This is a genomic window from Bradyrhizobium sp. SZCCT0231, assembly GCF_018130245.1.
Classification (GTDB): Bacteria; Pseudomonadota; Alphaproteobacteria; order Rhizobiales; family Xanthobacteraceae; genus Bradyrhizobium; species Bradyrhizobium japonicum_F.
This window is the reverse complement of record NZ_JAFCKP010000019.1, coordinates 1-100,822: the sequence shown is the minus strand read 5'-3', so window position 1 is coordinate 100,822 and position 100,822 is coordinate 1. Positions and strand designations below refer to the sequence as shown.

Here is a 100,822-nt window from a genome sequence, read left to right as displayed (position 1 = left end):
GCGCTTGGGCGGCACCTGCGCGAGCCTCCCCGAAAACGTCGGTATCAATCCATGCCTGCGCTACCTTAACGCCTATGGGGAAGACCGGGTGCCGGCTGGGCACCCACGGTCCGCTGTGCGCGAATTGCGCGAAGAACAGATGCACAGCGGCATACAGGTGCGGCCAAACATCCGGCCTTCCCTGCGCAGTGGTTTTACGGCTTATGTCGCGCTCTCCCCGGGGAGCGATGCACTATTGCCCCCGTCGCCTTGCAAGCGATCGCAAGACTTGACGCACAGACCCCGGGCGTCAGGACCACACGATTTTGCCGTACGCGAGACCGCGCCTGTCGTGCGCCCGAGACAATCCCTCGTGCGACGCAGCCCGCGTCCACCGCCGCTCACCCCGCGTTTCGTGACGATCGCGATACGCCCCTCTGAGGGGGATGAGGTGGCAGATCAATACGACAATTCCGAATTTCGGTAAAGCGGCATATTTTTGCGCAGGCGGATTGACCGGTCTATTGTGTGTCTTGCCCGACGGGCAACGCAACGGACGGTGTCGTAGGGTGGGCAAAGCGAAGCGTGCCTACGTCTTTTGCGTAATCATGGCCAGGTCGTGGGCACGGCGCAAGTGCGCCTTTGCCCACCCTACAGGACCGCCCTACTCGGCCGCGATCTGCCGCGGCGCGGGCGGCGGATTGGCGAGGTCGGCGGCGAGCTGGGCGTAGCGGGCTTTTGCGTCGTTCACCGCCTTCTCCTTCACCGGGCCGTAGCCGCGGATGCGGTCGGGCAGCGCGAGCAGTTCGACCGCGGTGTCGATCGTGACCGGGGACAACAGGCCGAGCACGGTGGCGACGTCCTTTTCATAGCCGGCGATCAGGTCGCGCTCGAGCTTGCGGTCGGCGCTGCGGCCGAAAATGTCGAAGGGCGTGCCGCGCAGGAACTTGAATTTTGCCAGGACGCGGAAGACGTTCAGCATCCAGGGGCCGAAGGCGCGCTTCTTTGGGCGGCCGAGCGCGTCGACGCCATTGCTGAGGATCGGCGGCGCGAGATTGAAGTTGAACTTGAAGTCGCCCTCGAACTGGTCGCGGAGCTGCTGCTCGAACGCACCGTCCGTGTAAAGACGCGCGACCTCGTATTCGTCCTTGTAGGCCAGGAGCTTGGCGTAGTTCACCGCGACCGCGCGCGGCAGCGCATCGCCATAGCCGCCCTGCTTGGCGGCATCACGGACCTGGTCGACCAGCTTGCGATAGCGCTTGGCGAGACGGCTGCTCTGATAGGCGGTCAGGTGCTTGGCGCGATGCTCGATGACCTCGTCCAGTGTCATCGCATCCAGGGTCTTCGGCGCGACCACCTCGTCCGTTCCCTTCAGCATGTCGGCGAGACGCTTGGGGTCGGCGACTGCGAGACGGCCGAGGCGGAAGGCTTCCTTGTTCATCTTGATCGAGACGCCGTTGACCTCGATCGCCTGCTCGATCGCTTCCGCGGATAGCGGCAAGAGACCCTTCTGATAGGCATAGCCCATCATCATCATATTGGTGGCGATGGCATCGCCGAGCAGCTGCTCGGCCGGCTTGGTGAAGTCGAAGAACACGGAGTCCTTGTGCAGCGCCGTCTCCAGCACCGCATTCAGCTTGCGGGTCTGGAAGTTGAAGTCGCGGTTGAGGATGAAATCCGCGGTAGGAATGACGTGGCTGTTGATGATGCCGCGGGTGCGGCTGGAGTCGCAGAGCGAGATGGTGTCCTTGGCGACCGCGACCACCTCGTCCGCGGCGAGCACGAGATCGGCCGTGCCGGTGACGATGCGCGAACAGGTCACTTCCGCCGGATGATCCGACAGGCGGACATGGCTGAGCACCGCCCCGCCCTTTTGCGCCAGGCCCGACATATCCAAAATCATCGAGGCCTTGCCCTCGATATGAGCGGCCATGCCGAGCAGCGCGCCGATGGTGAGCACGCCGGTGCCGCCGACGCCGCCGACCGCGATGTTGTAGGGCTTGTCGAGTGTCGGGCGCGAGGCCGGCTCAGGCAGCTCGCCGATCTCAGCGAACTCGCTAGGTGCGCGGTGGCGCGGCGCGCCGCCGTCGATGGTGACGAAGGACGGACAAAATCCTTTCAGGCAGGAATAATCCTTGTTGCAGGACGACTGGTTGATGGCGCGCTTGCGGCCGAACTCGGTCTCCAGCGGTTCGACCGAGATGCAGTTCGACTGCACCGAGCAATCGCCGCAACCTTCGCAGACGGCGGGGTTGATCATGACGCGGCGCGCGGGATCCTCCATCAGACCGCGCTTGCGGCGACGGCGCTTCTCGGCGGCACAGGTCTGCACGAACACGATCGCCGACGTGCCCTTGTATTCGCGGCACATCTTCATGACGTTGTCGAGCTCGTCGCGGTGATACTTCTTCACGCCGGGCGCGATGGTATCGGCCGGGTAGGCGTCCGGGTTTTCCGAGACGAGATAGATCTCGCTGATGCCCTCGGCATGAAGCTGGGCCATGATCTTCTGCGGCGAGAGATCGCCGTCATGACGCTGGCCGCCGGTCATGGCGACGGCGTCGTTGTAGAGGATCTTGTAGGTAATGTTGGCCTTGGAGGCGATCGCCTGGCGGATCGCCAGGATGCCGGAGTGGAAATAAGTGCCGTCGCCGAGATTGGCGAAGATGTGGTTCTCGTTGGTGAAGGGCGCGATGCCGACCCAGGGCACGCCCTCGCCGCCCATATGGGTGAAGGTCTCGGTCGAACGGTCCATCCACAGCGCCATGAAATGGCAGCCGATGCCGGCGAGCGCGCGACTTCCCTCGGGGACCTTGGTCGACGTGTTGTGGGGACAGCCGGAGCAGAAATACGGGGTTCGGGAGACGGGCGCGACCGCCTGCATCTGCGTGGCCTGGCGGCCGTTGAACCAGTCGGCCTTGACGCGGAGCATCTCCGCAATTTCGGGATTGAGATTAAGTCTAAGAAGTCGCTCGGTAAGCGAGGTCGCCAGCGAGGCCACGCTGAGCTCGGCGGCGAAGGTCAGGAAGCGCTTGTCGTGCTCGTCCATCTTGCCGACGATGCGCGGGCGGACGTCGTCGCGCCAGTTGAACAGCTCCTGCTTGACCTGGTTCTCGACGATCTCGCGGCGTTCCTCGACGATGAAAATTTCTTCGAGGCCGACCGCGAACTGACGCACGCCTTCCGGCTCCAGCGGCCAGGGCATGCCGATCTTGTAGAGGCGAAGGCCGATCTTGGCGGCGACCTCCTCGGTGATCCCCAGCTCGCGCAGCGCCTGGCGGACGTCCTCATAGCTCTTGCCCGACGCCATGATGCCGAAGCGCGCGTTCGGCGAATCCATGGTGATGCGGTTGACCTTGTTGGCGCGGGCAAAGGCGATCGCGGCAAAGCCCTTGTAGTCCTGCAGGCGGCGGTCCTGCTCGAAACGGTCGTCGGGCCAGCGCAGATTGAGGCCGCCGGGCGGCAACTCGAAATCGGTGGGAATGATGAAGGGCTTCATCTCGTCGGTGAGGTCGATCTCGGCGGTGGTCTCCACCGTCTCCGTGATCACCTTCATGCCGACCCAGCAGCCCGAATAGCGCGACATCGCGATGCCGAGCAGGCCCATCTCGATCATCTCGTGGATGCTGGAGGGATAGAGATACGGCATCAGCGCCGAGATGAAGGCGTGGTCGGACTGATGCGGGACGGTGGAGGATTTGGCGCCGTGATCGTCGCCGGCAAGGCACAGCACGCCGCCGTGCTTGGCCGAGCCGGCGGCATTGCCGTGGCGGAACACGTCGCCGCAGCGGTCGACGCCAGGCCCCTTGCCGTACCAGATGCCAACCACGCCGTCATACTTGGCGCCCGGCGAAAGGTTGAGCTGCTGCGAACCCCAGACGGCGGTTGCGGCGAGGTCCTCGTTCACGCCGGGCTGGAACTTGATGTTGTACTGTTCGAGATGCTTGCGGGCGGCGAAGAGTTGCTGGTCATAGCCGCCCAGCGGCGAGCCGCGATAGCCGGAGATGAAGCCTGCGGTGTTGAGGCCGTTGGCGCGGTCGCGCCGGATCTGGGCCATCGGCAGGCGGACCAGCGCCTGGATGCCCGTGGTGAAGACATGTCCGGTAGCTTGCGTGTATTTCTGATCGAGACTGATCGGACCCTGGTTGATGCCCATTCTTGTCCTCATCCGCCCTTTTGAGCGTTTGGCTGCCTAAGCCGTTGCCTGCCCGTCGTTTTTAGCTAGGGCGCGCCGACCACCTCCGCCACTCTATGTCGGATATTTAACGCGACGCATCACAAATCTGGACCAAAGGGAGCGCCGGGTAAAAATCGCAATTTCGTGGCTGCAAAGGCGTCGGGCATTTTCAATTTGTGTCACCATACCCCCGCTGTCGCGAAATGAATTGACGCTCCTTTCACGCGGGAGAGGTCGACTGGTCGCAGGAGAGGCTTTCGATGCGAACGATTCTGGCTGGCTTGGCCCTTGCGGGTTTGGCGTTGTGCAGCGCGGTTGCAAGTGTGGTCACAAGCGCGGCCCGGGCCGCCGAACCGTCGCCGGAGTTGATCGCCTATGGCAAGGCGCTGGTCGAGGCCGGCGGCTGCGCGGGCTGCCACACCGCCGATCCGGAGAGGCCCTTCGCGGGCGGAAAGCGGATCGCCACGCCTTTCGGCGCGATCTATACGCCGAACCTGACGCCCGACCGCGACACCGGGATCGGCGCCTGGGCGGATGCCGATTTCACCCGCGCCCTGCGCTACGGGATCGCGCCCGATGGCTCGAACTACTACCCGGCCTTCCCCTACCCCTACTTCACGAAGATGACGAAGGACGACACGCTGGCGATCCGGGCCTATCTCGGCACGCTTGCGCCCGTCACCAGCCGCAACAAGCCGCCGGAGCTGCGCTGGCCGTTCGGCTATCGCGGCCTGATGCGGATCTGGAACGCCATGTACTTCAAGCCCGGCCTGTTCGAGCCGGACCAGAGCAAGAGCGCGGCCTGGAACAGAGGCGGCTATCTCGTCACCGGGCTCGGCCATTGCGGCGCCTGCCATACACCGAAGAACTATTTTGGCGCCGACAAGCAGGCGCAGGCACTCTCGGGCAACGAGGTCGACGGCTGGTACGCGCCAAGGCTCGATGGCGCCACGCGCACCGGGCTGAAATCCTGGAGCGAAGAGGACATCGCAGAGTATCTGCAAAGCGGACGCAACGCGAGGAGTCATGCTGACGGTCCGATGGCCGAGGTGATCGTCAAATCCACGGCGAAGATGAGCGATACCGATGTGCGCGCGATCGCGCTGTATCTGAAGAGCCTGCCGCCGGCACGGCGCGAGACGATCGTGACGCCGCCCGACGATGCCGAGATGAAGGCCGGCCAGGCCGTCTATGCAAAACTCTGCATCGCCTGCCACGAGGCCGACGGCACGGGCGCGCCGCGCATCTACCCGCCGCTGCCGGGCAATGCGCTGCTGCAATCGATCAATCCATCCTCGACCTTGCGCATCATCCTCGACGGCGCCCATACCGTGACGACGCCGCGTGCACCCAACACCGGCGAGATGCCGGGCTATGCCAAGCAATTGTCCGACGGCGAGATCGCGGCGGTGACGAACTACATCCGCAATTCCTGGGGCAACGCCGCGCCACTGGTGGCGCCATCGCAGGTGGCGAAGGCAAGGAAGCGAGAGGCGAATGGGGAATAGTGAGTGGCGAATGGCCCAGAACTATTCGCTATTCGCCATTCGCGCGCGACAGCGCTCACCTCTCTTCATCCCCCGCGAAGACAAATTTCGGCATCTCCCATTTGTAGCGCACCGCGAGCAGGCGGAAGCTGATGCCGAGCACGAAGGTCAGGATAGTCCAGAGCTCCGCGTTGAGCTTCAGGCCGAAGGCGGTGGCGTAGAACAGGCCGGTCACCACCGAGACGCTGGCGTAGAGCTCGGAGCGGAACAGCAGCGGCACGTCGTTGCAGAGCACGTCGCGGAGCACGCCGCCGGCACAGCCCGTCACCATGCCGGAGACGATCACGATGGGCAGCGTCGCATCCATCTGCCAGGCAACGTCGCAGCCGGCCATGGTGAAGACGACGAGACCGATGGCATCGAGCACGATGAAGGCGACCTTCAGCCGGTGCACAAGACGCGCGATCAGGATGGTGACGAAGGCGGCGCCGCCGGCGAGCGCGAGATAGATGGGGTTGGCGACCCAGGCCAGCGGATAATGTCCGAGGAAGAGATCGCGCAGCGTGCCGCCGCCGAGCGCGGTGATGCAGCCGAGGAAGCCGACCCCTAACCAGTCCATGCTGCGGCGTCCGGCAGCGAGCGCGGCCGTCATCCCCTGCGCAGCCAGCGCGATCAGCGACAGGAAGTGCAGCACGCTATCGGTCGGTGGCAGGCTCCACATCCCCCTGTTCCCTCCTCGCGCAATGGAACTCACGCGCGGCGCTCCCGGCGGAACAGGTTCCCGATTCCCGGGGCCAAGGCAACATGCGACGAAAGCACAAAGGGGGTGGAACGGAATCTCGCACCTGAGGGTTGTCCCGGCGTCATAACCGAGGAGACCAATCGATGGCTGACGACCGTTTTCCCAACGATCCGTATCGCCCGAACCTCGCCGACGATGAGTATCTTCGCGCGGCACGCCGGGATGCCGACCTTCAGGCCGATCCCGAGCTTGGCGAAGGCCCTGCCTCCAGCGGCAGGATCGCACTGTTTGCCGTGGCCGTCGCCCTGGTGCTCGGCGCCGTGTTCTACGGCCTGAACAACACCACCACGGGCAACCAGGCGAGCAACGAGCCGGCTTCGCGAACTGCTCAGCAGACGGCGCCGGCCAATCCGGCCGCCCCTCCCGGCATGCGTGACCTAACGCCGCGCAGCAACACCGAGCCGGGCACGACCACGGGTGCGGCGCCGACCAAGCCGGCCCCGGCTCCGTCCGACGGCGCGAAGTAACAGTCACAAGGTAGAGCGGCGGGACTCAACATCCCGCCGCTCTTCGCTTAGCTGAACATCTTGTTGAGCTCGCCGCCGGGATAGCCGCCGCCAAGCTCGGTGAACGTTCCCTTTTCCGCCATCTCCTTCGCCGCGCGCATGAAGCCGCCCCAGGCGGCGCGGGCGAGCGAGCCGCCGACGCTGATGCGGCGCACGCCGAGATCTTCGGCTTCTCGCAACGACAGGCCGGAGCCGCCGATCAGCAGGTTGAACGGTTTCGGTGCGACAGCCTTCACCGCCGCAGCGATGTCCTCGCGGCTCTTCAGGCCCGGCGCGTAGAGGCAGTCGGCACCAGCATCCGCGTAAGCCGTGAGCCGGTCGATGACCAGCTTGAGATCAGTCACGCCCCACAAATAGGCCTCACAGCGCCCGACCAGCAGCGTGCCGCTGTCGCCGATCGCCCTGCGGGAGGCCTTGATGCGCTCGACCGCCAGCACGCGGTCGTAGAGCGGCTTGTCCTTGTCGCCGGTGGAATCCTCGATCGACAGGCCCGCGACGCCGGTACGCACACAGCGCTCGACATTGTCGGCGACCATGTCCGGCTCGACCGCAAAGCCGCCCTCGAAATCGGCGTTCACGGGGATGTCGACGGCCGAGCTCAATGCTGCCAGATGCTGACAGACGTCCTCGACGCCGACGTGATTGTCCGCCTTGCCGATGGTCCAGGCGAAGCCAGCGCTCGATGACGCAATCGCCTTGAAACCGAGATGTTGCAAGGCCTTCGCGCTGCCGACGTCGACCGGATTGGGCAGGATGAAGCAGCCGCTCTCGTGCAACTTGTTGAACGTCGCGCGCTTGTCAGCGGTCGTCACGTGCATGTTTCTCTCCCTTGTTGGCCGCGCAGAGATAGGCGCGCGTTTTCAAGTCCGCTAGTGCGCGTCATGCACGGCGCGGCTGTCCTTCGGCGCCTCGTCGCGATCGTTCATGCCGTAGTCGCGGATGACGCTGGCGATGCGCAGATGATAATCGGCGAAGATCTGCGCCCTGCCCCTGGCCTGGGTGCGGCGGTGCTCCATGGTGTTGCGCCAGGCCTGCACGGCCGCCTCGTCCCGCCAGAACGACACCGACAGGATCTTGCCCTTCTCGGTCAGGCTCTCGAAACGCTCGACCGAGATGAAGCCGTCGATGGTTTGCAGCAGCGGCTTCAGATCGGCTGCGAGGTCGAAATAGGTCTGGCGGTGTTCCGGCTTGGGCCAGACCTCGAAGATCACGGCGATCATGGGCGTCTCCTGCTGTTGGTGGGCTACAATACCACCTTGCGCAGGAAGGTGCGCTCTTCGGCGAGGATGAATTTGTGTTCCTCGGCGAAGTGGAAATTCGCCATGCCCTCCGCATCCTGCCGCAGCCGTGCGCGATAGGCCTCATAGGCGGCCAGGCTCTCGAAGCTGATCAGCGCAAACGCGATGTTGTTGGTGCCCTCATGCGGCATGAAATAGCCGATCAGGTCGCCGCCGCATTTCGGGATGATGGTGAGCCAGCGCCTCGCATATTCCTCGAACTGCGCGCGCTTGAAGGGATCGAGCTGGTAGCGGATGAAGACGGTGACGGACATGATGGGCTCCTGTGTTTTCCGCCGTCATTGCGAACGCAGCAAGGTCTCGTAGGGTGGGCAAAGCGAAGCGTGCCCACGTCGTTGCTTCGCAACGATGATTGGTGGGCACGTCGCTACGCTCCTTTGCCCACCCTACGGCTCCTCGCATGACGACGTCGTGAGAAGCTACGCGCTTGCCCGACCACAATGCTTCGGCTACCATCGAAGCATGAAATCAGGCCCCGACATCGCCATGGTCGCCTCGCTGGTCGGCGATCCCGCCCGCGCCAATATGCTCACGGCGCTGATGAACGGCCGTGCGCTCACGGCGAGCGAGCTGGCACAGGAGGCCGGCATCACGCCGCAGACCGCGAGCTCGCATCTTTCGAAGCTCGAGGCTGGCGGGCTGGTGGAGCCGGAGAAGCAGGGCCGGCATCGCTACTACCGCCTCACCGACGACGACGTCGCCGGCGTGCTCGAGGGGCTTGCGGGCCTTGCCGCGCGCACCGGCCACATGCGCGTGCGCACCGGACCGAAGGACCCTGCGCTGCGGCGCGCGCGGATCTGCTATGACCATCTCGCCGGCGATCTCGGCGTGCAGATGCTCGACTCCTTGCGCGAGCGGCATCTGGTCAGGCAGAGGAAGCAGGAGATCGAGCTGACCGCCGAGGGCGAGCGCTTTCTTGTCAAGCACCTGCAGATCTCGCCCGACATGCTCAGCCACCCGCGCCGCCCGGTCTGCAAGGCCTGCCTCGACTGGAGCGAGCGGCGCCATCATCTCGCCGGCACGCTGGGCGCGGCCATGATGCAGCGCTTTGCCGAGCTGAAATGGGCCGCGCGCGATCCTACGCCCGGCAGCCGCGTCGTGAATTTCACGCGCACCGGCGAGAAGCAGTTTGCTGCGTTGTTCGGCAGCGGGCAGGATTAGTCACGACAATCGCGTGACAGCACACAATCACGTGTGAACGACTGCCGCCTTCATGGCCGGGCTTGACCCGGCCATCCACGCGTTTATGGCCACTGTCATCCGGGATGGTCCGAAGGACCAGACCCGGAATCTCGAGATTCCGGGTTCGCGCTGCGCGCCCCGGAATGACGGCTCCAATTACGAGACCCCGAATGAACCGCCTCCTCTCCGCCGCGCTCGCGGCCGCCCTCCTCGCTTTCCCACTCACATCCATCCGCGCCGCCGAAACGGCACCGCGCCAGCCCTACGGCATTGCGCTCGAAGGCTTTGCCTATCCCTATCCCGTGCACTTGCTCCCCGTCGTCAATGACAGCGAGCAGCTCAGCATGGCCTATATGGACGTCGCCCCGGCGCAGCCGAACGGCCGCACCGTGGTGCTGCTGCACGGGCGCAATTTTCCGTCGAGCTATTGGGCACCCGTGATCAAGATGCTGAGCGAGGCCGGCTTTCGTGTCGTGGTGCCGGACCAGGTCGGCTTCGGCAAGTCCTCCAAGCCGCAGGGCGAGCTGCATTTCGACAATCTGGCGCGCAACACCATCGCGCTGCTCGATCATCTCAAAATCGACAAGGCCGAGATCGTCGCGCATTCGCTCGGCGGCATGCTGGGCGTGCGCATTGCCCGCGCCTATCCGGACCGCCTCGCCCATCTGGTGCTGACCGCGCCGATCGGCCTCGAAGACTACCGCTTGTACGTGCCACCGACGCCGACCGAGAAGATGATCGAGACCGAGGACAAGCTCACCGCGGACGGTTATCGCAAGCAGCTCCAGGCCAATTACGCGATCAAGCTGCCGCCTGAGGCGATCACGCCCTTCATCGATGCCCGCTTCAATATCAAGGGCAGCCCGGACTATCCGCGCTGGCTGCGCGCCTTCGTCTCTTCCGGCCAGATGATCTATCGCGAGCCGGTGGCGCACGAGATCCCGCTGATCGCGCTGCCGACGCTGTTCATCATGGGCGCCGACGACCACAACGCGCCGGGCCGGCCACTCGCGCCGGAAGCGCTGCGCTCAAAAATGGGGCAGAACGCCGAACTCGCGAAGGCGCTGGCGGCGAAGATGCCGAATGCGCGGGCCGAGGTGATCCCCGACACCGGCCATCTCGTCTTCCTGGAGGCGCCGGAGAAGTACAGGGAGCTGGTGCTGAGCTTTCTCGGCCGCTAGCGACACTTGCGTGTCGTCTGAGGCAGGATGCGGGGAACGTTCATGCCGCATTCAGGTCATGATTGGCAGGTTTGGATCGCGGCGTGTCGGCACGTCCCAGATTTAACGTGTCGAATCGTGTCTCTTGATTCATTGTGCGCCGCAAGCGCCATGCCCCTAAGCCTCCCCCCCAAGGACAAGAAGGAAGATCAGATGAAGTACCTGTTTGCCGCCGTCATGCTCGCGAGCGCCGTCGTCGGTTTCAGCGAGGCGGCCAGCGCCGCCGAGGGCTGCGGCCGAGGATTCTATCGCGGTCCCTATGGCAATTGCCGCCCGATGCGTGGCGCGGTGGTTGTGCGCCCCGCGCCCGTGGTGGTCGCTCCCCCGGTCGTCGTCGTGCCCCGCGCGCGTGTGTGCCCCTACGGCTTCCGCTGGTACGCCGGCCGCTGCCGCCCGTTCTGATCTCGTCCACTACGTTGCAGAATGGCCGCGCGGCGGAAGCCAGCGCGGCCTTTTTTTGTTGCCGACGATTCATCTGCCGCGGAACCGGAGCGCTTCCCGAATCGAAACGGGGACCGCCAGCGGCGATCCCCGTCCAGTCCGCGAATTGTCGCGAGCTTACCAGTAGTGACGGCGGTGCCAGCGCCGGTGATGCCGGCGCCAATGACGGTGGTGCCAGCCCCAGTGGCGGTGATGGCCATGCCAGTGAACCTGCTCAGGCGTCAGCTGCGCCGCTTCGTCGCTGCTCGTGACGGCAGGATGAGCGTCGGGATTGCCTTGCGGCTTGCGGGCGGGATCACCGACCGGCTGCGGTGACAGCGGCACAGCCTGCGCGGCGGTCGCGGCAAAGGCGGCGGCGCCCGCCGTCATCCCCAATGCAAGCTTCAAAAAGTTCCGGCGCTCCATGACTTCTTCCTTCTTGGATCATCGTGCCTGTGATGCAGAAGGAGTGTCGCCGTAACGGCATGAACCGAAGCTGAATCGTGCGTTCAGATTCATGCAGGCCAAGATGAAGAATTCGTAGCCTGGATGGAGCGCAGCGCAATCCGGGATTTGTGCTTCATGCGAAGACCCCGGATTACGCTTTGCTCCATCCGGGCTACAGACCTCGCTAAGTCGCGAACTCCTGCGCCAGCACCAGCATCTCGCGCGTGCGTTTCACGTCGGGCCAGTCGCGGTTGAAGTCGGCGACGAGCTTTTGCAGCGCGTCACCGTTCAGCATCGCATTCAGCTTTGCCTCGTCATCGAACTGATACATCGCCTGGTGCAGCGAGGGATCATCCAGGCTCCAGAACCGCCACGCTTTGCTCACGCCGAACGCCTTCACCGCGTCGGGCAGATGTTCCGTCTCGTACCAGCGATCGAAAGCAGCGCGCTTGCTGGGATCGGCCACAATGGCGCGGACGACGAAGAAGGCTGCTGGCATCGGATTTCCTCCTGTTGTTTGAACCAAGACTAACCGCTTCGGTCGCCGGTAACGAAAAAACTTCGCCCCCATGTCGGAACGCGCGTTGTTCGCACGTCCTTGCTTCGAACAGCGACATGGAGATGCAAAATGGCCGACCTCACGCTGACCACCTTTGACTGGGTTCCCGAGATGCCCAGGGGTTTCGTGCGCGACCTTCGCGTGCGCTGGGCGCTGGAAGAAGCTGACCTGCCCTATCGCGTCGCGAGCGTGCCGTTCGGCGATCGCGGCGCCGCGCATCTCGCGCACCAGCCCTTCGGCCAGGTGCCGTGGCTGACCGATGGCGACCTCTCGATCTTCGAGAGCGGCGCCATCCTGCTGCATCTGGGCGAACGGAGTGCGGCCTTGATGCCATCAGATCCGCACGGCCGCAGCGAAGCGACGAAATGGGTATTCGCTGCACTCAATTCAGTGGAGATGGCCAGCCTGCCCTGGGCAATGTCGAAATTCATGGGTCATGCGGACGACACGCCGGCGTGGAAATTCGTCGACGAGTTCCTCAAGCTCCGCCTGAAACGTATGGAGGCGGTGCTTGCTGGCCGCGAATGGCTGGCGGGCTCCTTCTCCGTCGCCGACCTGCTGATGGCGGACGTGCTGCGCCCCGTCGATCGTTTCGACGGGCTCGCGGACCATCCGGCTTGCCGTGCCTACCTCGCACGCGCCACCGCCCGCCCGGCCTTCGCCAAGGCGCACGCCGACCAGATGGCGCATTTTGCTGCGGCGGATAAGGCACGTGGGACCTCGTAGGGTGGGTTAGCCTTGCGGCTGCGCGAAGCGCAGTCCGCTGGGCGTAACCCGCCAATTCTGCCGCCGCGGAGAGACAAGTGGTGGGTTACGCCCTGCAGATGCGCTTTGCGCATCTGCAGGGCTAACCCACCCTACGCACCGTAGACGCGTGCGCGTCACATCAGCTTCATCGGCGTATCGGCGACCACGCGCAGGTCGATCTTGCCAATCAACGCCGAACGCCGCGCCTCCGCAGCACTGATGGCCTCGTCCGTCTGCCGCAGCGTGCTGATATTCGAGCCTAGCGAAACGATCCCCCCGAGCACCAGCGCAATCGATCCAAGGGCTGCGGTCTGACCAAATCCGAACAGCCCGAGGATCGTCACGAGCAGCAGCGCAGCGCCGCCGCCGATCGCGATCTTGGACGCCAAGATGTATTTCCGGCATCGCTCGGCGATCTCGGCGAGCCGCTCGATCCGGTCTTCGATGTCGGAGATTTCGTCGGTCGGATCGTCTTCGGTCATTGGATTTGTGAGCGACGGGTTATGCTTGTTCCACCTAGCACTACTTTGGCAGATTATCGCTTTTGCCGCGTTTTTTAGGATTCCCGAATCGATTTTTCAATGATTCATGGGTGGTCGGCTCTTGGAGGGCTGACCAATGGCGGAATGGGAAGACGAACTCGAACGCTGGCTGAAGCCGTTCCTGGACCGATTAGGTCATAAGACCCGGCAGCGGATGTGCCCCCTGTACGTTGCGGGATTGATCGGCCCTGGCGATCGCAAAAGCGTTCAGCCGATGGCAGAACGCCTTGCAACCGGCAACTACGATCAGCTGCACCATTTCATCGCCGATGGCGTCTGGGACGCGACACCGTTGGAATCCGAACTGCTCAACCAGGCGGACCGGCTTGTCGGCGGCAAGGATGCGGTGCTGGTTATTGACGACACGGCAATGCCGAAGAAGGGCGAACGCTCGGTTGGTGTCGCGGCTCAATATGCGTCCTCTCTTGGCAAAACGGCAAATTGCCAAACGCTGGTGTCGCTGACACTTGCGCGCGGCGAAGTGCCCGTGATGGTCGCATTGCGTCTCTTTCTGCCCGAGAGTTGGACAGGCAGTGTGTCTCGTTTGAAGCGTGCTCGCGTGCCGATCGAACACCGAACGGCACGATCCAAGCCGGAAATTGCTTTGGCCGAGGTTGACCGAGCGATGGCAGCCAACGTGCGCTTTGGATGCGTGCTGGCGGATGCAGGATACGGGCTCAGCGCACCGTTTCGACAAGGGCTAACAGACCGCGGCCTGGCCTGGGCCGTTGGCATCCCTCGGCATCTCAAGGTGTATCCGGTTGATGTACAGCTCATTTGGCCGATTACCAAAGTCCGCGGGAAGCCACGAAAGCACCACGTACCAGATATCTTGTCGATTGCGGCGGAACAAATGCTGGCCAGCGCCAAATGGAAAACCGTGAGTTGGCGCAGCGGGACGAAAGGTCGCCTGAAAGCGCGATTTGCTGCTCTCCGTGTCCGCACCGCCGACGGCCCTCCGCAGCGGATATGGGATAAAGGTCAGCAGCATCTCCCGGGCGACGAAGCTTGGCTCATTGGCGAGCAACGTGCCTCCGGGGAGAGGAAATACTATCTCGCCAACCTCCCTGCGGCGACGGATCTGCGCACACTGGCCGCCACCATCAAGGCACGATGGATTTGTGAGCAGGCGCATCAGCAGTTGAAGGAGGAGCTTGGACTTGATCACTTCGAAGGGCGATCATGGCAAGGTCTTCATCGCCATGCCCTGATGACAATGATTGCCTACGCCTTCCTGCAACATCGTCGCCTCGCATACGCGGGGCGGAAAAAAAAGAATCAACGGGCCTCCGCCTCAGCCAACCATGCCCGCCGTACGTCACGCCATCGTCGATCTCATCCTTCGACCGCCGTCGCAGCGGTGTCCATACTGCAGAAAACAAATCCTTGAAAAACAGTGGCGCAACCACATTCTGCCAAAGTAGTGCTAGGACACTGGCACGACGCACGAAGGGATAGGCCCAATCGACATAGCCGGCTCGCGCGAAGAAGCACCAGGGTTGGCCGGTGCATTGGAAGCGTTTGCTGGGTCGGGCAAGACTCTGACGCGAACAGTCACTCGGTCCCGCCTTCGACCGGTGATCGCTTCGTATCGGAGATTATCCGGCCCGCTGTAACCAGATCGAGCCAGGTAGAAGACGCTTATGCCGCGGATCCAGCGCCCGATACAAGCTCGATCGCTTCCAGAGTCGCCCGCCACCTCGAAATCCTCAATGCGATAACACACGATCCCATGTTCTGGTGACTTCATGAGCAAGAGCCGGGGAAGCTCGATCGGCGCGCACGTATTGTCGGCGTCGGCGTAGCCTTCGATAACGACCTCTTCTGACGTCTTGGCGGTAACGGTCATCTCGCTGTCTTGCGCGAAGCACGATATGTCCATCGCCAGAACTGCGAACGACACGCCCATTATCAGGTCACACGACCCATTGGCGCGCCGCCCTGATCTTGATCGTCGACGCCAAATTGCCACCGGCGTCTCCATGTCTCACAACGGCAAATTGTCGTGCTTCTTCGCCGGCATTTCCGTCTTCTTGTCCTTCAGCATCGCCAGTGCCCGGGCGATGCGCTTGCGGGTCGAGTGCGGCATGATGACGTCGTCGATATAACCGCGCTCGGCGGCGATGAAGGGGGACAGGAAGCGGTCTTCGTATTCCTTGGTGCGCGCGGCGATCTTGTCGGGGTCGCCGATGTCGGAGCGGAAGATGATCTCGACCGCGCCCTTGGCGCCCATCACCGCGATCTGGGCGGTCGGCCAGGCGTAATTCATGTCGGCGCCGATCTCCTTGGAGGCCATGACGTCGAAGGCGCCGCCATAGGCCTTGCGGGTGATGATGGTGACGAGCGGCACGGTGCACTGCGAGTAGGCGAACAGCAGCTTTGCACCGTGCTTGATCAGGCCGCCATATTCCTGCGCGGTGCCCGGCAGGAAGCCCGGCACGTCGACGAAGGTGACGATCGGGATGTTGAAGGCGTCGCAGAAGCGAACGAAGCGCGCCGCTTTGCGCGAAGCGTCAGAGTCGAGCACGCCGGCCAGCACCATCGGCTGGTTGGCGACGAAGCCCACGGTGCGCCCGGCGATGCGGCCGAAGCCGGTGACGATGTTCTTGGCGAAGGCTTCCGCGATCTCGAAGAAGTCCCCCTCGTCCACGACCTTCAGGATCAGCTCCTTCATGTCGTAGGGCTTGTTCGGATTGTCGGGGATCAGCGTGTCGAGCGACATGTCGACCCGCTCGATGGAATCGAAGCTCGGCCATTCCGGCACGCCGTCCGAATTGTTCGACGGCAGGAAGTCGATCAGGCGCCGCATCTGCAGCAGCGTCTCGACGTCGTTCTCGAAGGCGCCGTCGGCGATCGAGGAGCGCGTGGCGTGCACCGAGGCACCGCCGAGCTCTTCGGCGGTGACGACCTCGTTGGTGACGGTCTTCACCACGTCGGGGCCGGTGACGAACATGTAGCTGGTGTTCTTCACCATGAAGATGAAGTCGGTCATCGCCGGCGAATAGACGTCGCCGCCGGCGCAGGGGCCCATGATGACGGAGATCTGCGGAATCACGCCCGAGGCCAGCACGTTGCGGCGGAATACGTAGGAATAGCCAGCGAGCGCCGCCACACCCTCCTGGATGCGGGCGCCGCCCGCGTCATAGAGGCCGATGATGGGCGCCCGCGCCTTCATCGCCATGTCCTGGAGCTTCGTGATCTTGAGCGCGTGGGTTTCCGAGAGCGAACCGCCGAACACCGTAAAGTCCTTGGCGAAGACGAAGGTCTTGCGGCCGTTGACGGTGCCCCAGCCGGTGACGACGCCGTCGCCGGGCACCTTGGTCTTCTCCATGCCGAATTCGGTGGAGCGGTGCTCGACGAACATGTCGAACTCCTCGAACGATCCCTTGTCGAGCAGCAGCTCGATGCGCTCGCGCGCGGTCAGCTTGCCGCGGGCGTGCTGCGCCTCGATGCGCTTCTCCCCGCCGCCGAGCTTGGCGCCGGCACGACGATCTTCAAGGGCGTCCAGGATGTGTTTCATTTGCTCCCGCCAGTTCTTAAATGATGCGGGGTTCTAACACGGCATTTTGCAGGCCGGGAAGCGGCTTTCGGCGTCGCAGGGCTGCCCTGTTGCAGCGGGAAAGCGCAAGGAATTACAAAGTTTTGTCCGGGAGACGAGCATGACGGAAGGAACGGCCGAGACGGGCGCTGCGACAGGCGGCGTCAACATCCTGCTGCGGCTCGAGGGCCTGACCCTGTTTGTGGGGATGGTGATGCTCTACGCCGCCTGGGACGGGTCGTGGCTGGTGTTTGCCCTGCTGTTCTTCGTGCCCGATCTGAGCTTCCTGGCATACCTGTCCGACGCCAGGTTCGGCGCGATGGTCTACAACGCCGCCCACAGCTACATGGCGCCGGTGGCGCTGCTGACGCTGGGCTTCGGCCTCGCCTCGCCCCTCACTTTGTCCATTGCCTTGATCTGGCTCGCCCATATCGGCATCGACCGGGCGCTCGGCTACGGCCTGAAATATTCCGCCGGGTTCGGCTTCACCCATCTCGGCCGGATCGGGCGGCAAAAGGACGCCTGACCCGGCGCGCGACCTCGCAAAATCCGGTGTTCCGGCCCGATTGACCGGGCAGCCCGATCAGGCTTGCTTCGCGCTCACGGGCTGGCGCCGAATTTGGCGTGGGCCCAATCGGCACGGCGGCGATCACGACACCTTGGCCCGCGCATCACGCAAGCATCGCCGAGATGCTCGCGACGGTCGTCCCTCGGCGCCGTGGAGGAGTTCTTGTAGGCGCTCTTCAAGCCAGGTCAGGCGGCAACGGCGTTGGAGTTAGATCGCGCCGATCTCGGCAAGGCAGGCCTGTGTCAGCGGCATGCGCTCGCCGACGAGACGCGGATCCTTACAATCCATGTTGAGCGCGAACACGGTGTGCGCCTCACCTTTCTCGGCCCAGCCGACCATCCAGCCGAGCGACGGCTCGCCGCGCTCGGCGCCCAAGAGGCCCGACTTGGCGCGGATTATGCTGTCGCCGACCTTGGTCACCGGCAGGATGTCGGCAACGAGATCCTGGCTGCGCTTTGAGATCGGCAGCGCACGGCGGCGCAGCCGATCGACGAAATCGACCTGCTCGACCGGATCGATGCGCAGAGCGCCCGTGAGCCAGAACTGGTCGATGCCACCGCCGATGTCGCGATTGCCGTAGTCGAGCTCGTCGACATATTTCTGCATGCGTTCCTGGCCGATGCGGCGCGCGATCTCCTGATAGACCGGCACCGCGCTGACCGCGATCGCACTGCGTAGCGTGTGATCCTTGTTCCAGGCCTCGATCGGACGCTTGACGCCGTCCCAGGGAAACACGTCCTTATCGGGGTCAGCGACCACGCCGGTCTCCAGCGCGATCAGCGAGTTCGGAATCTTGAAGGTCGAGGCCGGCAGCTTGCCCTCGCCCGAGCGCTCCTTGTCGCTGGCGACGATCAGATAGTCCTCGACCTTGTAGCCGACGAAGGTGCCTGCCGTACCGAGATCGGTGAAGCGTTTTGCAAGACTCTCACGGATTTCGTTGCGCGGCGGCGCGACATGCGCGAACGCACGTGATGGCAGTGTGGCGGCTGCGGCGAGCAGGCCAAGAGTAGAACGGCGGGTGAGCAAGAGCGGTATCCGATATTGATGAGAGTGGTCGCGACCATGCAGCCGCTAAGTGTTGAAACGATGACAGGTTGTTTTCACCGCCCCCGTCCCGACAGCCGCAGCACGAACACCAGCACCTCGGCGACGGCTTTGTAGAGATCCGGCGGGATCTCCTCACCGAGCTCGACCTTGGACAGTGCGCCGGCCAGAACCTCGTTCTCCTCGATCGGGATGTCGTGGACCTTGGCGATCTCGACGATCTTTTCGCCGATCGTGCCCCTGCCCTTGGCGACGACGACAGGCGCGCCAGAGCCCTTCTCGTAATGCAGCGCGATCGCAAGCCTGGATGGATCGCTCATGTCGCGCGATCCAGGAAGTGGCCGGCGCGGGCAGGCGCTGGTTGCGGCGGCGTGCCGTCGCGGACCACGATATCACCGGGCCTGAGCTCGGCCCTCGTCAATGCCTGGCTGAGCTCACCGACGCCGGCGCGAAGCTGCTGCGCCGTCGCCGGCCGCTCTGCCCACATCCGTACGAAGGTCTTGTCGCCGTTCAGCGTGATAAGCGCATGTACCGGACCGGCCGGCTCGACATTGAGCGAGAAGCGCGCGCGCCAGGCGCGCTGGGCGGGATCGGCGGACTCGTTGCCGCCATCGCGCGAGATCTCGAACTGCGCCATCGCGGTGCCCTGCCGGGTCGCGAACGGAATCTCGAAATTCCACTGCGGCACGGCCGGATCGATGCGGTGCCCGCTGGCGTCGGTGCGATCGGGGAGCGAGGCAACTTGCAACAGCGTCTGCCGCGCGATCGCGGCATCGGTATCGTCGAGCAGGCGATGCACGGTGGCAGCGAGCGGCGTGTCCGGCGCGAGCGATGGCGCGGCGATGGACTGCGGCGCCGGCAGCGCACCGCGGAATGGCGGGGGCGTCGCGTGTCCGGCCTCGAAGATGTGGCCATCCGGCACGGCCTTGTTGGAGCCGGGCACGTTGCCGGTCAGGCGCGGCAGGTTTTGCATGACCTCTTGCAGCAGGCTCGCGGCAAGGCCTGCGGACATGGTCCGTGATGTCGCCGCCTGCGAAACGCCGCCAGCGATATCGGCGAGCACGGCAGCGGCGGGATTGGCGCTGCGCGGCATTTGCGGCTGTTGGGCCGATGCCGCCTGCGCCGTCCCGCCTGCTGCCGCCGGTGCGATGCCGGCCTGCGGTGTCCCCGCGGCGCCGGTTGGAATCAAGGCGCCTTGCGTCGGTGGCACGGCGGTCTCAATCGTGGCCAGTGCCTGGCGCAGCACCAGCAGCGCCGCCTTCAAATCGGGCCTTGCGCCGGACGACGGCATCGCGCCCGCGGCGAGCGAAGCCTCGAGGAAAAGCCCTGATTTCTGGAAGGCCGATTCGATATCGCCGCCGTCGAGCCCGGCGTCGAGCGGCGTCTGCTGCGCCAGCACGTCCAGCACCGCCTGCTTCAAGCCTACGGGCAGGTCACTGCCGGTGACGACGGAGGCCAGATTGGCAAACAGCGGTGCCTGGCTGCCCTGCCTGGTTACGGCCTCGGCCGAAGCCACCGTGACGGCGACCTGCTCCGAAGGCGTCAGCGTGCTGCGTGCTGCGCCAGCCGATGGCGCAAGCGGCGGGCTCTCCACCAGCGAGGCCGCACGCGGCGTCAACGTGACCACGTCGGCGGCCGCCTCGCCTGCCCCGCCCACGACGGCGAGGCGGATGGCCCCGTCGTTCTGCGACACCGCCAGCTGGAGATTCTGCCCGGGCGACAGCGCGACTTCCGACATCACGTCGAGCGATAGATTTGCGATCGCGATCCGCACCAGATTGTCAGCGAGGACGCTGACGACCCTGGCATCGACGACACTGCCGGCTTGAAGCACAAGATCGGGTGTCGCCGCATCAGCCAAGGGGCTTGCGGCGCTGACGGGAACAATGGAGGTGACCGGCGTCGGCATCTCGGAGGCCTTTGGGGGTGCCAGCTACCGTAACGCTGCGTCGTAAACCTCTCGTTAAGGACCTGCGGGTGCGGGCGGCTTTACGGCCGCCAGCACCGCCACGGCCGCCTCGAAATCCCTGAGGCGGATGGCCCGGCGGCCAGCTGCTTCCTCGTCCACGCCCCATTGCTCGGCGTTCCAGTCCTCATCGACATGGGCGGCAGCCCAGACCTGGCCGGCGTCCTGCGCGCCATGGGCGAGTGCCAGCGCCAGCAGCGCCGAACCACTCAGGGTCGTCACCACATGAAGGGCAGCGACCGACCAGGCATCCTGCGGCAGCGCGGCGCGCGCGGCCCCGACCGCCTCATCCGGCTGCTTCACATGCATGACACCCTCGGACAGGATGAAATGCGCGCCCAGCGTCTCCGCCGCCCAAAACAGCACGGGATCCCAATGCGCGGCCTCGCGGGCAACCAGTCCTTCGGGGTGGCCGGCGCGATAGAACAGGAGATCAGTCTCGAAGTACTTTGCAAGGTCGTCGCTGACGAGCTCGACGCGGTCGATCACGCCCTCGACCACACTGTTGGCGATCCGCGTCAGCGGCATGGTCACGGGATCGATCGCCTCGCCTTGCGCGGCCCATTCGGCAGCCACCGCATCGGCGAGCGCGCGCGCAGGAATCACCACCTGGCGGCCGGAGGGCGTACGGATCGGCTTGCCGTCGAGGGTAATGGCGAAGCCGCCCTCGGCCTCGGTGACGCCGGCTTCCTTGTAGAAGCGTTTGCGCAGCGGCATGCGCGCGGATGCGCGCGCCGATTCCCGCGGATCCGGCGCGGGCTGCCCCGCAGCTTCTTCGAACAATTCGCGCATGTCGGTGTTTCGATCCTTGTCGTCAACCAAATTACCAGTGTCGTCATGGCTTCGCCAGGACGACGATGGGTGCTGCTAGTTCGCGCAACTGCGCGCATAAGTGCCGCGATCGGCCGGCCCCAGTCCTGCGGCAGCAGCGTCGTCGAGGCACTTCGAGACGCGATCGCTGAACGAATTGCGCGGGAGCGGCTGGTAGTTGTAGCGCGGCGGCGCGTCGAATTGCGGAACCTTCGGCACCTCGATCTTCGGCGGCGGTGGCGGCGAAGGCGGCGGAATGACTTGCGAGGGGCCCGGCAGCACATATTGTGCCCGCGCCCGCTGCCCCGTGAGCAGCGCGGTCAAAACCATGAGGCAGATCGAGAGCCGTTTCATGGGCGATATGTTGTGCTCCGCCCCGCCCCCGTTCAACCTGACTATTCCTCTGGCGCGTTCTCGATCGGATCAAATCTGGTTGCGTCCAGCCCGAGCAGGTTCCACGACTGCTGCATATGTGGCGGCAACGGCGCGGTGGCATCGATCACGCCGCCGCGCGGATGCGGAATGACGATGCGGCGCGCCAAGAGATGCAGCCGGTTTTGCAGGCCGCCTGGCAGCTGCCAGTTCTCGATGTTGAAATATTTGGGATCGCCGACGATGGGGTGGCCGATGTGGGCCATGTGGGCGCGCAGCTGGTGGGTGCGGCCCGTCACCGGCTTCAGCGACACCCAGGTCAGCTTGTTGCCGGCGGTCTCGACCACTGCATAATAGGTCACTGCGTGGCTCGCGCCCTCATCGCCATGCTGGGCGATGCGCATGATGGTGTCATCCTCGCCCTCATCCTTCGCCAGGAAGGTCGAGATGCGGCCCTGCTTGGGCTTCGGCAGGCCCGGTACCAGAGCCCAATAGACCTTTCGCGCCGAACGCGAGCGGAACGCGCCGGTCAGATGCGAGGCGGCGAAGCGCGTCTTGGCGATCAGGAGGCAGCCGGACGTTTCCCTGTCGATGCGGTGCACGAGGCGCGGCTTCTGGCCCTTGGCGTCGCGCATCACCTCCAGCATCTGGTCGATGTGCCGCGTCATGCCCGAGCCGCCCTGCACGGCAAGGCCGGCGGGCTTGTTCAGGACGAGGACGTCGTCGTCCTCAAAGATCGTCATCTCCTTCAGCGCCTTGAGCGTCTTCTGCGCAGCTTCCGAAAGCTCGCCGACCACCTTCGGCGCGTCGAGCTTCAGCGGCGGAATGCGGACGCTCTGTCCCTCTTCCAGCCGGTCCTTGCTATCGACGCGCTTGCCGTCGACGCGCAGCTCGCCTTTGCGCACGACACGCTGGATGTGGGAGAACGACAGGCCGGGAAAGCGCGCTTCCAGGAAACGATCAACGCGCATGTTGTTCTCGTCGGCCGTGACGGTGACGGTCTGCACCTTGGTCGGCAGCAGCGCCTCGACGGGTTTCTCCGGGGCAGACCTTTCCTGTGCAGCTTTGGGCGGACGCCGCTGTGGGCGCTCGCCCGCGAAGCGCGAAGGCTTACTGCCGAGCTTGCCACCCGGACGCGGCCCGGCCTTTGACGCGCTACGCGCCTGATGCGGACGCGCCTCCTTGCGCTCGTCGCGATCGCGAGGTTTTGGATTCATTCTCTTGATGCGGCGGCTCATGCGGTTCTTCCACGCTTTCGTCTTGTTATACTAGCTCAACCCGCAAGGTACGCCCGACGGCGCTTGCGGCGCGCTGTAAAGTATCCAGCGTCACCGAAGGTGTAGCAGGATCGAGGAGGCGATCGAGTTGACGGCGACTCGTCTTCATACGTTCGGCCATCGCCGTTTTTGTAATTCCCTGCGTCTTCATTGCTTCCGTTAGTTGCTCGGCGATGAGTTCCTTGATGGCGCGCTCCTCACAAGCACCAAGTATGCCTTGGTTAGCAAGAAACTCGTCGAACGTCTCATCGCTCACACGCGCTTTTCTCTTCGCCATTACATCACCTCTCGTCTGCGCTTCAGCGCAAGGTCGATATCCTGCCTTGGCGCCTTCTGCGTCTTCTTGATGAAGCCGTGAAGCAGGATCATCTGACCGCCTTTAAGACAGAAGATCACTCGCGCGATGCGGTTGCTGTCGAGATCACTCCGAACCTCCCACAATCCATCTCCCAGCGGAGCGCAATGCGGGCGTCCTATCGGCCAACCGAATTCGACTTTCTGAATATCCTTCCCGACTGTTCGTCGATCTTCGGAAGGCAATTCCAATATCCACTCGCGAACAGGATTTCGACCTGTCGAGCTGACGTAGAATCTCGCGGGAAGCTTCTTCGTGCGATCGATCATTCGGCTGCATTCATGTGTCATTTTTGACACGCAAATGCAAGCCTTCGTTTGGAGCCGCAGAGCCTATTTCCCGCCTCGCTCCTTGCGCAGCTTGGCCCAGTAATCCAGCCGCTTCCTGATCTCACGCTCGAAACCGCGCTCGGGCGGGTCGTAGAAGGTCCGGCGGCCCAGGGCTTCCGGGAAGTAGTCCTGGCCGGAGAAGGCATCGGGGGCGTCGTGGTCGTATTCGTAAGCCGCGCCGTAACCTTCCGACTTCATCAGCTTGGTCGGGGAATTGAGGATGTGCTTTGGCGGCAGCAGCGAGCCGGCTTGCTTTGCCACCTGCATCGCCGTGCCGAAGGCGGTGTAGACCGCGTTCGATTTCGGCGCGGTGGCGAGATAGACCACGGCCTGCGCAATCGCGAGCTCGCCTTCGGGATGGCCGAGGAAGTCGAAGGCGTCCTTGGCGGCATTGGCGATGACGAGCGCCTGCGGATCGGCAAGCCCGATGTCCTCGACCGCCATGCGCACGACGCGGCGGGCCAGGAACAGCGGGTCCTCGCCAGCGTCCAGCATGCGCGCGAGGTAATACAGCGCGGCATCGGGATCGGAGCCGCGCACCGACTTATGCAGCGCCGAGATCAGGTTGTAATGCCCATCGGCCGACTTGTCGTAGATCGGCGCGCGGCGTTGCAGGATGTCCTGCAACTGCGCGGCATTGAAAATCTCGTCCGCCCGCGCCGAACGCCAGACCTCTTCGGCAAGCGTCAGCGAGGCGCGGCCATCGCCGTCAGCCATGCGCACCAGCACCGCACGCGCCTCGGCATCGAGCGGCAGCTTCTTGCCCTCGACGGCTTCAGCATGCGCGAACAGCTTTTCGATCGCGGCGGCATCGAGCGAACGAAACACCAGCACGCGCGCGCGGGACAGAAGCGCCGCGTTGAGCTCGAAGGATGGATTCTCGGTGGTGGCGCCGACCAAGACGACGGTGCCGTCTTCCATCACCGGCAAAAACGAATCCTGCTGGGCGCGGTTGAAGCGATGCACCTCATCGACGAACAGCAGCGTGCCCTTGCCCATCTCGCGGCGGGCGCGCGCGGCATCGAACGCCTTCTTCAAATCGGCGACGCCGGAGAACACGGCCGAAATCTGCTCGAAATGCAGATCCGTCGCGTCCGCCAGCAGCCGCGCCACTGTGGTCTTGCCGGTGCCGGGCGGTCCCCAGAACACCAGCGAGCCCAGCGTGCGCGTCTCCAGCATGCGCGTCAGCGCCCCGTCGGGGCCGAGAATGTGATCCTGGCCAACGACCTCCGACAGCGCGCGCGGGCGCAGCCGGTCCGGCAGCGGATGCGGAGCCTCGTGATCGAGCCCCGCCGCGGCGAAGAGAGTTGGCGTCTCCTGTGGTCGCTTCGGACTCATCCGCCCAGCGTGACGTTGATCTGCTGGCCGCCGCGCACCAGCGTGATGCGCCAGATCCGCGGCCGCTCGCCTGCGGCCTTCTCGAGGTCGCCGGTCCTGCTGATCTTCTGGTTGTTGACGGCCAGGATGATGTCGCCCTTCTGGAAGCCGACATTCGCGGCCGCGGTATCGCCGCCGATATCGGTGATCACGACGCCTTCGGCGTCGGCATCCAGATGCAGCTCGTCAGCGACCGCCGGCGTGATGGTCGAAACCTTCGCGCCCTGGAACGGCGAGCGTGCGGTGACGACGAGTTCGTTGCGTCCGGTGTCGGGCGCGGTCTCGAGCGCGATCGTGAGCTTGACCGGCTTGCTGCCGCGCTGCACGTCGATCTGCGCGGCGCCGCCGAGCGGACGGGTCGCGAAGCGGTAGTCGAAAGCGTTGGGATCATCCACGGTCTGGCCGTCGATCCCGGTGATGAGGTCGGAGGACTTCAGGCCGGCCTTCGCTGCGGGGCCATTCGGCACCACGCTTGCGACCAGCGCACCGGTCGGCGAGCGCAGGCCGAGGCTTTCCGCGATCTCCGGCGTCACCGCCTGCAATTTTGCCCCGAGCCATGGCCGCTTCACCGCCTTGCCGCCGCTCTTGGCGGAGGCGACGACGACGCGCACCATGTTGGCGGGAATCGCAAAGCCGATTCCTTGCGAGCCGCCGGAGCGCGAATAGATCGCCGTGTTGATGCCGGCGAGCTTGCCGCTCATGTCGACCAGAGCGCCGCCGGAATTACCGGGATTGATCGCCGCATCGGTCTGGATGAAGAACTGGTAGTCGGTGATTCCGACCTGCGTACGCGCGAGCGCCGAGATGATGCCGTGGGTCACGGTCTGGCCGACGCCGAAAGGATTGCCGATAGCGAGCACGACGTCGCCGACGAGCAATTCGTCGGAATTGGTGAAGTCGAGGGTCGGGAATTTCTCCTTGCTGTCCTTCAGACGGAGCACGGCGAGATCGGTCCGGGAATCCTTGAGCAAGATCTCGGCCTCGAACTCGCGCTTGTCCGACAGCGACACCTTCACCTGGTCCGCGCCTTCGATGACGTGCACGTTGGTGACGACGAGGCCGGAGGCATCGACGATGACTCCGGAGCCGAGCGAACGCTGCATCTGCTCGGGCTGCTGGCCCGGCACGCCGAAGAAGCGGCGGAAGATCGGGTCGTCCAGCAGCGGATTGCGGTTCTGCACCACCTTGGCGGCGTAGACGTTGACGACCGCCGGCTGCACCCGCTGCACGATCGGCGCATAGGACAGCCGCAGCTCGGCCGGCGACGACGGGACGCGGCGGTCCTGCGCTGAGGCCGGATTGAAATGGGCCGAAAAGGCTATGCACAATGCCGTGACGGCGGCAGTCCAGGTCGCTCGAAACATTCCTACCTCTTGGAAAAGACGCCGGAATATAGGCGCGTTCGCCCCTCAATAGAAGGGCGCCAGCCGGCAATATTCGGCCCCTTCCCCGGTGCGTCCGGCATGCAAGCGGACCGTGCGAATCGGCAATTTGCCCGGACGGCAGATTGGCATGATGCGCGTCATTCTTGCATGGTGGTGTGAAGCGGATTCGGTTGCGGCGAATTTGCATCAGCGGGAACCCACGCAACCGGGCGCAGCGTCGCGGGGCAGTCATCGATCACACCTAGGCTCTCCGTTCGCGACTTGGGGAAATGCGACTTGGGGAAACGCGACTTGGGGAAATCAGTCAAACGATGGAGGCGTAACGTGAGCAGGACAAGAATTGCAGCCACCGCGATTGGTCTCGCCGGTGCGCTGGCGGCCTCGCAGGCTCAGGCCCAATCGGCAAGCAGCAGCGAGCAGGAGATCGCGCTCCTCAAGCAGCAGTTGAAGTTGCTCGAGCAGAAGCTCGACAAGCTCCAGAGCCAGACCGCGGCGAACACGGCGGCGACGGCAAAGGCGAAAGCCGAAGCCAAGGCTGAGGCCAAGGCCGAGGCGCGCTCGGAGGCAAAGGCCGCGGTGGCCAACGCCCATGCGGCGGTCCCGCTCAAGGGACCGGCGCCGGCATCCGGCGTCGTCGTGACGATGCCGAACAACCGGCCGACGATCTGCACCGCCGACCAGGCCAACTGCGTCGCCATCACCAGCCGCCTGCAGTGGGATGTCGGCGGCTATGACTATCGTCCCAACACCGCGGCCACCGCGCCGCAGAAGCTCGACAGCGGCCAGAACGTCCGCCGCGCGCGCATCGGTGTTGCGGGCAAGTTCTTCAACGACTGGAACTTCGCGCTGATCTACGATTTCGGCGGCTCGTCGGACGGATTCGGCGGTGCCGCGCCGGGATCGCTACCGGGCGGCGGCGTTTCCGGCGTCGAGAACGCCTATCTCAGCTACACCGGCCTGAAGCCGTTCGGCGGCAAGATGGCGATCGAGGCCGGCATCATGGATCTGCCATACACGCTCGACGAAGCGACGAGTTCAAACGACATCATGTTCATGGAGCGCGCCTCGCCCGCCGTGATCGCGACCAACATCGCCGCCGGTGACTTCCGTTCCGCAGCCGGTGCGCGCTGGTTCAACGACCAGCTCTGGATCGGCGGCTACGTCACGGGGCCCTCGACCGGCGCGATCCATTCCGCCTCGAGCGCGGCACCGGCCGGCACCAGCGAGCAATATGGCGCCGTGGCGCGCGTGGCCGGCAATCCCATCAGCGGCAAGGACTATTCGGTGCATATCGGCGCCGATGCGCAATGGTTGATCCAGCCGCCGCGCAATCTGATCGCCAATACGCAGACGGTGACCCTCAGCGATCGCCCCGAACTGCGGCTCGATCCAACGGCGCTGATCTCGACCGGCGCTATCGCCAACACCTCCGGCGCGCAGGTCTACAGCGTCGAAGCGGCGGCGACCTACGGGCCGTTCATCGTCCAGGGCGAGTATTTCTGGTACAATGTCGACCGCACGGCCAACACCGGTGTGCCGCTGGTCGGCGCGCCGAGCCTGAAATTCCAGGGTGGCTACGCGCAGGCGGGCTACGTGCTGACCGGCGAGGGCCGCACCTACAACGCGGCGAATGCGGCCTATCACGGCGTGAAGCCGGCGCATCCATTCTCGCTCGACGGCGGCGGCTGGGGCGCGTGGGAGATCGCAGGACGCTTCTCGACGATCGACCTCAACGACCAGCTCGCAACGGCGAGCGGCGTCGCCGGCGGCCGGCAGACGGTCTACACCCTCGCGCTCAACTGGTACGTCAACGGCAACGTGCGCTTCATGCTCGACTATCTGCACGGCACGGTGTCGCGGCAGGCTTCGCCGATCTCGACCGCCGATGTCGGCTCGAAGTTCGATGCGGTGGCGATGCGCACGCAGTTCGCGTTCTAGGCCCGCTCGTCGTCCCGGGGCGCGCGACAGCGCGAACCCGGGACCCATAGCCACAGGATTGAGTTTGACGAGGCCTCGGAGTTACCAGCTCGCGCCACAACTTGCTCTTGTGAGAATGCGGCGCCCGCGTCTCCAGAACTCACGCCGCGCGCTTCTTCTTCACGACCACGGGTGGCGGCGCGCAGGACAGCCGCTCCTGATGGCTCTCGCCCCAGGCCTTCAGGATGTCGATCACAGGCTTGAGGCTCTCGCCCAGCTCGGACAGGCAATACTCCACGCGCGGCGGCACCTCCGCATAGACCTTGCGGATGACGAGCTTGTCTTCCTCCAGCGCGCGCAGCTGCTTCGTCAGCATGCGCTGGGTGATGCCGGGCATCCGGCGGCGCAATTCGCCGAAGCGCTGGGTGCCGCTCTGCAGGTGATAGAGGATCACGCCCTTCCACTTGCCGTCGATCAGGTCCAGCGTCGCCTCGACCGAGCAGCCCGGACGACGGGCAAAATTGCGCCGTTTCATGCGTGTTTTCCCAATAGTATCCAAACAGGGACTATATCCCCCAAATTTACAGTACTTGCCAAACCGGAGCCAGCGGGACAGTTAGCAGGCCAGGCGCACATCACAAGCTATCGCGCCATCTGATGGAGACACGCCATGAAGGCCGTCGGCTACAAGAAATCGCTCCCGATCGAGGATGCGGAGTCACTGATCGATTTCGAGACCGCCAAGCCCGAGCCCGGAGGACGCGACATCCGCGTCGCCGTGAAGGCGATCTCGGCCAACCCGGTCGATTATAAGGTGCGCAAGCGCGCCGCCCCGCCCGAGGGTGAGACGAAGATTTTGGGCTATGATGCGGCTGGAGTGGTCGATGCGGTCGGACCTGAGGTCACGCTGTTCAAGCCGGGCGACGAGGTATTCTACGCCGGCTCGATCCTGCGCCAGGGCACCAACGCCGAATTCCACCTGGTCGACGAGCGCATCGTCGGCAACAAGCCGAAGAGCCTGTCGTTCGCGCAAGGAGCCGCCCTTCCCCTCACCTCCATCACCGCCTGGGAGCTGCTGTTCGACCGTCTCGGTGCAGTGCCGGGCAAGAGTGTCGATCCACGCACGCTGCTGATCACGGGCGGCGCCGGCGGCGTCGGCTCGATCCTGATCCAGCTCGCGCGCCGCCTCACCGGGCTGACGGTGCTTGCCACCGCGACGCGGCCGGAGTCGCAGAAATGGTGCCTCGATCTCGGCGCGCATGCGGTGATCGACCACGGCAAGCCGATGAAGGAGCAGATCGAGAAATTGAAGCTGCCTCCGGTCGCGCTGGTCGCAAGCCTCACCTTCACCGACCAGCACTACAAGGCGATCGCCGATCTCATGGCTCCCCAGGGCCGGTTCGGCCTCATCGACGATCCCCCGGAATTTGCTATGAGCACGTTCAAGGGCAAGGCGATCTCGGTGCACTGGGAATCGATGTTCACGCGCTCCTCGTTCCAGACGCCTGACATGATCGCGCAGCATCATCTGCTCAATGATGTGGCCGACCTCATCGACAAGGGCGTGTTGCGCACCACGCTCGACCAGACCTTCGGCACGATCAACGCCGCCAACCTCAAGCGCGCGCACGCGCTGCTGGAAAGCGGCAAGTCGCGCGGCAAGATCGTGCTGGAGGGGTGGTAGGCGAAGGCCTCGTAGGGTTGGCAAAGGCACTTGCGCCGTGCCCACCATCTCCTCGACACGCGCAATCAAGGTGGTGGGCACGCTTGCGCTTTGCCCACCCTACGGCACCGGCACCCCTTCAACGAACATCAGCCGCCGCTCCAGCGCTGTCCGCCGCAGCTTCAACGCCTCGGCATATTCCGGCGAGGCGTACCATTCCTTCAGCCTCGCCATCGACGGGAATTCGACGATGACGATGGCCTTCGGCGGAAGGTTGCCTTCCGCCAGCTCGGCCTTGCCGCCACGGACAAGATAGCGCCCGCCAAACTGCGCGATCGTCTTCGCGGCGAGCGCGCGATAGGCTTCAAATCCCTCGAGATCGCGCATCTCGACTTCGGAAATCACATAAGCGGTCATAGGCGGCTCTTACGCGATCGTGTTGACGATGCCACCTTCCGCACGCAGCGCCGCACCGTTGGTGGCGGAGGCTTCCTTCGACGCAACGTAAACAACCATATTGGCGATCTCGTCGACGCTCGCAAAACGCTGGATCAGCGAGCTCGGGCGATGCTGCCTAACGAAATTCGCCGCGGCCTCGTCCACGGACTGGCCGTTCTGCTTGGCGAGATCCTTGACGAACGTCTCGACGCCCTCCGACATGGTCGGGCCCGGCAGCACGGAGTTGACGGTGACGCCGGTGCCGCGGGTGAGCTGCGCCAAGCCGCGCGCGACAGAAAGCTGCGCCGTCTTGGTCATGCCGTAGTGGATCATCTCGACGGGAATATTGAGGCCGGACTCCGAGGAGATGAAGACGATGCGGCCCCAGTTGCGCGCGAGCATGCCTTTCATGTACGCACGCGACAGCCGCACGCCGCTCATCACATTGACCTCGAAGAAGCGGCTCCAGTCCTCGTCCGGGATATCGAAGAAGTCCTTGGGCTCGAAGATGCCGGCATTGTTGATGAGGATGTCGATCTCGGGCAGCGCCGCAACGAGTGCCTTGCAGCCTGCGGCGGTCGAGACGTCGGCCGCGATGCCACGGACCTTGGCGCCCGTCCCTTCCAGCTTGCGTACCGCCGCATCGACCTTGTCCTGGCCGCGGCCGTTGATCACGACGCTCGCGCCCGAGCCGGCGAGGCCCTTGGCGATGGCGTGGCCGATGCCGGCGGTCGAGCCGGTCACGAGGGCGGTCTTTCCGGAAAGGTCGATGTTCATGCGATATCTCCATGGATGTGGATGGAGATATCGGAAGCGGCTCCCTCAGCTGCAATCAGGGCTCACTGACGCGTGAGGATTGTAGGGCGGCAAAGCGACTTGTCCGCCGTAGCCCGAAGAGCGAAGGCGGAAGCGTGCCCACCATCTTGGCGCGGCTTGTGGACTGAATGGTGGGCACGGCGCGCGAAGAGCGCGCCTTTGCCCACCCTACCGTTCCTACGCAGCAAAAAAGCGGCGCCGAAGGCGCCGCTTTTGAAACTTCATGCCGAGCAGCTTACGCCGCCTCGGCTTCCTTTTCCTGCACCGGGCCGGAGTCCTGGCCCTTGGCATCGACGTCGCGATCGACGAACTCGATCACGGCCATCGCGGCGTTGTCGCCGTAGCGGAAGCCGGCCTTGATGATGCGGGTGTAGCCGCCCTGGCGGTCCTTGTAGCGGGTCGCGAGCGTGTCGAAGAGCTTCTTGACCATGTCGACGTCGCGCAGCTCGGAGATGGCCTGACGGCGCAGCGACAGGCCGCCCTTCTTGCCGAGGGTGACGAGCTTCTCGACGATCGGGCGAAGCTCCTTGGCCTTGGGCAGCGTGGTGACGATCTGCTCGTGCTTGATCAGCGCGGCCGCCATGTTGGCGAACATCGCGCGGCGGTGCTCGGCCGTGCGGTTGAGCTTCCGATGAACCTTGCCGTGACGCATGTGTGTAGTCCTTCTTCGATTGTGTCGCGGTGGTTCAGCGACTGGTCTTCAGGTGGGCTTCCTGCGTTCGCCCTAGGCCGCGAATAGCGAATGGCGAGTAGCGAATGGATGATCTTCCTATTCGCTATTCGCCACTCCCAACTCGCTCAGTAGTGATCCTCGAAGCGCTTGGCGAGCTCGTCGATGTTCTCCGGCGGCCAACCCGGCACTTCCATGCCGAGGTGCAGACCCATCTGGGCCAGCACTTCCTTGATCTCGTTCAGCGACTTGCGGCCGAAGTTCGGGGTACGGAGCATTTCGGCTTCGCTCTTCTGCACGAGGTCGCCGATGTAGACGATGTTGTCGTTCTTCAGGCAGTTGGCCGAACGCACCGACAGCTCGAGCTCGTCCACCTTCTTGAGGAAGGCCGGGTTGAAGGCGAGGTCCGGGATGATCTCCTGGGCGACTTCCTTGCGCGGCTCTTCGAAGTTGACGAACACGTTGAGCTGATCCTGCAGGATGCGGGCGGCATAGGCCACCGAGTCATCCGGCGTGATCGCGCCGTTGGTCTCGATCGTCATGGTCAGCTTGTCGTAGTCGAGGATCTGGCCCTCGCGGGTGTTCTCGACCTTGTAGGAGACCTTGCGGACCGGCGAGTACAGACTGTCGACCGGGATCAGGCCGATCGGCGCGTCCTCGGGACGGTTGCGCTCGGCGGGCACGTAGCCCTTGCCGGTCGAGACCGTGAACTCCATGCGGATCTCGGCGCCCTCGTCGAGGGTGCAGATCTGCAGATCGGGGTTGAGCACGACCACATCGCCGACGGTCTGGATGTCGCCGGCAGTGACGACGCCCGGACCCTGCTTCTTCACGACCATGCGCTTGGGGCCTTCGCCCTGCATCTTGATCGAGATGTCCTTGATGTTCAGCACGATGTCGGTGACGTCCTCACGGACGCCCGCGATCGAGGAGAACTCGTGCAGCACGCCGTCGATGTGCACCGACTGCACCGCCGCGCCCTGGAGCGAGGAGAGCAGGATGCGGCGCAGCGCATTGCCGAGGGTTTGGCCGAAACCACGCTCGAGCGGCTCGGCGACGATGGTCGCGAAACGCGAGGGATCGCTGCCGGGCGTGACCTGGAGCTTGTTCGGCCGAATCAGTTCTTGCCAATTTTTCTGGATCGTCACTGTTTCACCCATACAGGCCAGTCAATTTGACAGTTCAAATACTGGCGTTGGAGAAAGGCCGCAGGTCGCACCCGCGGCTTCTTGCAAAGTCGCTGCGGGCGCCGACGCGCCCGCAACTGGTAGAAATCAAACGCGACGACGCTTGCGCGGACGGCAACCGTTGTGCGGGATCGTGGTCACATCGCGGATCGAGGTGACGGTGAAGCCTGCGGCCTGGAGCGCACGGAGCGCCGATTCGCGACCCGAACCGGGGCCGGCGACCTCGACTTCCAGCGTGCGCATGCCGTGCTCCTGCGCCTTCTTGGACACATCCTCGGCGGCGACCTGCGCGGCGTACGGGGTCGACTTGCGCGAACCCTTGAAGCCCATCGTGCCGGCCGAGGACCAGGCAATCGTGTTGCCCTGTGCGTCGGTGATGGTGATGGTCGTGTTGTTGAACGACGAGTTCACATGCGCGACGCCGGAGGCGATGTTCTTGCGCTCACGACGACGAACGCGGGTGGCTTCCTTGCCCATTGAGTCCCTTTCCTGAAGATCTCAAACGCCGCCGTAATGCCAGCGGCTACACCTGTGGAAGCGAATAGCGAGTAGCGAATGGCGAATAGGGAAAATCCCTACTCGCCATTCGCCATTCCCGATTCGCGAGTTTACTTCTTCTTGCCGGCGATGGCCTTGGCCGGGCCCTTGCGCGTGCGCGCATTGGTGTGGGTGCGCTGACCTCGCACCGGCAGACCACGACGATGACGCAGGCCGCGATAGCAGCCGAGGTCCATCAGACGCTTGATGTTGATGCCGACCTCACGACGCAGGTCGCCCTCGACGAGATAGTCGCGGTCGATGACTTCGCGGATCTGGAGCACTTCGGCGTCGCTGAGCTGATTGACGCGACGGTCCTCGGGGATCTTCACCTTCTCCATGATCTCGCCGGCGATCTTCGCGCCGATGCCATGGATGTACTGGAGCGCGATCAGCACGCGCTTGTTGGTGGGAATGTTCACGCCGGCAATACGGGCCACGGCCTTCTCTCCTGTTGCCGATCCCTCGTCAGGAATCGGGCTTTAAGTGCTTGCTTTCTCGGGCAGGTGTTCACAAACGCGAACACGACGCCCACCCCCGGTCTTCCTGGGGCCCGGCATCGTCTGAAACTATCCGACTTGGATGCGGGGCTTATTAGGGGATTCCGGGGGCCTTCGTCAACCGCTGCTAGCGCTTGGCTCGCTTTTTCGTGACCTTTTTTGCGGCCTTTTTGGCACCCTTTTTGACTGTCTTCTTGGTGGTCTTCTTGGCTGCTTTCTTGACGGTTTTCTTGGTGGCTTTCTTGGCCGCCTTCTTGGGACCTTTCACCACCGATTTGGCGGCCTTTTTGGCCGATTTTGCGCCCTTTTTGGCCGTTTTCGTCGGCTTTGCGACCGCCCTCTTCCCCGCCTTGGCCTTTTTGGCCGGCGCCGCCTTGGCAGCGCTCCGGGCATGCGTCTTGCCATGGCTCTTGGGCTCGACCGCCCCCAGCGCCAGGAGCTGGCGGTGGATGGCGCGGGTGACCTCCTCGATGGCCATCATGCCGTCGATGGTCGAGAGCTTCCGACGCTCGGAATAGTAGTGAATCAGCGGTTCCGTCTGGCTGCGGTAGCTGGCAAGCCGCTTGGTCAGGACCTCCGGGGTGTCGTCGAGCCGGACCTCCTCGCCGCGCTCCCGCATCTGGGCAACGCGGGTCTCGACGCGGCTCAGCAGCGCGCTCTCGTTGACGCGGAGCTCGATCACAGCGTCGAGCTTGAGATGCTTGCGCTTGAGCAGCTCGTCCAGCGCCTCGGCCTGCGGCACGGTGCGCGGGAAACCATCGAGGATGAAACCGTTCTTGGCGTCCGGCTGGTCGATGCGGTCGGAGATGATTCCCACCACGACGTCATCAGGCACGAGGCCGCCGCCGGCCATGATCTCCTTGGCCTTCAGCCCGACCGGCGTTCCGGCCGCAACCGCGGCACGCAGCATCTCGCCGGTCGAGAGCTGGACGATGCCATAGCGCTGCACCAGGAGCTGGGCCTGAGTCCCCTTGCCCGACCCCGGCGGTCCCAGAAGTATAATTCTCATCGGCGTACGCCCCCCGGATTGGTGAGCGATACGTCGCGCACCTGTGTTTGAAGATCGAGAATAGTGCAAACCACAATCAGCGCCGCACCACCATCGACGACCATACTATAAGGCAGACCGATCCCGTAAAGGTCGAACACCTCCGGAATCAACTGCAACGCCGTCAGGTAGACGGCTCCGACGACTGTCGTCAATGACACGACGCGATCGAGATAGCCGGCGGTGGCCTCGCCCGGTGCGACACCGGGAATCGTGCCATGACGCTGCGCCAGGGATTTGGCCGTGTCTTCGGGATCGACGACATAGGCCGTGTAGATGAAGGCGAGCACGAAGACCGCGATCGACACGAGGATCATGTGCGCCGGCTGCCCCAGCTGGAGATGCCGGTAGGCCGCAGCGACCAAGGGGTGGTCGCCGCCCAGGATGAATCCGGCAAAGGCGAGCGGCAGAAAGAAGATCCACGGCGCCACGGTGACCGGAATCAGGAACCCGGCGCTGTTGAGCTTGATCGGCAGCACGGCAGTGCGCGCCGGCAATTGCCGCGCGCCGACATCGAGCGCGCCGAACTCGACTCGAACATTTCGCCGCGCGCCTTCGACGAGAACGATCACGGCGACGGTCACGACCCAGAGCAAAGCGTGGATGAACACGAGATTGCCCGAGACCGCTCCGCTCCGCACGACATTTGCGATGCCGGCGACGTGTTGCGGCAGGGAGACGAGCATGCCGACACTCAAGATCAGCGCCAGGCCGTTGCCGATGCCGTAGCGGGTGATCAGTTCGCTGAGCCACACCAGCACGAAGACACCGCCAACCATCGAGGCCGTAGCCGTCGTCACGAACCAGCCGTCCGGATTTCTGACGAGCTCCGGAATGGAAATCAGCGCCGAGGCGACGCCGTAGGCTTGAAAGGCAGCAAGAGCCAGCGTGAGTCCGAGCGTTGCACGGGCGACCTTGCGTCGGCCGTCCTCGCCCGACCGCTCAAGCGAATTCAGGCCGCGCCACACCACCGACAACAACCGGACAAAGATCGCCGCAGTCAGGTAGGGAATGAGGCTGAGCGAAAAGAGCGAAAGGCGGACGTTGAAGTTGGGTAACGACGAGAGGCGCGAAACATCCACTCCCGCGACCGGGATCTGCGTGCCGAGCCTGAAAAGGAGCAGCGCGCCAATCGTGAAAGCGATTCGGCGCGCGAGCTCCCTGCTCATCTACGGCGGCCCCGCAGCTTGGACTTCCGGATCAGGCCTTCGTACTGGTGCGCCAGCAGATAGCCCTGGACCTGCGCGACCGTGTCCATGGTGACGCTGACGACGATCAGCAGCGAGGTGCCGCCGAAATAGAACGGCACCGAGGCGTAGGAGATCAGGATCTCAGGGATCAAGCAGACGATCGCCAGATAGATGGCGCCCAGCACCGTGATCCGCGACAGCACGTAGTCGATATACTCCGCGGTGCGCTCGCCCGGGCGGATGCCCGGAATGAAGCCGCCGTGCTTTTTCAGATTGTCCGCGGTCTCGGTCGGGTTGAACACGATCGCGGTGTAGAAGAACGCGAAGAACACGATCAGCGCCAGGTACATGATCAGGAACAGCGGGCGGCCATGGCCGAGCTGGGTGTTGATCCACTGGAACCACTCCGGCCCACTGCCCGCGTTGAAGTTCGCAACCGTGGTCGGCAGCAAGAGCAGCGAGGACGCGAAGATCGGCGGGATCACGCCGGAGGTATTGAGCTTGAGCGGCAGATGCGAGGACTGGCCCTCGAACATCTTGTTGCCGACCTGGCGCTTCGGATACTGGATCAAGAGCCGGCGCTGCGCGCGCTCCACGAACACGATGAAGGCGATCACGGCGACGGCCATGATGATGACGACCAGGATCAGGCCGGTCGACATCGCACCCTGACGGCCGAGCTCGAGCATGCTGGCGAGCGCCGCGGGCAGCTCGGCGACGATGCCGGCGAGAATGATCAGCGAGATACCGTTGCCGATGCCGCGCGAGGTGATCTGCTCGCCCAGCCACATCAGGAACATGGTGCCGCCGGTCAGCGTGATCGCCGTGGACAGGCGGAAGAACATGCCGGGCTCGCTGACGACATTGCCGGCGCCTTCGAGGCCCACCGCGATGCCATAGGACTGGAACGCAGCCAGGATCACGGTCAGATAACGGGTGTACTGGTTCAGCGTCTTGCGGCCGGCCTCACCCTCTTTCTTCAGCGCCTCGAGCTGCGGCGAGACGGTGGTCAGGAGCTGGATGATGATCGAGGCCGAGATGTACGGCATGATGTTCAGCGCGAAGATCGCCATGCGGTGAATGCCACCGCCGGCGAACATGTTGAACATGCCGAGGATGCCGCCCGCCTGGGAGCGGAACACCTGCTCCCAGATGTTGGGATCGATGCCGGGCAGCGGGATGTAGGTCCCGAGCCGATAAACGAGCAGCGCACCCAGGGTGAACCAGATGCGCTTCTTCAGTTCGTCGGCCTTGGCAAACGCGCCGAAATTGAGATTGGCTGCCAGTTGTTCCGCTGCAGAGACCATCTTGGACTTTCTCCCGCCGCCTGTTGCGCCGTTATGCCCGCGGCCGGGCTAGTTTAGCGGACGCCGGACATTATCTGGGGCTCGGCTTCGATAAGTCCACGTCCCGCATGCGTAAAGGCCCGCGCGCCGCGGGCCGATGACGCAGTTGTTACGCCGCCTCGCCTTCTTCCTTGGCAGGGGCGAGGATCTTCACCGAGCCGCCGGCCTTTTCGACCGCCGCGATCGCGGTCTTGCTGGCGCCGTGCACTTCGATGTTGAGCTTGGACTTGAGCTCGCCGCGGCCGAGCAGCCGCAGGCCGGCCTTGGCACGGCGCAGCACGCCACCCTTCACCAGGGCCTCGACGTTCACGACGCTGCCGGCGTCGATCTTCTTGGCATCGACCGCCTCCTGGAGCCGGTCGAGATTGATCTCGGCGAACTCGACGCGGAAGATGTTGTTGAAGCCACGCTTGGGCAGACGGCGATGCATCGGCATCTGGCCGCCTTCGAAACCCTTGATGCGCACGCCCGAACGCGCGGTCTGGCCCTTGCCGCCGCGGCCGGACTGCTTGCCCTTGCCGGAACCGATGCCGCGGCCGACGCGCATACGCTTCTTGCGCGAGCCGGCGTTGTCGGCGATATCGCTGAGCTTCATCGCCCTTCTCCTTGTGTCTTGCGCACGATCTTCACCGAAAACCGGTAGCCCGCTTTCCGGGATCGCGCGCCGCTTCTTACTTCTCGTCGACGATGCGGACGAGATGGTGAACCTTCTCGATCATGCCGCGCACGGCCGGAGTATCCGGCAGTTCGCTGGTGCGGCCGATCTTGTTGAGCTTGAGCCCGATCAGCGTCGAGCGCTGCGAGTGATGGCGGCGGATCGCGCTGCCGGTCTGCTCGAGCTTGATCGTCTTTGCGGCCTTGGCCATGGGAGTCTACTCCGAAAAGCTTCCGTTAGTCGGCAGCCGCCTCGGCATCGCCGCCGATACGGCGGGACTGGAGGGTGGACACCTTGATGTTGCGGCGGGCAGCGACCGAACGCGGCGAATCCTGGTGCTTCAGCGCATCGAAGGTCGCGCGCACCATGTTGTACGGGTTCGACGAGCCGATCGACTTGGCCACCACGTCCTGGACGCCGAGCGTCTCGAACACGGCGCGCATCGGGCCGCCGGCGATGATGCCGGTACCGGCGGGAGCTGCACGCAGGTAGACACGGCCCGCACCATGACGGCCGGCAATGTCGTGATGGAGCGTGCGGCCCTCGCGCAGCGACACGCGGGTCAGGTTGCGCTTGGCGGACTCGGTGGCCTTGCGGATCGCCTCGGGCACTTCGCGCGCCTTGCCGTGACCGAAGCCGGCGCGGCCCTTCTGGTCGCCGATCACGACCAGCGCCGCGAAACCGAAGCGCTTGCCGCCCTTGACGACCTTGGCCACGCGATTGATGTGGACGAGCTTGTCGACGAACTCGCTGTCGCGCTCCTCGCGCTCCCTGCGTTCACGTCCGCCGCCGCGTTGATCGCGTCCACCACGTTGTTCGCGTTCAGCTGCCATGGTTTTTCCAATCCTTCAGAGGCTTACGCCTCAATCCTCAAATTCTGTTAGAAGCTCAGCCCACTCTCACGCGCCGCGTCGGCCAGAGCCTTGACGCGCCCGTGATAGAGATAGCTGCCGCGATCGAACACGACTTCCTTGACGCCCTTCTCGGCGGCGCGTTCGGCCAGCAGCTTGCCGACCGCCTTCGCCGCATCGATGTCGGCGCCGGTCTTGCCGCCGTCGCGCATCGACTTCTCGAGCGAGGAGGCAGAGGCCAGCGTCTCGCCCTTCAGGTCGTCGATGACCTGGGCGTAGATGTGCTTGGACGAGCGGAACACCGACAGACGCGGACGACCACCACCGGAGCGGCGCAGCTTCAGCCGCACACTCCGCTTGCGCCGGGCATTCGTAACCTTGGCTTTGGACATGACCGGCTCCGTTACTTCTTCTTGCCTTCCTTGCGGAAGATGAATTCGCCAACATACTTCACGCCCTTGCCCTTGTAGGGCTCCGGCGGGCGATAGGCGCGGATCTCGGCGGCGACCTGGCCGACGCGCTGGATGTCGCTGCCCGACACCGTGATCTCGGTCGGCTTCGGCACGGCGATGGTGATCCCCTCCGGGATCGGATAGACCACGTCGTGGCTGTAGCCGAGCGCGAGCTGCAGGTTCTTGCCCTGCATCGCGGCACGGTAACCGACGCCGGTGATCTCGAGCTTCTTCTCGAAGCCCTTGGTGACGCCTTCGACCAGATTCGCGACCTGGGCGCGAGCGGTACCGTACAGCGCGCGGGCGCGGTTGGTGTCGGCCCGCGGCTTGACCTTGATCTGGCCGCTCTCGAGTTTCACCTCGACGTCGTCATGGACGATGAACTGAAGCTGGCCCTTCGGCCCCTTCATCTTGACGGTCTGCCCATCGACGGTCGCGGTCACACCCGACGGAACCGCCACAGGCCTTTTGCCAACTCGTGACATGGATGAAAAATCCTTCTCAGAACACCGTGAAGAGGACTTCACCGCCCACATTCGCGTCGCGCGCGCTGTGGTCGGCCATGATCCCCTTCGGCGTCGACAACACCGAAATGCCGAGCCCATTGTTGACCCGCGGCAGGTTCTTCACCGAGGCGTAAACGCGGCGCCCGGGCTTGGAGACACGTTCGATCTCGCGGATCACGGGCTCGCCGTCGAAATACTTCAGCTCGATCTCGATCTCGCTGCGGCCCGAGGAGTGCTCGAGCGTGGCGTAACCGCGGATGTAGCCTTCGGTCTTGAGGACCTCGAGCACGTTCTCGCGCATCTTCGAGCCAGGCGTGGAGACCTTGGTCTTGGAGCGCATCTGCGCGTTGCGGATACGGGTGATCAGATCGCTGATTGGATCGTGCGTAGACATCTAAACGACCCTCCTTACCAGCTGGACTTCACGAGGCCCGGGACCATGCCCTTGGAGCCAAGGTCGCGCAGCGCGATACGGGACAGCTTGTTCTTGCGGTAGTTCGAGCGCGGGCGGCCCGACAGCTCGCAGCGCAAGCGGATGCGGGTCGCCGACGAGTTGCGCGGCATTTCCGCCAGCTTCAGGGTCGCGGCGAACCGCTCCTCCATCGGCAGCGTCTTGTCGGCGATGATCGCCTTCAACCGTTCGCGCTTGGCGGCGGCGTTCTTCACCATCCGCTTGCGCCGGTTGTTCTTCTCGACTGAACTCTTCTTTGCCATGCTTGGCTCCTGGGTATCCGCGTTTGAGAGGCTCTAGGTCAGCGTCTCACTGCCGGAACGGGAAATTGAAAGCGGTCAACAAGGCCCTCGCCTCTTCGTCGGTCTTGGCCGTGGTGCAGACGGTGATGTCCATACCGCGGGCTTCCGCGACCTTGTCGAAGTCGATCTCGGGGAAAATGATGTGCTCCTTGATGCCGAGCGAATAGTTGCCGCGGCCGTCGAAGCTCTTCGGGTTCAGGCCGCGGAAGTCGCGGACGCGCGGCAGCGCGACATTCACCAGGCGATCGATGAACTCGTACATGCGGGCCTTGCGCAGCGTGACCTTGCAGCCGATCGGCTGGTTCTCACGCAGCTTGAACGTCGCGATCGCGATGCGCGAATAGGTCACGATCGCCTTCTGGCCGGCGATCTGGGTCAGCTCGGCAGCGGCGGTCTCGGCCTTCTTGCGATCGTTGACGGAATCGCCAACGCCCATGTTCAGCACGACCTTGTCCAGACGCGGAACCTGCATGACGTTCTCATAACCGAACTTCTCGGTCAGAGCCGTGCGGATCTTCGCGTCATATTCCGCGCGCAGGCGCGGCGTGTAAGCAGCCTCAGCCATCGATCTCAGCTCCCGAGCTCTTGGCGATGCGGACCTTCTTGCCGTCCGCCAGAATCTTGAATCCGATGCGGGTCGGCTTTCCGTCCTTGCCGACATACGCGATGTTGGACAGTTGGATCGGCGACTCCTTCGAGATGATGCCGCCCTCCTGGGCCTGCGTCTGCTTCTGGTGACGCTTGACCATGTTGATGCCGCGCACGAGCGCCGTGCCGGCGTCGGGACGCACCTCGAACACTTCGCCGGTGCGGCCCTTGTCGCGGCCGGTCAGCACGACGACCTTGTCGCCCTTGCGGATCTTCGCAGCCATCACAGCACCTCCGGCGCGAGCGAGATGATCTTCATGTGGTTCTTGGCGCGCAGCTCGCGCGGCACGGGCCCGAAGATACGGGTGCCGACCGGCTCGGACTGGTTGTTGATCAGAACGGCGGCGTTGCGGTCGAAGCGGATGACCGAACCGTCGGCGCGGCGGATGTCCTTGCGGACGCGCACCACGACGGCCTTCATCACGTCGCCCTTCTTCACCTTGCCACGCGGGATAGCTTCCTTGATCGACACGACGATGATGTCGCCGATCGTGGCGTAGCGGCGCTTGGAGCCCCCGAGCACTTTGATACACATGACACGGCGTGCGCCAGAATTGTCGGCCACGTCGAGGTTGGTCTGCATCTGAATCATTGATGCACCTCGTCCTCTTTCTCTTTGCGCCAGCCCAGCCGGCGCTCAACATTTCCCTGAAGTCAGTCGGCTAAAGCCAACAGATCAGGCGCTTTTCTTGTGTTCGCCCCGGATCACGACCCAGCGCTTCAACTTCGAAATCGGCTTCGTTTCCTCGATCCACACCATGTCGCCCGGCTTGAACTCGTTGCTCTCGTCGTGCGCGTGGTAGTTCTTCGAACGGCGGATCGTCTTCTTGTAGATCGGGTGCGTGAAGCGGCGATCGACGCGCACCACGATGGTCTTGGCTTGCTTGTCGCTGACGACCACGCCCTGCAAAGTACGTTTCGGCATCTTCGTAAGCCTCTTACTTCTTCTTCGCGCGCGTCTGCGCGGCGATGGTCTTGATCCGGGCGATGTCACGGCGAGCTTCGCGCAGGCGCGAGGTGTTCTCGAGCTGCCCGGTGGCGCGCTGGAAGCGCAGGTTGAAGCGCTCCTTCTTCAGGTTCAGGATGGCGTCATCCTGCTGGTCGGGGCTCATCGCGCGGATGTCTTCGATCTTCATCTGGGCCATGGCCATTACTCCGCAATGCGCTCGACGAAGCGCGTCTTGATCGGCAGCTTGGCGGCCGCCAGGGTCAGCGCCTCACGCGCCGTCTGGGTGTTGACGCCGTCGATCTCGAACAGCACCCGGCCCGGCTTGACGCGCGCGACCCACAATTCCGGCGAACCCTTGCCGGAGCCCATGCGGACTTCGGCCGGCTTCTTCGACACCGGAACATCGGGGAACACGCGGATCCAGACGCGGCCGGCGCGCTTCATGTGACGGGTCAGCGCGCGACGAGCGGCTTCGATCTGGCGCGCGGTAACGCGCTCAGGCTCGGTCGCCTTCAGGCCGAACTGGCCGAACGCCAACGTCGCGCCCGAAGACGCAACGCCGTGGATGCGGCCCTTATGCGCCTTCCGGAACTTCGTTTTCTTAGGTTGCATCATGGCTTTAAGCCCTCAAATTCCTGTGCGGCTTTAGGCTGCAGCCGTGTCGCGGCGCTGACGGCCACGGTCACCACTGCCACCCGTCTCGCCTTCGGCCATTCTCTTGTCCTGGGCCATCGGATCGTGCTCGAGGATCTCACCCTTGAAGATCCAGACCTTGACGCCGCAGGTGCCGAAGGTCGTGAACGCGGTCGCGACGCCGTAGTCGATGTCGGCGCGCAGCGTGTGCAACGGCACGCGGCCTTCGCGATACCACTCCATGCGCGCGATTTCCGCACCGCCCAGACGTCCCGAGCAGTTGATGCGGATGCCCTCCGCGCCGAGGCGCATCGCCGACTGCACGGCGCGCTTCATGGCGCGGCGGAACGCCACGCGGCGCTCGAGCTGCTGCGCGATCGACTCGGCCACCAGCGTCGCATCGAGCTCCGGCTTGCGGATCTCGACGATGTTGATGACGACGTCGGACGAGGTGATGTCCGCGACCTTCTTGCGCAGCTTGTCGATGTCCGCGCCCTTCTTGCCGATCACCACGCCCGGACGAGCCGAGTGGATGGTGACGCGGCACTTCTTGTGCGGACGCTCGATCACGATGCGGGCGACGGCCGCCTGCTTGAGCTCCTTGTGCAGGATCTCACGGATCTTGACGTCCTCGTGCAGCAGCTTGCCGTATTCCTGCTTGCCGGCGAACCAGCGGGAATCCCAGGTCCGGTTGATGCCGAGACGCAGACCGATCGGATTGATCTTTTGACCCATCGTGTTCTCCTGCGCCCTTAAGCGGCGGCTTCAGCTTCGACCTGACGAACGATGATCGTCAGCTGCGAAAATGGTTTGTAGACACGGCCCGAGCGGCCGCGGCCGCGAGCGGCAAAGCGCTTCATCACGAGGCCGTTGCCGACAAAGGCCTGCGCCACGACGAGATCGTCGACGTCGAGGTCGTGGTTGTTCTCGGCGTTGGCGATAGCCGATTCCAGACACTTCTTCACGTCGACCGCGATCCGCTTGCGCGAAAACTGCAGGTCGGCGAGCGCAGCAGCAGCCTTCCGGCCGCGAATGAGCTGGGCGACCAGGTTGAGCTTCTGCGGGCTCACCCGCAGCATCCGGGCGACCGCCTTGGCCTCGTTGTCGGCGAGGCTCCGTTCGCGCTTAGGTTTGCTCATCGTTTAATCCTCAAGCCTTCTTGGCTTTCTTGTCGCCGGAGTGGCCGTGGAAGGTCCGGGTCGGCGAAAACTCGCCGAACTTGTGACCGACCATTTCCTCGTTGACGGCCACCGGCACGTGCTTCTGACCGTTGTAGACGCCGAAGGTCAGGCCGACGAACTGCGGCAGGATCGTCGAGCGACGGCTCCAGATCTTGATGACGTCGTGACGGCCGGACGCGCGCGCGGCATCTGCCTTCTTGAGCAGAGAACCCTCGACGAACGGGCCTTTCCAGACTGAACGAACCATGTCCGGCGTTCCTTACTTCTTCCGCTTGTGGCGGCTTAGGAGAATGAATTTGTTGGTCGACTTGTTGGTACGGGTCTTCTTGCCCTTGGTCGGCTTGCCCCACGGAGTGACCGGGTGACGACCGCCCGAGGTGCGACCTTCACCACCACCGTGCGGATGGTCGATCGGGTTCATCGCGACACCGCGGTTGTGCGGGCGACGGCCCATCCAACGCTTGCGACCGGCCTTGCCGATCGAGGTGTTCATGTGATCCGGATTCGACACCGCGCCGATCGTGCCGCGGCAACGGCCGTGCACCAGGCGCTGCTCGCCCGAGTTCAGGCGGATGATGACGTAGTCCTGGTCGCGGCCGACGAGCTGGGCATAGGTGCCGGCGGAACGGGCGAGCTGGCCGCCCTTCCCGATCTTGACCTCGATGTTGTGGATGATCGTGCCGACCGGCATGTTGCCGAGCGGCATGACGTTGCCCGGCTTCACGTCGACATAGTTGCCGGCGATGATGGTGTCACCCACGGCCAGGCGCTGCGGCGCCAGGATGTAGGCCTGCTCGCCGTCCTGATACTTGATCAGCGCAATGAAGCCGGTGCGGTTCGGATCATACTCGAGACGCTCCACGGTCGCGGGGACGTCGATCTTCTCGCGCTTGAAGTCGACGGTGCGCAGCGTCTGCTTGTGACCGCCACCGCGGAAACGCACGGTGATGCGGCCGGTGTTGTTGCGACCGCCCGAGGACTTCTTGCCCTCGGTGAGCGCCTTGACCGGCTTGCCCTTGTACAGGGCCGAACGATCGACCATGACCAGCTGGCGCTGGCCCGGCGTCGTGGGATTGAATGTCTTCAGTGCCATCGTCGTACGACCTTACAGACCGGTGGTGACGTCGATCCGGTGGCCCTCTTCGAGGGTCACGATCGCGCGCTTGGTGTTCGACTGCGAGCCGAGATTGCCGCGGAAGACCTTGGTCTTGCCCTTGCGGACCAGCGTGTTGACGCTCTTGACCTTGACGTCGAACAGCTTCTCGATCGCTTCCTTGATCTGCGGCTTGGTGGCCTTGGCGGCCACCTTGAACAGCACCTTGTTGTGCTCCGAGGCGATCGTGGCCTTTTCGGTCACGACCGGCGACAGGATCACGTCGTAGTGGCGAGCCTCGATGTTCTTCGTCATTTGAAGCGCGCCTCCAGCGCATCGATGGCGGCCTTGGTCAGAACGAGCTTCTGACGGCGCAGGATGTCGTAGACGTTGATGCCCTGGATCGGCAGCACGTCCATGTTCGGGATGTTGCGGGCCGCGGCGGCAAAACCGTTGTTGAGCTCGGCGCCGTCGATGATCAGCGCATTGGTGAGCCCGAGGCCCGAGAAGTGACCGAGCAGCGCCTTGGTCTTGGCGGTCTCAAGCGCGGCCTTCTCGATCACGACGAGATCGCCGTCCTTGGCCTTGGCCGAGAGCGCATGCTTGAGCGCCAGGGCGCGGACCTTCTTCGGCAGGTCGGTGGCGTGCGAACGCACCACCGGACCGAAGGCACGGCCGCCGCCGCGGAACTGCGGCACGCGAGCCGAGCCGTGACGAGCACCGCCGGTGCCCTTCTGCTTGTACATCTTCTTGCCGGTGCGCCAGATCTCGGCGCGGCCCTTGGCCTTGTGCGTGCCGGCCTGGCGCTTGTTGAGCTGCCACTGCACGCAGCGCGCGATGATGTCCTCGCGCGGCTCGAGGCCGAAAATGGCGTCGGAGAGCTGGACCGAGCCGGCTTCCTTACCTTCGAGGGTGGTGACCTTCAATTCCATCTCACGCCTCCTGCGCAGCCGGAGCGGCTTCCGCGTCGCCAGCAACCTTGAACTTGCCGGGCTTCGGAGCGTCCTTCGGCAGCGGCTTCTTGACGGCGTCGCGCACGCGGATCCAGCCGCCCTTGGAGCCGGGAACGGCGCCTTCGACGAGGATCAGGCCGCGCTCGACATCGGTCTGGACGACGCGAAGGTTGAGCGTGGTGATGCGATCGACACCCATGTGGCCGGGCATCTTCTTGTTCTTCCAGGTCTTGCCGGGGTCCTGACGGCCACCGGTCGAACCGATCGAGCGGTGCGAGATCGACACACCGTGCGTGGCGCGCAGACCGCCGAAGTTCCAGCGCTTCATGCCGCCGGCGAAACCCTTACCGACCGAGGTGCCGGTGACGTCGACGAACTGGCCGACGACGAAGTGATCGGCCTGGATCTCGGCGCCGACCGGGATCATGGCATCCGCGGTGACGCGGAATTCCTCGACCCGGCGCTTCGGCTCGACCTTGGCGACCGCGAACTGACCGCGCTCGGCCTTGGGCATGTAAACGGTCTTGCGGCTGCCCGAACCGAGCTGGAGCGCGACGTAACCGTTCTTCTCTTCGGTGCGGTGGCCTACGACCTGGCAATTGCCGAGCTTCAGCACGGTCACGGGGATATGTTCGCCGGCCTCCGTGAAGACCCGCGTCATCCCGACCTTTTGTGCGATCACTCCGGAGCGCATCGGCTTGCTTCCTGTTCTCTTTGTCCGCTTTTGGCGAACGGGATCCAAAATCTTAGAGCTTGATCTCGACGTCGACACCGGCGGCCAGGTCGAGCTTCATCAAAGCATCGACGGTCTGCGGGGTCGGATCGACGATGTCGAGCAGGCGCTTGTGAGTGCGCATCTCGAACTGTTCGCGGCTCTTCTTGTCGACGTGGGGCGAACGGTTGACGGTGAACTTCTCGATGCGGGTGGGCAGCGGAATGGGTCCGCGGACCTGCGCGCCGGTGCGCTTCGCCGTGTTCACGATCTCACGGGTCGACGTATCGAGGATACGATGGTCGAACGCCTTGAGACGGATACGAATGTTTTGGCCGTTCATTGCCGTGCTTTCTCTAGTGAGTGGCGAGTAGCGAGTAGCGAATAGAATCCCCTATTCGCCACTCACCATTCCCTATTCGCTTGTTACTCGATGATCGAGGCGACGACGCCGGCGCCGACCGTGCGGCCGCCTTCGCGGATCGCGAAGCGGAGCTTCTCTTCCATCGCGATCGGCACGATCAGGTGCACTTCCATCGCGATGTTGTCGCCCGGCATCACCATCTCGGTGCCTTCCGGCAGGTGCACGACACCGGTCACGTCGGTGGTGCGGAAGTAGAACTGCGGACGGTAGTTGGTGAAGAACGGGGTGTGGCGACCGCCCTCTTCCTTGGTGAGGATGTAGGCCTCAGCCTTGAACTTGGTGTGCGGCTTGACCGAACCCGGCTTGGCCAGAACCTGGCCGCGCTCGACGTCCTCGCGCTTGGTGCCGCGGAGCAGCGCGCCGATGTTGTCGCCGGCCTGGCCCTGGTCGAGCAGCTTGCGGAACATTTCGACGCCGGTAACGGTGGTCTTCTGGGTGGCGCGGAGACCGACGATCTCGATTTCCTCGCCGACCTTGACGACGCCGCGCTCGACACGGCCGGTCACGACGGTGCCGCGGCCCGAGATCGAGAACACGTCTTCAACCGGCATCAGGAACGGCTGGTCGATCGGACGCTCCGGCTGCGGGATGTACTCGTCGACGTTCTTCATCAGCTCGAGGATGGCGTCGTGGCCGAGCTTCTTGTCGGAGTCTTCGAGAGCGGCAAGCGCCGAACCCTTGATGATCGGGATCTTGTCGCCGGGGAATTCGTACTTCGAGAGCAGCTCGCGGACTTCGAGCTCGACGAGCTCGAGCAGCTCCGGATCGTCGACCATGTCGCACTTGTTGAGGAAGACGACGAGCGCGGGCACGCCGACCTGGCGGGCGAGCAGGATGTGCTCGCGGGTCTGCGGCATCGGGCCGTCAGCGGCCGACACGACCAGGATCGCACCGTCCATCTGGGCGGCGCCGGTGATCATGTTCTTGACGTAGTCGGCGTGGCCGGGGCAGTCGACGTGGGCGTAGTGGCGGTTCGGCGTCTCGTACTCGACGTGCGCGGTCGAGATGGTGATGCCGCGGGCCTTCTCTTCCGGCGCCTTGTCGATCTGGTCGTACGCGGTGAACGTCGCACCGCCGGCTTCGGCGAGAACCTTGGTGATCGCCGCGGTCAGCGACGTCTTGCCATGGTCGACGTGACCGATGGTGCCGATGTTGCAGTGCGGCTTGGTACGTTCAAACTTTGCTTTGGCCATTTGACTCTCCGTTCAATCGTCAGCTTTCAACCGACGACAATCAGGCAAACTTCTTCTGGACTTCTGCCGACACGTTGGCCGGCGCTTCTGCGTAGTGATCGAACTGCATGGTGAAGGTCGCGCGACCCTGGCTCATCGAACGCAGGTTGTTCACGTAACCGAACATGTTCATGAGCGGCACCATCGCGTTGATGACGTTGGCGTTGCCGCGCATGTCCTGACCCTGGATCTGACCGCGCCGGGAATTCAGGTCGCCGATGACCGAGCCGGTGTAGTCTTCCGGGGTCACCACCTCGACCTTCATGATCGGCTCGAGCAGGACGGACTTGCCCTTCTGCAGCGCTTCGCGGAATGCCGCGCGCGATGCGATTTCGAAGGCCAGGGCCGACGAGTCAACGTCGTGGTACTTGCCGTCGACGAGCTGAACCTTGACGTCGACCACGGGGAAGCCCGCGACCACGCCAGAGCTCATCACGCTGTTGAGGCCCTTTTCGACGCCGGGGATGTATTCCTTCGGAACCGCACCGCCGACGATCTTGGACTCGAACTCGTAGCCCTTGCCGGGCTCGTTCGGCTCGACCACGATCGACACTTCCGCGAACTGACCGGTACCGCCGGTCTGCTTCTTGTGGGTGTACTTAACCTCGGCCTTCTTGGTGACGCGCTCACGGAACGCAACCTGCGGGGCGCCGATATTGGCGTCGACCTTGTAGGTGCGCTTGAGGATGTCGACCTTGATGTCGAGATGGAGTTCGCCCATGCCCTTGAGGATGGTCTGGCCGGACTCCTGGTCGGTCGACACGCGGAAGGACGGATCCTCCGCGGCGAGCTTGGCCAGCGCAACGCCCAGCTTTTCCTGGTCGGCCTTGGACTTCGGCTCGATCGCGATCTCGATGACCGGCTCGGGGAATTCCATCTTCTCCAGGATCACCTGCTTATCGGGATCGCACAGCGTGTCACCGGTGCGCGCTTCCTTCAGGCCAGCCAGCGCGACGATGTCGCCGGCATAGGCTTCCTTGATGTCCTCACGGTTGTTCGCATGCATCAGCAGCATGCGGCCGATGCGCTCCTTCTTCTCGCGCGTCGAGTTCACGACGCCAGTGCCGCTCTGCAGGATACCGGAGTAGATGCGGCAGAAGGTGATGGTGCCGACGAACGGGTCGTCCATGATCTTGAACGCAAGCAGCGCGAGCGGCTCCTTGTCGTCCGCCTTGCGCACGACTTCGTTGCCGCTGTCGTCGGTGCCTTTGATCGCGGGCACGTCGATCGGCGACGGCAGATAGTCGACGACGGCGTCGAGCAGCGGCTGCACACCCTTGTTCTTGAAGGCCGAACCGCACAGCACGGGATAGAATGCTCCGGTCAGCACCGCCTTGCGGAGCAGACGCTTCAGCGTCGCCTCGTCCGGCTCCTTGCCGTCGAGATAGGCGGCCATGGCATCGTCGTCGAGCTCGACGGCGGCCTCCACCATCTTCTCGCGGTATTCCTTGGCCTGCTCGACCATGTCTTCCGGAATGTCGACATAGTCGAACTTCGCGCCGAGCGACTCGTCGTTCCAGACGATGCCCTTCATCTTCACGAGGTCGACGAGACCCTTGAAGTTGTTCTCGGCGCCGATCGGAAGCTGGATCGCGATCGGCTTGGCGCCGAGGCGGTCGACGATGTCGGCCAGACACTTGAAGAAGTCGGCGCCGGTCTTGTCCATCTTGTTGGCGAAGACGATGCGCGGAACCTTGTACTTGTCGCCCTGGCGCCAGACGGTCTCGGTCTGGGGCTCGACGCCCTGGTTGGAGTCGAGCACGCAGACGGCGCCGTCGAGCACGCGCAGCGAACGCTCGACCTCGATGGTGAAGTCGACGTGGCCTGGGGTGTCGATGATGTTCAGGCGCTTGCCGTTCCAGAACGCGGTGGTCGCAGCCGAGGTGATCGTGATGCCACGCTCCTGCTCCTGCTCCATCCAGTCCATCGTCGCGGCACCTTCGTGCACTTCGCCGATCTTGTGGCTCTTGCCGGTATAATAGAGGATGCGCTCGGTCGTCGTCGTCTTGCCGGCGTCGATATGCGCCATGATACCGAAGTTACGGTAGTCCTCGATGGCATGTTGGCGGGGCATGGGGTGTTCCTTGCGAGTCCGTTTGTTTCGCCGTTACCAGCGATAGTGCGAGAAGGCGCGGTTGGCCTCCGCCATCCGGTGCACGTCTTCGCGCTTCTTGACGGCGTTCCCACGGTTGTTCGATGCATCCAGGAGCTCAGCGGAGAGCCGCTCGGTCATCGTCTTCTCGTTGCGCTCGCGCGCGGCCGAGATCAGCCAGCGGATGCCGAGCGCCTGACGGCGGGTCGAACGCACCTCGACCGGAACCTGGTAGGTCGCGCCGCCGACGCGGCGGGAACGAACCTCGATCGTCGGCATGACGTTCTCAAGCGCCTGCTCGAACACGCCGAGCGGGTTCTGCTTGGTCTTGGATTCGATGATGCCGAACGCACCGTAGACGATGCCTTCAGCGACCGACTTCTTGCCGGCGTACATCACCGAATTCATGAACTTCGTGACGATGATGTTCCCGAACTTCGGATCCGGGAGAACTTCGCGCTTTTCCGCAGAGTGGCGACGAGACATAGGCTTGGTTCCCGCTTACTTCGGACGCTTGGCGCCGTACTTCGAACGACGCTGCTTACGGTTCTTGACGCCCTGGGTATCCAGAACGCCGCGGAGGATGTGGTAACGCACGCCGGGCAAGTCCTTGACGCGACCGCCGCGGATCATGACCACCGAGTGCTCCTGGAGGTTATGGCCCTCGCCGGGGATGTAGCCGATCACCTCGAAGCCGTTGGTCAAACGCACCTTGGCAACCTTGCGAAGCGCCGAGTTCGGCTTCTTCGGGGTCGTGGTGTAGACGCGCGTGCAAACACCACGCTTCTGCGGCGACTGCTGCAGCGCCGGCACCTTCTTGCGCGACTTCTGCACTTCACGCGGTTGAGCGATCAGCTGGTTGATCGTCGGCATCCTGGCCTTACCCTTTGTTCTGTCGCGACCCCTTCCGGGCCCGCTGTCTTGCTGCGACCCGTTGCCGGGACCGCAAATTCTTTCGAGCTACCCGCCCGACCGGCCGCCTTCCACGGAACAATCCGCACAAAGCGAAATTGCGCCAACCGCTCCATCAACGAGCGGAAAGCGCTTCGACGCCACAGAGGACCGCAGTATTGAGGCCGATCAGCGTAAAGCGCCGGCCCGCTCACTGAGGTCATGCATCCGAATTCGACCTCAAGAGAACGTGCTCAAGAGACCCAAAGTCGCACTGGCATTGCCTAGCTATGATCGACAGCGTTTGAGCGGCATTCGTCGAGGTTGGTGCCCGCCTTTAGCGACCCCTTGTGGACTACTCCTTGGGGATCAACGGGTGGCCCGTTCCGACGCTGGCGATGCTCACCGCCTGTCGTTAAGTGAGGCGCTTTCTATAAGTGAGAATCGGTCAAGTCAAGGTGAAACGACAGACACAAAGCGCTTCAGGCGCCTGCAAAAATAGGCTCTTGGCCGTCTCCCCGCTCCTGCCTGACGTGGGAACGAGGCGCTTGGTCGCCAAGCCCGAGACTCAATTATACCCGGACTAAATGTAGCTTTATTATCAAACTGAGGGCTTTTTCCCTGCCCATGCGCAAATCTGCCGGCTGGCGGCAGGCTTTCCAGCTTCCCCGGGGTGCTTCGCTGCCCGGTCTCGCGGGGCTTTCGATGGTGCGCGTCGATTTGCGGGGGCCGATGCGCCCAAGCCAAATGTCGAAAAGGTCAGCGGCTTCGCGTCAGCCGAACGCCTTGCGTCAGAGAATCAATGAGTCGGCGCTGGACCGCGCGTGCTTGGGTGACGAGGCATGGATCGGCCACGGCGGTTCCTCGGAGCCGACCGCCTCCGGTCACTCCTCCTCGTCGTCCTCACCGTCTCCGTCGTCTTCGTCGCTGTCGTCGTCGGCGTGAGCCGCCGCGCCATGCGGCTGGTGGATCTGGTCGTTCCACAGCTTGCGATAGGTGCCGTTCTTGGCGAGCAGCTCGGCATGGGAGCCGCGCTCGATCGCCCTGCCCCCTGAAATCACGATGATCTCGTCCATCTCGACCACCGACGTCAGGCGGTGGGTGGACCAGATCATGGTGCGGCCCTTGGCGAGCTTGAGCAGCGTGCGGTTGATCGCGGCTTCCGTGGTCTGGTCGAGCGCCGAGGTGGCTTCGTCCAGCAGCAGAACGGACGGGTTACGGATGATTGCGCGCGCGATCGCCATGCGCTGGCGCTGGCCGCCCGACAGCGTGTCTCCGCGCTCGCCGACCGGGGTGTCGTATCGCTGCGGCAGGCTCATGATGAAGCGGTGGATCTCGGCCTTCTTGGCCGCCTCCTCCACCTCCTCGTCGGTCGCCCCCTCCTTGCCGAGCCGGATGTTCTCGCGGATCGACATGTTGAACAGCATGTTCTCCTGGAACACCACCGCCATGCTCCGGCGCAGCGAATCCAGCGTCACCTTGCGGACATCGACGCCGTCGATGGTGACGCGGCCCTCGTCGGGCACGTAGAGCCGCAGGATCAGATTGAGCAGGGTGCTCTTACCGGAGCCGCTCGGACCGACGATCGCGATGCGCTTGCCGGCACTGAGCTTGAGGCTGAGATTGTCCAGCACCGGCGTCTGGCTGCCCTCGTACTGGAAGGTGACGTGATCGAAAGTAATGTCGTTGGTGATGCGCGGCAGATCGGGCGCACCGGGGCGATCGGCCCCGCGGGTCGGCTCGTCGAGCAGTTCCTGGATGTGGCGGATCGCGGCGGCCGAGGAGATCGACACCGGGATGAAATGCATCACATGGGCGATGTTGTAGGAGACCTCCCAGAACGCGCTCTCGAAGGTGACGAAGGTGCCGATGGTGATCTGGCCCTTGGTCGCCAGATACGCGCCGATCGCGAGCACCACGAGGTGCAGGAGGAGCACTGAGATGGTGACCGTCCGCTCCACCATGGTCGAGAGGAACGCGGCCGAGGCGATCCTGTTGCGGGTCTCGTCGTTGCGCAAGGTGAAGAAGCCGAACATCTTGCGTTGCAGGCTGAACGCCTTGATCACGGCCTGGGCCGCCACGTTCTCCTGCACCATGCCGAGCAGCGCACTCTCGTTGAGCTTCTGCTCGTAATTGGCCTGCACGGCCTTGGGTGTCAGGATCCGCGGGCCAATCAGTGTGATCGGGAACACCAGCAGCGCGACGACGGCGAGCTGCCAATTGAGGAACACCATCAGGATGATGCCGGCGACCAGCTCCAGGAACGGCAGCGCGGCACTATTGGCAAACGTCTTGACCGAGCCTTCAAAGGCCGAGAGGTCGACCGAGAAGCGCGACAGGATCTCGCCGCGCTTGGTGCGGCCGAAATAAGCCGCCGGCAAGTCCTGGACGTGCTCGAACAGGCGCTTGCGGACATCGGAGATGATGCAGGCGGCAAGCCGCGCGTCCCAGCGCTCGTACCAGACGGCAACGACCGAGGTGAAGATGCCGGCGACCGCAAGCACGCCGAGGATCTTGTACAGCGCGTGGAAATCCTCCTCGCCGAGCGCGTCGTCGATCAGGAACTTGAGGCTGAGCGGCATGATGACGTTGAACAGCGTCTCCACGAAGACGCCGAACGCCACGAATGACAGCATCCGCTTGTAGTTCGTCAGATAGGGTTTGACGAATCCGACGATGGTCGCGAGCGCGCCGGCGGCTTCGCGCGCGGTAAAGACGACGAGGTCCTCGTCCTCATCGTCCTCGTCGAGCTCCAGCTCGTCATCCCCCTCGTCTTCGCCGTCCTCGTCGTCTTCGAGGTCCGGCTTGGCAGCGGAGGCGAGCTTGTCGTCGAGCTCGACCGCCTCTTCCGGGGCGAGCTTCCGTTTGTCGGGAGAGAGAGGCTTGTCGTCGGGCAAGAGAGGCTTGGACGCCATGAAACCAACCGATGCTGACGGCCGGCATGACCGCAGCGAATGCAGGACATAGCGGCAACCGCTATTGCACCGATTCTATGCGATCAGGATGAATTCGGCAAAACAATTGGCGAATTCGAGCCGCGCCCCGCGGGCTAGTCCTCGTCCTCGACCTTGTCGAAAAAGGAATAGCGCAGGCTGTCGGCGTCGGCGTACCACTGCCCTGGACCCTTGTTGGCAGCGAGCGTCGCCTCCCATAACGCATCCGTGCAATCCTTGCGGTGCATCGACAGGTCGAAGCCGTTACCGAAGAAGAGTTCGGACCATTCCCACCAGGTACCGAGCTTCTTGACCCCACGCAGGAGGTCGTAGCGGTCGATCAATGCCGGCGCCATGTCCGAGGTGATCGAGCCGAACACGAGACCGGTCTTGACCACGCGATTCAGCTCCTTGATCGCGCGGACCACCTGCTTCGGAGAAACGTGACAGAGGCTGGTCTCGAACACGAAGTCGAACGCGCCGTCCTTGAACGGCATGTCGGTGATCGAGCCGAGCTTGTTGTACTTCTTCAGTGCTTTCGGCGTTTTGGCATGGATGGCGCGGTTGTTCTCGATTCCCCATGCATCGATGCCGCGATCGCGCAGCGCGCCGACCAGTTCGCCGCTGGCTGAGCCGGCGACCAGCAGCTTGGCGCCCGCCGCCTTGCCCCAGACGATGCCGATCAACCTGGTGAGGTAGTCGGGATCGGCGAAGTGCCGCCACGCTTCGTGATAGGGGCCGAGGCCGCGATAGTTCTCGAAATAATCGCGGTCGATCTTGTCCGAGAGCGGCTTATCCTCCTGCGCGCGTTCGCGGCGCAGGCGCATCATCTCGGTGAGGATGATGTCGGTCGCCGCGTCCGAGGAGTCGAGCAGGCCGTTCAGCGTCGAATCGAACAGATAGTCGCCGACCACGACGATGCCGGGATGCTCCTTCGGCTCGGGCCGGTGATTGGTCATGACGTCGCGTACGGGCAAGCCACCCGGCAGCGCGTTCACCGACGACAGCCAGCGGTGGATCTTGCCTTCGATGAAATGCAAACGCGCATCGCCGAGAGAAGCCGGCAGCGATTTCAGGGCGGCATCGATCAGTTCCTGATCCGACAGATTGGCAAAAGCCAGCGCGTCGGAGCCGGGAATGAGCCAGTTCAAAACGCCATGCCTGCCGACGTCATAGCGCGCGCCCTCGTTGTAGACGCAGCAGCCGCCGAAGGCCTCCGACATGAACCAGGCGCCCGGAATCTTCTCGCCCCAGAACGGCTCGTCGAACAGGATCGAGACGCGCAGATAGTGCGCGGGGCGGTCGAAATAGGCAACGTGCTTGACCATCGACTTGCGCAGCTGCTCGCCCTCCCAGCCGAGGGTGGCGAGCCAGGAATGCGGCAGGCAGACCAGCACGAGGTCGAAGTCGCGGGTCTCCGGTCCCTTGCCGTTCATCATCTTGAGTTGATAACGGCCCGTCGGCGCCTTGCCGACGGTGAGCACGCGGTGATTGAGCTGGATGTCGGCATTGACCTCCGACTGCAGGCATTCGATCAGCTGCTCGTTGCCGTTCTGGATGGAATAGAGGCCGATATAGCCGTCGACGTCCATCAGATAGTTCTTGAGCGCGTTGAGACCGTTGGTGTTGTGGCTCTCGGTCGCGATGTCGGAGCGCGCCATCACCTTGAAGAAACGCTTTGCCGTCTCGTCCTCGACCTCCTCGTCGAGCACCTGCTCGGCGGTCTTGTAGGCCCAGGGATTCTCGTTGTCGTGCGCGCCAACGCCCTCGTAATATTCGATCGGCGACATCACCTCGGTGCAGCGCTTGCGGAACGCCTCGATCGCTGCCGCGGTCTTGGCGCCGTATTTGCGGCGCATGCCCGGCACGTCATTGAGGAGCTCGCCGCCGAAATGCACCTGCTCGGCGTCCATCGGAATGGTCTGGAGGCCGAAATGCTGGATCAGCTCGCGCAGCGGATCGGGTCCGGTCATCGAGTAATCGTAGATCTCGGCAACGCCGGCCTCGTACATCGCGGGCGCCGAATCGAATTTACGCGAGACGATCTTGCCGCCGAGCCGGTCGGAGGCCTCGTAGATGGTGACGCGACAGAGATCGCCGAGCTTGCGCTTCAGATACCAGGCGCTCATCAGCCCGCCGGGGCCGCCGCCTACGATTGCGAGATCAAGCATGAGAATTCCGTGGTCTTCCGGACCTGCCCCCTTCACGGGACCACCGGTCTAAGCTCTCTTAGCAGAAGCGCTTTTGCGGCTGAAGGAAAGATGAACAAACGCTGATCCTACATCGCAACAAGCAAAGAAAGCAGCAAAAAGGCCGGCAAAAGCCGGCCTTCTCATTGTCCTCGGTATTCCTACGGATGAACGATCATTCCGCAGGCGGCAACGCAGGAAGCTCGGCTTCCGGCGCGGGCGACACGACGGCCGCCTGCTTCTCGCGCTCGTCCAGGATCAGCTTGTCGCGCTTCATGGCGACTTCGCGGATCTTGGCCATGGAGGCGCCGGTGCCCGCCGGGATCAGCCGGCCGACGATGACGTTCTCCTTGAGGCCTTCGAGCGGATCGATCTTGCCGTTGACCGCCGCTTCGGTGAGGACGCGTGTGGTCTCCTGGAACGATGCCGCCGAGAAGAAGGACCGGGTCTGGAGGCTCGCCTTGGTGATGCCGAGCAGAACCGGCGTTCCCGTGGCGGGCTTCTTGCCCTCTTCCTTGGCCTTCTCGTTCAGCGCGTCGAACTCGATCTTGTCGACCTGCTCGCCGGAGATCATGTCCGTATCGCCCTGATCGGTGATTTCCACCTTCTGGAGCATCTGACGGACAATCACCTCGATGTGCTTGTCGTTGATGAGCACGCCCTGCAGCCGGTAGACCTCCTGGATCTCGTTGACCAGATAGGCCGCGAGCTCCTCGATGCCCTTCACCGCAAGGATGTCGTGCGGCGCCGGGTTGCCTTCCACGATGAAGTCGCCCTTTTCGACGACGTCGCCGTCCTGAAGGTGGATGTGCTTGCCCTTCGGGATCAGGTACTCGCGCGGCTCGTCGGTCTTGTCCATCGGCTCGATCGAGATGCGACGCTTGTTCTTGTAGTCGCGCCCGAACCGGATGGTGCCCGCGATTTCGGCGATGATCGCCGCATCCTTCGGGCGCCGAGCCTCGAACAGTTCCGCCACCCGCGGCAGACCGCCGGTGATGTCACGCGTCTTTGCGCTTTCGGTCGAGACACGGGCGAGAATGTCACCCGGCTGGACCTTGGCTCCGATGTCGACCGAGAGAATGGCATCGACCGACAGCATGTAGCGGGCATCGCCGCCACGGGCGAGCTTGAGCACCTTGCCGTCCTTGCCCTTGACCACGATGGCCGGACGCAGGTCCGAGCCGCCGCGCGTCGAGCGCCAGTCGATGACCACGCGCTTGGCGATACCGGTGGCCTCGTCGAGCGTCTCCGAGATCGACTGCCCCTCGACCAGATCCTCGAAGCCGATGGTTCCTTCGACTTCGGTGAGCAGCGGACGGGTGTAGGGATCCCACTCGACGATGCGCTGGCCGCGCTTGACCGTGTCGCCCTCGTCGACGTGCAGGCGCGAACCGTACTGGATACGGTGCGTCGCACGTTCGGTGCCGTCGGCATCGACGATGGCCACCACCATGTTGCGCACCATCGCGATCAGGTGACCTTCGCTGTTGCGGGCGATGGCCTTGTTCCTGATCACGATCTTGCCGTCGAAGTTGGCTTCGACGAAGGACTGCTCGTTGAGCTGCGCCGCACCGCCGATGTGGAAGGTGCGCATGGTGAGCTGGGTGCCCGGCTCACCGATCGACTGCGCCGCGATGACGCCGACCGCTTCGCCGTGGTTGACCGGCGTGCCGCGGGCGAGGTCGCGGCCGTAGCACTTGCCGCAGATGCCGTTGACGAGCTCGCAGGTCAGCGCCGAGCGGATCTTCACCTCCTGCACACCACCCTGCTGGATGGCTTCCAGATGGCTCTCTTCCATCAGCGTATCGCGCTTGATGATCACCTTGCCCGAGCTGTCACGGATGTCTTCGCAGGCCGTGCGTCCGAGGATGCGCGAGCCGAGCGAAGCAACCACGGTGCCGGCGTCGACGATGGCGCGCATCTTGATGCCGAGCTTGGTGCCGCAGTCGCTCTGCGTGATGATGCAGTCCTGCGCCACGTCGACCAGACGACGGGTCAGGTAGCCCGAGTTCGCAGTCTTCAGCGCGGTGTCCGCGAGGCCCTTGCGGGCGCCGTGGGTCGAGTTGAAGTACTCGAGCACCGAGAGGCCTTCCTTGAAGTTCGAGATGATCGGCGTCTCGATGATCTCGCCCGACGGCTTGGCCATCAGGCCGCGCATGCCGGCGAGCTGGCGCATCTGGGCCGGCGAACCGCGGGCACCGGAGTGAGCCATCATGTAGATCGAGTTGATGTCGGCGTCGGCTCCGCTCGCCGTCTTCTTGGTGGCGGAGATCTCCTTCATCATCGCCTTGGCGATTTCTTCCGTGGCCTTCGACCAGGCGTCGACGACCTTGTTGTACTTCTCGCCATGGGTGATCAGACCGTCATTGTACTGCTGCTCGAAATCCTTCGCCAGCGTACGGGTGGTATCGACGATCTTCCACTTGCCGTGCGGCACGACCATGTCGTCCTTGCCGAACGAGATGCCGGCCTTGAACGCGTTGTAGAAGCCGAGCGCCATGATGCGGTCGCAGAAGATCACGGTCTCCTTCTGACCGCAGTGGCGATAGACTTGGTCGATGACGCCGGAGATCTCGCGCTTGGTCATCAGCTTGTTGATGATCTCGTACGAGATGCGCGGGTTCTTCGGCAGCAGGTTGCCGAGCATGACGCGGCCGGCGGTGGTCTCGATCCAGCGCTTGGAGACCTTGCCGGTCTCGTCCATGCCTTCCCACCGGTACTTGATCTTGGTGTGGAGGTGGATGACCTTCGCGTGCAGCGCGTGCTCGAGCTCGGCCATGTCGCCGAACACCTTGCCCTCGCCGGGCAGGCCTTCGCGCATGATCGAGACGTAGTAGAGACCGAGCACGATGTCCTGCGACGGCACGATGATCGGCTGGCCGTTCGCCGGATGCAGGATGTTGTTGGTCGACATCATCAGGACGCGCGCTTCCAGCTGCGCTTCGAGCGACAGCGGAACGTGCACGGCCATCTGGTCGCCGTCGAAGTCGGCGTTGAACGCGGAGCAGACCAGCGGGTGGAGCTGGATCGCCTTACCCTCGATCAGCACGGGCTCGAACGCCTGGATGCCGAGGCGGTGCAGCGTCGGCGCGCGGTTGAGCAGCACCGGATGCTCGCGGATGACCTCGTCGAGGATGTCCCAGACCTCGGGCCGCTCCTTCTCGACCAGCTTCTTGGCCTGCTTCACGGTGGTGGACAGGCCCTTGGCGTCGAGCCGCGAATAGATGAACGGCTTGAACAGCTCGAGCGCCATCTTCTTCGGCAGGCCGCACTGATGCAGGCGCAGCTCGGGACCGACCACGATCACCGAACGGCCCGAATAGTCGACACGCTTGCCGAGCAGGTTCTGGCGGAAGCGGCCCTGCTTGCCCTTGAGCATGTCGGCGAGCGACTTCAGCGGGCGCTTGTTGGCGCCCGTGATGACGCGGCCGCGGCGGCCGTTGTCGAACAGCGCGTCGACCGCCTCCTGAAGCATGCGCTTCTCGTTGCGGATGATGATGTCGGGCGCGCGCAGCTCCATCAGCCGCTTCAAGCGGTTGTTGCGGTTGATGACGCGGCGGTAGAGGTCGTTGAGGTCCGAGGTCGCGAAGCGGCCGCCGTCCAGCGGCACCAGCGGACGCAGGTCCGGCGGGATCACCGGGACCACGGTCATGATCATCCATTCCGGCTTGTTGCCGGAGTGGCGGAACGCTTCCACGATCTTCAGGCGCTTGGCGAGCTTCTTGTGCTTGATGTCGGAGTCGGTCTCCTGCATCTCGACACGCAGCGAGGCCTCGAGCTTCTCGAGGTCCATGCCCTTGAGCAGCTCGCGGATAGCTTCGGCGCCGATCATGGCGGTGAAGGAATCCTGGCCGTACTCGTCCTGCGCCTTCAGATACTCGTCTTCCGACAGCAGCTGACGGTCCTTCAGCGCGGTGAGGCCCGGCTCGAGCACGACGTAATATTCGAAGTAGAGGATCCGCTCGAGATCCTTCAGCGTCATGTCGAGCAAGAGGCCGATGCGCGAGGGCAGCGACTTCAGGAACCAGATGTGGGCGACGGGGGCTGCGAGCTCGATATGGCCCATGCGCTCGCGCCGGACGCGCGACAGCGTGACCTCGACCGAGCACTTCTCGCAGATGATGCCCTTGTACTTCATGCGCTTGTACTTGCCGCACAAGCACTCGTAGTCCTTGATCGGCCCGAAGATGCGGGCGCAGAACAGGCCGTCGCGCTCGGGCTTGAAGGTCCGGTAGTTGATGGTCTCCGGCTTCTTGATCTCGCCGTAGGACCAGGACAGAATCTTCTCTGGAGACGCGATCGAGATCCGGATCTGGTCGAAGACCTGAGCCGGCGTCGTCGGGTTGAAGAGATTCATAACTTCTTGGTTCATCGTCTTCTCCTCGCGTGCCGGTCGCCTCCGGCCGCAAATTCGAAAATCACTCAAGCGGGGCGCCCTGCCCTCAAGGCCTCGGGAGGGGCGCCAATGCCCGGCCGTGAAGGCCGGGCATGAAAGGTCGAATTACTCGGCCGCTTCCGACGTCGGCGCCGGTCCCATCTTGGAGTTGTGCAGGTCGACGTTGAGGCCGAGCGAGCGCATTTCCTTGACCAGCACGTTGAACGATTCCGGGATACCGGCCTCGAACGTGTCGTCGCCGCGCACGATCGCCTCGTACACCTTGGTGCGGCCGGCGACGTCGTCCGACTTCACCGTCAGCATTTCCTGGAGCGTGTACGCCGCGCCGTAAGCCTCGAGCGCCCACACCTCCATTTCGCCGAAGCGCTGACCGCCGAACTGCGCCTTGCCGCCCAGCGGCTGCTGGGTGACGAGCGAGTACGGACCGATCGAACGCGCATGGATCTTGTCGTCGACCAGATGGTGCAGCTTGAGCATGTAGATGTAGCCCACCGTCACCTTGCGATCGAACGGATCGCCGGTGCGGCCGTCATAGACGGTCGACTGACCCGAAGCGTCGAGACCGGCAAGCTTCAGCATCTCCTCGATGTCGGCTTCCTTGGCACCGTCGAACACCGGCGTCGCGATCGGCACGCCGCGGCTGAGGTTATGGCCGAGTTCGAGCAGCTCGTTGTCGTTGAGCGACTTGATCGTCTCGTCCTCGCCGTAGACCTTCTTCAAGGTTTCCTTCAGCGGCTTGATGTCCTGCTTCGACAAATACGCATCGACCGTCTGGCCGATACGCTTGCCGAGACCGGCGCAGGCCCAGCCGAGATGGGTCTCGAGGATCTGTCCGACGTTCATGCGCGAGGGCACGCCGAGCGGATTGAGCACGATGTCGGCATGCGTACCGTCTTCGAGGAACGGCATGTCCTCGATCGGCACGATCTTCGACACCACGCCCTTGTTGCCGTGGCGGCCGGCCATCTTGTCGCCGGGCTGGATCTTGCGCTTCACCGCGACGAAGACCTTGACCATCTTCATCACGCCGGGCGGCAATTCGTCACCGCGCTGAAGCTTCTCGACCTTGTCGAGGAAGCGCTGTTCCAGCCCCTTCTTCGACTCGTCGTACTGCTTCCGCATGGCCTCGATCTCGGCCATCAGCTTGTCGTTCGGCGAAGCGAACAGCCACCACTGCGACTTCGGGTACTCCTCGAGCACCGCACGGGTGATCTTGGTGTCCTTCTTGAAGCCTTTCGGACCCGCGATGCCCTGCCGTCCCTCCAGCAGTTCGGCAAGACGGTTGTAGACGTTGCGGTCCAGGATCGCCTGCTCGTCGTCGCGGTCCTTGGCCAGGCGCTCGATCTCCTCCCGCTCGATCGCCAGCGCACGCTCGTCCTTGTCGACGCCGTGGCGGTTGAACACGCGCACTTCAACGATCGTGCCCTGCACGCCCGGAGGAACGCGCAGCGAGGTATCGCGAACGTCGGAAGCCTTTTCGCCGAAGATGGCGCGCAGGAGCTTCTCTTCCGGCGTCATCGGGCTTTCGCCCTTCGGCGTGATCTTGCCGACGAGGATGTCACCGGCGCGCACTTCCGCGCCGATGTAGACGATACCGGCCTCGTCGAGGTTCTTCAGCGCTTCTTCCGAGACGTTCGGAATGTCGCGGGTGATTTCCTCAGGTCCGAGCTTGGTGTCGCGGGCCATCACCTCGAACTCCTCGATGTGGATCGAGGTGAAGACGTCCTCCTTCACGATCCGCTCGGAGAGCAGGATCGAGTCTTCGAAGTTGTAGCCATTCCACGGCATGAACGCGACCAGCACGTTCCGGCCGAGCGCGAGCTCGCCGAGATCGGTCGACGGACCGTCAGCGATGATGTCGCCCTTCTTGACGATATCGCCGACCTTCACCAGCGGACGCTGGTTGATGCAGGTCGACTGGTTGGAGCGCTGATACTTCATGAGACGATAGATATCGACGCCCGACTTGGTCGGATCGAGATCTTCCGTGGCGCGGATGACGACGCGGGTGGCGTCGATCTGGTCGATCACGCCCGAGCGACGTGCCGCGATCGCGGCGCCCGAGTCGCGGGCAACCACGCCCTCCATGCCGGTGCCGACGAACGGCGCCTCGGCGCGAACCAGCGGCACCGCCTGGCGCTGCATGTTCGAGCCCATCAGCGCGCGGTTGGCGTCGTCGTTCTCGAGGAACGGGATCAGCGCCGCGGCGACCGAAACGAGCTGCTTCGGCGACACGTCCATGTAGTCGACCTTGTCGGGCGTCATCGGCACGACGTCGCGGGTCCCGCTCGAACGGCAGACCACGAGGTCTTCGGTGAAGCGGCCCTTGGCGTCGACCGGCACGTTGGCCTGGGCCACCGAATAGCGCCCTTCTTCCATCGCCGACAGATACACGACCTCGTCGGTGACACGGCCGTCCTTCACCTTGCGATACGGCGTCTCGACGAAGCCATACTTGTTCACGCGCGCGAAGGTCGCGAGCGAGTTGATCAGACCGATGTTCGGACCTTCCGGCGTCTCGATCGGGCAGATGCGGCCGTAATGCGTCGGATGCACGTCGCGCACCTCGAAGCCGGCGCGCTCGCGGGTCAGACCGCCCGGTCCGAGCGCCGACAGGCGGCGCTTGTGGGTGATCTCGCTGAGCGGGTTGGTCTGGTCCATGAACTGCGAGAGCTGCGAGGAACCGAAGAACTCGCGCACGGCGGCGGCCGCCGGCTTGGCGTTGATCAGGTCCTGCGGCATGACCGTGTCGATGTCGACCGATGACATGCGCTCCTTGATCGCGCGCTCCATGCGCAAGAGGCCGATGCGGTACTGGTTCTCCATGAGCTCGCCGACCGAACGCACACGGCGGTTGCCGAGATGGTCGATGTCGTCGATCTCGCCCTTGCCGTCGCGCAAATCCACCAGCGTCTTGATGACGGAGAGGATGTCCTCCTTGCGCAGCGTGCGCTGGGTATCCGGCGCATCGAGGTCGAGGCGCATGTTCATCTTGACGCGACCGACCGCGGAGAGGTCGTAGCGTTCGGCGTCGAAGAACAGCGACTGGAACATCGCCTGCGCCGATTCCAGCGTCGGCGGCTCGCCCGGACGCATCACGCGGTAGATGTCGAACAGCGCATCCTCGCGCGTCATGTTCTTGTCGGCCGAGAGGGTGTTGCGGATGTAGGGGCCGACATTGACGTGGTCGATGTCGAGCAGCGGCAGCTCCTTGTAGCCCTGCTCGTTGAGCGCCTTCATCAGCTTGTCGGTGATTTCCTCACCGGCTTCGGAGTGGATCTCACCGGTCTTCGGGTTGACGAGGTCCTCGGCGATGTAGTTGCCGACCAGTTCTTCGTCAGCCATGCGCAGCGCCTTCAGCCCCTTCTCCTGGAGCTGACGGGCGGCACGGACGGTGAGCTTCTTGCCGGCCTCGAGCACGACCTTGCCGGTATCGGCGTCGATCAGGTCGTTGACGGTCGAGTAGCCGCGGAAACGGTTGGCGTCGAACGGAACGCGCCAGCCTTCCTTGGTCCGCTTGTAGAGGATCTTCTTGTAGAACGTGGACAGGATTGCTTCGCCATCGAGGCCGAGGGCGAACATCAGCGACGTCACCGGAATCTTGCGGCGACGGTCGATACGCGCATAGACGATGTCCTTGGCGTCGAACTCGATGTCGAGCCAGGAGCCGCGATACGGGATCACGCGGGCGGCGAACAGCAGCTTGCCCGAGGAGTGGGTCTTGCCCTTGTCGTGGTCGAAGAACACGCCGGGCGAACGGTGCATCTGCGAGACGATGACGCGCTCGGTGCCGTTGACGATGAAGGTGCCGTTCATCGTCATGAGCGGGATGTCGCCCATGTAGACGTCCTGCTCCTTGATGTCCTTGACCGACTTGGCGCCGGTCTCCTCGTCGATATCGAACACGATGAGGCGCAGCGTCACCTTGAGGGGGGCCGCGAAGGTCATGCCGCGCTGGCGGCACTCGTCGACGTCATATTTCGGCTGCTCGAACTCGTAGCGGACGAATTCCAGCATCGAGGTGCCCGAGAAGTCGGAGATCGGAAACACCGAGCGGAACACCGCCTGCAGACCCTCGTCGAGACGGCCGCCCTGGGGTTCGTCGACCATCAGGAACTGGTCATAGGACGCCTTCTGAACCTCGATGAGGTTCGGCATCTCGGCGACTTCCTTGATGTGTCCGAAGAACTTGCGAACGCGTTTGCGACCGGTGAATGTCTGCTGCGCCATCGTGGCCTCTCATTTTCGTCGCCCGCTCTGGGCGCGCCGTCCGGAACGCGGCTGCCACCGCTTTCCGGGTTGAATTTTCGAACCCGTCTTGGGGGCCGGAGACGCAGTTTCAGGCGCCGATGTCCTGAATCTGTTCTTCAGACCTTCAAAACGCAAAACGACGCGCGGGGCGCAGATGCGCGCCCGCCCGTCACAACGATCATCTTCACGGACTGCAAAAGCCCGAAATAGCCTGCTCTCCCAACGGCTTACAGGGAAATCCGGCCTCCCTGCCACCGCGCTTTCGTGCTGCCGACCCGATATGGGGCGACAATAGTGCAGATTCGAGGGTTAAACCCTCAAATCCCCACACTTTTTCGTGTTCGGCCTGCGTCGGGACGTTCCGTCGCACGCCTTTTGCATTCGGTCCACCCTCTCGAGGAGCGGACCGGGATCCCGGACCTTGCCGATGCGCGGCCGGGATCCCGCCAGCAAGCGTTGCTTACTTGAGCTCGACCTTGGCGCCAGCCTTCTCGAGCTGGGCCTTGATCTTGTCGGCTTCTTCCTTGTTCACGCCTTCCTTCAGCGGCTTCGGAGCACCCTCGACGAGGTCCTTTGCTTCCTTCAGGCCGAGACCGGTGATGGCGCGGACTTCCTTGATGACCTCGATCTTCTTGTCGCCGGCGCTGGCGAGAACGACCGTGAACTCGGTCTTCTCTTCCGCCGGAGCGGCAGCGCCGCCACCAGCAGCCGGGCCGGCCACGGCGACAGCCGCGGCAGCCGAAACGCCCCACTTCTCTTCGAGGAGCTTCGCGAGTTCAGCGGCTTCGAGCACGGTGAGGCTCGAGAGGTCGTCAACGATCTTCTGCAGGTCAGCCATTGTTCAGTTTCCTTACGTGTAAGTCTGGTTCGGGTTTGAGTATTGCGAAGGGCGTCAGGCCGCTTCGCCCTTTGAGGCATGAGCCTGGATGACGCGCGCGAGCTTGCCCGCGGGCGCATTGGCGAGCTGAGCGATCTTGGTCGCCGGGGCCACGATGAGGCCGACGATCTTGCCGCGCAGCTCGTCAAGCGACGGCAGCGAGGCAAGCGCCTTCACGCCGTCGACATTCAGGACGGTCTTCCCCATCGATCCGCCCACGATGACGAACTTTTCGTTCGCCTTGGCGAATTCGATGGCGACCTTTGGCGCCGCTACCGGATCGTTCGAAGTGGCGATCACGGTCGGTCCCTTCAGCATGGGGCCGATGGCAACGACGTCAGTGCCTTCAAGAGCAATTTTGGCGAGACGGTTCTTCGAGACCTTCACCGCAGCGCCCGCCTGCTTCATCTGCTGGCGCAGCTTCTGCATCTGGGCGACGGTGAGGCCGGAATATTGAGCAACGACCGCGACGCTCGTGGTCTTGAAGACCTCATTGAGCTGTTCGACCGCTTCTTTTTTTGCCGCTCGTTCCACAGCAAGCTCTCTCCGGTTGGCGGCCATCGCGCGAAGCGGGGCCGCCGGGTTGCACCCATCGTCCCGCCCAAACCTGAACCTCCGGGCCAAAACCCATCGGACACGCCGGGCAAGACGACAATTCAAAGCCTGCCCTCCGGGAGCCCTTCAAAGGCCCACGGCGTGTCGAGGTCCGAACCAGACCCGTTTCGCATAGCCAGCCCTTAAAGCTGGATGCGAAGTGAAATCCGGTCTTCACCCGTCTATGCAGGCCATGCGATTAAGCCGTTGAGAAATCGAAATTTCCCGCGGGCGCCTGCAGTCTTGGACAGGACAAGGTCAGCCGGCGAACCGCCCGACCTCTGCCCGCATCCCGGCCAACCGACGGGTTTTCCTTCCTTTTCCGGGCAAATCCTTGCGGACGTCCTGAAAAGGAATGATCTCCTGTCATGCCGGTTTTTCGGAATGCGTGCACGAACGCGCCAGCCGAGGCCGGTACGTTCGGAGGCGGTTCTTTAACCGCTCCGGGCCTGCTTGCCAAGAGCAAAATTCACACCAGTTCCAATCCATTGCCGGCCGGGCTTGAGGCGGGCCGACAAGGGCCGATTCAGGCCGATTTGACCGCGTAAGGAAGCAGCTTGCCCTCGAAAAACGCGGTCAGGTTCGCCAGCACGCAGTTTTGCATGGCAACGTGCGATTCCAGGGTGTGGCCACCGATATGCGGAGCGAAAACCACATTCGGCAGCGCCGTCAGCGCATCGGGCGCGTGCGGCTCCTTCTCGTAGACGTCGAGGCCGGCGCCGGCGATGGTCTTGTCGGCGAGGGCCGCGACCAGAGCCTTCTCGTCGACGACGGAGCCGCGGGAGATGTTGACGACATAGCCGTCCGCGCCGAGGCGCCGAAGGATATCGGCGTTGACGACATGCTGGGTCTCGGCCCCTGCCCGGACCGCAATCATCAGCACGCTGCACCAGTCGGCGAGCGCCTCCAGCGTCGGGAAATATTGATAAGGCAGATCGTATCTGGTGCGACTGAAATAGCCGACCTCGCTCTCGAACGCCGCGCATCGCACGGCGATCTTGCGGCCGATCTCGCCCATGCCGTAGACGCCGATGCGGCGGCCGGGCATGCCGGCCTGCGGGCGCATCATCGGCGACTGTTTCGAGGCGGCCCAATCGCCGCTGCGGACATATTGGTCGGCAACCAGGATCCGCCGCGTCGTCGCCAGCATCAGGGTCATGGCGATGTCGGCGACCGAGGCGGCGTTGGCGCCCGGACTGTGGCCGACCGCGATGTTGCGGGCGGCGGCTGCCTTCAAATCGACGCCGTCATAGCCGGTGCCGTAGCAGACGATGGCGCCGAGCTTTGGAAACAGGTCCATCGCCTCCGCGCCGAGCGGGGTGCCGCCCGCCGTCAGCATCGCGCGGATGCCGCTGAGCTCATCCGCCGAAAACACCTCCCGCGCCGGCTTGCCACCGGTGTCGAGCAGCTCGAACCGCTCGGCGAAGCGCGCCATCATCGACTTGGGAAAGCGCGAATAGATCAGGACCTTGTCAGCCATTGTTCTTGTTTCCGGAGAGCGCCGCCACAAACGACGAGGGGCGGAATCGGTTGCCCAATTCCGCCCCTCGCCTCATGTCATTTCGAAATCTCAGCCGAGAATGGTGCCCGGCTCGACCTTCACGCCGGGGCCCATCGTCGAGGACACCGCAACGCGCTGGATGTAGGTGCCCTTGGAACCGGCCGGCTTCGCCTTGGAGACAGCGTCGGCGAGAGCCTTGATGTTCTCGACCAGCTTCTCCTCGGAGAACGAGGCCTTGCCGACGCCGGCCTGCAGGATGCCGGCCTTCTCGACGCGGAACTCGACCGAGCCGCCCTTGGCACCCTTCACCGCACCTGTGACGTCCATGGTGACGGTGCCGATCTTCGGGTTCGGCATCAGGCCGCGCGGGCCGAGCACCTTACCGAGACGGCCGACCAGCGGCATCATGTCGGGGGTGGCGATGCAGCGGTCGAAATCGATCGAGCCGTTCTGCACCTTCTCGACCAGGTCCTCGGCGCCGACGACGTCGGCGCCAGCAGCCTTGGCTTCGTCGGCCTTGGCGCCGCGGGCGAACACGCCGACGCGGAGCGTACGGCCGGTGCCGTTCGGCAGGGTCACGACACCGCGGACCATCTGGTCGGCGTGACGGGGATCGACGCCGAGATTGATCGCGACCTCGATGGTCTCGTCGAACTTCGCTTTCGCGCGCTCCTTGACCATCTTGATGGCGTCCGCGAGCGGGTAAAGCTTTTCGCGGTCAATGCCTTCGCGGGCTTTGTTCAAACGCTTTCCGATTGCCATGGCCGCTTACCCCGCAACTTCCAGACCCATCGAGCGGGCGGAGCCCTCGACCATCTTCATGGCCGATTCGATGGTGTCGCAATTCAAGTCCTTCATCTTCTTCTCGGCGATCTCGCGCACCTGCGCCTTGGTCACCTTGCCGGCCTTGTCACGGCCCGGCGCCTTCGAGCCGGACTGGATCTTGGCAGCCTGCTTGAGGAAGTAGGACATCGGCGGCGTCTTCATCTCGAAGGTGAAGGAACGGTCCGCATAGATGGTGATGATCACCGGGATCGGGGTGTTCTTCTCTTCCTTCTGGGTCTGGGCGTTGAACGCCTTGCAGAACTCCATGATGTTGAGACCGCGCTGACCGAGCGCGGGACCGATCGGGGGCGAAGGATTCGCCGCACCGGCCGGGACCTGAAGCTTCAGGTATCCGGTCACTTTCTTTGCCATGTATCACTCCTGTTGTGCCGGCAGAGCCGGCGGTTTCAGGTTCGTGGTCTGGGTCGGATGCGGCTGGCAACCGCCCTCTCCCTCCCACGGCCTCTTGTCGCGTGAGACCGAAGTCTCACGCCTTACCCGGTCAGACCTTCTCGACCTGACCGAATTCCAGCTCGACCGGCGTGGCGCGGCCGAAGATCGACACCGCGACCTTCACGCGCGAGCGCGCCTCGTCGATTTCCTCGACCACACCCGAGAACGAGGCGAACGGGCCGTCGGCCACGCGCACGTTCTCGCCGATCTCGAACGACACCGACGCCTTCGGCCGCTCCACGCCCTCCTGCACCTGGTGCAGGATGCGCATGGCCTCGGCTTCCGAGATCGGCATCGGCTTGTTCTCGGCGCCGAGGAAGCCCGTCACCTTGGGCGTGTTCTTGATCAGATGGAACGCCTCGTCGGTCAGCTTCATCTTCACCAGCACGTAGCCCGGGAAGAACTTGCGCTCGGCGTCGATCTTGCGACCGCGGCGCACTTCCGTGACCTTCTCGGTCGGAACCAGTACCAGCTCGAACAGCTCCTCGAGCCCGCGCTGCTTGGCCTGCTCACGGATCGATTCGGCGACCTTCTTCTCGAAATTCGAATAGGCGTGGACGATGTACCAGCGCTTGTCGGACACTTGAGCGGTTGCTGTAGCCATCAGTGGATGCCCAGAAGGAAGGTGATGAGGACACGGATGATCTGGTCGGCGGCGAAGAAGAAGATCGAGGCGACCGCGACCATGACGAACACCATGATGGTGGTGATCGTGGTCTCGCGGCGGGTCGGCCAGGTGACCTTGGCAGTCTCCGAACGCACTTCCTGCAAGAACTTGAACGGGCTGACTGCCATCGTTTGATGTCCAACGTCCGTCGACAGACGCAAAATGAATTTCAGGGATCCGAACAGCCGCCGTTGGCCCAACCCTCTGTCTCGAAGGATGAGCCGGAAACCGGGCTCGATTGTTCGGGGATTTCAAGGCCGCGCCGGAAATCCGCGTCTAACGGGCCGGCTGCGAGTGCGGGGTATCTACTGCGGATGGGGCCAAAGGTCAAGGTATAGAGAGTTCGCGCGGGCAAGCCGCCCTGCCCCGGACGGCCGTGCAGAGGTCATGTGGATCAAGGGGTTATCCACCGCCCGCAAGGCGTCATCCTAAGGGAGGCCGGCGGCAGCCCTGCACCGTCAGTCGGCCCGGTCAACCATGGCAATGCCCGGCAGCGGCACCACGAACTTCCCGCCTTCGGCGAAATAGCGGGCGTGCTTGGCCCGGATCGGGTCGACATAGCGCCAGGCGAAGACCACGACGAACGCGGGCTTGCGCTCGTAAAGGGCAGCCGGGGGCAGAATCGGAATGTCGTAACCCGGGCCGGCCATCACGTTCCCCTTGTTGGGGTCGTCGTCCACCAGGAAATCGATCTTGTTCTCCAGGCCGAACTGCGGAAGCAGGGTCGTGGTGCCGACCGAGACGCCGTAGCCGGCGACCAGCTGACCGCGCGCATGGGCGGCATCGGCCATCGCGACCAGCTCGTCGCGGATGGCGGCGATCCTCTTCACATAGGGCGCATAATAGGCCGGCTGATCGACACCGAGCCGCTCCTCTTCGGCAACGAAACGAGCGACTTCCGCCGACGGCTTCTTGTCACCGCCGGCGCGCTGCACGGTCACGCGAATCGAGCCGCCCTTGGTCCAGATGTGCTGGACGTCGATCAGCTCCATGCCGAGCCGGGCAAAGAAACGGATCAGCGGCTTGATGTTAAAATACGACAGATGCTCATGATAGACGGTGTCGAGCAGGTTCTTCTCGGTGACGTCGACGCCATACTGCGTTTCGAAGACGAACAATCCGTCCGGCGCAAGCACGTCGCGAACCCCGATCACCAGCGGATCGAGATTGTCGACATTGGCGATCATGTTGTTGGCGATCACGACGCTCGCCGCGCCATGACTCTGCAGGATGCGGTGCCCGATGGCATCGGTGAAGAAATCACCGATGGTCTCGATCCCCGCTTCCGTCGCGCGCCGCGCGATGTCGACAGCGGGGTCGACACCCAGCACCCGCATGCCGCGTTCCTTAAAGAAGCCGAGCAGCGATCCATCGTTGCTGCCGAGCTCGACGACCAGCGAGCCCGGCGCGATGCCGAAGCGGCTGACGACGTCGTTGGCATAGCCCGCGAAATGCTCCCGCAGGCCTAGCGAGAGCGAGGTGGTATAGACGTAGTTGCGGTACTGGATCTCCGGATTGCCGACATGCAGAATCTGGAGGTGGCCGCAGTCCCTGCACAGATGCAGCGCCATCGGCACCGCAGCCCGGAAGACGGGATCGTCGACGCTGGCGTTCGGCACCTGGAAGTTCGGCGTGCCAATGGGCATGCCTGCCATCGGGACGACCAGCTCTTGCTTGTCCGAATGACAGAGGCGGCAGGTATGGCGGACGTAGAACAGGTTTTTCATCGTGGAACCGAAAAATGAGATACGCGAGCGGGTGAGATAATCACACCCCGTGAAGACCGGACCGGCAATGGACTCAAGCAGGTCATGGGTGGCTCGAGGCTTCCTTGCCCAGCCCGTAGCCGGGAGCTTCCTCCGCCGCCTGGGCCGCCTTGTCCGCCGAATACAAGCCACGCTCCGGACTCGCGAGCCAGATCACGCCGCCGACGAGCCCGATGATCACGCTGATGGCCCCCAACAGAAGCGACACCGACAGCGCTTCTTCGGAGGGCACACCCGCCAGACCGAGGCAGGCGACCATCGCCCCTTCACGCACGCCCCAGCCGCTGATCGATATCGGAACGGCCGTCAACAGCACCACCGGCGGAATCAGGATGCCGGCATCCAGGATCGAGAGCTGCGCTCCGACTCCGCGCGCCAAGGCGTAACATGCCGCCGCGGTCACGAGATGGATGAGGAGCGCCGATCCGAACAGCAGCGCGCGGCGCTCGGACTGCAGGAGAAGAAACCTGACCAATGTCCCGAAGCGCACGAAGCTCGCGATCGCAGGAAGCGCGATGAGGCGTTTCGGCAGACGGTCGAGCGTCAACAGGACCACGGTGCCGGCGACGCCCGCCAGCGTCAGCCCACCGATGGCCAGAATCGCGGCCTGATTGGACACGCGGGACAGCAGAAACGGCAATCCGGCCGCCATCAGCACGATGAGCCCGATCAACGCCGTGAAGCGGTCCGCCGCAACGCCCTTGACCGCCTCCGGCCACTGCACGCCACGTTGGCGCAGCAGCCACATCCGCACCGCGTCTCCGCCGACCGACGACGGCAACACCTGATTGAACCAGAGGCTGATCATGAGGATTCGCCAGCCCGCGAGCCAGTCCAACGACACGCAGAGCGCGCGCATGATCAGCTCCCACCGGCCGTTGAGCACGAAGGTCTGAAAGAAGATCAGCGCAAGCGCGACGACGAACAGGACGGGATCGACCGAGACGAGATGAGTTCGCAATTGGCGCAGGTCGAGCCCGCGCGCAATGTAGACCAGCACGGCGACCGACAGCAGCAGCTTCACCGAAAACAGGGCCGCATGCTTGAAACGCGACTGCATCAGATGCCTGCCTCAGGACGCCGGATATTCCGCACGACCGATGACGAGGTCGATTGCGGCCATCATCCAGAACTGGTGCGTGGTCTCGACAATGTTGTAGCTGCGGCTGTCCACCCAGAAATTGACGTCGCCGAGATTGCGCAACGGATTGTCCGCGTTCATGCCCGACAGCGTGATCACGTCGAGCTTCATCGTGCGCGCCTGCGCAACCGCGTTGAGGATGTTCTTCGAACGTCCCGACGAGCTAATCGCGACGAGGCAGTCGCCGTCGCGGGCGCTCAGCCGCACGGCATGTGCGATCCAGTCCTCGAAACCGTAGTCGTTGGCAAGGCACGACATCATGCTTGCATCGCTGAAACAGAGCGCAGGCACAGATGCGTTCTTCGCCAGGTCGATCGCCAGATGCGAGGCGATGCCGGCCGAGCCGCCATTACCGATGAAGATGACGCGGCCGCCCTGCTCACGCGTGCGCAACCAGGACGCGCGCGTGGCGGAGATCCTGGCAAAAATACCGTCGTCGACCGCCGTCGCGCGATGCAGGCGCCCCACGTAATCGTCGAGGAAGGCCTTGTGATCGGGATCGACGGACTCGGCAGGCATGGGCTGGCGGCTCGATTGCAACATGATCGGGTGATACCGGCTATTACCAAGGATTGCAAAGGTATAATACTTGCAAAGCTTGAGAGCGGCTGGTAGTCGGCTTTCGGGTTTCACTCAACATTGGCGAGCCTGTTTCGCTGGGCATTCGCATCACGGATGTTCCCCATGAAATGCATCGTTACTGGCGGCGCCGGTTTCATCGGAAGTCACCTCGTCGATCGCCTGCTCGATGACGGCCACGAAGTCACTGCGCTCGACAACTTCGTAATCGGACGCGCCGAAAATCTGGCCGCGCGCGCCGGTTCGAGCCAGTTGAAGGTCGTACGGGCGGACGTCACCGACCTCGACGTGATCAAACCGTATTTCCACGGTGTGGATTGGGTCTTCCATCTCGCCGCGCTGGCCGACATAGTTCCCTCGATCGAATCGCCGATCCCCTATCATCGCGCCAATGTCGACGGCACGGTCAACGTTCTCGAAGCGGCGCGGCACGCGGGAGCGAGTCGCTTCGTCTATGCGGCGTCATCATCCTGCTACGGCATTCCGGACGTCTATCCGACGCCGGAGAGCGCCGATATCCGGCCGATGTATCCCTACGCACTCACCAAGAATCTCGGCGAGCAGTGCGTCATGCACTGGTGCCAGGTCTACAAGCTGCCTGCCGTGGCGCTACGCCTGTTCAACGTGTTCGGACCGCGCCATCGCACCACCGGCACCTACGGTGCCGTGTTCGGCGTGTTCATGGCGCAGAAGCTCGCAGGCAAGCCCTACACGGTGGTCGGCGATGGCGAGCAGACCCGTGACTTCACCTTCGTCAGCGATGTCGCGGATGCCTTCGTGACCGCCGCGCGCTCCGATGTCTCCCACGAGATATTCAACGTCGGTTCCGACAACACCTACAGCGTCAACCGGCTGGTCGAGCTCCTCGGCGGCGACAAGGTCCACATTCCCAAGCGTCCCGGCGAGCCCGATTGCACCTACGCCGACATCACCAAGATCAAACGGGTCCTGAAATGGACGCCGAAGGTGAAGTTCGAGGACGGCGTCGCGACGATGTTGAAATCGATGGACCAGTACAAGGACGCTCCTCTGTGGACGGTGGACAAGATCGCCGATGCCACCAAGGACTGGTTCAAATATCTCGGTGACGACAACGCCACGCCGCAGAAGGCAAGCCGTTGAGCAGGTTCGTTCACCCCCGAGATTTGCCGCCCGCCGATCATTTCCGGGCCGGCCATCTGAGACCCACGGCGCTTTAGGTAATCCACATGGGCAATGCTGCGACAGACAAACCGACCGGCCATCCGGCACCGCACGAGAAGATCAAGACGATCGAGGAACTGGGCGAGATTGCGCGCGCTGCGCAGGCAAAGGGCCTGACCGTCGCGCTCTGCCACGGCGTGTTCGATCTGGTGCATCTCGGCCACGTCCGGCACATCCTGGCGGCACGCAACGAGGCCGATGTGGTCATCGTGACCATCACCGCCGACCGATATGTCAACAAGGGCCCGGGACGGCCGATCTTTCCGGAGAACATGCGCGCCGAGATGCTCGCCGCGCTCGGCACGGTCGACTGGGTCGGCATCAACCGGACCTCCAGCGCCGAGCCGGTCCTCGATACCGTCCGCCCCGACATCTACGTGAAGGGCTCGGACTACGAAAACCCCGAGGATGACGTCACCGGCAAGATCGCCACCGAACGCGAGGCCGTCGAGCGCCATGGCGGCCGCATCGTCTTCACGCGCGACGTGACCTTCAGCTCGTCGTCACTGCTGAACCGCTACTTCGACATCTACGACCCCCCTCTGCGCGACTACCTCCAGAAGGTGCGCGAAGGCGGCGGCGCCGAACGCCTGCTGAAGCTGATCGACAAGATCCAGGACATGCACGTCGTGCTGGTCGGCGATACCATCATCGACGAGTACCAATATGTCACGGCGCTTGGAAAGGCCTCCAAGGAGAACATCGTCGCGACCCAGTTCAAGAACGGCGAGCAATTTGCCGGCGGCGTCATCGCTGCGGCCAATCACGTCGCAAGCTTCTGCAAATCAGTCGAAATCGTCACGACGCTCGGTGGCAACGACCACCCCGAAGAGTTCATTCGCGCGCATGTCCGCCCGAATGTCACGTTCACGCCGATCCGCGTTCAGGGCCGTCCGACGACCCGCAAGTTGCGGTACGTCGAGATGGGCTACTTGCACAAGCTGTTCGAAGTTTACACGATGGACGACACGCCGCTCGACGAGACCGCGCGCAAGGAGATCGACCGCGTCACTGCGGAGCGCGTGCGCGGGGCGGACGTGGTCATCGTCACCGACTTCGGCCACGGCATGATCGCATCCAGCACGATCGACACGTTGATCGCGAACTCCAAATTCCTGGCCGTCAACGCCCAGAGCAACAGCGGCAATCACGGCTACAACCTGATCACGAAGTATCCGCGGGCCGACTACGTCTGCATCGACGCACCGGAAGCGCGCCTTGCGGCCACCGACAAGTTCAACGACATCGCGTCGGTGATCGAGGACGGCCTGCACGGTAAGATCGCCTGCGACAACATGATCATCACGCACGGCTCCTTCGGCTGCTACCCCTTCTCGTCGAAGACCGGCGTCGCGCGCGTACCCGCCTTCACCAAGACCGTCGTCGACACCGTCGGTGCAGGCGATGCCTTCCTGACGATCACGGCGCCGCTGGTGGCAGCCGGCGGCAATATCGAGGACGTCGCCTTCATCGGCAATGCGGCGGGCGCGATCAAGGTCGGCATCGTCGGTCACCGCAGCTCGGTCGAAAAGGCCCCGCTGGTCAAATTCGTCACGGCATTGTTGAAATAGCGCAAAAGAGAAATTCCGGAGAGCGACAGTGATTGGTCAGAAATGGAATGTGATGGTCACCGGTGGCGCCGGCTATGTCGGCAGCGTGCTGGTTCCTCAGTTGCTGGCGGCGGGCCACAAGGTCACCGTGCTCGACTTGTTCATGTATGGCGAGGACGTCTTCGACGCCGTCCGTGACAATCCCAACCTGCGCCTGATCAAGGGCGACATCCGCGACGAGGCGGCGATCAACGAGGCCCTGCGCGGCAACAATGCGGTGATCCACCTCGCCTGCATCTCCAACGACCCATCGTTCGAGCTCGACCCGGGGCTCGGCAAGTCCATCAACTACGACTGCTTCCGGCCGATGGTGCGCGCGGCGAAGAAGGCCGGCATCAAGCGCTTCATCTACGCATCCTCCTCGAGCGTCTATGGCATCAAGGACGAGGCCGAGGTAACCGAGGAATTGTCCTGCGAGCCGCTTACGGACTACTCCAAGTTCAAGGCGATGTGCGAGACCGATCTTGCCGACGAGGCCGCGTCCGGCTTCGTCACCTGCACGGTTCGTCCCGCCACCGTGTGCGGCTACGCTCCGCGGCAGCGGCTCGACGTCGTCGTCAACATCCTGACCAATCTGGCGGTCAACACCGGCCGCATCCGTGTGTTCGGCGGAACGCAGAAGCGGCCCAACCTGCACATCGAGGACATGTCCGCGGCCTATCTGTTCCTGCTTCAACAGGATGACGCGAAGATCGACGGCAAGACCTACAACATCGGCTACGAGAACCACTCGCTGATGAAGATCGCCGACATCGTCAAGTCGGTGGTCGGAAGCAATGTCGACGTGGCCGTCGAGCCGACCGACGATCTCCGCTCCTACCACGTGTCCTCGGAGAAGATCCGCCGCGAGCTCGGATTTGCGCCGACGCACACGATCGAGCAGGCCGTGTCCGGTCTCGTGGATGCCTTCAAGGCCGGCCGCCTGCCGAACTCGCTGAACGATCCCAGGTATTTCAACATCAAGATGATGCAGAACATCAGCCTGAAGTGAGCGGCGTGCGGATCGGCATCGATTTCGACAATACGATCATCTGCTACGACAAGGTCTTTGCCGCCGCCGCGCGCCAGCGCGGGCTGGTGCCGGAGAGCTGGGACGGGCTGAAGACCGACGTACGTGACTATCTGCGATCCCGCGCCGGCGGCGAGCTTGCCTGGCAAGGGCTGCAAGGCTTCGTCTACGGCAAGGGAATCGGCGGCGCCGAGATCTATCCCGGAGTCCGCGAGTTCCTCGCCGCGTGCCGAAAGGCCGGCGCGAGCGTCTATATCGTCAGCCACAAGACGCAGTTCGGCCATCAGGACCCGGATCGCGTCGATTTGCGCGAGGCGGCGCGCGGCTGGTTGAGGGGTGCGGGTCTCATCGACGCCGCCGATGCGGCGCTGGCCGTGAGCGACATCTATTTCGAGGATACGCTGGCGGCCAAGGTCGAGCGACTCGCGAGCCTGCGGCTCGATATCTTCATTGACGATCTCGTCGATGTCTTCGAGCAGCCGCATTTTCCGAAGACGACGCGATCGATCCTGTTCACGCAGTCGCGGCCTCCCCACCCCGAACAATGCGAGCCGATCGCGACCTGGGCCGATATCCACCGCGGAGTGTTCGTGCCATGAGCGAGCCGGACATCAGCGTACAGGATGCGGTCTCGATCGGCAGCCGCCTCTCCGGGGCGCGGGTCGCGGCCGCCCAACCGGCGCGGTCCGGCGGCAACAACCGGGTGTTTCGGCTGGAGATGGCGGATGGACCGCCCCTCGCCCTCAAGCACTATCCGTCCGACGGGCGCGATCGCCTGGGACAGGAATATGACGCGCTCTCGTTTCTGTCGCGCCACGGCATCAATTCGACGCCGCGCCCTGTCGCGAAAGATCCGACGGCATTCTGCGCGCTGTATCAATGGTTCGACGGTGACGCCGCGGTCCTGCATCCCCAGCACGACGATGCCGAACAGCTGGCCGATTTCCTGATCGAGCTGCAAAAGCTGCGCGGCGCCGAAGGCGCACAGACTTTGCGGAACGCGTCAGCCAGCATCTTCTCGCCCGAGGCAGCCATCGCCCAGTACGAGCAACGCCTCGACGGACTACGGCGCGCATCGCAGGATCATCCGGATCTGTGTGCGTTCATGGACGGCAGCCTGGTTCCCACCACTGCCATCGCAATCCGGCAACTCCGTCGACGCTATGCGGAACTGGGCCTGGATCCCGCCGCGGACCTCGCGCCCGCCCATCGCGCATTGAGCCCGTCGGATTTCGGGCTGCACAACGCGCTGCGTGCCGACGACGGCAGGCTGCGATTTATCGACTTCGAATATTTCGGCTGGGACGATCCGGTCAAGCTCGTGTCCGACACCGCGATCCATCCCGGCAGCGGTCTGCCCGAGGCCGACGCGAATCGATTGATCGAACGGCTCTCGCGCGCCTTCGAAGCTGGGGATGACGCGTTTGCGATCCGCCGTGACGTACTGTATCCTGTGTTCGGGGCGATTTGGTGCCTGATTGTCCTGAATGTCTATTTGCCGGAAAGCCGCTCCCGGCGCGCCCTGGCTGCGCAAGGTGGCGATCTGACGGTCCGCCTTGCCGGCCAGCTCGACAAAGCCCGCCGGCTCCACCAAACGATTTGCCAACGTGATCCAGATCTCACCCCACGCTGAAGCCGCCCTCACCTGCACGCTGGACGAGCGCAGCCTTTATTTGCGCCGCCTGGTGCTCGGTTCTGTCCGTTCTGCGGGACGCGGACATGTCGGACCTGCCCTGTCGCTGATCGAGATGGTCCGCGTGCTCTACGACGACGTGCTGCGGATCGATCCGAGCAACCCGCGCGATCCCAACCGCGACCGCGCGATCCTCAGCAAGGGACACGGTTGTCTGGCGCTCTATGCACTCTTGGCCGATCGCGGCTTCTTCCCGCTGTCGGAGCTGGAAGGCTTTTGCGGGCCCGACAGCATTCTGGGCGGACATCCCGAATACGGCATGGTGCCGGGCGTCGAGGCCTCGACCGGCGCGCTCGGCCATGGCCTGTCGATCGGTGTCGGCCTCGCGCTCGCCGCGCGCATGCGCGAGCGCAGCTACCGGACTTTCGTGCTGCTCGGCGACGGCGAGATCAACGAGGGATCGGTGTGGGAAGCCGCCATGGGCGCGGCCAAGCACGGGCTCGACAATCTGGTCGCGATGATCGACTACAACAAGCTCCAGAGCTATGGCCCCACCGACTACGTCCTGCCGCTGGAGCCGCTTGCGGACAAGTGGCGCAGCTTCGGCTTCGCCGTGCAGGAGCTCAACGGCCACGACGTCGGCGCGCTGCGCACTGTCCTGAAGCAGGTCCCGGCCGTTCCGGGCAAACCCACCGCGATCATCTGCCATACCGTCAAAGGCAAGGGTCTTCCGGCCGCGGAATCCAACGCCGACTGGCATCACAAGAACAAGCTGACCGACAGCGAGCTCGACGCCATCCGCGTCGCCGTCGGCGATTTTTGATCGGCTCCCCATGCGCAACACAGCGATGAACATGGTCCACAAGCTCGCCGCGCGCGACGAGCGGGTGCTTTACATCGGCTCCGATCCCGGCGCAGGCACCTTGCGCGCCATGAGCAAGGAGTTTCCCAAGCGCCATCTGATCGAGGGCATCTCGGAAGCGCATATCATCGGCATGTCGGCCGGTCTCGCGATGGAGGGCTTCGTGCCCTACGTCAACACCATCGCGACCTTCCTCACCCGCCGCTGCTACGAGCAGGTGGCCGTCGATCTCTGCCTGCACAATCTGCCGGTGCGGCTGATCGCCAATGGCGGTGGCCTCGTCTACGCGCCGCTCGGTCCCACCCACCAGGCGATCGAGGACATCGCGATCATGCGGGCGCTGCCGAACATGACGGTGATCTGCCCGTGCGACGCCGACGAGGCCGCGCGCATGATGGAGCAGACGCTGGACTGGAAGGGTCCGATCTACATCCGGCTCGGCAAGGGCGGCGATGCCATCGTCTCCAAGGCCGAGCACGGCTTTGAGATCGGCAAGGCCATCTTGATGCGCCCGCAGGGCGACGTCCTCATGGTGACCACCGGCATCATGCTCCAGCGCGCCCTCGCCGCGGCCGACCTGCTGGCCGCGCAAGGCATTCGCGCCGGCATCCTGCACATGCATACGGTTAAACCGCTCGATACCGCGGCATTGCTGCAGGCGATCCGCGGCACCAGGCTCGTCGCGACGCTGGAGGAGCATGTCCCCTCCGGCGGCCTCGGCAGCGCAGTCGCCGAGACGCTGATTGACAAGCTCGGCTCCGGTTTCCCTGCGATGCTGCGGCTGTCGCTGCCGGACCGCTTCATGCACAATTACGGTTCGCAGGACTCGCTGCTGAAGAAGCACGGGCTCTCCGCCAACGCCATTGCGACCTCGATCGAGCATGCGCTCGCGGCGTCGCGCACTTCCTCTCCTCAACTTCATTCCACCTGACGGGTCACATGTACGACGTTCGATATTCCTATCTGCTCGAGCAATTCGCCGATCCCGCACCGATCCTCGCCGAGATCGGCCGCCTGGTGGCGACCGGTGACTTTACCCTTGGCAAGCCCGTCGCCGAATTCGAGAAGCGCTTTGCCGAGCTGATCGGCGTGCGTCACGCCATCGGCGTCGGATCGGGCACCGACGCGCTCAAGCTGCCGCTCAAGGCACTCGGCATCGGCCATGGCGACGAGGTCATCACCGCCGCCAACACCTTCATCGCCACGGTCGGCGCGATTGCGGAAACCGGCGCGACGCCTGTGCTGGTCGATTGCGACGATTCCTTCTGCATGAATGTCGACCAAGTCGAGGCCGCGATCACTGAGAAGACCAAGGCGATCATGCCGGTTCAGCTGACCGGCGAGGTCACCGACATGGGCAAGCTGATGCCGATCGCCCAGCGTCACAGCCTGCCGGTGGTCGAGGATGCCTGCCAGGGCATCCTGTCGGAGTTTGCCGGAAAACGCTCCGGCACCCACGACATCGCGGCCGGTTTCTCCCTGCATCCGCTCAAGAACCTCAATGTCTGGGGCGATGCCGGCGTCGTCGTCACCAATGACGACGGCATGAACGAGAAGCTCCGGCTGATCCGCAACCACGGCATGAAGAACCGCGACGAGATCGCGATCCTCGGCTGCAATTCGCGACTCGATTCCCTTCAGGCGGTGGTCGGCAACTGGCTGATCGGCCAGACCAGCGAGATCACGCGCCGCCGGATCGAGAATGCGGCCTATTATGACGCCGGTCTCGCCGGCCTGCCCGGCCTGCGCGTTCCGCCGCGCCGGCCCAACGTGAAGCACGTCTACCATCTCTACATGGTGTTCGCCGAACGCCGCGACGAGCTCTACAAATACTGCTTGGACAACGGCATCGAGGCCAAGATCCACTATCCGATCCCGCTGTATCAGCAGGAAGGCCTGAAGCATCTCGGCTACGCGCCGGGCACGTTCCCGGTCACCGACCGCCACGCCAAGGAAGTCATCAGCTTCCCGGTCGACCAGCATCTGACGCGCGCCCAGCAGGACCGCGTCATCGAGACCGTCAGGAAGTTCTGCCATGGACGCTGACACCGGCCGCCGGCGCATCGGTTACGTCAATCTTCCCGCGCAGTTCGAGGAAGAGCGCGCCGAGATCATGCAGGCGGTCGAGGGCGTGTTCCAGCGCGGCGATTTCATCGGCGGAGCGGCGGTCGGAAGGCTCGAGGAGGAATTGTCGGCTTATCTCGGCTCGCCCCATGTCGTGACGCTGAATTCAGGCACCGACGCGCTGATCCTCGCCATGCGGGCGCTCAACATCGGTCCCGGCGACGAGGTCATCACCCCGCCGAATTCGTTCGTGGCATCGACCGCCGCGATCATCGCGGTCGGCGCCACGCCCGTCTTCGCGGATGTGCTGCCGGACCAGAACATCGATCCGGCCGCGGTCGAGGCCGCCGTCACCCCGCGCACCAAGGCGATCATGCCGGTGCATCTGACCGGGCGCATGGCCGACATGACCCCGCTGATGGCGATCGCCGCCAAGCACGCGCTCGCCGTGATCGAGGACAGCGCCCAGGCGATCGGCTCGACCTATGACGGCCGGATGAGCGGCACCATCGGCACGTTCGGCTGCTTCTCCGCCCACCCCTTGAAGAATCTCAACGCCGCGGGCGATGCCGGCTTCCTCGTCACCGCCGACGCGGAGCTCGCCGCAAGAATCCGCCGGCTGCGCAATCACGGACTGATCAACCGCAGCGACGTCCAGGAATGGGGCATCGTGTCTCGGCTCGACACGCTTCAGGCCGAGGTGCTGCGCATTCGCCTGCGTCACCTGCCCTCGGTGATCGAGCGCCGGCGGCGCAACGCCGCGCAATATCGCGCCGAGCTTGCTGGCCTGCCGCTGTTCATTCCGCCCTGCCGGAACATCGAGTTCAACACCTTCCACACCTTCGTCGTGCAGACCGAGCGTCGCAACGATTTCCAGAAATATCTTGCCGACAAGGGCATCGAGACCGCGATCCACTATCCGGTCCCGATCCACCTGCAGCCGGCAGCGGCGCATCTGGGCCATGGCCGCGGCGCGTTCCCGGTGACGGAACGGCAGGCGGACCAGATCCTCACGCTTCCCATCAACCAGTTCCTGTCGGCCGCCGACATCAGTTATATTTGCGCGACCGCCCGGGAGTATTTTGCATGACGGACACGGACTTCCTGCACGCCGACGAGCAGGCGCTGGCGCAGCGCTTCATCGACGATGGCTTCGTCACCACGCCGGCCGACGATCGCGCCGGGCTCGACCGGATCCAGCGTCGTGCCGCCGAGCTCGCGGCGGACTATCTGAAGCTGCCGCACAGCAACGATCCCTACGCGATGCTCGACACCATCCACACGCGGGTGAGCGTGGATGACCTCAACGGATTGCGCCTGCACGTCTTCAACGGCCTCAACGCCGAGCCGTGGTTCCGGCCGACTTATTTCCGCCTGGCGCGCTCGACGATCGAGACCATCGTCGGCAACGAGCTCTGCATGCAGCGCCGCGTCAATCTCAGCATCCAGCTTCCCGGCGACAGCTCATCGCTGCTCGCCACCCATTCCGACGTGTGGTCGGGCGACTCGCCGTTCGAGGTCGTGGTGTGGGTGCCGCTGGTCGATGTCCGTCGCACCAAATCGATGTATCTGCTGCCGCCGTCCCTGAACGGCGACATGCAGGACCGCATGGCCAGCCTGCGCAGTGCCGAAGAGCTGTACAAGACCATCAAGCCTCACGCGACCTTCATCGAGATCCCCTACGGTCACGTGATGCTGTTCAACCAGACCCTGATGCACGGCAATCGCGTCAATGAAGAAGCCGGCACCCGCTGGAGCATGAACTGCCGCTTCAAGAGCATCATGTCGCCCTACGCGGACAAGCGCTTCGGCGAGTTCTTCGAGCCGATCCTGCTGCGCCCGGCGACCCGGGTCGGCATGCAGTACAAGCTGCCGGGAGGCTTCCATGGCTGAGCGAGCCGGCCATCGCGGCTATATCGGCGCCCGGCCGCTGAACGGCAGCCGCACCCCGCAGCACGTCCAGAACATCGTGATCCGCGACTATGCGCGGCGCAAGAACCTGCACTATCTGCTGAGCGCCGCCGAGCACACCATGCCCGGCAGCTACATGGTGCTCGAGGACATCCTGGACGAGCTGCCGCAGCTGCACGGCCTGATTCTCTACAGCATCTTCATGCTGCCGCCCGACGAGGCACGGCGGCGGCAGATCTATGACCGCGTGCTGCGCGAGGGCTGCGACCTCCACGCAGCCGTGGAAGAGATCACGCTGTCGTCGCAGAAAGACATCCAGGCCGTCGAGGACATCCTGCTCGTCAACAAGTTCGCGACCATCCTGTGATGATGCCGCGGACCGGTTGGGCCCCATGACCGAGATCAACCTGCTCCAGTCGATGCATGCGTCGACCAGGCGGAACTACGTCCAGCGCGTGGTCGAGCACGACAAGGCTGAATCCGCCACCGTCGCGCGGCAATGGGGGCACGATTACTGGGACGGCGACCGGCGCTACGGCTACGGCGGCTATCGCTATGACGGACGGTGGCGCCCGCTGGCCCAGGCCCTGATCGATCGCTACGGCATCAAGCCGGGCATGAGCGTGCTCGATGTCGGCTGCGGCAAGGGCTACCTTCTCTACGAGTTCACCCAGCTCGTGCCCGACCTCAAGATCGCCGGCATCGACATCTCCGACTATGGCATCGCCAATGCCAAGGAGGAGGTGCGGCCGCAGCTGACGGTGGGTAGCGCCGTCGAGCTGCCCTACCCCGATCACAGCTTCGATCTCGTGGTGTCGCTCGGTGTGCTCCATAACTTGCCGCTCGAGGACGTGTTCCGCGCGGTGTCGGAAATCGAGCGCGTCGGGCGCGGCGCCTCAAAATATCTGATGGTGGAATCGTTCCGCAATGAGCGCGAGAAGGCGAACCTCCTCTACTGGCAGCTCACTTGCCTGAGCTTCCACGGTCCCGAAACATGGGCGTGGATCTACGATAAATGCGGGTACCGGGGCGACCATGGTTTCATCTTCTTCGAATGAGGCGGCTGGCCGGCGCCGGCCGACCTCGCTGCGCGCGCAAAACCCGGAAGTGTATTATTCGGACGACGCCATCGTCACGGCGGACGACGCCACGATTGCGGAGCTGAAGCGCATCGCCGCCGACAACCCGCGCCTGCGTAGCCGGCTGTGTACGCATCCGGATCCCTCGTCCGGCCTGCACGAGATGCTCATCGTGCATCATCGCGAAGCCTATGTCCGGCCCCACAAGCACCTTGGCAAACCTGAATCGTTTCATTTGATCGAGGGCACCGCGCAGGTCGTGATCTTCGAGGACGACGGCCGTATTCGCGACGTGCTCGAGATGGCGCCCTACGGCCGTGGCGCCCTGTGCTATTACCGGATGCCCGAGAAGGTCTTCCACTCGATCCTGATCACCTCGGAGTGGCTGGTGTTTCACGAAACCACCGCCGGCCCGTTCGATCCCTCCCGCACCGCCTTTCCCGACTGGGCGCCCGACGGCAGCGACGCCGTCGCGGTCCAGGACTATGTCAAATCACTAGGCACGCTCGCCGCGGAATATCTGAACAAGCGAGCCAAAGCTTAGAACCATGGCCAGCTCCGCCGGGTTCGATGATTGTCGCATGAATGCGGGTCTAAAAGCAGCAGCTCTCGCAGAACGGGCGCGATCGGGCATTGGATATGTCTACGTGGCTCTGGCTCTCGCCTTTGTTACGAGCGTGCCCGCGCTGTTCGCGCGTGAGGTCTTCGGCGACGACTGGACCGTGTACTACATCTACTGGACTCAAGGTCCGACCGGCGTCGCTCGCGTGCTGTGGGAGTCGGCACACGCCGGCTTCGCAATTCCCATGACGCTGTTTGTGGCGCTCTTGAACGATACTCCCGATCTCGCTGCACGGCTCGCCGGACTAGGCTGCCATCTAGTCAACGGCTTGTTGCTCTACTCCATCCTGTCTCGATCATCGCATACAAGGCAGATCGCCGCACTTGTCACCGCTCTGTTCCTACTCAGCCCGTTCTATGCAATTCGCCTGACACTCAACGCGGTCTACGATTTCTTCCTGCTGTTCTATTTGCTGTCCTACGCGTTGACATATTCGAAGGTGCGGGCACTTCGATGGGCAGCGCCGATCGCTCTTTTTTTCTCGTTGTCGCTCGAAATGCTGATCGCGCTTGAACCGCTCCGCATCGTGCTGACCTGGTCCGCTCTCGAAACCTGGAAGCGTAGGCTCGTGCGCCTTGCGCCGTTCTGGCTGGTGATCGCGGCTGTGATCATGCTGCGGCTAACCATCCTGGGAAAGAGCGGTCACTACGCCGGACAATATAGCTTTGCGCGCGACCTCACCGTCATAGGCCACTCGCTGTCTGAGCACCTCATGGCGTTCCCGCAGGGCCTGTCCTACGCCTACTCCCATGGGTCCGCGCTGCTGGGCCATTCTGCCTGGACGGTGCTGACGTTGGTTGCGATGGCGGGTTTCGCTCTCCTCTCTTCCAGAGCTTTGTGGATGCCCTGGGTATTCGAGGGTCGCGGCTCGATCAGGCGTGTGCTGGCGCTGCTCTTGTCGGGAGCCGCGATTGCCATCCTTGGCGCTATGCCCTTCGCCCTGACCGGGACCTATGGCGACGTGACCAGGGGAGAATCGAGGCTGCTCTTCGCCTCGCAACTCGGCATATTGATATTGGCGGCCACCGTCATACAAATGATTCCGACATCGCGTCTGCGCGCAGCGGTCGCGGGCGGCCTGATCGCAGTCTTCGCGCTGGCCATGGCGCAGGATTCAAAATGGCTGCTGTATGACGGTCTGATCAACGCAGACCTGCAGCGGCAAGTTCGGGCAGCCTTGCTTGCGGATCCCGAGCCAAAGGTCGTGAAGCTCCAAGTTGAGAACAGCCACATCATCTCATTTCGGTCCCGGTGTCTTGGCGCCAGTGACATGAACGTTGCGCAGATGATGTTGCGCGATGAAAATCGCGAACGATCGTTTGTCTACACTGATTATTGCGGGGATTTTCAGAACCCTGGCGCCGTCCCGAGCGGCAACTGCACGGTTTCCTACCTCGAGTTTTTTCCCTGTCCGCCACGCCGCGAGACCTGGCGCTATCGCGCTGCGCCGGGAATTCCGCAGCCCGACGACATCGGATTGGTCGAACTAGTGAAGGCCGTCCTCAAGGAAGCGCCTTCGGCCACGCAGGGTCGCGGCGAGCTCGTGCAATTGAAGGATGATCTGCCGATCCCCCTGGCAAGAGCAGAATACCGGCCACCTTGCGGCCGGCCTGGAGTACGCGGATCCGCCTGGCTGCTGGCTCTCCCCACACCCGCCTGCGAAGATTCCGCTTCAGGAACTCGATAGGCGCACCGCGATGTTCATACTATCGCATCCCTTGATCATCCTACTCATTCTGACAAGAGTTAGTGCCGTTCAGCCGATGCGCGGTGCCGGAGGAAACTGGTTGATCACGGGCGGAACGGGCTGACGATGCTTCCTGGCAAGAAGACAATCATTGTCCTGACCAAGCTCATGGTCTCGGCCGGCCTCATCGTTCTGATCGCACGCGACTTCGATCTTTCCTCACTCAAGGCCGACCTTCTCGCTGTTAAATTACACATGCTCGCACTGGCGATGTTGCTGTTGTGCGCGCAGACGTTCGCCCTGTGCAACCGCTGGATCTTGATCCTGCGCACGATGGGCGTTTCTCTGGATTGGCTGGCCGGGTGGCGCATTCTCCTTGCGAGCGCCTGGTTCAATCAGGTGTTGCCCTCTGGCGGCGAAGCGGTCCGTATATGGATGTTGCGGCGGCACGGCATACAGTGGTCGCTGACCCTTAGCAGCATTATCGCAGACCGGTTCATCGGCCTTCTGGCCCTCGGCTTCCTCATCTTGGCGGGAATGCCGATTTTGATCTCGCGCATCCATGACGATGTCTTGCTGTTCGCCGTCGTAGGTATTGTCGCTGCCGCGTACTTCGGCGCAATTGTCCTAATCATGTTGAATCGGTTGCCGGCCCGAGTGACTGCAGTTCTTCCCGTCAGGATCGTGCAATTTGCGATGCTTCTCGAGGCTCCGCTGCTCGCGCGAGCAGGACGTAAGGCACTGTTTGGTTCGGCTATTGTTGTTCATCTTCTGACCGTCACAGCTTGTTATGCCCTCGCGATTGGGCTGGACGCCGGGTTGTCCGTACTTGACGCATTCGTCCTCGTTCCGCTGGTGATTATGGCGGCCGCTGTCCCGCTTTCCATCGGAGGATGGGGCATTCGTGAGGGAGCGATGGTCGGTGCGCTCGGTCTCGTCGGCATCGCACCCGACAAGGCGCTCGCGATATCGATCTTGTTTGGGCTCGGCAATCTCATGGTCGGCGTCATCGGGGGTGCTGTGTGGCTGCTTGCACCGGAGCGTGCGACTTACACCGCCGAACAGGATGATGCTGCTGCGCCGCTCCATCAGCGGTAATTGCGCGAACCTGAATGAGGCGGCACGGAACTGCAGCGGTGACCGGACGAGCCGGATGCTCTTGCTCAAATACCACCGTGTGGCGCCACGCTGGTCCGGCCGCTGGTGGACAGGGCAACTTAGGAATTGTGGCGCAGGCTAGGCCACTATATAGGCTTCAGCTACGTTGAGTTTTCACCCCGGGGGCTGTTGTTCCCCTGTCATTCCTGCACAGGCTCAGACCAGTGACCGACCATTGCCGCCTTTGCCATTCGACCAACCTGCGACCGGTCATCGACCTCGGCCTGATGCCGATTGCGCATCGGCTTCGGCACAGCCGAAACGAGCAGGAGGAACGGTATCCGTTCGAGGTGCTGGCCTGCGGCGATTGCGGTCTGCCGCAGATCGTCAAGCCGATCGATCCCGACATCCTGTATCGCCAGTTCAACTACAATTTCAGCAGCTGGAAGCCGGAGCCGCACCAGGTCGACGAGCTCGACACCATCGCGAAATTCTCGAAGCATCAGTCCGTGTTCGAGATCGGATGCAACGACGGCCTGTTCATGGACAGGCTGCGCGAACGCGGCGCGAAGGTATTGGTGGGCGTGGAGCCCAACCCGGTGTCGGGCAAGATCGCCCGCGAGCGCGGCATCAAGGTCTATTCCGACATGATCAGCCCGGCGCTGTGTCACGACGCGGTCGCCCAGGCCAGCAAGTTCGACCTCGTCGTCTCGCGTCAGGTGCTGGAGCACATCGTCGATTTCGAGAACTTCTTCGACTGCGTGAAGATCGCGCTCAGCGACGAGGGGCTGCTGTTCATCGACGTGCCTGATTTCGCGCCCGGGTCGACGGCGGGAGACCTCTCCGTCCTCTGGGAGGAGCACGTCAGCTATTTCACCGAGCCGACCCTGCTCGCCCTGCTGGCGCGCCATGGCTTCGAGGCGGTGTCCGTGAAGAAATACAATTTCAGCGGCGGCAGCCTCGCGATCGCAGCCCGTCTTGCCAAGGGCGACGTGACGCCGCCGCCTGCGCCATCCGGCGTCGGCGAGAAATTCGGTCAGCGCGCACGGGAGTACGGCGCGCGCCTTCGTCCGATCCTCGCCAAGGCCCGCGCCAATGGTGCCGAGATCGCCATCTACGGCGCCGGCTGCCGCGCCTGCACCTTCACCAATGCCCACGAGCTGGCGGATCTCATCGACCTCTCGGTCGATGATCAGAAGGAGCGTCAGGGGCTGTTCCTGCCCGGCACCGGCATCCCGATCCGTTCGCCCGAGGAGCTCGCCGGCAAGTCGGGGCCGCTCGTCTGTCTTCTCGCCGTGAACGAGGAGAACGAAGCCAAGGTCAGCAGCCGGCTGCGGGAACATGTGAAGCGTCCGCTGCACATCGCTTCGATCTTCGCGCCCTCCGACATCTGGAGCGAGCTCGATCGTCTCGAGGCGGCCGCAGGGTCGCGGCATGGCTGAAGACAAGCTCTTCAACTATTACGAACGTCAGGACGTCCTGCCGACGTTCGGAAATTTCAAGTCGTCGGCCGAGCTCGAAGCCTATGCCAGTCAGCGGCGCGAGCTGTTCTCGGACAAGCTGGTGCTGCCGCCGCGGCTGTTCCGCAATGCCGAGGTGCTCGAATTCGGTCCTGATTCCGGCGAGAACGCTCTGGTGTTTGCTGGCTGGGGCGCGAATATGACGCTCGCTGAGCCGAACCGGCATGCACACCCGAAGATCAAGGCCTATTTCGCGCATTTCGGCTTGACCGAGCGGCTCCGCGAGCTCGCACTGGCCGATGTCGAGGGATTCCGCAGCGACCGCGGTTTCGACATCATCGATGCCGAGGGATTCATCTACACGGTGCAGCCGAGCGAAAAATGGCTCGGCATTTTTCACCGGCTGCTCAATCCGGATGGTTACGCCGTCGTCTCCTATTATGAGCGCTATGGCGGCTTCTTCGAGCTGGCGCTCAAGGCAATCCATGCGGCCGGCAAGGCATTGTCAGGCCGCCCTGCGCTCGAAACGGCGAAGACGCTGTTCGATGCGAAGTGGAACAGCATTCCGCACACCCGCAGCTTCGAATCCTGGCTGATGGACGTGCTCGAAAATCCCTTCGTCCGGCATCGGTACTTCCTCGATGCGGCGGGCTTGTGCACGGCAGCGCACGAACAGGGATTCGACATCCATTCGGCATGGCCAGCCTATCGCGACAGCCTGGACGTCTACTGGCACAAGAAGATCCTGTCCGACGACGAGAAGCTGCGGCGCGCGACGCGCCATCTCGACCGCAGCCGCCTGAGCTTCCTCGGCGGACGAAAGCTCTACCTGGTCGGCAAGGCCGATGCCGTGGAGGCGATCTCGGCATCGATCGAGGCTCTGGTTCTCGACGTCGATGGGATGATCGACGATCCCTTCGGCGAGAGCCTGCCGCGCGTGGTCGCGGGCCTCGCGTCTCTGCGCGAGACGATACGCACGGCAGAAATTCTCGCCGACGATGCTGCCGACATCGAAGCCATCATTGCGACGCTCGACAGCTTCCATCGCATCTTCGGCACGATCGGGCGACGGGACGTGTCCGCGGTCACCGCCCTCACCCAGTCGGATCCGGCGTTCATCAACACCTGGGGTCAACCGGCGCATTTCCTCGTCGTCCGGAAGCGCCTTGAAGGATCGTAGCCAGTGAAGCCAGGCATTGGCATCATCGGAACGGGCATGGTCGGCCAGATGTGCCACCTCGCCAATTTCGCTGCCAATCCCGCCTGCCGCGTCGTCGCGATCGCCGATCTCCGGCCGGATCTCGCTGCCGCCGCAGCGCAGAAGTTCGGCATCTCGCGGGTCTACGGCACGCATCGGGAGCTCCTCGCGGACGGCGCCGTGTCCGCCGTCGTCGTCGTGACGAAGCGTCGCGCCACCGGCCCTATCGTGCTGGACGCGCTGAACAGCGGCCGCCACGTGCTGTCGGAAAAACCGATGGCCTACACGACGGCTCAGGCTACGTTGCTGGTCGAAGCGGCGCGGCGGCAAAACCTCGTCTACAGCATCGGCTACATGAAGCGTCACGATGCCGGTGTGGCACGGGCGCTCGAGGTGCTGACGCGGCTGCGCAACGACCAGTCGCTCGGACGCGTTGTCCGCGCCAAGGGCTGGTGCTTCGGCGGCGACACCGGTCGATCGCGCGATAATTTCGTGATGACCGGCGAAGCACGGCCGGACGGGATCGAGCTCTGGCAGGATGGTCCCGACTGGATGCCGAGCGCGATGCGTGCCGGCTATGACAATTTTCTGAACGTCTTCAGCCATATCATCAATCTGGCGCGCTACCTGCTCGGATCCTCGCCAACGGTCGCCGACAGCTCCGTCGAGACCTCGGGAGCCGCGCGCGTCACCCTCGACTTCGACGGCATCGCTTGCACGCTGGATCTCGTGAACGGGTCCGAGGGTGCCTGGCGCGAGGGACTGACGATCGATTTCGAGCGCGGCGCCCTGACCATCGAATTGCCCGCGCCCTTCGCCGAAGAGGAGGCACGGGTCATCCTCGATCATCAAGACGAGTCCACGCAGCTCGTGCATGCAACCAGCTGGGCATTTCGGCGACAGGCCGTTGCCTTTGTCTCCGATATTATCGAACGACGGATGCCCCTCGCGTCCGGCCAAGACTCGGTGACCGACATCGCGCTTGCAGAAGCGATCTGGAAGCGGCGAGCTAGCGGCTAGGCGAGACATCCTCGCTGGCGCCGTTGAGCGGCAAGATTCCAGCGATCGGGCCGACCGTGATCTTGACCTGCGCGAGTTGAGCCAGAAACTCTGCAACGTCACAGCGCGCCAGCAACCGACACGCGTAGTACCTTCGCACCAATGCCCGGTCCGACGCAGCTCCAGAGCCCGCCGTCAACGAGATCGTCGCCTGCGGTCCCGACGGATCGAAATGACGGAATGCAGTTCCCGGAGCAGCCCGCTTCCACTCCATTTCCTGGAGGATGTCGGGCCGCTCGGCACGCAAGGCAAACCCGAAGAAGGGCTGATTGCCCCAGGCGAGCCGGAGCATACCGGTGACTTCGGCCAGGCCGAACGGCACGTCCCGTGACCGATAGTCGAAGAATCGGTCGTCGAGCGCGTAGACCGTCGCCGCGGGCTGGATCCGGTCGGCGAGGCTGCGCGTCAGAGCCTCCTGCTTCAGCGTTCTCGCCTGCATGAAGACGTAGTCATTCCACAGCATTCCGATCCACAGGATCGAGCCCAATCCGAACAACATCGCAACGGCGGCGGTGGGGCCGATCCAACGTTCGGCCTGACGCTTGAACGCGAGAAGCGCCAGCCCCGCCGGCACGCCAAACAGCAGCAGGTGACGGCTTTCGTAAAAATGCTGGGACGAGGGTCGCAGGCCGGCAATCAGATAGGGCGAGGACAACCCGAGGAACAAAACAACGGCGAGGATGAGCGGCAAGGCGGTCGCCCGTCTTGCAGTTGCTTCCGTGCCGGGACGAAGTAGCAGCAATGCGACGCCGACGAGCACCGCAGCCAGGATGAAGGACGCCGGGACCTGGATCGCCGCCCCGATCGCGTGGGCCACGACGTCCCTGTAGCCGGCGTCGAAGAACGCCTTCCATCCGTTCGCCAGCTCCCCGAGCGTCGGCAAATGGGCGCCATAATGCTGCGCGTACAAACCGATGCGCTTGAACCAGATACCGAGCGTGCCCGCATAGACAAGAGGAAGCGCGATCAATTCCGGATAGCCCAAAGCGCAGCGCCAGGCTGCGAGCCATGCACGACGAATGAAGCCATGCGCAACGGCTCCGCTCCGCCATGTTGCAACGAACAGTCCAAGCATGACACAGGCATAGAGCACGACCGTCGAGTTGAGCGCGAAGCTGAGCACGAATAGGCATGCACAGGCCACGCGAAGCAACACACGCCGCCAGCCCTGCGCGCTGAAGGCAAGCGTCAGCAGCCATGCGCCGACGAACAGGAGTCCGAAGCTGAAGACATAGACCGCGTTCGCCTTGCCGGCCCAAAGCTGATAGCCGGGATAGGTCCAGACGAACAGGGCGAAGACGACCGCTTCGGAACGGTCGAGCAGATCGAGCCGTGTCGCCGTCAGCATCAGACATACCGCGCCGAAGACAATTCCGGCGAGCGCCAGCGATACCATCACGACGACCGGGGCGCCCGTCCAGTTCGCGAACGTGTCGTAGCTGAAGAAGATCGGATGACCGGCGCCGTTCAGCAGGAAATCAATGTCGACGAAATAGTCCGGACGCGGCTTGAGCACCAGCCAGTCGTCCATGAAGAGGCCGTCATTCAGGAGCATCGGCGCATGTGCCACCAGCAACACGACGATCAGAATGGCTATCGCGCGCAGCAACGGGGGCAAGCTCGGACGGGAAAGGGAGGACATCGCCGGCCAGGATTTCGCACGCCCACGTGGCGACCGCAAGTGCTGGGACGCCGGGCTCCCTTGACCGCAAAAATACGACCTCCTATAGACTTTCGCTCTGGCTGGGCCTGAGAGGCGTTCGGGACGATTTTCCACAATGAACATGCTACCGGGCCCGGCGCAAGCCGCCGCGATTGGTCTCAGCATCGCCTTTCCACTGCTGTTGCTGTGTTACGCGCGCATCGCCGCCACTGGCGGATCCGGCCGCCGCTTCCGGTTGGGGTGCGTCAGCATCATCGCGCTTTACGCGATCGCCTGTATCGCCCTTCCAGGGCAGCGACACCTCGACGACGTGCTTGGCGGTCTCCTGCTGTTGGGGACAGCGTTGATGCTCTGCTACATCCTGTTCAGTCTGCTGGCGTGGGGCTTTACGCTGACGCTGCTCACGGCACTCGTCCAGGCCGAACGTCCCCTCACCCTGGAGCAATGGGCCGAGGCGTACATGCAGGGCGGAGATCTCGGCGCGTTCACGCACAACCGCCTGAAGCTCCTGGTCGGCGCGGGGATGGTGATCGCGGCAGGCAACAGGCTGGCCCCGACGGCCAAGGGGGTGGCGGTCGCACATCTCGTCAAACTCGTTCGTCTGTCGACGGGCCTCGGGTGAGCGGCACGATGTCCTTCGCTGTCGGGCTCGTCGCCGTCGTCGTCTTCGCCCTGCTGGCGCCGGCCTTGCAGCTCACGGCCCGCGCTCGCGCATGGTCGTTCGGACCCGTCACCCTGCTCGCGATCGCCGCGGTCGTCTCGCATGGTCTCGGTGTGACGCTCGGAATTTTCGTCGTCCCGCAATTTCAGTATTGGGACGCCGCGTCGATCTTCGGATTTTGCGTCATGGCTTACGTTTTCGCCTTTGGCGCAGTGTACAAATCGGTGTCCCTGGACATCCTGCTCGGCCTCGTCGACCGGCCCGGCCGGAGGGCCCCGCTTTCGGAGATCGCCGAAACGCAGGTTCCAGGTCTGTTCCAGGGACGAATTGGGAACCTGGTCGATGGTGGCCTGGTCGAACCGGTCGGTTCACACTTCGTGGCGACGGCGGCGGGCCGGACCATGGCAGGCCATGTCGGACGGCTGCGCCGCGCCTTCGGCATTGGCGATACCAGTCTTTATGATTTTTCCGACTAGTTGCACGGAACACACACATTGCCGGTTTCGTGACGGTTGTGTGGACCATATCGGCGAGCCGCATTGTTCGCCCCGCCCAGATGACCTAAAGTTGCGCCGGGGTTCCACCAGTAAAGAGTGGCCGGCAACGGCGGCATAAAATGACACCTTCCAGGGCGGCAAAAAAGCTTACGATCGTCATTCCTGCACTGAACGAGCAGGACAAGATCGCCGACACCATCGACGGCGTGCTGCCGCTCGCCCGCGAGCTGCTTGATGATTTCGAGATCTTCCTGATCGACGACGGCAGCACCGACGCCACCGGCGCGATCATGGACGAGTTCGCGGCCGGCGAGCCGCGCATCATCGTGCATCATAACGCCGAACGGCGGGGTGTCGGTGCCGGCTTCGAATATGCGCTGTCGCGCGCGAAATTCGATGCCATCACGCTCATTCCCGGCGATCACGCCTTCCAGAACGAAGGTATTGCCCGCATGTTCAAGGCGGCGGGCGCCGCCGACATCGTCATCACCTATCGCGACAACCAGTCGGACCGCTCCATCAACCGCTCCATCCAGTCGCATTCGCTGCGGTTCATCCTGAATTGCCTGTTCGGCTTCTGGCTGTCCGACTACCACAGCATGATCGTCTATCCCGTGAAATGGCTGCGCCAGATCGCGGTCAAGGCCGACGGCTACGGCTACCAGATCTGTGCGCTGATCTCCCTGCTCCAGCTCGGCCTCACCCACGTCCAGGTCCCCGTGAGCCTGAATGCGGAGCTGAAGGGATCGTCCCGCGCGTTGCGGCTGCGCACCTACTTCGAGCTCGGCGGGACCATCGTCTCGCTGCTGCGCCGCGTTCCCATCCGAAACGTCGATCTCAGCCAAACTCCCGACGACGCGGAGCGGGCCCCGGCGCGCTAGGCGCCGTCTAGCCTGCTGACCCCGGACATCAAGCGGATAGACTCACGCGTGGCGATTCGCCCGCGGGACGCCTCGTCCCTATCCCGCCAGAAGCTGACTTAAGTGATTGATTTTACTGGCAGGAGTGGCAGGGCTCGAACCTGCGACCCCCGGTTTTGGAGACCGGTGCTCTACCAATTGAGCTACACTCCTACGAACCCGCGTCGCCGCGGATCAGGGGCGCTTTCAAGCACAGAGGGCGGCCGGTTTGCAAGGGTGAACCGCGCCGGCTTCGCTTGTTTGTGCCTGGGTTTCTGGGCCACAGTCCGTTGGCCATAACGAAAAACAATCGGGAGTGCCCATGACCGTTACAGCGACCGCCACAGCTGCCCCACAGGCCACGATCGCGCTCCACACCCCGCCTTTGCCGGAAGCCCGCCCCGAGACGCTCGGGCTGTCGCGTCCCCGTCTCCAGGCCATGTCGGGTGCCTTCAGCCGCGAGATCGACAAGGGAACCGTGCCCGGGGTCACCGTGCTGGTGGCGAGGGGCGGCCAAATCGGCTGGTTCGAGGCGCTCGGCAAGCAGAGCCCGGCGGGCGCGGCGCCGATGGCGCGCGATTCGATCTTCCGCATCTTCTCGATGACCAAGCCGATCGTCTCGGTCGGCATCATGGCGCTGGTCGAGGATGGCTACCTCCTGCTCAGCGACGCCGTCGCAAAATTCATCCCGGAGTTCGCGAGCCAGCGGGTCGGCGTCGTCAAGGACGGCAAGTTGGAGCTGGTGCCACCGACGCGGCCCATGACCGTGCAGGACCTGCTCCGCCACACCTCGGGCCTCACCTATGAGCACCAGGGCGACGGCCCCGTGCACAAGCTCTATCAGGAGTCCCGCGTCCGCAGCCGCAAGATCACCAACGCCGAGCACGCCGCGCTGGTGGCGAGCTTTCCGCTGGTCTGCCAGCCCGGCGCGGAGTTCAACTACAGCCGCTCCACGGATATTTTGGGCCGCATCATCGAAGTCGTCAGCGGCAAATCGCTCGGCACGTTCCTCACCGAGCGCGTGCTCGCGCCGCTCCAGATGGCTGAGACCGGCTTCTCCACACCCGAGGCCAATGCCGGCCGCCTCGCCGAGCCGTTCGCGGCCGACCCCTGGACCGGCGACAAGGTCGCGCTGTTCAATATGCTCGAGCAGCCGGTGATGGAGTCCGGCGGCGGCGGCCTGGTCTCGACCACGATGGACTATGCCCGCTTCTGCCTGATGCTGCGCAATGGCGGCACCCTCGACGGCAACAGGATCATCGGCCGCAAGACGCTGGAGCTGATGGCCTCCGATCACCTCGGGCCGCATGTCGTGACGAATGGCACGCTGCTGTCGCCCGGCCACGGCTTCGGTCTCGGCTTTGCCGTGCGCCGCGAGGCCGGCATCGCGCCCTTCCCCGGCAGCGTCGGACAGTATTTCTGGAGCGGCATTGCCGGCACGTTCTTCTGGATCGATCCGAAGGAAGATCTGTTCGCAGTGTTCATGAGCCAGGGCCCCGGCCAGCGCGATTTTACGCGCACACTGGTGCGGGACCTGGTTTACGCGGCGGTGGAGTGACCTTGCGTACCCCGGACGCGCTGCAACGCCCCTTTAGCGTTGCTGCGCAGAGCCGGGGCCCATGCATCCACGATCTCGTTCTCGGCTTTCTGGGTCCCGGCTCTGCGGAGCAGCGTTACACGCTGCACCGCGTCCGGGACACGGTCGTTACCTCAACTAATCGTCGCGCCGCCGTCGATCACCATGGTCTGGCCGGTCATGAAGTCGCCGGCCTTCGAACCCAGGAACACGGCCGCGCCCGCGATCTCGTCGGGGATGCCGATGCGCAAGAGCGGCGAGCGCGCGGTCGAGGCTTTGAGGTTCTCCGGATTGTCCCACAGCGCTTTGGCGAAATCGGTCTTGATCAGGCCGGGCGCGATGCAGTTCACGCGGATATTGTCCTTGCCGTATTCGCAGGCGAGGTTGCGCGCGAGCTGCATGTCGGCGGCTTTCGAGATCGCGTAGGCACCGAGGATGGTCGAGCCCTTGAGGCCGCCGATCGATGAGACGATGATGATCGAGCCGTCCTTGCGCTCGATCATCTGCGGCACAACCATCGAGATCAGCCAATTGTTGGCGACGATGTTGTTGTCGAGGATTTTTCTGAACTGATCGTCGGAGATGCCGGCGAGCGGGCCGTAATACGGATTCGACGCGGCATTGCAGACCAGCACGTCGATCTTGCCGAAGGCACGGTTGCTCTCGTCGACGAGGTTTTGCAGATTCTCTTTCGACGAGATGTTCGCGGCGATCGCGACCGCGGTGCCCTTGCCGAATCTGTCGTTGATGCTCTTCGCCACCTGCTCGCACACGTCGGCCTTGCGCGAGGAGATCACCACCTTGGCGCCGTGCTCGGCCATGCGCTCGGCGATCGCAAGCCCGATGCCGCGCGTCGATCCCGTGATGACGGCGACTTTTCCCTTCATGTCGAACAAGGTCATGTTTCTCTCCCAGAGTGATCTTTATATTCAACGTCATTCCGGGGCGATGCCAGGCATCGAACCCGGAATGACAGCAGCTTCAGGCGAGCTTCTTGACTTCCGGTCCCGCCGGCTGGTGCATCGCCGCGTGCGCAGCATCTGCGATCCACGGCTGCTGATTCACCATCGGCAGCCGCCAGACCGTGCGATCGGGACTTGCGAAATGATCGAGCCGCGTCACCGACACGTTGTCGATGTCGAACGACAGTCCCCGCTCCGGCTGACCATCCAGCGCGAGCCCCAGCGCGGCCTTGATGGTGCCGCCATGCGCGACCGCGATGATGTCCTGCCCGGCCGCCTCCACGTTGATGCGCTCGATGGTGCGGCGCGTGCGGTTGTAGAGGTCCATGAAGCTCTCGCCGCCGGGCGCCGGCTCGTTGATGTCGGCGAACCAGCTCGTGCCGACGGGGCGGCTCGCGATGAATTCGGCGCGGTTCATGCCCTGCCAGCGGCCGAGATTCTGCTCGGCGAGATCAGCTTCCCATTTCATCGACCCAGGCTTTGGGAAGCCGGCCGCCCAGATCGCCTCGGCGGTCTGGTGGGTGCGCATCAGATTGCTCGAGTACCAGACCGCCTTGCGTGGCAGCACCTTGGCAACAGCATTGAATACATAGGTGTCGCTGGTGTCGCAGGCGATGTCGGACTGGCCGTAGATGTTGCCGCCGTCATTGCGCACTGGCGCGTGCCGGACCCACCACCATCGTGTTATGACCACATTCGCCTTGTCTGCGCCTGCCATCGAAACCCTTCCATCCCGTGTGATGTCGCTGTACGTCAGTAACGAACGTGCCTCAAGACACTTTACCGTTTGAAATCTTGTTTGAAATTCCGTCGCGCGGCAAGGGCCGCGTGCGAGCCAAAGGGAGAAGCGCATGGGCCGCCTGCAAGGCAAATCCGTCATCATCACCGGCGCCGGCAGCGGCATCGGCCGTGCCGCGGCGCTGCTGTTCACCCGGGAAGGCGCCAAGCTGATCGCGGTCGATCGCACCGAGGCGGTCAAGGAGACCGTCGAGGAGATCAAGAAGGCCGGCGGTGTCGCTGAAGCCATGATCGCGGATGCCGGCTCCGAAACGGACGTGATCGCCGTCATCGACAAGGCGGTGAAGACGCATGGCCGGCTCGATGTGATCTGGGCCAATGCCGGCATCTCCGGCGGGCTCGTTCCGCTCGCCGAGCAGACCGTCGAGCACTGGCAGGAGGTCTTGCGCGTCAATTTGATCGGGCCGTTTCTCGCAGTGAAATACGCCATGCCGCACATGGTCAAGCAGCAGTCCGGCGCGATCGTGCTGACGGCGTCCGTCGCAGGCCTCAAGGCCGGCGCGAGCGGGCATCCCTATGCCGCGAGCAAGGCCGGCGTGATCTCTCTGGTGCAGACCACCGCCTATTCGCTCACCGGCACCGGCGTGCGCATCAACGCGGTGTGCCCGGGCCTGATCGAAACAGGCATGACCAAGCCGATCTTCGACCGCGCCAAGGAGCGCGGCACCCAAGACAAGATCGGCCAGCTCAACCCGCTCCAGCGCGCCGGACAACCGCACGAGCTCGCGGCGATGGGGCTGTTCCTGGCGAGCGACGAGGCGTCGTATGTGAACGGCCAGGCGTTCCCGGTCGACGGCGGCTTGACGGCGTCGATGCCGTATACGGGGAAACCGGTCTAGCATGCATCCTCTCGTGTCCCGGACGCGACGCAGCGCGTAAGCGTTGCGGCGCTGAGCCGGGACCCGAGGACGGAATTTTCACGCGCACCTGTTTCTGCATCGTCATTGCGAGCGGAGCGAAGCAATCCAGAATCCCTCCGCGGAGACAGTCTGGATTGCTTCGTCGCAAGGGCTCCTCGCAATGACGGAGTGCGGGGTGATAGCGCGCATCGCTCTCGTGTCCCGGACGCGCTGCAGCGTTCTTACGCTGCTGCGCAGAGCCGGGACCCAGGAAGCCGCCCAACTCGCTGCAACATGGGCCCCGGCTCTGCAGCGCATCGCCGAAGAGGCGCTGCGCAGCGTCCGGGGCACGAGACCTTCGTTCAACGATAGACATAGTTCGTCATCCTCGCGGCGCATCCCGCCCGAGCTTTGCCTGGTGGCTTCACCCTCACATGAAAGAGGGCGCAGGGAAGACCGCATAGGCGTTAAGGTAGCGCAGGCATGGATTGATACCGACGTTTTCGGGGAGGCTCGCGCAGGTGCCGCCCAAGCGC

Annotated in this window: 103 protein-coding genes, 1 tRNA gene and 1 pseudogene; 33 read left to right on the top strand and 72 right to left on the bottom strand. The window is 63.8% G+C overall.

Annotated elements, in window-relative coordinates; genetic code table 11:
- Positions 1–643 precede the first annotated feature (643 nt).
- Positions 644–4,135 (bottom strand): indolepyruvate ferredoxin oxidoreductase family protein, encoded by a 3,492-nt coding sequence (locus JQ566_RS30195; protein ID WP_212379169.1) that lies wholly within the window; start codon positions 4,133–4,135, stop codon positions 644–646.
- 281 nt (positions 4,136–4,416) lie between these two features.
- Here JQ566_RS30195 and JQ566_RS30190 point away from each other — a divergent pair, with 281 nt between their 5' ends.
- Positions 4,417–5,664, top strand: a complete 1,248-nt coding sequence (locus JQ566_RS30190; protein WP_212379167.1) for a c-type cytochrome — start codon at positions 4,417–4,419, stop codon at positions 5,662–5,664.
- A 55-nt stretch (positions 5,665–5,719) separates the two neighbouring features.
- Here the strand turns inward: JQ566_RS30190 and JQ566_RS30185 are convergent, their stop codons facing one another.
- Complete coding sequence (locus JQ566_RS30185) at positions 5,720–6,364, bottom strand: trimeric intracellular cation channel family protein (RefSeq protein ID WP_212379165.1); 645 nt, start codon at positions 6,362–6,364, stop codon at positions 5,720–5,722.
- Between the two features lie 164 nt (positions 6,365–6,528).
- Here JQ566_RS30185 and JQ566_RS30180 point away from each other — a divergent pair, with 164 nt between their 5' ends.
- Positions 6,529–6,912 carry a hypothetical protein gene (locus tag JQ566_RS30180; protein ID WP_212379162.1) on the top strand — a complete coding sequence of 128 codons (384 nt, stop codon included), beginning with the start codon at positions 6,529–6,531 and terminating at the stop codon, positions 6,910–6,912.
- A 47-nt stretch (positions 6,913–6,959) separates the two neighbouring features.
- On the opposite strand, the gene JQ566_RS30175 is transcribed toward JQ566_RS30180, so the two are convergent.
- Genes JQ566_RS30175 through JQ566_RS30165 form a run of 3 tightly spaced genes read right to left on the bottom strand, consistent with a single transcriptional unit; the run spans position 6,960 to position 8,503 of the window.
- On the bottom strand, positions 6,960–7,769 hold the full coding sequence (locus JQ566_RS30175) for an isocitrate lyase/PEP mutase family protein (RefSeq protein WP_212379160.1): 810 nt from the start codon (positions 7,767–7,769) through the stop codon (positions 6,960–6,962).
- Positions 7,770–7,820: 51 nt separating this feature from the next.
- On the bottom strand, positions 7,821–8,171 hold the full coding sequence (locus tag JQ566_RS30170) for an antibiotic biosynthesis monooxygenase family protein (protein ID WP_036011104.1): 351 nt from the start codon (positions 8,169–8,171) through the stop codon (positions 7,821–7,823).
- Between the two features lie 23 nt (positions 8,172–8,194).
- Positions 8,195–8,503, bottom strand: a complete 309-nt coding sequence (locus JQ566_RS30165; protein WP_212379158.1) for an NIPSNAP family protein — start codon at positions 8,501–8,503, stop codon at positions 8,195–8,197.
- Positions 8,504–8,711: 208 nt separating this feature from the next.
- Between JQ566_RS30165 and JQ566_RS30160 the strand changes: the two genes are divergently transcribed.
- The 3 genes from JQ566_RS30160 (at position 8,712) to JQ566_RS30150 (ending at position 11,053) form a co-directional block, all read left to right on the top strand.
- Positions 8,712–9,410 carry a winged helix-turn-helix domain-containing protein gene (locus JQ566_RS30160; protein ID WP_212379156.1) on the top strand — a complete coding sequence of 233 codons (699 nt, stop codon included), beginning with the start codon at positions 8,712–8,714 and terminating at the stop codon, positions 9,408–9,410.
- A gap of 191 nt (positions 9,411–9,601) precedes the next feature.
- Positions 9,602–10,612, top strand: coding sequence for an alpha/beta fold hydrolase (locus JQ566_RS30155; protein ID WP_212379154.1), 1,011 nt, complete (start codon positions 9,602–9,604; stop codon positions 10,610–10,612).
- 192 nt (positions 10,613–10,804) lie between these two features.
- Positions 10,805–11,053, top strand: a complete 249-nt coding sequence (locus tag JQ566_RS30150) for a GCG_CRPN prefix-to-repeats domain-containing protein (RefSeq protein WP_212379173.1) — start codon at positions 10,805–10,807, stop codon at positions 11,051–11,053.
- Positions 11,054–11,209: 156 nt separating this feature from the next.
- Here JQ566_RS30150 and JQ566_RS30145 read toward each other — a convergent pair whose 3' ends face one another.
- Positions 11,210–11,497, bottom strand: a complete 288-nt coding sequence (locus JQ566_RS30145; RefSeq protein WP_212379152.1) for a twin-arginine translocation signal domain-containing protein — start codon at positions 11,495–11,497, stop codon at positions 11,210–11,212.
- A 205-nt stretch (positions 11,498–11,702) separates the two neighbouring features.
- Positions 11,703–12,017 (bottom strand): hypothetical protein, encoded by a 315-nt coding sequence (locus tag JQ566_RS30140; protein ID WP_212379150.1) that lies wholly within the window; start codon positions 12,015–12,017, stop codon positions 11,703–11,705.
- Positions 12,018–12,146: 129 nt separating this feature from the next.
- Here JQ566_RS30140 and JQ566_RS30135 point away from each other — a divergent pair, with 129 nt between their 5' ends.
- Positions 12,147–12,803 (top strand): glutathione S-transferase family protein, encoded by a 657-nt coding sequence (locus tag JQ566_RS30135; protein WP_212379148.1) that lies wholly within the window; start codon positions 12,147–12,149, stop codon positions 12,801–12,803.
- A 155-nt stretch (positions 12,804–12,958) separates the two neighbouring features.
- Here JQ566_RS30135 and JQ566_RS30130 read toward each other — a convergent pair whose 3' ends face one another.
- Positions 12,959–13,306 (bottom strand): hypothetical protein, encoded by a 348-nt coding sequence (locus tag JQ566_RS30130; protein WP_212379146.1) that lies wholly within the window; start codon positions 13,304–13,306, stop codon positions 12,959–12,961.
- A 99-nt stretch (positions 13,307–13,405) separates the two neighbouring features.
- Here JQ566_RS30130 and JQ566_RS30125 point away from each other — a divergent pair.
- Positions 13,406–14,756: pseudogene (locus JQ566_RS30125) on the top strand (IS701 family transposase).
- Positions 14,757–15,353: 597 nt separating this feature from the next.
- Here JQ566_RS30125 and JQ566_RS30120 read toward each other — a convergent pair.
- On the bottom strand, positions 15,354–16,886 hold the full coding sequence (locus tag JQ566_RS30120; RefSeq protein ID WP_212379142.1) for an acyl-CoA carboxylase subunit beta: 1,533 nt from the start codon (positions 16,884–16,886) through the stop codon (positions 15,354–15,356).
- Between the two features lie 139 nt (positions 16,887–17,025).
- On the opposite strand from JQ566_RS30120, the gene JQ566_RS30115 reads away from it, so the two are divergent.
- Positions 17,026–17,430 carry a DUF4260 domain-containing protein gene (locus JQ566_RS30115; RefSeq protein ID WP_212379139.1) on the top strand — a complete coding sequence of 135 codons (405 nt, stop codon included), beginning with the start codon at positions 17,026–17,028 and terminating at the stop codon, positions 17,428–17,430.
- A gap of 249 nt (positions 17,431–17,679) precedes the next feature.
- Here JQ566_RS30115 and blaOXA read toward each other — a convergent pair whose 3' ends face one another.
- The 10 genes from blaOXA to JQ566_RS30065 form a co-directional block, all read right to left on the bottom strand.
- Entirely contained in the window at positions 17,680–18,498 is an 819-nt protein-coding gene (blaOXA, locus tag JQ566_RS30110) for a class D beta-lactamase (RefSeq protein WP_212379137.1), read from the bottom strand.
- A gap of 74 nt (positions 18,499–18,572) precedes the next feature.
- Entirely contained in the window at positions 18,573–18,836 is a 264-nt protein-coding gene (locus JQ566_RS30105) for an EscU/YscU/HrcU family type III secretion system export apparatus switch protein (protein WP_212379135.1), read from the bottom strand.
- Positions 18,833–20,425, bottom strand: coding sequence for a flagellar hook-length control protein FliK (gene fliK / locus JQ566_RS30100; protein ID WP_212379133.1), 1,593 nt, complete (start codon positions 20,423–20,425; stop codon positions 18,833–18,835). The genes JQ566_RS30105 and fliK overlap by 4 nt, the downstream gene beginning before the upstream one ends.
- Before the next feature lie 54 nt (positions 20,426–20,479).
- Positions 20,480–21,274, bottom strand: a complete 795-nt coding sequence (locus JQ566_RS30095) for an ATP12 family chaperone protein (RefSeq protein ID WP_212379131.1) — start codon at positions 21,272–21,274, stop codon at positions 20,480–20,482.
- A gap of 75 nt (positions 21,275–21,349) precedes the next feature.
- A complete protein-coding gene (locus JQ566_RS30090) occupies positions 21,350–21,646 on the bottom strand; it encodes a hypothetical protein (RefSeq protein ID WP_212379129.1) in 297 nt (98 codons plus the stop codon).
- Between the two features lie 41 nt (positions 21,647–21,687).
- Entirely contained in the window at positions 21,688–22,902 is a 1,215-nt protein-coding gene (locus JQ566_RS30085; protein WP_212379127.1) for an RluA family pseudouridine synthase, read from the bottom strand.
- Positions 22,903–22,927: 25 nt separating this feature from the next.
- Entirely contained in the window at positions 22,928–23,218 is a 291-nt protein-coding gene (locus JQ566_RS30080; RefSeq protein WP_212379125.1) for a helix-turn-helix domain-containing protein, read from the bottom strand.
- Positions 23,218–23,565 (bottom strand): type II toxin-antitoxin system RelE/ParE family toxin, encoded by a 348-nt coding sequence (locus JQ566_RS30075; RefSeq protein ID WP_212379123.1) that lies wholly within the window; start codon positions 23,563–23,565, stop codon positions 23,218–23,220. Before JQ566_RS30075 ends, JQ566_RS30080 begins: the two co-directional genes overlap by 1 nt.
- A gap of 63 nt (positions 23,566–23,628) precedes the next feature.
- On the bottom strand, positions 23,629–24,963 hold the full coding sequence (locus JQ566_RS30070) for a replication-associated recombination protein A (protein WP_212379121.1): 1,335 nt from the start codon (positions 24,961–24,963) through the stop codon (positions 23,629–23,631).
- A complete protein-coding gene (locus JQ566_RS30065; protein WP_212379119.1) occupies positions 24,960–26,366 on the bottom strand; it encodes a DegQ family serine endoprotease in 1,407 nt (468 codons plus the stop codon). Before JQ566_RS30065 ends, JQ566_RS30070 begins: the two co-directional genes overlap by 4 nt.
- 345 nt (positions 26,367–26,711) lie before the next feature.
- On the opposite strand from JQ566_RS30065, the gene JQ566_RS30060 reads away from it, so the two are divergent.
- On the top strand, positions 26,712–28,325 hold the full coding sequence (locus tag JQ566_RS30060) for an OprO/OprP family phosphate-selective porin (protein WP_212379117.1): 1,614 nt from the start codon (positions 26,712–26,714) through the stop codon (positions 28,323–28,325).
- A 139-nt stretch (positions 28,326–28,464) separates the two neighbouring features.
- On the opposite strand, the gene JQ566_RS30055 is transcribed toward JQ566_RS30060, so the two are convergent.
- Positions 28,465–28,839, bottom strand: a complete 375-nt coding sequence (locus tag JQ566_RS30055) for a winged helix-turn-helix transcriptional regulator (protein WP_035709603.1) — start codon at positions 28,837–28,839, stop codon at positions 28,465–28,467.
- Between the two features lie 135 nt (positions 28,840–28,974).
- On the opposite strand from JQ566_RS30055, the gene JQ566_RS30050 reads away from it, so the two are divergent.
- Entirely contained in the window at positions 28,975–29,988 is a 1,014-nt protein-coding gene (locus JQ566_RS30050) for a zinc-binding alcohol dehydrogenase family protein (RefSeq protein WP_212379115.1), read from the top strand.
- 99 nt (positions 29,989–30,087) lie between these two features.
- On the opposite strand, the gene JQ566_RS30045 is transcribed toward JQ566_RS30050, so the two are convergent.
- The 48 genes from JQ566_RS30045 to JQ566_RS29810 all read right to left on the bottom strand — a co-directional run bounded on the left by JQ566_RS30045 (position 30,088) and on the right by JQ566_RS29810 (position 73,836).
- Positions 30,088–30,384 (bottom strand): DUF1330 domain-containing protein, encoded by a 297-nt coding sequence (locus tag JQ566_RS30045; protein WP_212379114.1) that lies wholly within the window; start codon positions 30,382–30,384, stop codon positions 30,088–30,090.
- Positions 30,385–30,393: 9 nt separating this feature from the next.
- Positions 30,394–31,182: an SDR family NAD(P)-dependent oxidoreductase gene (locus JQ566_RS30040; protein WP_212379112.1), complete on the bottom strand. Its 789-nt coding sequence runs from the start codon at positions 31,180–31,182 to the stop codon at positions 30,394–30,396.
- 274 nt (positions 31,183–31,456) lie between these two features.
- Positions 31,457–31,873 carry a 50S ribosomal protein L17 gene (gene rplQ, locus JQ566_RS30035; RefSeq protein WP_212379110.1) on the bottom strand — a complete coding sequence of 139 codons (417 nt, stop codon included), beginning with the start codon at positions 31,871–31,873 and terminating at the stop codon, positions 31,457–31,459.
- Positions 31,874–32,019: 146 nt separating this feature from the next.
- Entirely contained in the window at positions 32,020–33,051 is a 1,032-nt protein-coding gene (locus tag JQ566_RS30030; RefSeq protein WP_029674561.1) for a DNA-directed RNA polymerase subunit alpha, read from the bottom strand.
- Between the two features lie 114 nt (positions 33,052–33,165).
- Positions 33,166–33,555 (bottom strand): 30S ribosomal protein S11, encoded by a 390-nt coding sequence (gene rpsK / locus JQ566_RS30025; protein ID WP_007603045.1) that lies wholly within the window; start codon positions 33,553–33,555, stop codon positions 33,166–33,168.
- A 131-nt stretch (positions 33,556–33,686) separates the two neighbouring features.
- A complete protein-coding gene (rpsM, locus tag JQ566_RS30020) occupies positions 33,687–34,055 on the bottom strand; it encodes a 30S ribosomal protein S13 (protein WP_035709590.1) in 369 nt (122 codons plus the stop codon).
- 187 nt (positions 34,056–34,242) lie between these two features.
- Entirely contained in the window at positions 34,243–35,124 is an 882-nt protein-coding gene (locus JQ566_RS30015; protein ID WP_212379108.1) for an adenylate kinase, read from the bottom strand.
- Positions 35,121–36,332, bottom strand: coding sequence for a preprotein translocase subunit SecY (locus JQ566_RS30010; RefSeq protein WP_212379106.1), 1,212 nt, complete (start codon positions 36,330–36,332; stop codon positions 35,121–35,123). The genes JQ566_RS30015 and JQ566_RS30010 overlap by 4 nt, the downstream gene beginning before the upstream one ends.
- Entirely contained in the window at positions 36,329–37,660 is a 1,332-nt protein-coding gene (gene secY, locus JQ566_RS30005) for a preprotein translocase subunit SecY (protein WP_212379104.1), read from the bottom strand. The genes JQ566_RS30010 and secY overlap by 4 nt, the downstream gene beginning before the upstream one ends.
- Before the next feature lie 148 nt (positions 37,661–37,808).
- Positions 37,809–38,294 carry a 50S ribosomal protein L15 gene (gene rplO, locus JQ566_RS30000; RefSeq protein WP_008549236.1) on the bottom strand — a complete coding sequence of 162 codons (486 nt, stop codon included), beginning with the start codon at positions 38,292–38,294 and terminating at the stop codon, positions 37,809–37,811.
- Positions 38,295–38,370: 76 nt separating this feature from the next.
- Entirely contained in the window at positions 38,371–38,565 is a 195-nt protein-coding gene (rpmD, locus tag JQ566_RS29995) for a 50S ribosomal protein L30 (protein ID WP_011088137.1), read from the bottom strand.
- 25 nt (positions 38,566–38,590) lie between these two features.
- Positions 38,591–39,187, bottom strand: a complete 597-nt coding sequence (gene rpsE, locus JQ566_RS29990; RefSeq protein WP_014494507.1) for a 30S ribosomal protein S5 — start codon at positions 39,185–39,187, stop codon at positions 38,591–38,593.
- 47 nt (positions 39,188–39,234) lie between these two features.
- Positions 39,235–39,597, bottom strand: a complete 363-nt coding sequence (gene rplR, locus JQ566_RS29985; protein ID WP_007603036.1) for a 50S ribosomal protein L18 — start codon at positions 39,595–39,597, stop codon at positions 39,235–39,237.
- Between the two features lie 11 nt (positions 39,598–39,608).
- The gene (rplF, locus tag JQ566_RS29980) at positions 39,609–40,142 is read right to left on the bottom strand and encodes a 50S ribosomal protein L6 (protein WP_212379102.1); all 534 of its coding nucleotides are present in this window, start codon (positions 40,140–40,142) and stop codon (positions 39,609–39,611) included.
- Positions 40,143–40,158: 16 nt separating this feature from the next.
- Positions 40,159–40,557, bottom strand: coding sequence for a 30S ribosomal protein S8 (gene rpsH / locus JQ566_RS29975; RefSeq protein WP_027554158.1), 399 nt, complete (start codon positions 40,555–40,557; stop codon positions 40,159–40,161).
- 14 nt (positions 40,558–40,571) lie between these two features.
- Entirely contained in the window at positions 40,572–40,877 is a 306-nt protein-coding gene (gene rpsN / locus JQ566_RS29970; RefSeq protein ID WP_024342455.1) for a 30S ribosomal protein S14, read from the bottom strand.
- Between the two features lie 46 nt (positions 40,878–40,923).
- A complete protein-coding gene (gene rplE, locus JQ566_RS29965) occupies positions 40,924–41,481 on the bottom strand; it encodes a 50S ribosomal protein L5 (RefSeq protein WP_036017455.1) in 558 nt (185 codons plus the stop codon).
- Positions 41,474–41,788 (bottom strand): 50S ribosomal protein L24, encoded by a 315-nt coding sequence (rplX, locus tag JQ566_RS29960; protein ID WP_128926340.1) that lies wholly within the window; start codon positions 41,786–41,788, stop codon positions 41,474–41,476. Before rplX ends, rplE begins: the two co-directional genes overlap by 8 nt.
- Entirely contained in the window at positions 41,788–42,156 is a 369-nt protein-coding gene (gene rplN, locus JQ566_RS29955) for a 50S ribosomal protein L14 (protein WP_007603030.1), read from the bottom strand. Before rplN ends, rplX begins: the two co-directional genes overlap by 1 nt.
- Before the next feature lie 84 nt (positions 42,157–42,240).
- Complete coding sequence (rpsQ, locus tag JQ566_RS29950) at positions 42,241–42,489, bottom strand: 30S ribosomal protein S17 (protein WP_028177969.1); 249 nt, start codon at positions 42,487–42,489, stop codon at positions 42,241–42,243.
- Between the two features lie 13 nt (positions 42,490–42,502).
- Positions 42,503–42,709 carry a 50S ribosomal protein L29 gene (gene rpmC / locus JQ566_RS29945; RefSeq protein WP_212379100.1) on the bottom strand — a complete coding sequence of 69 codons (207 nt, stop codon included), beginning with the start codon at positions 42,707–42,709 and terminating at the stop codon, positions 42,503–42,505.
- Positions 42,710–42,714: 5 nt separating this feature from the next.
- The gene (gene rplP / locus JQ566_RS29940; protein ID WP_008136349.1) at positions 42,715–43,128 is read right to left on the bottom strand and encodes a 50S ribosomal protein L16; all 414 of its coding nucleotides are present in this window, start codon (positions 43,126–43,128) and stop codon (positions 42,715–42,717) included.
- 30 nt (positions 43,129–43,158) lie between these two features.
- Positions 43,159–43,881, bottom strand: a complete 723-nt coding sequence (gene rpsC, locus JQ566_RS29935; RefSeq protein WP_028177968.1) for a 30S ribosomal protein S3 — start codon at positions 43,879–43,881, stop codon at positions 43,159–43,161.
- Positions 43,882–43,898: 17 nt separating this feature from the next.
- On the bottom strand, positions 43,899–44,285 hold the full coding sequence (gene rplV / locus JQ566_RS29930) for a 50S ribosomal protein L22 (protein ID WP_028137020.1): 387 nt from the start codon (positions 44,283–44,285) through the stop codon (positions 43,899–43,901).
- A 10-nt stretch (positions 44,286–44,295) separates the two neighbouring features.
- On the bottom strand, positions 44,296–44,574 hold the full coding sequence (gene rpsS, locus JQ566_RS29925; protein ID WP_008136357.1) for a 30S ribosomal protein S19: 279 nt from the start codon (positions 44,572–44,574) through the stop codon (positions 44,296–44,298).
- 12 nt (positions 44,575–44,586) lie between these two features.
- Positions 44,587–45,420 (bottom strand): 50S ribosomal protein L2, encoded by an 834-nt coding sequence (rplB, locus tag JQ566_RS29920; protein WP_024342450.1) that lies wholly within the window; start codon positions 45,418–45,420, stop codon positions 44,587–44,589.
- 12 nt (positions 45,421–45,432) lie between these two features.
- Complete coding sequence (locus tag JQ566_RS29915) at positions 45,433–45,735, bottom strand: 50S ribosomal protein L23 (RefSeq protein WP_212379098.1); 303 nt, start codon at positions 45,733–45,735, stop codon at positions 45,433–45,435.
- On the bottom strand, positions 45,732–46,352 hold the full coding sequence (rplD, locus tag JQ566_RS29910) for a 50S ribosomal protein L4 (RefSeq protein WP_091894751.1): 621 nt from the start codon (positions 46,350–46,352) through the stop codon (positions 45,732–45,734). The genes JQ566_RS29915 and rplD overlap by 4 nt, the downstream gene beginning before the upstream one ends.
- A gap of 1 nt (position 46,353) precedes the next feature.
- Positions 46,354–47,067: a 50S ribosomal protein L3 gene (rplC, locus tag JQ566_RS29905; protein ID WP_212379096.1), complete on the bottom strand. Its 714-nt coding sequence runs from the start codon at positions 47,065–47,067 to the stop codon at positions 46,354–46,356.
- 52 nt (positions 47,068–47,119) lie between these two features.
- The gene (rpsJ, locus tag JQ566_RS29900) at positions 47,120–47,428 is read right to left on the bottom strand and encodes a 30S ribosomal protein S10 (RefSeq protein WP_002712302.1); all 309 of its coding nucleotides are present in this window, start codon (positions 47,426–47,428) and stop codon (positions 47,120–47,122) included.
- An 83-nt stretch (positions 47,429–47,511) separates the two neighbouring features.
- On the bottom strand, positions 47,512–48,702 hold the full coding sequence (gene tuf / locus JQ566_RS29895) for an elongation factor Tu (RefSeq protein WP_025036994.1): 1,191 nt from the start codon (positions 48,700–48,702) through the stop codon (positions 47,512–47,514).
- Between the two features lie 40 nt (positions 48,703–48,742).
- Entirely contained in the window at positions 48,743–50,815 is a 2,073-nt protein-coding gene (gene fusA / locus JQ566_RS29890) for an elongation factor G (protein WP_212379093.1), read from the bottom strand.
- Positions 50,816–50,848: 33 nt separating this feature from the next.
- Positions 50,849–51,319 carry a 30S ribosomal protein S7 gene (gene rpsG, locus JQ566_RS29885; protein WP_008136420.1) on the bottom strand — a complete coding sequence of 157 codons (471 nt, stop codon included), beginning with the start codon at positions 51,317–51,319 and terminating at the stop codon, positions 50,849–50,851.
- Between the two features lie 15 nt (positions 51,320–51,334).
- Positions 51,335–51,706, bottom strand: coding sequence for a 30S ribosomal protein S12 (gene rpsL, locus JQ566_RS29880; protein ID WP_007603006.1), 372 nt, complete (start codon positions 51,704–51,706; stop codon positions 51,335–51,337).
- 902 nt (positions 51,707–52,608) lie between these two features.
- On the bottom strand, positions 52,609–54,639 hold the full coding sequence (locus JQ566_RS29875; RefSeq protein ID WP_212379091.1) for an ABC transporter ATP-binding protein: 2,031 nt from the start codon (positions 54,637–54,639) through the stop codon (positions 52,609–52,611).
- A 134-nt stretch (positions 54,640–54,773) separates the two neighbouring features.
- Positions 54,774–56,828, bottom strand: a complete 2,055-nt coding sequence (locus JQ566_RS29870) for an FAD-dependent oxidoreductase (RefSeq protein WP_212379089.1) — start codon at positions 56,826–56,828, stop codon at positions 54,774–54,776.
- A gap of 193 nt (positions 56,829–57,021) precedes the next feature.
- A complete protein-coding gene (gene rpoC / locus JQ566_RS29865; protein WP_212379087.1) occupies positions 57,022–61,218 on the bottom strand; it encodes a DNA-directed RNA polymerase subunit beta' in 4,197 nt (1,398 codons plus the stop codon).
- Positions 61,219–61,347: 129 nt separating this feature from the next.
- Entirely contained in the window at positions 61,348–65,472 is a 4,125-nt protein-coding gene (gene rpoB, locus JQ566_RS29860; RefSeq protein ID WP_212379085.1) for a DNA-directed RNA polymerase subunit beta, read from the bottom strand.
- A gap of 481 nt (positions 65,473–65,953) precedes the next feature.
- On the bottom strand, positions 65,954–66,331 hold the full coding sequence (gene rplL / locus JQ566_RS29855; RefSeq protein ID WP_157329202.1) for a 50S ribosomal protein L7/L12: 378 nt from the start codon (positions 66,329–66,331) through the stop codon (positions 65,954–65,956).
- A 54-nt stretch (positions 66,332–66,385) separates the two neighbouring features.
- Positions 66,386–66,904 carry a 50S ribosomal protein L10 gene (gene rplJ, locus JQ566_RS29850; RefSeq protein WP_035709556.1) on the bottom strand — a complete coding sequence of 173 codons (519 nt, stop codon included), beginning with the start codon at positions 66,902–66,904 and terminating at the stop codon, positions 66,386–66,388.
- A gap of 586 nt (positions 66,905–67,490) precedes the next feature.
- Positions 67,491–68,444, bottom strand: coding sequence for a 2-hydroxyacid dehydrogenase (locus tag JQ566_RS29845; RefSeq protein ID WP_212379083.1), 954 nt, complete (start codon positions 68,442–68,444; stop codon positions 67,491–67,493).
- Positions 68,445–68,534: 90 nt separating this feature from the next.
- Positions 68,535–69,227 carry a 50S ribosomal protein L1 gene (gene rplA, locus JQ566_RS29840; protein ID WP_018647230.1) on the bottom strand — a complete coding sequence of 231 codons (693 nt, stop codon included), beginning with the start codon at positions 69,225–69,227 and terminating at the stop codon, positions 68,535–68,537.
- 6 nt (positions 69,228–69,233) lie between these two features.
- A complete protein-coding gene (rplK, locus tag JQ566_RS29835) occupies positions 69,234–69,662 on the bottom strand; it encodes a 50S ribosomal protein L11 (protein ID WP_011088164.1) in 429 nt (142 codons plus the stop codon).
- A gap of 130 nt (positions 69,663–69,792) precedes the next feature.
- The gene (gene nusG / locus JQ566_RS29830) at positions 69,793–70,347 is read right to left on the bottom strand and encodes a transcription termination/antitermination protein NusG (RefSeq protein ID WP_018647229.1); all 555 of its coding nucleotides are present in this window, start codon (positions 70,345–70,347) and stop codon (positions 69,793–69,795) included.
- Positions 70,347–70,538 carry a preprotein translocase subunit SecE gene (secE, locus tag JQ566_RS29825; RefSeq protein ID WP_007602984.1) on the bottom strand — a complete coding sequence of 64 codons (192 nt, stop codon included), beginning with the start codon at positions 70,536–70,538 and terminating at the stop codon, positions 70,347–70,349. The genes nusG and secE overlap by 1 nt, the downstream gene beginning before the upstream one ends.
- A gap of 330 nt (positions 70,539–70,868) precedes the next feature.
- Positions 70,869–72,137 (bottom strand): class I SAM-dependent methyltransferase, encoded by a 1,269-nt coding sequence (locus JQ566_RS29820; protein WP_212379082.1) that lies wholly within the window; start codon positions 72,135–72,137, stop codon positions 70,869–70,871.
- Positions 72,138–72,219: 82 nt separating this feature from the next.
- Positions 72,220–73,236, bottom strand: coding sequence for a lysylphosphatidylglycerol synthase transmembrane domain-containing protein (locus tag JQ566_RS29815; protein WP_212379080.1), 1,017 nt, complete (start codon positions 73,234–73,236; stop codon positions 72,220–72,222).
- A gap of 12 nt (positions 73,237–73,248) precedes the next feature.
- Positions 73,249–73,836, bottom strand: coding sequence for an SIS domain-containing protein (locus JQ566_RS29810; RefSeq protein ID WP_249139885.1), 588 nt, complete (start codon positions 73,834–73,836; stop codon positions 73,249–73,251).
- A gap of 165 nt (positions 73,837–74,001) precedes the next feature.
- Between JQ566_RS29810 and JQ566_RS29805 the strand changes: the two genes are divergently transcribed.
- From JQ566_RS29805 to JQ566_RS29720, 18 genes are all read left to right on the top strand, one after another.
- Positions 74,002–75,018: an SDR family oxidoreductase gene (locus tag JQ566_RS29805; protein ID WP_212379076.1), complete on the top strand. Its 1,017-nt coding sequence runs from the start codon at positions 74,002–74,004 to the stop codon at positions 75,016–75,018.
- Positions 75,019–75,104: 86 nt separating this feature from the next.
- The gene (locus JQ566_RS29800) at positions 75,105–76,670 is read left to right on the top strand and encodes a PfkB family carbohydrate kinase (protein ID WP_212379074.1); all 1,566 of its coding nucleotides are present in this window, start codon (positions 75,105–75,107) and stop codon (positions 76,668–76,670) included.
- Positions 76,671–76,698: 28 nt separating this feature from the next.
- Positions 76,699–77,700, top strand: a complete 1,002-nt coding sequence (locus tag JQ566_RS29795; protein ID WP_212379072.1) for an NAD-dependent epimerase/dehydratase family protein — start codon at positions 76,699–76,701, stop codon at positions 77,698–77,700.
- A 5-nt stretch (positions 77,701–77,705) separates the two neighbouring features.
- Positions 77,706–78,317: an HAD family hydrolase gene (locus JQ566_RS29790; protein ID WP_249139884.1), complete on the top strand. Its 612-nt coding sequence runs from the start codon at positions 77,706–77,708 to the stop codon at positions 78,315–78,317.
- A complete protein-coding gene (locus JQ566_RS29785) occupies positions 78,314–79,351 on the top strand; it encodes a phosphotransferase (protein WP_212379068.1) in 1,038 nt (345 codons plus the stop codon). The genes JQ566_RS29790 and JQ566_RS29785 overlap by 4 nt, the downstream gene beginning before the upstream one ends.
- A complete protein-coding gene (locus JQ566_RS29780) occupies positions 79,326–80,174 on the top strand; it encodes a transketolase (RefSeq protein ID WP_212379065.1) in 849 nt (282 codons plus the stop codon). Before JQ566_RS29785 ends, JQ566_RS29780 begins: the two co-directional genes overlap by 26 nt.
- A 10-nt stretch (positions 80,175–80,184) precedes the next feature.
- Positions 80,185–81,144 (top strand): transketolase family protein, encoded by a 960-nt coding sequence (locus tag JQ566_RS29775; RefSeq protein ID WP_212379063.1) that lies wholly within the window; start codon positions 80,185–80,187, stop codon positions 81,142–81,144.
- Positions 81,145–81,152: 8 nt separating this feature from the next.
- Positions 81,153–82,259 carry a DegT/DnrJ/EryC1/StrS family aminotransferase gene (locus JQ566_RS29770; protein ID WP_212379061.1) on the top strand — a complete coding sequence of 369 codons (1,107 nt, stop codon included), beginning with the start codon at positions 81,153–81,155 and terminating at the stop codon, positions 82,257–82,259.
- Complete coding sequence (locus JQ566_RS29765; RefSeq protein ID WP_212379059.1) at positions 82,249–83,367, top strand: DegT/DnrJ/EryC1/StrS family aminotransferase; 1,119 nt, start codon at positions 82,249–82,251, stop codon at positions 83,365–83,367. Before JQ566_RS29770 ends, JQ566_RS29765 begins: the two co-directional genes overlap by 11 nt.
- On the top strand, positions 83,364–84,170 hold the full coding sequence (locus JQ566_RS29760) for a sporadic carbohydrate cluster 2OG-Fe(II) oxygenase (protein ID WP_212379057.1): 807 nt from the start codon (positions 83,364–83,366) through the stop codon (positions 84,168–84,170). Before JQ566_RS29765 ends, JQ566_RS29760 begins: the two co-directional genes overlap by 4 nt.
- Positions 84,163–84,555 carry an LIC12192 family sporadic carbohydrate cluster protein gene (locus JQ566_RS29755; RefSeq protein ID WP_212379055.1) on the top strand — a complete coding sequence of 131 codons (393 nt, stop codon included), beginning with the start codon at positions 84,163–84,165 and terminating at the stop codon, positions 84,553–84,555. The genes JQ566_RS29760 and JQ566_RS29755 overlap by 8 nt, the downstream gene beginning before the upstream one ends.
- A gap of 25 nt (positions 84,556–84,580) precedes the next feature.
- Complete coding sequence (locus JQ566_RS29750) at positions 84,581–85,246, top strand: class I SAM-dependent methyltransferase (RefSeq protein ID WP_212379053.1); 666 nt, start codon at positions 84,581–84,583, stop codon at positions 85,244–85,246.
- Entirely contained in the window at positions 85,224–85,811 is a 588-nt protein-coding gene (locus JQ566_RS29745; RefSeq protein ID WP_212379051.1) for a WbuC family cupin fold metalloprotein, read from the top strand. The genes JQ566_RS29750 and JQ566_RS29745 overlap by 23 nt, the downstream gene beginning before the upstream one ends.
- Before the next feature lie 4 nt (positions 85,812–85,815).
- A complete protein-coding gene (locus tag JQ566_RS29740) occupies positions 85,816–87,576 on the top strand; it encodes a hypothetical protein (protein WP_212379049.1) in 1,761 nt (586 codons plus the stop codon).
- Positions 87,577–87,702: 126 nt separating this feature from the next.
- Complete coding sequence (locus JQ566_RS29735) at positions 87,703–88,674, top strand: lysylphosphatidylglycerol synthase transmembrane domain-containing protein (protein WP_212379047.1); 972 nt, start codon at positions 87,703–87,705, stop codon at positions 88,672–88,674.
- A gap of 224 nt (positions 88,675–88,898) precedes the next feature.
- A complete protein-coding gene (locus JQ566_RS29730) occupies positions 88,899–90,116 on the top strand; it encodes a class I SAM-dependent methyltransferase (protein ID WP_212379045.1) in 1,218 nt (405 codons plus the stop codon).
- On the top strand, positions 90,109–91,314 hold the full coding sequence (locus tag JQ566_RS29725) for a class I SAM-dependent methyltransferase (RefSeq protein WP_212379043.1): 1,206 nt from the start codon (positions 90,109–90,111) through the stop codon (positions 91,312–91,314). The genes JQ566_RS29730 and JQ566_RS29725 overlap by 8 nt, the downstream gene beginning before the upstream one ends.
- 3 nt (positions 91,315–91,317) lie before the next feature.
- Entirely contained in the window at positions 91,318–92,352 is a 1,035-nt protein-coding gene (locus tag JQ566_RS29720) for a Gfo/Idh/MocA family protein (RefSeq protein ID WP_212379041.1), read from the top strand.
- Here JQ566_RS29720 and JQ566_RS29715 read toward each other — a convergent pair.
- The gene (locus JQ566_RS29715) at positions 92,342–94,000 is read right to left on the bottom strand and encodes a hypothetical protein (protein ID WP_249139883.1); all 1,659 of its coding nucleotides are present in this window, start codon (positions 93,998–94,000) and stop codon (positions 92,342–92,344) included. The genes JQ566_RS29720 and JQ566_RS29715 overlap by 11 nt on opposite strands.
- 169 nt (positions 94,001–94,169) lie before the next feature.
- Here JQ566_RS29715 and JQ566_RS29710 point away from each other — a divergent pair, with 169 nt between their 5' ends.
- The 3 genes from JQ566_RS29710 to JQ566_RS29700 all read left to right on the top strand — a co-directional run bounded on the left by JQ566_RS29710 (position 94,170) and on the right by JQ566_RS29700 (position 96,093).
- Positions 94,170–94,676, top strand: coding sequence for a hypothetical protein (locus tag JQ566_RS29710; RefSeq protein ID WP_212379038.1), 507 nt, complete (start codon positions 94,170–94,172; stop codon positions 94,674–94,676).
- Complete coding sequence (locus tag JQ566_RS29705) at positions 94,673–95,191, top strand: hypothetical protein (RefSeq protein ID WP_349643366.1); 519 nt, start codon at positions 94,673–94,675, stop codon at positions 95,189–95,191. Before JQ566_RS29710 ends, JQ566_RS29705 begins: the two co-directional genes overlap by 4 nt.
- Before the next feature lie 140 nt (positions 95,192–95,331).
- Positions 95,332–96,093: a glycosyltransferase family 2 protein gene (locus JQ566_RS29700; RefSeq protein WP_212379036.1), complete on the top strand. Its 762-nt coding sequence runs from the start codon at positions 95,332–95,334 to the stop codon at positions 96,091–96,093.
- Between the two features lie 116 nt (positions 96,094–96,209).
- Here JQ566_RS29700 and JQ566_RS29695 read toward each other — a convergent pair.
- Positions 96,210–96,285 (bottom strand) — tRNA-Trp (locus tag JQ566_RS29695).
- 148 nt (positions 96,286–96,433) lie between these two features.
- Between JQ566_RS29695 and JQ566_RS29690 the strand changes: the two genes are divergently transcribed.
- On the top strand, positions 96,434–97,669 hold the full coding sequence (locus JQ566_RS29690; RefSeq protein WP_212379034.1) for a serine hydrolase domain-containing protein: 1,236 nt from the start codon (positions 96,434–96,436) through the stop codon (positions 97,667–97,669).
- A gap of 152 nt (positions 97,670–97,821) precedes the next feature.
- On the opposite strand, the gene JQ566_RS29685 is transcribed toward JQ566_RS29690, so the two are convergent.
- Both JQ566_RS29685 and JQ566_RS29680 read right to left on the bottom strand, forming a co-directional pair.
- On the bottom strand, positions 97,822–98,589 hold the full coding sequence (locus tag JQ566_RS29685; protein WP_212379032.1) for an SDR family NAD(P)-dependent oxidoreductase: 768 nt from the start codon (positions 98,587–98,589) through the stop codon (positions 97,822–97,824).
- 79 nt (positions 98,590–98,668) lie between these two features.
- Entirely contained in the window at positions 98,669–99,367 is a 699-nt protein-coding gene (locus JQ566_RS29680; protein ID WP_212379030.1) for a histidine phosphatase family protein, read from the bottom strand.
- 133 nt (positions 99,368–99,500) lie between these two features.
- On the opposite strand from JQ566_RS29680, the gene JQ566_RS29675 reads away from it, so the two are divergent.
- Positions 99,501–100,286 carry an SDR family NAD(P)-dependent oxidoreductase gene (locus JQ566_RS29675; RefSeq protein ID WP_212379028.1) on the top strand — a complete coding sequence of 262 codons (786 nt, stop codon included), beginning with the start codon at positions 99,501–99,503 and terminating at the stop codon, positions 100,284–100,286.
- Positions 100,287–100,822 lie beyond the last annotated feature (536 nt).

Coding starts and splice junctions, on each gene's coding strand:
- rplD (WP_091894751.1), bottom strand. CDS start 46,352: ATGGAATTGAAGGTCACCACCCTCGAAGGTAAGGAAGCCGGCTCGGTC.
- JQ566_RS29685 (WP_212379032.1), bottom strand. CDS start 98,589: ATGACCTTGTTCGACATGAAGGGAAAAGTCGCCGTCATCACGGGATCG.
- JQ566_RS29765 (WP_212379059.1), top strand. CDS start 82,249: ATGGACGCTGACACCGGCCGCCGGCGCATCGGTTACGTCAATCTTCCC.
- JQ566_RS29735 (WP_212379047.1), top strand. CDS start 87,703: ATGCTTCCTGGCAAGAAGACAATCATTGTCCTGACCAAGCTCATGGTC.
- JQ566_RS29725 (WP_212379043.1), top strand. CDS start 90,109: ATGGCTGAAGACAAGCTCTTCAACTATTACGAACGTCAGGACGTCCTG.
- JQ566_RS30150 (WP_212379173.1), top strand. CDS start 10,805: ATGAAGTACCTGTTTGCCGCCGTCATGCTCGCGAGCGCCGTCGTCGGT.
- JQ566_RS29710 (WP_212379038.1), top strand. CDS start 94,170: ATGAACATGCTACCGGGCCCGGCGCAAGCCGCCGCGATTGGTCTCAGC.
- rpsJ (WP_002712302.1), bottom strand. CDS start 47,428: ATGAACGGCCAAAACATTCGTATCCGTCTCAAGGCGTTCGACCATCGT.
- JQ566_RS30175 (WP_212379160.1), bottom strand. CDS start 7,769: ATGCACGTGACGACCGCTGACAAGCGCGCGACGTTCAACAAGTTGCAC.
- rplP (WP_008136349.1), bottom strand. CDS start 43,128: ATGATGCAACCTAAGAAAACGAAGTTCCGGAAGGCGCATAAGGGCCGC.
- JQ566_RS30045 (WP_212379114.1), bottom strand. CDS start 30,384: ATGACCGCTTATGTGATTTCCGAAGTCGAGATGCGCGATCTCGAGGGA.
- JQ566_RS30185 (WP_212379165.1), bottom strand. CDS start 6,364: ATGTGGAGCCTGCCACCGACCGATAGCGTGCTGCACTTCCTGTCGCTG.
- JQ566_RS29785 (WP_212379068.1), top strand. CDS start 78,314: ATGAGCGAGCCGGACATCAGCGTACAGGATGCGGTCTCGATCGGCAGC.
- rplO (WP_008549236.1), bottom strand. CDS start 38,294: ATGAAGCTCAGCGATATCGCCGACAACGCCGGCTCGCGCAAGAAGCGT.
- JQ566_RS29740 (WP_212379049.1), top strand. CDS start 85,816: ATGGCCAGCTCCGCCGGGTTCGATGATTGTCGCATGAATGCGGGTCTA.
- JQ566_RS30090 (WP_212379129.1), bottom strand. CDS start 21,646: ATGAAACGGCTCTCGATCTGCCTCATGGTTTTGACCGCGCTGCTCACG.
- JQ566_RS29810 (WP_249139885.1), bottom strand. CDS start 73,836: ATGCCTGCCGAGTCCGTCGATCCCGATCACAAGGCCTTCCTCGACGAT.
- JQ566_RS30190 (WP_212379167.1), top strand. CDS start 4,417: ATGCGAACGATTCTGGCTGGCTTGGCCCTTGCGGGTTTGGCGTTGTGC.
- secY (WP_212379104.1), bottom strand. CDS start 37,660: ATGGTCTCTGCAGCGGAACAACTGGCAGCCAATCTCAATTTCGGCGCG.
- JQ566_RS29815 (WP_212379080.1), bottom strand. CDS start 73,236: ATGCAGTCGCGTTTCAAGCATGCGGCCCTGTTTTCGGTGAAGCTGCTG.
- JQ566_RS30165 (WP_212379158.1), bottom strand. CDS start 8,503: ATGTCCGTCACCGTCTTCATCCGCTACCAGCTCGATCCCTTCAAGCGC.
- JQ566_RS29750 (WP_212379053.1), top strand. CDS start 84,581: ATGACCGAGATCAACCTGCTCCAGTCGATGCATGCGTCGACCAGGCGG.
- rplC (WP_212379096.1), bottom strand. CDS start 47,067: ATGCGCTCCGGAGTGATCGCACAAAAGGTCGGGATGACGCGGGTCTTC.
- JQ566_RS30050 (WP_212379115.1), top strand. CDS start 28,975: ATGAAGGCCGTCGGCTACAAGAAATCGCTCCCGATCGAGGATGCGGAG.
- rpsN (WP_024342455.1), bottom strand. CDS start 40,877: ATGGCAAAGAAGAGTTCAGTCGAGAAGAACAACCGGCGCAAGCGGATG.
- JQ566_RS30095 (WP_212379131.1), bottom strand. CDS start 21,274: ATGCGCGAATTGTTCGAAGAAGCTGCGGGGCAGCCCGCGCCGGATCCG.
- JQ566_RS30195 (WP_212379169.1), bottom strand. CDS start 4,135: ATGGGCATCAACCAGGGTCCGATCAGTCTCGATCAGAAATACACGCAA.
- rplK (WP_011088164.1), bottom strand. CDS start 69,662: ATGGCAAAGAAAGTGACCGGATACCTGAAGCTTCAGGTCCCGGCCGGT.
- rpsL (WP_007603006.1), bottom strand. CDS start 51,706: ATGCCGACGATCAACCAGCTGATCGCTCAACCGCGTGAAGTGCAGAAG.
- JQ566_RS30055 (WP_035709603.1), bottom strand. CDS start 28,839: ATGAAACGGCGCAATTTTGCCCGTCGTCCGGGCTGCTCGGTCGAGGCG.
- rplA (WP_018647230.1), bottom strand. CDS start 69,227: ATGGCAATCGGAAAGCGTTTGAACAAAGCCCGCGAAGGCATTGACCGC.
- JQ566_RS30030 (WP_029674561.1), bottom strand. CDS start 33,051: ATGGGTGAAACAGTGACGATCCAGAAAAATTGGCAAGAACTGATTCGG.
- JQ566_RS29820 (WP_212379082.1), bottom strand. CDS start 72,137: ATGAAAAACCTGTTCTACGTCCGCCATACCTGCCGCCTCTGTCATTCG.
- rpsE (WP_014494507.1), bottom strand. CDS start 39,187: ATGGCAGCTGAACGCGAACAACGTGGTGGACGCGATCAACGCGGCGGC.
- JQ566_RS30170 (WP_036011104.1), bottom strand. CDS start 8,171: ATGATCGCCGTGATCTTCGAGGTCTGGCCCAAGCCGGAACACCGCCAG.
- JQ566_RS29800 (WP_212379074.1), top strand. CDS start 75,105: ATGGGCAATGCTGCGACAGACAAACCGACCGGCCATCCGGCACCGCAC.
- JQ566_RS29675 (WP_212379028.1), top strand. CDS start 99,501: ATGGGCCGCCTGCAAGGCAAATCCGTCATCATCACCGGCGCCGGCAGC.
- JQ566_RS30070 (WP_212379121.1), bottom strand. CDS start 24,963: ATGAGTCCGAAGCGACCACAGGAGACGCCAACTCTCTTCGCCGCGGCG.
- rpsH (WP_027554158.1), bottom strand. CDS start 40,557: ATGTCTACGCACGATCCAATCAGCGATCTGATCACCCGTATCCGCAAC.
- fusA (WP_212379093.1), bottom strand. CDS start 50,815: ATGCCCCGCCAACATGCCATCGAGGACTACCGTAACTTCGGTATCATG.
- JQ566_RS29775 (WP_212379063.1), top strand. CDS start 80,185: ATGCGCAACACAGCGATGAACATGGTCCACAAGCTCGCCGCGCGCGAC.
- rpmC (WP_212379100.1), bottom strand. CDS start 42,709: ATGGCCCAGATGAAGATCGAAGACATCCGCGCGATGAGCCCCGACCAG.
- rplV (WP_028137020.1), bottom strand. CDS start 44,285: ATGAGCAAACCTAAGCGCGAACGGAGCCTCGCCGACAACGAGGCCAAG.
- rplR (WP_007603036.1), bottom strand. CDS start 39,597: ATGTCCAAAGCCAAGGTTACGAATGCCCGGCGCAAGCGGAGTGTGCGG.
- fliK (WP_212379133.1), bottom strand. CDS start 20,425: ATGCCGACGCCGGTCACCTCCATTGTTCCCGTCAGCGCCGCAAGCCCC.
- JQ566_RS29915 (WP_212379098.1), bottom strand. CDS start 45,735: ATGACGAAGAACATCGAGGCTCGCCACTACGACGTGATCCTGTCGCCG.
- rplF (WP_212379102.1), bottom strand. CDS start 40,142: ATGTCACGAGTTGGCAAAAGGCCTGTGGCGGTTCCGTCGGGTGTGACC.
- JQ566_RS30155 (WP_212379154.1), top strand. CDS start 9,602: ATGAACCGCCTCCTCTCCGCCGCGCTCGCGGCCGCCCTCCTCGCTTTC.
- rplQ (WP_212379110.1), bottom strand. CDS start 31,873: ATGCGTCACGGCAAGGTTCATCGGAAGCTCAACCGCACGGCCGAGCAC.
- JQ566_RS29745 (WP_212379051.1), top strand. CDS start 85,224: ATGGTTTCATCTTCTTCGAATGAGGCGGCTGGCCGGCGCCGGCCGACC.
- secE (WP_007602984.1), bottom strand. CDS start 70,538: ATGGCAGTCAGCCCGTTCAAGTTCTTGCAGGAAGTGCGTTCGGAGACT.
- JQ566_RS29680 (WP_212379030.1), bottom strand. CDS start 99,367: ATGGCAGGCGCAGACAAGGCGAATGTGGTCATAACACGATGGTGGTGG.
- JQ566_RS29870 (WP_212379089.1), bottom strand. CDS start 56,828: ATGCTTGATCTCGCAATCGTAGGCGGCGGCCCCGGCGGGCTGATGAGC.
- JQ566_RS29760 (WP_212379057.1), top strand. CDS start 83,364: ATGACGGACACGGACTTCCTGCACGCCGACGAGCAGGCGCTGGCGCAG.
- JQ566_RS30145 (WP_212379152.1), bottom strand. CDS start 11,497: ATGGAGCGCCGGAACTTTTTGAAGCTTGCATTGGGGATGACGGCGGGC.
- JQ566_RS29875 (WP_212379091.1), bottom strand. CDS start 54,639: ATGGCGTCCAAGCCTCTCTTGCCCGACGACAAGCCTCTCTCTCCCGAC.
- JQ566_RS29845 (WP_212379083.1), bottom strand. CDS start 68,444: ATGGCTGACAAGGTCCTGATCTATTCGCGCTTTCCCAAGTCGATGATG.
- rpsG (WP_008136420.1), bottom strand. CDS start 51,319: ATGTCTCGTCGCCACTCTGCGGAAAAGCGCGAAGTTCTCCCGGATCCG.
- rpoC (WP_212379087.1), bottom strand. CDS start 61,218: ATGAACCAAGAAGTTATGAATCTCTTCAACCCGACGACGCCGGCTCAG.
- JQ566_RS30135 (WP_212379148.1), top strand. CDS start 12,147: ATGGCCGACCTCACGCTGACCACCTTTGACTGGGTTCCCGAGATGCCC.
- JQ566_RS30105 (WP_212379135.1), bottom strand. CDS start 18,836: ATGAGCGATCCATCCAGGCTTGCGATCGCGCTGCATTACGAGAAGGGC.
- rplN (WP_007603030.1), bottom strand. CDS start 42,156: ATGATTCAGATGCAGACCAACCTCGACGTGGCCGACAATTCTGGCGCA.
- JQ566_RS30140 (WP_212379150.1), bottom strand. CDS start 12,017: ATGCCAGCAGCCTTCTTCGTCGTCCGCGCCATTGTGGCCGATCCCAGC.
- JQ566_RS29690 (WP_212379034.1), top strand. CDS start 96,434: ATGACCGTTACAGCGACCGCCACAGCTGCCCCACAGGCCACGATCGCG.
- JQ566_RS30075 (WP_212379123.1), bottom strand. CDS start 23,565: ATGATCGATCGCACGAAGAAGCTTCCCGCGAGATTCTACGTCAGCTCG.
- JQ566_RS30010 (WP_212379106.1), bottom strand. CDS start 36,332: ATGAGCAGGGAGCTCGCGCGCCGAATCGCTTTCACGATTGGCGCGCTG.
- JQ566_RS30130 (WP_212379146.1), bottom strand. CDS start 13,306: ATGACCGAAGACGATCCGACCGACGAAATCTCCGACATCGAAGACCGG.
- tuf (WP_025036994.1), bottom strand. CDS start 48,702: ATGGCCAAAGCAAAGTTTGAACGTACCAAGCCGCACTGCAACATCGGC.
- JQ566_RS30180 (WP_212379162.1), top strand. CDS start 6,529: ATGGCTGACGACCGTTTTCCCAACGATCCGTATCGCCCGAACCTCGCC.
- rpmD (WP_011088137.1), bottom strand. CDS start 38,565: ATGGCCAAGGCCGCAAAGACGATCAAGCTCGAGCAGACCGGCAGCGCG.
- JQ566_RS30065 (WP_212379119.1), bottom strand. CDS start 26,366: ATGTTTCGAGCGACCTGGACTGCCGCCGTCACGGCATTGTGCATAGCC.
- JQ566_RS30080 (WP_212379125.1), bottom strand. CDS start 23,218: ATGGCGAAGAGAAAAGCGCGTGTGAGCGATGAGACGTTCGACGAGTTT.
- JQ566_RS30040 (WP_212379112.1), bottom strand. CDS start 31,182: ATGAACATCGACCTTTCCGGAAAGACCGCCCTCGTGACCGGCTCGACC.
- JQ566_RS30120 (WP_212379142.1), bottom strand. CDS start 16,886: ATGAAACACATCCTGGACGCCCTTGAAGATCGTCGTGCCGGCGCCAAG.
- rpsS (WP_008136357.1), bottom strand. CDS start 44,574: ATGGTTCGTTCAGTCTGGAAAGGCCCGTTCGTCGAGGGTTCTCTGCTC.
- JQ566_RS29805 (WP_212379076.1), top strand. CDS start 74,002: ATGAAATGCATCGTTACTGGCGGCGCCGGTTTCATCGGAAGTCACCTC.
- JQ566_RS30115 (WP_212379139.1), top strand. CDS start 17,026: ATGACGGAAGGAACGGCCGAGACGGGCGCTGCGACAGGCGGCGTCAAC.
- rplB (WP_024342450.1), bottom strand. CDS start 45,420: ATGGCACTGAAGACATTCAATCCCACGACGCCGGGCCAGCGCCAGCTG.
- rpoB (WP_212379085.1), bottom strand. CDS start 65,472: ATGGCGCAGCAGACATTCACCGGTCGCAAACGCGTTCGCAAGTTCTTC.
- JQ566_RS30160 (WP_212379156.1), top strand. CDS start 8,712: ATGAAATCAGGCCCCGACATCGCCATGGTCGCCTCGCTGGTCGGCGAT.
- JQ566_RS30085 (WP_212379127.1), bottom strand. CDS start 22,902: ATGAGCCGCCGCATCAAGAGAATGAATCCAAAACCTCGCGATCGCGAC.
- nusG (WP_018647229.1), bottom strand. CDS start 70,347: ATGGCTACAGCAACCGCTCAAGTGTCCGACAAGCGCTGGTACATCGTC.
- JQ566_RS29770 (WP_212379061.1), top strand. CDS start 81,153: ATGTACGACGTTCGATATTCCTATCTGCTCGAGCAATTCGCCGATCCC.
- rplE (WP_036017455.1), bottom strand. CDS start 41,481: ATGGCTGAGGCTGCTTACACGCCGCGCCTGCGCGCGGAATATGACGCG.
- rplX (WP_128926340.1), bottom strand. CDS start 41,788: ATGGCTGCGAAGATCCGCAAGGGCGACAAGGTCGTCGTGCTGACCGGC.
- rpsC (WP_028177968.1), bottom strand. CDS start 43,881: ATGGGTCAAAAGATCAATCCGATCGGTCTGCGTCTCGGCATCAACCGG.
- JQ566_RS29755 (WP_212379055.1), top strand. CDS start 84,163: ATGGCTGAGCGAGCCGGCCATCGCGGCTATATCGGCGCCCGGCCGCTG.
- rplL (WP_157329202.1), bottom strand. CDS start 66,331: ATGGCTGACCTGCAGAAGATCGTTGACGACCTCTCGAGCCTCACCGTG.
- JQ566_RS30015 (WP_212379108.1), bottom strand. CDS start 35,124: ATGAGAATTATACTTCTGGGACCGCCGGGGTCGGGCAAGGGGACTCAG.
- rpsQ (WP_028177969.1), bottom strand. CDS start 42,489: ATGCCGAAACGTACTTTGCAGGGCGTGGTCGTCAGCGACAAGCAAGCC.
- JQ566_RS29700 (WP_212379036.1), top strand. CDS start 95,332: ATGACACCTTCCAGGGCGGCAAAAAAGCTTACGATCGTCATTCCTGCA.
- rpsK (WP_007603045.1), bottom strand. CDS start 33,555: ATGGGCAAGGAAGCCACCCGCGTTCGTCGTCGTGAGCGCAAGAACATC.